Origin of the sequence: Actinomadura verrucosospora, assembly GCF_039540335.1 — a bacterium.
GTDB classification, from domain to species: domain Bacteria; phylum Actinomycetota; class Actinomycetes; order Streptosporangiales; family Streptosporangiaceae; genus Spirillospora; species Spirillospora verrucosospora.
In genome coordinates this window covers 1-109,662 of sequence record NZ_BAABEV010000023.1, presented here as the reverse complement: position 1 = coordinate 109,662, position 109,662 = coordinate 1, and the positions used below count along the sequence as shown (strand labels likewise).

Below are 109,662 nucleotides of genomic sequence, written 5' to 3'. Positions count from 1 at the left end.
CGCAGGGGCCCGGCCGGTTTCCCGTGACCGGAGCCGGGTAGCCGTCCGGCCATGGCGGGCGCGAGCGGGCACCGGGGCGTCCCCCACCCCGCCGACCTGCGGATCGAGGCGTGGGGGCCGACGCGGGAGCGCTGCGTCGCCGAGGCGGTGGCCGGGCTCGTGGAGTCGTTCGCCGACGTCTCCGGCGTCCGCCCGTCCGGCGGCGTCCGGGTGGACGTGCCGCCGGGCCCGGACGCGGACCTGCTCGTCGCCGTCCTGGACGAGGTGATCTACCGCCTGGAGGTCGACGGCGCCGTGGTCCTGGACGCCGCGCTCGCGGGGGCGCCGGACGGCGGGCTCACCGCCCGGCTGGCGACCGGGGACGCGGCGGAGGCGGTGGGGACGGGCGCCGTACCGAAGGCGGTGTCGCTGCACGACCTGCGGTTCGGCCGCGACGCCCGCGGCTGGTCCTGCGCCGTGACGATCGACGTGTGACGGGCGCCGCGCCGGGCGCCCGCCGCGCGCCGCGCCCGGCCGGTCAGCCCTTCACGACGCCCAGCGGCACGAGGCGGGCGACCTTGCGGCAGAGCCCCGCCCCCTCGCCGGCCTCGACCACGGCGGACACGTCCTTGTAGGCGTCCGGCGCCTCCTCGGCCAGACCGCGCCACGACGACGGACGCACCGCGATGCCCCGCTCCTCCAGCGCCGCCCGCAATCGCCTCCCGTCGACGCCGCGCGCGGCCTGGTGGCGGCTCTGCACCCGTCCCGCGCCGTGGCACGTGGACGCGAACGCGGGCCCGCCCGGCACGCCCGTGAGGACGTAGGAGGACGTTCCCATGGTCCCGGGGATCAGCACCGGCTGGCCGGCCGCGCGCAGGTCGGGAGGCAGCTCGGGGTGGCCGGGCGGCAGCGCGCGGGTGGCCCCCTTGCGGTGCACGCACAGCCGCCGCCGCTCGCCGTCCACCACGTGCTCCTCGATCTTGGCCAGGTTGTGCGAGACGTCGTAGACGAGGTCGAGCCGGGCGCCCGCGACCCGCCGGAACACCCGGCGCGCCGCCTGGGCGAGCAGCTGCCGGTTGGCGCGGCCGTAGTTGGCCGCCGCCGCCATCGCGCCCAGGTAGGCGCGGCCCTCGGCGGAGTCGACCGGGGCGCAGGCGAGCTGCCGGTCCGGGACCTCGATCCCGTGCCGCGGCATCGCCGCCTCCATCGCCCGGACGTGGTCGGTGCAGATCTGGTGGCCGAGCCCGCGCGACCCGCAGTGGATCATGACGCAGACCTGTCCCGGCCGGAGCCCGAACGCCCCGGCCACGTCCGCGTCGTAGATCTCCGCGACCCGCTGCACCTCCAGGAAGTGGTTGCCCGAGCCGAGGCTGCCGACCTGCCGGGCGCCGCGCTCCACCGCGCGCTCGCCCACCTGGCCGGGGTCGGCGTCGGCGACCGCCCCCGCGTCCTCGCAGCGGCGCAGGTCGCGCTCGTCCCCGTGGCCCCGCTCGACCGCGTACCGCGCTCCCCCGGTGAGGATGCCGGTCAGCTCCCGCCGTCCCGGCAGGCTCCACACCGCGCCCTTGCCCATGCCGCGCGGGATGACGGGGTCGAGGCCGTCCATCAGGTCCCGCAGGACGGGGGCGAGGCCGGAGGCGTCGACGTCCGCCGCCAGCAGCCGGACGCCGCACGAGATGTCGAACCCGACGCCGCCGGGCGAGACCACGCCGCCCTCCGCCGGGTCGGTCGCCGCCACGCCGCCGATCGGGAAGCCGTATCCCAGGTGGATGTCCGGCATCGCGTAGGAGGCCTCCACCACCCCCGGGAGCGCGGCGACGTGGGCGACCTGCCCGATCGCGTTCTCGGCGGGCGCGAGCAGTTCCCGCGACGCGAACACCACGCCGGGCACGCGCATGGCGCCGGTCGGCTCGATCCGGAACCGGTAGGGGCCGTCCTCGACCAGGTCGGCGTTCACAAGGCGGGGCTACCCGCGGCTCCGCCCCTCATGCGCAGTTCACAGGCCCCCGGCACGCCGGCGGTCGAGGAGTTCACGCGTGTCATGCGGGTAGCGTGCGAATCATGCTCGCCGAACCCGCGCCCGCGCTGAGCGACCTCGCGCTCGGGCTGGTCGTGGTGGCGCTCGCGGTCCGGCTGGGACGGTTCCCCGCGCCGCATCGGCACTGGCGCAGGGCCTTCTGGTGGGCCGGGAGCGCGGCGCTCGCGGGGTCCGTCCACCACGGGCTGATCAAGTACTCGGCGCGGTGGTCGGGGCCGAGCTGGGCCGTGATCAGCGCCATGGTCGTCGTCGCGGTGTCCTACCTGCTGGCGGCCACCGTCGCGGAGGTGCTCGGCCCGCACCACGGCAGGACGTTCTGGCTGCTGCGCTCGGTCGGGATCGGCGCCTACGCCGTCCTCGCGGTGACCGGGCACGCCGGGGTCGGCGCCCTGCTCGCCTGCGAGGGCCTGACGATGGCGTGCATCCTCGCGCTCTGGGGCCGGGCGGCCCGGCGCCGCCACCCGATGGCCGGCCCGGTGCTCGTCGCGCTGGTCGCCAGCGGGGCGGCCGCCGCGACCAAGGCGATCGACCCGAGCGTCACCCGCGGCGTCGCACTGGACCCGACCTCGGTCTACCACCTCGCCCAGATCGTCGGCATGGTCCTGCTCTACCTGGCGGTCAGCAACCCGCGCCGCCCGGATCCCGAGCCCCGCGCCCTCCTCGGATAGCCGCGGGCCCGTCCGCTACCACGGAGCCCGCCGGGCGCGCGGCGCCGGACGGGCAGGAGTGTCCGCGGTGGAACATTCCCCTAACGGAGGTGTCTTCCTTCTGTGCTGAAGAGCGCCCTTTCGGACACGGACGGTCACCGTTAGCTTTCAACCCGTGATCCCGAGCCACCGTCCCCGTGGAGGAAAGCGTTCATGACGGCCATCGCCAGCGTCTACCAGCACGACGTCGCCACCTACTGGAACACCGAGCGCAACCCGGTCAACCTGCGGCTCGGCGACGTGTCGGGGATCTACCACCACCACTACGGCATCGGCGAGGTGGACTGGTCGGTCCTGGAGACCCCGGAGGACGCTCGCGAGGAGGCGGTCATCGCCGAGCTGCACCGGCTGGAGAACGCCCAGGCCCGGTTCCTGCTCGAACACCTCGGCGACATCCGGCCCGACCACCGCCTGATGGACGCGGGCTCCGGCCGCGGCGGCTCCAGCATCATGGCCAACGCCGCCTTCGGCTGCCAGGTCGACGGGGTGTCGATCTCCCAGGCCCAGGTGGACTTCGCCAACGGGCAGGCCGCCGAGCGCGGCGTGTCCGACAAGGTCCGGTTCCACTTCAAGAACATGCTCGACACGGGTTTCGAGGCGGGCGCCTTCCAGGCGATCTGGAACAACGAGTCGACCATGTACACCGTGCTGGACGACCTGTTCGCGGCGCACTCCCGGCTGCTGGCCCGCGGCGGCCGGTACGTCACCATCACCGGCTGCTACAACGACGTCTACGGGCTGCCGTCCCGGGCGGTGTCGACCATCAACGCCCACTACGTGTGCGACATCCACCCGCGCAGCGCCTACTTCCGCGCCATGGCGGCCAACCGGCTCGTCCCCGTCACCGTGGTCGACCTGACCGCCGACACCATCCCGTACTGGGAGCTGCGCGAGAAGTCGTCGGTGGCGACCGGCATCGAGAGCGCCTTCCTGGAGGCTTACCGCGACGGCAGCTTCCAGTACCTGCTCATCGCCGCCGACCGCATCTGAACCCGTTGACCCGGACCGGTCGCCTTCGGGCGGAGGCAGGTGAGCAGACCATGGAAACGAGGCACCACGGGTGCAGCGGCCGGCGCGCCCCCTACGGCTCGGCCGCGGAACCCCGGCCGGCGCGGCCGTCCGGGCCGGGCACCGAGGCGGCGGCCCTGCCGTCGCTGATCGCCGCGGCGCGTCCCAGCCGGGAGGTCCCCTACGGCGACCTCCTGGCCGGGAGGCATCCGCGTCCGGTCGGCGGCGGCGGGCCCGGCTACGTCGAGCGCGACTGGGGCGACGGCTCGCACTCTCCGCTCTACTGCCCTCTGCCCGAGCGCGCCGACGACGTCCTCGCCGCCGAGGTCGACGCCCGGCTGGCCTCCTGGGCGAGCGACCGCGGGTTCGACGAGCACGAGCTCGACGCGCTGGGCAAGGCGGCCTTCGGGCGCCTCGTCACCCTCGCCCACCCCGACACCGACGACCCGGACGCCCTGCTCGTCGCCGCGCAGCTGAACGCCGGATGGTGGGCGGCCGACGACTACTACGCCGACGACACCGCCCTCGGCGCCGTGCCCGCGCGGCTGCCGCAGCGCCTCACGCTGGTGATGTCGGCGATGGACCCGGTGCCGTCCGCCGGCGAGTTCACCCCGCCGCTGGACGAGGCCGTGGAGGGCGACGTCGTCCTGCGGATGCTCGGCTCGGCGGTCGGCCACCTGAAGCGCCACGCGTCCCCCGTGCAGGTCCAGCGGATCTGCTACTCCACCTTCGCCATGTTCGTGAGCTGGACGGCCTACGCGGCCTGGCGCGAGACCGGTGAGCACCCGCCCGCCTGGGAGTACCTGGCGGCGCGCCAGCACGACAGCTTCTACACCTCGATGACGCTCATCGACGTCGTCGGCGGCTACGAGGTCCCGGCCCACCTGTACTACGACCCGCGCGTCCGCCGCGCCGCCTTCCGGGCGGGGACGGCGAGCGTGATCGTCAACGACCTGCACTCGGTGGCCAAGGACGCCGCCGACGAGAACCCCGTCTGCAACCTGGTGCTGCTGATCGCCGCGGACCGGGGCTGCTCGGTGGAGGAGGCGACCGAGACCGCCGTGCGCCTGCACAACGACCTCGTCCGCGACTTCGAGGCCGGGCACCGGGAGCTCGCGGGCGTCCCGTCCCCCGAGCTGCAGCGGTTCCTGCGCGGGCTGCGGGCCTGGATGGGCGGCGGCTTCGAATGGCACGCCACCAACCCGCGCTACCGCGAAGGCGGCTGAATCCGCTGTTCCGGAGGTGTCCGGCGCCGGGCTTTACCGGACACCAGTGATCACCAGATCATGTTCGGTCGCACGGCCGGTGTTGACGGCATTACCACATCGAGTCAAGACGGAAGCCAAGAATCGTCCGATGTGCAAGCGTGATCCGGCACGGCCGGGCCGGCGCGCACCGGAAAAGGCCGCCTGCATTACTCTCTCTGCGTCGCTGTATCCGGGGATGAAGCGAGGCGCACGGTGGAATTCCGTATTCTGCGCAAGAGGCTGGGCATCCGGGCGGAGAGCGGCGAATCCATCGCCGTGCCCCACTCCGGCGCCCGCGGGCTGCTGGTGACGCTGCTGATCGAGGAGGGCCGCCCCGTCCCGGCCGACGTGCTCGTCGAGCGGCTCGCCGCCCCCTCCGGCGTGCCGGATCCGGCCGCGGCGCTCACCCGGGCCGTCGGCGCCGCGCGGCTCTCGCTCCCGCCCGGCCGGCTCGTCACCGAGAACGGCGGGTACCGGCTCGTCCTGGACGAGGACGACGAACTCGACCTGACCCGGTTCCGGTCGCTCGCCGCCCGCGCACGGCGGCTGCGCGCCTCCGACGCCGCCGCGGCGATCGCCGGCTACGAGCGCGCGCTGGGGCTGTGGGGCGGGGAGCCGCTGGGCGACCTGCCCGCCGCCGGCGCCATGGACGCGACCCGGCGGGCCCTCGTCGGCGAGCGCGGCCAGGTGCGCGAGGAGTTAGCCGAGGTGCGGCTCTCCCAGGGCCGGCACCGCGAACTCATCGGGCCCGCGCGCGGCTGGGTCGCGCAGGAGCCGGCGAACGAGCATCTGCGGAGCATGCTGATGCTCGCGCTGCACCGGGCCGGGCGCAAGCACGAGGCGCTCCGCCTGTACGAGGAGGCGGAGGACCTGCTGGCGCCGGGCGGGCCAGGGCCCGCCCTCCGGCGGACGGCCGGCCAGATCGGCCGCGACGACCCGGGGCTGGACTACCGGCCCCGTCCCGCCCTGGTGCCGCTGCCCGCGGACCGGGCCGCCGACCTGGCCATCGACACCCTCCAGGCCTCCCCCGCCCGCATCTACGACTACTTCCTCGGCGGCAAGGACAACTACGCCGTCGACCGCGCGGCCGCCGAGGAGATCATGAAGACGGTGCCCGACGCCCCCGCCGCAGCCCGCGCCAACCGCGACTTCCTGACCCGCGCCGTCCGCCACCTGGCGGCGCAGGCCGGCATCCGGCAGTTCATCGACGTCGGGACCGGCCTGCCCACGCAGGGCAACGTCCACGAGATCGCCCGCGACGCCGCTCCGGACGCCCGCGTGGTCTACGTCGACCACGATCCCGTGGTGCTCGCGCACGGCCGCGCCCTGCTGGAGGGCAGCCCCAGCGTCGCGGTCGTCGAGGGCGACCTGCGCCGCCCCGAGGAGCTGCTGGCCGACCCCCGGCTGAACGAGCTGATCGACTTCGGCGAGCCCGTCGGCCTGCTGCTGGTGGCCGTCCTGCACTTCGTGCACGACGATGACGACCCCGCCGGGCTCGTCGGGCGCCTCGCCCGCCGGCTGCCCTCCGGCAGCCACGTGGTGATCTCCCACGGCTACGACGGCGGCATGGACCCCGGCGACACCGAGCACTCCCAGGCCGTGTACCGCAGGTCGAAACTGCCGATCTACTCGCGCGGCCCCGAGGAGGTGGCCCGCTGCTTCGCCGGGCTGGAGATCCTCGACCCCGGCGTCGTGTGGGTCCCGCAGTGGGGCCGCCCGCGCCCCGCGGGGCCGGCGCCGGACCCGCGGTGGTGCCACTTCATCGGGGCCGTCGCCCGCAAGCCCTGACCGGTTCCCCCTCACCCCGCCCCGCAGGCGATCACGGTCGGCAGCTCGGCGAACCCGCGCACGTACGGCGAGTTGACCCGCCGGGCCCGGGCCTCGTCGATGTCGTAGTCGCCGGTGCGGGCCGCCAGCTCCTCCAGAGCGACCCGGGCCTGCAGCCGGGCCAGGTGCGCGCCGATGCAGTAGTGCCGCCCCGACCCGAAACTGATCTTGGCGTTGGTGTCGCGGTCCAGGTCGAAGCGGTCGGGATCGGCGAAGGCGCGCGGGTCGCGGTTCGCGGCACCGATCACCAGCAGCATGCGGGCCCCGGCCGGGACGATCACGCCGTGCAGCGTGAACTCCGCGGTCACCGTCCGCCCGTCGGCCTGCGCCGGGGCCTCCAGCCGCAGCGTCTCCTCGATCCAGTCGCCGATCCGCCCGAACGCCCCGGACGGCCGGTCCAGATGCCGCCAGGCGCAGTGCCAGGCGTTCGAGATCAGGTGGGTGGCCGTCTCGTTCCCGGCCGCGATCAGGATGAACAGCACCCCCATGATCTCGGCCTCGGTCAGGTGGTCGTCGCCGTCGGCGGCGTCCAGCAGCGCCGACGCCAGGTCGTCGCGGCGCCGCGCCCGGCGCTCGGCGAGCAGACCGTGGAAGTAGCCCACCAGGGCCGAGAGCGCCCCGCGGCCCGCCTCGGTCACGTCCCGGACGCCCTGCTGGTGGTGGACGATCGCGTCGGCCAGCCGCCGCAGCTCGCCGCGGTCGGACTCCGGGACGCCGACCAGCTCGGAGATGACGTCCATCGGCAGCAGCGCCGCGTAGTCGGCCACGAGGTCCAGTTCCGCGCCGCCCGGGCCCGCGCCGTCCAGCGCCCGGTCCAGGTGGCCGCGCGCGATGCCGCGGACCCGTCGCTCGAGCGCGGCGACGCGGCGCGGGGTGAACGCCTTCGCCACGAGCCCGCGCATCCGGGTGTGCTCGGGCGGGTCCATCGCGAGGAACGACGCGTGCGTCCGCGCCTCCGGCCCCCACACCGACGGCTCCAGCAGGATCCCGTTCGCGCTGGAGAAGCGCCGGAAGTCCCGGAATGCCGCGGTCACGTCCGCGTGCCGCGACAGGACGAAGAAATCCTCCTCGTCATTTCTGTAGACCGGCGCGTCCTCCCTCAACTGCGCGTAGACCGGATACGGGTCCTGTTGAATTCCGAAGTCGTACAGGCTGTACCGCACACCCATCGCAGCCTCCTACCGCCATCGAAAGCCGCACGCCGGTCAGCATTCGCTTACGGCGTCCTTCCCCCCAACCCCAGCACATCGCGAAGGGCGCCATGTGACCGATTACGGCCATCCGGCGGTGGACCGTGCCACAATTCCCGCGCTCGAATGGCCGCGTCACGACCGAAGGCGGCGGGACGCGGGCTGGGGCGGGCGGGGGCGCGGCGGGCGGTCAGCCGGCGGGCTTGTCGCGGAGGCGCCCGACCGGGTGGGGCCCGTCGGTCTCCAGGCGGTACTCGTCGCCGAACTTGGCGCGGTGCTCGTCGATGACGCGCTCCTGCGGCGGCCGCTCGGCGTTGATCTTGTCCTGGTACTCCTCGAAGCGGCGGTGCGCCTCCTGGACGTAGCCGGTGCCGAGGGTCGTGTAGTCGATCTGCGTGGCGAGCAGTTCGCGCACGTACTGCTTGTTCGGCTCGAAGGTGACCGGCTCGGAAAGCATGGGGGCGAGGATGCTCTCGGGGTCGCGGCCGTCGTGGCGGCGCATCAGGTCGCAGGCTATCCGCAGGTGCTCCAGCTCCATGTTCAGGTGCAGCTCCCAGATGTCCTTGATGCGCGGGTCGGACTCGGTCTGCATGAACGAGTAGTACAGGTAGCACTCGTTGTACTCGTGGTTGACGAGGCGCTCCCACCAGGTCTCCCCGGGGTCGACCAGCGACTCGTAGTGGGTGACGTGCTCCTCTTCGATGAGGCCGATGTCCTGGTAGAGCTGCCGCGCGATGGGCTCCATGTACATGGGGCCGACGTTCATGTAGAAGTTCATCGTCTGCTGCTCGGCCGCCATGATCGTCAGCGCGTGCAGCTTGGAGATCGGCGCGGCCGCCTCGCGGTCGTAGGGCTCGCGGACGTTGTCGAAGGGGTGGCGGTGCTGGAGGTGGCCGGGCCGTCCCGGCATCACCTCGGTGAGCTGGTCGACGATCTTCTCGGCCCGGCGGTGCTCGATCATCTCGTACAGGTTGGCGTACCGGTACAGGTGGTCGAAGTCCTCCAGCAGCCCGAACTGGTAGGCCTGCTTCAGGTAGGGGTCGGGCTCCTGGCGGGCGACCCAGCCGGTCAGGTCGACCGCGACCTGCTCGTAGCTGATGGTGGTCTCCAGCACCGACGCCTGGCCGGGCAGCAGCCAGTTGACCACCTTCTGCTGCTGCTGCTCGATGTTGCGGACCTGGGCCAGCTGCCGCTTGACCTCCAGGTCGGGGCAGATGCGGTTGAAGTGGTGGCTGAACATGATCGCCTCCACCTCGATGCCGTTCATCGCGATGATGCGGCACTTGGTGTAGGGATCGGACTTGTCGGGGTCGACGGGTGCCACGTCCAGCTGCGCCCAGTTGCGCAGCTGGTCGTCCAGCGGGATGCCGCGGTGTTCGAGCGGGTTGAAGGCCACCAGGCTCCTCCCTTCCTGTGCGGGGCGGTTCGGGCTGACGCCCGGGGCGCGTACCCGAAGCGATCCGTCCCGCACCTCCCGGCACCGTCCGATTCCAAGATTGGTCCGGCGTTGACCGAAGCCCGGCGGGAAGAAGCCAGAGCCACCGGTATGGGGCCTCCCTCCCTGGGTACGGCCCGCCGCATCGCCCACCCACCGCGCCGTTCGGCGCTCCGCGCCAGGCCGCGGCCGAGCGAGAAAGCGAGAGAGGCCATGCGGACCACACCCGCCGACACCGGGACCACCGAGGACGTCGTCGACCTGCTGCGCGCGCAGCACGGCCGGATCAGGGACCTGTTCGACGAGGTCATGAACTCCGAGGGCGCCGAGCGCAGGGACGCCTTCCGGCAGCTGGTCAAGCTGCTGGCGGTCCATGAGACCGCCGAGGAGGAGATCGTCCACCCCGTGGCCCGGCGCCTGCCCGGCGGCGACGGCATCGTGGACGACCGGCTGGCCGAGGAGCGCGAGGCCAAGGAGCTGCTCGCCGAGCTGGACGGCATGGACCCCGGCGATCCGCGCTTCCTCAAGTCGCTCGACAAGCTTCGCGTGGACGTGCTGACCCATGCCCGCGCCGAGGAGCGCTACGAGTTCGACCGGCTCAAGGACGAGCTGAGCCCCGCCCAGCTCAGGGGCTTCGCCGCCGCCGTCCGCGCGGCGGAGGCCACCGCGCCCACGCGCCCGCATCCCGGAGTGGAGTCCGCGACCAGGAACATGCTCGCCGGGCCGCTCGCCGCGGTGACCGACCGCGTCCGCGACATGATCCGCGCTGCCCGCGACAAGAGCTGACCCGGCCGTTCAGCGCGGCGGCCGGAGGTCCGTGCAGCCGTGCCGCTCGACGGCGCGCCCGGCGAAGGCGCGCAGTGCGGCCCGCAGGAACGACTTCGTCGGGGCGGCGTACTCGGTCGCGTCGACCAGGAACAGCGCCCGCGCGGTGTGCCCCGGGCAGCGTGCCGTGGCCCAGGCGCTGTGGGTGTCGAGGCCGGAATCGGCCTTCAGGCCGTAGCGGCCGCCATGCCCGCCGTCGTACCGGGTGGTCCGCAGCCTCTGCGCGTACGGGCCGTAGTTCGCCTGGAAGTGGTACGCCGCCGCGGAGAAGGCCACGGTCTTGCCGAGCACGCACTCCTCGACCGGCGCGCTCCCCCCGCCGTCCGTCCACTTGATCCAGTTGACCTCGCCCCGGTCCACGGCGGTGGCGACCGGGATGCCCGCGCAGGTGCCGCCGGCGTTCTCGGGGGCCGTCTCCCCGGTCGGCCTCGGCACGGGCGGCACCGGGCCGCCGGGCCTGGCGGCGCAGCCGTAGTGGCGGGCGGCCCGCACCGCGGTGGCGGTGACGAGTCGGGCGACCTGATGCGCCTTCGCGGGATCCGCGAGCGTCTCCTGTGAGGCCGCCGACACCAGGACGGACGCGGGCCGGTTGGCACAGGGCAACACCACGGCGGTGTTGCGCAGATCGGTGTAGCCCTCCCAGCCGCCGCCCAGCGCCACCGGCAGTTCGCCGGAGCCGCGGTGCAGCCGGGTGAAGAACGCTCCGGGAGCGCCGGTGTTGTCCAGCGTGTCGGCGACGTCGCCGATGGTGAGGCTGAGGTCGGCGACCGTGCACCGCTCCCATCGCAGGGCGTCGTCCGCGATGTGCTCGTCGCGTCCGAGACCGCTCGCCTCGTGGCCGGTGAGGACGGCGGACTCGGCCTCGGGGACGAGCCCCTGGCAGAAGCCGGCGAGCGCGTCCCGGTAGCGCCAGTCCCTGCCGGTGTCGCTGAGCCGGTACCAGGCGAACACGGCGACGGCGATCGCCACCAGCGGCACCACTCCGAACAGCCCCGCTCGCCGCAACCCCGGCATCCCGCTCCGCGCCCCACTTCCGGTCGGCCGCAACACCCTCCGGCGCACGACACAAAGCCCTCTTCCTATCGGCGCCGGCACCCGCCGTCAACAGTCCGCTGGGCGCGACGACCTCGCTGAGTACCCCACCGGACGGACCTGAGTAGCCGCACGGATCGATCAAGCGTCCGGGGGGCTGTTCACTGAAGTCGTGACCACAGAGAACACCGCTGCCGTCTCCCGGAAGCGCTCGGGCTGGCGCGTGGCCGCGGCGATCGCGCTCGCCCTGCTGCTCCCCGCCACCGCGCTCGCCTGGATCTGCGTGCTCGCGACCCCCGAGTACGGCCGGTGCCTCACCTACGGGGAGCAGTGCGATCCGGCCTCCGGCATCCTCATGCCCATCGCGTGGTGGTCCTTCTGGGCCATCGCCGCGGCCGGCGTCACCGCCCTGATCCTCCGCTCCTCCTGGACGGCGACCCGGCGAATCCACCCGATCCTGGTCACGGGACAGGTCGTGCTCGCGATCGTGACCCCGGCAGCCGTGATCGCCAGTGGATGAAGCCCGGACCGGCCGTGTCGTGTGACGCAGGTCACGGGAACCTGAACGTTCCGGCGAACAGTCCCCGCATGTGGAGATGAGTTTGCGTACCCGGGTTCACGCCGGGGATCCGGATGCGTTCAGAGAACTGTTCGACGAACAGGTGCGCTCGGTCTACAACCACGCCTTCCGCCTGACGGGGAACTGGGCGACGGCGGAGGACGTGGTGTCCCTGACCTTCCTGGAGTCATGGCGCCTTCGCGAGAGGGTCGACGTCGAGGCGGAGGGGTCGCTGCGTCCCTGGCTGCTGGGCATCGCCACCAACGTCGCCCGCAACGTGCGCCGCGCGGCCAGGCGGCACGACGGCGCGCTGGCGCGGCTTCCGAGGAGCGACACGGTCCCGGACTTCACCGACGAGGCCGCGGGCCGCATCGACGATCGCGAGCGGCTCGCCCTGATGCGCGCGGCGCTGGCGGCGCTGCGCGAGCCCGAGCGCGAGGTGCTGGCGCTGTGCGTCTGGTCGGGGCTCGGCTACGCCGAGGCCGCCGAAGCGCTCGGCGTGCCGGTCGGCACGGTGCGCTCCCGGCTGTCGCGCGCCCGCAGGAAGCTCGACGGCCTCACCACCGGAGGCGCCCGGCCGCCCGCAGAAGACCGGGAACCGCCTTCCGGCCACGGACAGCAAGAGGGTGACCGCGAGATCGCGGTCCGGTCCGCTCAGGAGAAGACCCGATGAATTCCACACCGATCCAGCCGAACCCGGACGAGCGTGAGGAGCTGGCCCGGCTGCTGCCGGTGCCGGCGGAGCGGGATCTGCCGGGCGACCGCCGCCAACGACTCCAGGAGTTCGTGATGAGCGAGATCCAGCAGGACCTTCGATCGGCCGAGCAGGCTCCGCGCCGCCCCTCCAGGCGGCGCCCCCTCCTCCTCGCCGCGGCGAGCACCGCGATCGCCGCGGCGGCCGCCGCGGTGGCGATCGGCGCCGTCGGCACCGGAGGGGCCCGGAAGCCTGACGGGGGCCCGGGGGCGTCGGCCCCGTCCGGCCGGCAGGTCCTGCTCGTGGCCGCCACCACCGCGGCGAAGACGCCGGCGGGAGGCGGCGCGTACTGGTACGTCAGGACGGTGTCCACCGCTCGCGAGGGCGGCGCCCGTACCTCGCTGGAGAGCTGGACCGGGCGCGACGGCCGGGTCTGGTGGAAGGGAGAGAAGACGGGCGGCAAGGTGGTCCCGCTGACCCGTCCCGCCCCGTTCCGGCTCGGCGGCCCCGGCGTCACCCTCGCCCAGCTCCAGAGCCTTCCGAGCTCTCCCGGCGCACTGAAGGCGCGGATCGCCGCCGGGTTGGAGCGCGGCGGCATCGAGACCAGTGCCGGCCGCCCCGACGCCGCCGCGCGGGAGCGCTCCGTCTTCGACGGGCTGCTCTCCCTCGTCTCCCAGCTCCCGGCCCCGCCGAAGGTCCGCGCCGCCGCCTTCCGCGCGATCGCCGCCTATCCGAACGTCCAGGACCTCGGTGCGGTCAAGGGCGGGCAGGGCCTGTCGATCTCCTTCGGCGGAGGAGGGGACGCGCACCTGGTCGTCGATCCGAAGACGTCCCGCATCACCGACACCGACTTCTTCGTCTCGGCGGACGGCGCGCGGGTCACCGTCCCCGGCGGCGCCGCGATCACGGCCGAGTGGACGGACCGGGCGCCCAGGTAGCGCCCCCCGCACGCGGAGACCGTCTGGACCTGCATGATCGGGGGATCATGCAGGTCCACGGGACGGGGGCTACTCCCCGGCGGTCTCCGCGGCCTCGGCGGCGGCGCGGGACTCGATGATCTCCTGCTGGGCCCGGGTGTGGCCCTCGATGATGATCCGGACGACCTCCTCGGGGTCGTCGGTGAGGTGGATCAGGTCGATGTCCTGCGGCGAGATCTTGCCGGAGGTCAGCATCGACTCCTTGACCCAGTCGAGCAGGCCGCCCCAGAACCTCGTGCCGACCAGCACGATCGGGAACCGGGTGATCTTCTTGGTCTGGACGAGGGTGATCGCCTCGAACAGCTCGTCCAGCGTCCCGAAGCCGCCCGGCAGGACGACGAAGGCCTGCGAGTACTTCACGAACATCGTCTTGCGGACGAAGAAGTACCGGAACTCCAGGCCGATGTCGAGGTAGTCGTTCAGCTTCTGCTCGAACGGCAGCTCGATGCCGAGGCCGACCGACAGGCCCCCGTTCTCGTCGCAGCCCTTGTTGGCCGCCTCCATGATCCCCGGCCCGCCGCCGGTGATCACGGCGTAGCCGGCCTCGTGCAGGCGGGCGCCGATGTCGACCGCGAGCTCGTACTCGGGCGAGTCCGGCTTGGTGCGGGCGCTGCCGAAGACGCTGACGGCCTTCGGCAGCTCGGCGAGGAGGCCGAAGCCCTCGACGAACTCCGCCTGGATCCGCAGCACCCGCCACGGGTCGGCGTGCACCCAGTCGACCGGGCCGCGGCCGTCCAGGAGCCGCTGGTCGGTCGTGGTCGGGGGGACGGCCTTCCCCCGCAGCATGGCCGGCCCCTGCCGGCGCGAGCGGGAATTCACTTCCGATGTCATGAGGCCACGGTAATGGGACCCTCCAGCCACGTGCGCATTCGTTGCTCGCACTCGGCGATGAGAGGGATCTCGACGTACTCGTCCCGCGTGTGCGCGAGGGTCGGCTCGCCGGGGCCGTAGTTGACGGCCGGGACGCCGAGCTCGGCGAAGCGGGCGACGTCCGTCCAGCCGAGCTTCGCGCGGACCTCCGCGCCGCTCGCCGCGGCGAACGCGGCGGCGGCCGGGTGGTGCAACCCCGGGCGGGCGGCCGACGCGCCGTCGGTGACCGTCACCTGGAAGCCGGCGAAGGTTTCCCGCAGGTACGCCTCCGCGTCGGCGAGGGACTTGTCGGGCGCGAACCGATAATTCACGGTGACGACGCACTCGTCCGGGATGACGTTCCCGGCGACGCCTCCCGAGATGAACACCGCGTTCAGGCCCTCGTGGTACTCCAGCCCGTCCACGACCGGGCGGGACGGCTCGTAGGCGCGCAGGACGTCCAGGATCGCCCCTGCCGAGTGGATCGCGTTCGACCCCATCCAGGCGCGCGCGCTGTGCGCCCGCTCCCCCGTCGCGGTGACCTCGACGCGCATCGTGCCCTGGCAGCCGCCCTCGATCAGCCCGCCGGTCGGCTCCATCAGCACCGCGAAGTCGCCCGCGAGCAGCTCCGGCCGTGCCTGCGCGAGGTGCCGCAGCCCGTTGCGCGCGGCCTCGACCTCCTCGCAGTCGTAGAAGACGTAGGTGACGTCGCGGCTGGGCCGGGCGACGGTCGCGGCGAGCCGCAGCGCGACCGCGACGCCGCTCTTCATGTCGGTGGTGCCGCAGCCGTAGAGCCGGTCGCCCTCCACGCGGGACGGGAGGTTGCCGTTCAGCGGGACGGTGTCGAGGTGCCCGGCCAGCACGACCCGTTCGGCCCGTCCGAGATCGGTGCGCGCGACGACGTTGTTGCCGACGCGCTCCACCGCCAGGTGCGGCAGCGCGCGCAGCGCCTCCTCGACGGCCCCGGCCAGGGGTTCCTCCCCGCCGCTCACCGACTCGATGTCGACGACCGCCGCCGTCAGGTCCGCGACGTCCGAGTACAGATCAAGCCCCATGGTCGAAGGTTATCTATCATCGCGTCCGTGGAGATGCCCGTACTGGAGTGCGCCGTCCATTGGGCGCGTCCCGCCGACGAACCCCGGATGCGCGACCTCCTCGACGACGGGGAGCGCGCCCGCTACGACCGGTTCATGCGCGCCGAGGACAAGGCCCGGTTCGTCACCGGGCGGTTCCTCGCGCGCACGGTCCTCGCCGAGGCCACCGGCCGGGCCCCGCGCGACCTGCGCTTCACCACCGACTGCCGCCTGTGCGGCGACGCGCACGGCAAGCCGCGCCTGCCCGGCAGCGGCCTGGACTTCTCGCTCTCCCACTCGGGGGACCGCGTCCTGCTCGTCGTCGTCGAGGGCGCCGAGGTCGGGGCGGACGTGGAGCAGGAGAGCGACCGCGACATCGACGGCCTCTCCCGGATGGTCCTCACCGCCGCCGAATCGGAGGCGCTGAAGGCCATGACCGACCGGAAGCGCGGTTTTCACGTCTACTGGAGCCGGAAGGAGGCCCTTCTGAAGGCCACCGGCCACGGCCTGGCCGCGCCGATGACCGCCATCCACGTGTCCGGCCCGGACGAGCCCCCCGAGGTGCTGGGCTGGGAGGGCGAGGCGGCCGTCTCGCCCGTCCGCCTCGCCGACCTGGACGCGGGCCCCGGCTACGCCGCCTCGGCCGCCGTCCTCACCGACCGCCCCCTCGACGTCGCCGAGTTCCCGCTCAGGTGTTGATGCCGTGGTCGCGGAGGATGTCGTTGAGGGACGCCTTGTCGTGGCGCTGCCCCTCCTCCAGCCGCTTGAGGATCAGCACCGCCGGGAGCCCGAACGTGCCTCCCTTGAACTCCTTGTAGCGGGTGCCGCCGACCGCGACGCACCAGTCGGGGATGCGCCCGCGGCTGATCTCCTCGCCCGTCTCCACGTCGATGACCGGCATGGACGCCGACAGGTTCGTCCCCGACCCGACGACGGCGCCGCGCCCCACCCGCGCGCCCTCGACGATCATGGACCGGCTGCCGATCATCGCCTCGTCCTCGATGACCACCGGCTTGGCGTTCGGGGGCTCCAGCACGCCGCCGATGCCGACGCCGCCCGACAGGTGGACGTTCTTGCCGACCTGCGCGCACGACCCCACGGTGGCCCACGTGTCGACCATCGTCCCGGAGTCGACGTAGGCGCCGATGTTGGTGAACGACGGCATCAGCACCACGCCCGGCGCCAGGTGGGCGCCCCACCGCGCGATGGCGCCCGGCACGACGCGCACGCCGTCCAGCCGCGTCTTCAGCGGGATGCGGTCGTGGTACCGGAAGTCGCCCACCTGCGAGCGCGCCATGCCGAGGACCTTGAAGCTCAGCAGGATCGCCCGCTTGGCCCGCTCGTCGACGACGACCTCGTCGGTCGCGGGATCGATCCGGGCGACGCGGGCCTCCCCCGCGTCGAGCTGGTCGACGGCGGCCACGATGGCCGCTCGGGCCTCGGCGTCGTCCGGCGTCAGCTCGGCGCGCCGCTCCCACAACTCGTCGATGCCGCCGGAGATCGGGCTGGTGAACGTTTCGGTCATGCCTCCTGAGCTTACTGGTGGCCATCTCCCAGTACTGTCTTCGCGTGGCTGTTTGGGCGAGGTTGAAGGCGCGCCCCGATGAGGGGGCGAGCGGCGGGCGCCGCCGGCGCGGCGTCCGCTGGGCCGCGGTCCTGTGCGTCGTCGTGCTGCTGGCGGGCGTGGGCGGCTACGTGGCGTTCCAGCGGATGCGCCCGTACCTGCACGGGTCCGGCTGCGAGGTGCGCACGAGCCTCGGCAAGATGCCGCTCGACCTGGAGCAGGGCGCGAACGCCGCCACCATCGCCGCCGTCGCGTTCCGCAAGCAGCTCCCCGAACGCGCCGTGGTGATCGCCTACGCGACCGCGATCCAGGAGTCGCACATCCACAACCTGCCGAACGGCGACCGCGACTCGGTGGGCATGTTCCAGCAGCGCCCGTCCCAGGGCTGGGGGACGCCGGACAAGCTTCGCGACCCCGTCCAGGCCACCAGCAAGTTCTTCGACGCCCTCGTCAAGGTCAAGGACTACCTCGACCGCGACCTGCACGACGCGGCGCAGAAGGTGCAGCGCAGCGCCGACGGCCGCGCCTACGCCCAGCACGAGCCCGACGGCAAGCTCCTCGCGACCGCCTTCACCGGCCGCGAGCCCGCCACGGCCCGCTGCTGGTACCCGCCCGACAAGAAGACGACGTCCCGCCGCCCCGAGGCGCTCCTGGAGATGCGCCGCGCCTTCGGCAGCCGCCTGAAGGTCGGCGGCCCCGGCCCCCTCAAGGCGGGCTCCCCGTCCGACCCGAAGTCGTGGAACTCGATCCAGGTCACGAACCCCCGCTCGGGCTGGGCCGTCGCGAGCTGGGCCGTCACCCACGCCCAGGCCTACGGCCTGACCGAGGTCCGCTACGCGGGCAAGCACTGGCAGTCCAAGGCCGGCCACGACGGCTGGACGGACGACAAGCAGGCCGCCCAGACCACCGTCATCGTCCAGTAGCTCGGGGGCCGCTATTCCAGCCAGGCCCCGTCGCGCATGATGACTCGGCCGCGCAGCTCCGGCTCGCCGCGCCAGGCGCGCACGACCTTCGGCACTACGCGCACATACAGATAGGGGTCCTTCTCCGCGCGCGGGTCCCATCCGAATTTGGCGGTGAAGGCCTCCGCCGCGTCTTCGGGCACGTCCCGGTCCGGGAAGCACTCTGCCTCGCCCTGGAGGAGCACCACGTCGAAGGTGTCCGGCAGCCCTAGCCGCACGCGGGGCTCCTCGCGGACGTTCCGAGCAGTCGCGGAACCGGCACCGGTGCACATCCACACCGCTTCGCCGTCCCACATGAACCACAGCGGCACCTGGTGCGGGCCGTGATCAGGGTGTGCCGTCGACACCCACACATCCCGCTCGCTGACGAGCCGCTCCAGGGTGTCGCGCCTACGTTCCGCCACCTGGCGGCCGACTATGCCCGTGGTCCGCATGAGCGCCGACCTTAGCCAGCAGACTCAAGGCGCGCATGAGGCGAGAGACCTACTCCCAGCGACCGAGAAACCCTCAGCCTCAGCCTTGTCGGCCTATCGCGGGCGTATCGAAAAGCGCATACGCCGCCGCAACAGTCCTTCGTCTTCGGTGGGGGCACGGACCACAGCGGTTCGTGCCGGGGGCCGTTTTCCCCGGCTTCGGAAGGCGAACACGAAAAGGAAACGCGTGGTGTCGCACAAGAACGTCCGCCCGCTGCTGAAGGCCGGTCTCGCCGCCGGTCTCGCCATGACGATGGCGGCACAGGCCGCGCCCGCCACCGCCGCCCCGGCGCAGGCCGGGAACGTGCAGAAGGCGATGGAGGAACTGGCCGGGACTCCCGGGGTCGTGGGGGCTGTCGGCGGGGCCTACCTCGACGGGAAGGCCGTCGGGCAGGGCAGCGGGGGCTCGCGCCTGCTGGACGGAGAGGGCGGACAGATTCCGGCGAACGCCCGCTTCCGGATCTGGTCGCAGACCAAGCAGATGGTGGCCACCGTGGTGCTGCAACTGGTCGAGGAGGGCCGGCTGGGCGTGGACGACAAGCTCGGCGACCTGCTGCCGGAGGTGGCGGAGAAGGATCTGGTGGAGCGGGCCGACGAGATCACGGTCCGGCAGATGATCCGGCACACCTCCGGCATCCCCGACTGGTACGCCGGAAAGCCGAAGCCGGACGGGAGCGAGGGAGACGACCCCGCGTTCGACGTGTTCGACTTCACGACCCCCTACCAGCCGCTCGATCTGGTGAGGTGGAGCCGCGCCCGGCCCCGGACCGGGGAACCGGGCGAGAAGTGGACCTACTCCAACACCAACTACACCCTCCTCGGCATGATCATCGAAAGGGCGACCGGCCACGACCTGGGCACCGAGCTGCACGATCACCTGTTCGGCCCGCTCGGGATGACCAAGACCTACCTCATGGTCGCGCCGCCGGACGGCGTCGTGGGGCCGCACGGCCACGGCTACTACCCCGACGCCGAGGGGAGGCTGCGCGACGTGGACCGGTTCAACGCCGGCTACACCGGCGGGGCCGGAGGGGTGGTCTCCACCGCGCACGACGTCAGCGTCTTCCAACGGGCGTTCAACCAGGGCAGGCTGCTGCCGCCGGAACTCCAGCGAGTCCTGACCGACCGGCTGCCCGGCGACTCGCGCCTCCAGGGCAAGCGCCGCACCAGTTGCGTCGACGATTTCTACATCGTGGGCGGGCTGGCCCCCGGCTCCATCGCCTTGACCTTCTACTCAGAAGACGGCCGCCGCCAGTTCGCGATGTCGCTCACCCTGAGCGCCAAGCCCAGCGCCGTGGAGTTCGACGCGGGCAAGGCCGTGGAGGCCGCCTTCTGCCCGTCGAAGCCGTCATGATGACGGCGTGGCCCCCTTTCCAGTTCGGAATGCCAAGCCTGAACAGGCCGTGCCCGCCGGTCGGATGGGCTACGACCTCGACGCGGAGCGGCTGCTGCTTCACACCGTCCAACCGGTCGAGGCGTTGGAGACCCTGCTCACGACGGGCACACTGAGGCCGGACCCGAAACTGGCTGAGGAAGCGTTCGCGGACGCCTACGCCTGGATCTACCGCATGATGGCGGCCCGCCTACCGACCAGCGGAGACGGCGCACTGTGGTTCTGGGCACGCACCCATCGCAAGCATCTGGTCGAAGCCTGTCGCCACTCGCGCGGCCAGGTGCTGCTCACCTGCCGGGTCCCGCGCGACCGGGTGCTCCTCTCCCACTTCGACGAGTGGCATCTGGTCCTGAACAGGGGCCTGGGGATGCCGAGGCGCCCTGGCGAGTCCGAGGACGACGCGTTCGCCCGCTGGGAGGAGACGTACGACGAGTTCGACGCCCGCCTCCGCGCGACAGGTATGCGCGACACCCCGATCCGGGAGTGGCCCACCGACCTGCGGAACGAGATCGAGAAGTCCTGGGAATGCATCCTCGACCGAGGCAACTACGGCCCGTTCGAATGCTGGCAGGGCACCGCCCACGCCCTGAACGCCGACGAAGTGCTGGAAGCCGTCCGGATCACCTGACCGCCCGAATCGGCCGAGCGGCAGCGAGACGACCCACGGGGCACACAAGGTCTCGGGGGTTGAAGGCGCTTCGAGAGGCGCAGGCTAGTCTTCGGCGCCATGACCGAGCAGCAGGAACAGCGCACCGTCGAGGCCAAGTTCGAGATCACCGACTTCGACGAGAGCGTGTACGAGGAACCTTCCGAGGGGCCCAAGATGACCCGGGTCACGATCCGCAAGCGGTACCAGGGCGTGATCGACGGTACGGGCGTCGCGGAGGTGTTGACCGCCCAGGGAGAGGCGGGCGGCGGTTACGTGGCGTCCGAGCGGATCGAGGGGACGCTCGACGGGCGACAGGGCACGTTCGTCATCCAGCATTTCGGGCTCGCCGACGGGGACGAGCAAAGCAGCCACGGCAGCATCGTCCCCAACTCCGGAACCGGAGGCCTGGCCGGCATCTCCGGCCAGGCCATGGAACGTGAATTCCAGGTGCTCACCCTCGCTTACACCCTGTAATTTCGCGGCGCACTCCAACTGGCGTACTAGGTTCGCCGGGCGTGGTCGGGGCAGAGCGTCTTGATCCACGCCTGGCCGGTCTCACTGCCCGGCTCGCCGCACACCTCGCAGGTGCGACGCGACTCTTCCCGGGCGGCCCCGAGAATCGCACTGACCCGGCTGCCGAGTTCCCGGTCGATGCCCAACTCCCCAGTGACGGGGTCGACGTACCCGCCCAGGTTGACGTCCAGCATCCCGTACTTCTCCTTGACCTGGGCCACCTGGTAGTTCGGCAGCACAGCGAGGAGTTCGGCGTGGGTCCGCATCAGGATGTCGCGCCACCCGGGCCCGACAAAGTCGAGGTACTCGGGAATCTGCCGGTCGGCCACGTTCGTCATGGATCCGATTCTGCCCCTAGTGCACCGCCGAGGCCCTCCCATTTTCAGCTCATTAGGGGCGTAGCGCCAAGCGCACCGCCCGGCATCTGCGGTCCCCGTTACCGGATGTCGTGGCCGGGGTTGGTCTGGTCGTACCGGTGCCGCGCCTCAGCGATGACGTCGCGATGAGTGAGGGACCAGTCGGCGAGTGCTTTGACCAGGTGGGTCAGACTGGTCCCAGTCTCCGTCAGGCGGTAGTCGACCTGGGCCGGGACGGTCGGGTACACGGTGCGGAGGACGAGTCCGTCGCGCTCCAGCCTGCGCACCGTGAGGGTGAGCATGCGCTGGGAGATGCCGTCGATCGCGCGCTGGAGCTCCCGGAAGCGCCGCGGCCCGCCCGCGAGTTCAACGACCACCAGTACCGACCACTTGTCCCCGATGCGGTCCAGGACATCGCGGATCCCGCAGTCCGGGTGGTCCGCCCGCCCGCAGGGATCGAGGGCCGCCGATGCGGCGGTTACCCCGGTGTGCGTGGGTGACATGAGACTGCCTCCTTGTGGCCGACGCGCGGGCAAATCAAGATCAAGCGTAGTTACCGAAGAGAACCACTACGGAAGTCGGGGACTGACATGATCTTGGTGACCGGAGCGAGCGGGAACCTCGGCTCGGCGACGCTCGCGGCGCTCAACGCCCGCGGCGCGAGCGCGACAGGCGGCAGCCGCACGCCCAAAGACGGGATGCGGCGCCTCGATTTCGACGACCCCACCGGCATGGACCTGGCCGGCATATCGACCCTGGTGCTGATCTCCGCCGGCTATGCCGAGGACGACCAGGTCATCGGGCGCCACAAGGCCGTCCTCGACGCCGCCGTCCGTGACGGCGTCCGGCACGTCATCTACACGAGCCTGACCGGCGCCGGCGACCACCTCGCTTTCGCACTGGCGCACCGCGCAACCGAAAGGCTCGTGCGCGCCTGCGGCCTGCCGTGGACGATCCTGCGCAACGGCCTGTATGCCGAACTCTTCGGCGGTCTGCTGATGTGGGCCGACGACGGGGTGGAGTCCGCGTTCGGCGACGGTGCTCTGGCCGCGGTCTCCCGCGCGGACCTCGCCGAGGCCGCGGCGATCATCGCTGAGGATCCGGCACGGCACAGCGGGCGCACCTACGACCTGACCGGCACGCCGATCACGACAGCGCAGGTGGCCGAACGACTCGGAGTCCCCTACCGCGCCATCGGCCTGGACGATTACCGGCGCCTACTCCTGAACGAGATGCTGGGCTTGCTGCCGTTCCAGCCGCCCATGCTCGTCTCGATCGCGACAAGCATCCGGCACGGCTTCCTCGACGGCACCAGCCCCGACCTCGCCCACGTCCTCGGCCGCCCCATCCGAGACCCACTCGCTACAGCCGTCGCAGCCGCCTCCACCACAAAACCGGCAGCACCCCAATAACACCGACCAGCACGGCAACGAGATGAGTCCTCCCAGCAATCACCCTGGGAGGACTCACACGCGTCCCCACCCAGACCCCCACCAGAAGGCCACCTCACCAGCCGCGCACACCAACCCGGCGACAGGAACCCGCCACCTGAAAGCGCTATTCAATCCTGGCGAAAACGGCGCCGAGCTTGTCCCAGCCAGCCTCTTCGACTCGCTCCAGCCTCCAGGTCTGGTTCCCGATGAGAAAGGTGTCTCCAGGACGGAGGATCAAGTCGCGCTCGCTATCGTCCTTGACGAACAGAGCAATCTCTGGAGGGCGGTCCTCAGTCCCCTTGCGCGCACCGACCAGACCGATTTTCATCTCGTTCTCGATGTAGGTCTGCGTACCCTGCTTCAGGCCGATTTCCTCGATCGCCATCGTCACTCCATTGTGGTGTAGGGCGGCCAAATGCAAGCCTTGAACTCTTTGACCGTCAGCGGGAGGGGCTCTTTGTCTCTCCAGGGGTTACGCAGGTGGAAGTTCCCCTGATCGTCAACCTTGGTGACCTCGTAGACGTGGCCGGCAACGAGCTTCTTCGGCAGAAGCAACTCGTTCTCCTTCAGCTCGCGGGTTCCCACCAGCACAGGCCTGCCCTCGGAGAGATGATCAGCGATTTCGTCCTGGAGCCGACGATCAGCGCTTCGCCCTTGACCATCATAGCCGGTGGGAAAATCTACCGTTCTGGCGGGACGGCCCGTGAGCTGTGTGAGAAGTTCGGCCCGATGTTCAGAACTGCTCCCCTGATTCAACCGCACATAACCAGTAGGCGCATCCCCAGGCTTGCCTTGCGCTTTCCAGATGCGGTTGACCCTCTCCTTGCGTTCAGTGCTCCACGTTTGATCCAGCCCGGCTATCGCCTTCTCCAGAACAGGCGCCCATGCCACATTCGTTGCCGTCAACGCAGCGAATGCGGGTCTACTGGGATCTCTGTCTTTGATCGGCAGTTCAGGCGTCACCGTGAGCTTTATAGACCGTCCGGTCGGCTCGTAACGCTGCCTGGACTTCGAGTACTCAGTATCGTGAAGGCGGACTTCATAGCTGCCGTCACCAAGTTCGATCACGCTGTTCCGGATGGCTTCGGGGTATTTCTCAGCGACTGCCCCAAGGGTGGCTATGATCCCGCAGTCCCCAAGCACTCCCTGTTCCGCCTGCTCCCGGGTGAGTTGATCGGAGAACAGTGGAACCCGGGTACCGTCAGCACGATCCAGCGGCGTACCATAGCGATCGGGAATGTTCTTCGGGTTTTCCCAAGGGTCCTGAGAGTCCGGGCGATCTACCGTACCCTTCAACTCCTCTGGCTTGCCGCTTCGGTCCAATTTGGCGGCAAACTGCTTTAGCCGGTCCGATATCCCGCGTTGGAGGACGACTTCCTCGTCGTAGTCGACGACACGTCCGTTATCGGAGGCTGGTTCTTCTTCCCCGGCGATCTTTCCCTTCGGGTCGTCTGTCACCTGATCGGAGCCCCTGGGGGCCGCTACACCGTCCAGCTCGCTGATCGGCCGCGCACCCAGGTCATTGCCGGGCACGTCTTCCGGCTGATTCGCGGACTCCCGAGCGAGACCTGCCCCCAAGTCGCGCGCGTCCTCGTTCCCCGTTCCGGAGGCGGGCGGTGGTTCACCGGTGCCTGGATTCTGGTCCTGCTGAAGCCTTGAGTCCTGCTCCTGCGGACGCTCGCTCTTCGAGCCGCCGTTCTCCGGTGATGGCGGCATGGGCTCGACGGCGGGTTCCGCGGGTTGCTGACCACCGGTGTCCGTAGTTTCGGTTCCTGGTGTCCCGCGCTCTTGCAGAGCGTCTTCGCGGGCGCGGGCGAGGCTTTCTCGGCGGGACGGCTGATCTGGGGAGCCTGGGTTGTCGGCCGGCAGGGTGTGCGGCCGTTTTGAGGAAGCGGGGTCGTCATGCGTCTCGGCCTTCTCGCCAACTCTCTCGGTTTGCGCGTCAGTGGGCTTGCCGTCACTCTCGCCCTGCGAGTCGTCGCTGCCCAGCCCCGTGTCAGGCTGCTCGCTTTCGGCGCCTTCCCCACCCTCGGTGCGCTCGTCGTCCCCTCTGCCCTCGTCCCGCTCGGCCTGCTCGGCCTGCTCGGCCTGCTCGTCGTGCTCGTCGTGCTCGTCGTGCTCGGCCTGCTCGGCCTGCTCGGCCTGCTCGTCCCGCTCGGCCTGCTCGTCCCGCTCGGCCTGCTCGTCCCGCTCGGCCTGCTCGGGTTGTTCGGCGGGCTTGGAGTTGTCTGCTTCTACGTCCTGTTCGGCTGCATCGTCTTCCCGGTCAAAGGTCTCGGGGCCTGTCGGCTTGTCCTTCTCCTCATCGGTGGGGGCGAGCTTGTCGCGTGCTTCCGTCCCCCTTGCGCCGCTGTCTTTGATCGCTGGCTGTTGGGTCTCGCTCTCCTGCGGTGCGGGTTCGCGGGCGCGGGCGAGGCTTTCTCGGCGGGACGGGTAGCCGGGAGCGCCAGGGTTGTCCGGTGGGGGCCCGGGAGGCTTGTCGGACGGCTTGGGCCGGTCGGTGTTCTCGACCTTGGCATCGGTCCTGGTGGGATGCTCCAAGCCCACGCTGCGCCCCTTCCACAAGACGAACCCACACCGGCCCGCGTCGACCCCATGCGAGCCTGGGTGGCCGATGCCGAGCGGGGCCTTCGGCCGGTCACACCGTCGTCTATGAAAGCGTGAATGCTCAGGGATTGCACGCTTCGTTGATCAGTGAGTCGTTCTCCTGTTTCGATGCCGCGGCTCGGACACCCTCACCACCGCCTCATCGTCGACCTCGCGAGATCAACGCTGCCGGATGGACTCATCGCACACCCGACAGCTCGCGGGCACGTGTCCAGCGAGGAGGGCGGTCTCGGGAGGCGCGGGCAAGCTGCCCCGGTCTCCCCTGTGCGGAGTCGACCGCGCTTCGTTGGATTGTCATTCGTTTACCGTTGCATTTGCTCCATGTTCCTTACGCCCTCCCTTCTCTTTGCCTTTAGTCGGTTCGGGTCGACTTGTGCTGGTGCTTTGGGAGGCATATATCGGCTCGTGGCCTGGTGGATTGGTTGGGGGGCGTCTGGGCGGGAAATCGTGGACGCATGGAGATACCGCGGACGTTGGTGCTGACCGGGCACTTTCCACCGGAGCCCGGCGGTGTGCAGACGTTCACGTGGGAGTTGACTCGCCGGCTGCCCGAAGACCGGCTGCTCGTCGTGGCGCCCGCCTGGCCCGGGGCCGCGGAGTTCGACGCAGAGCTCGGGTTCCCCGTCGTCCGGCGGCGCGGGTACCTGCTGTTCCGGGGGCTGCGGCGGCTCGTGGTGCGGCACCGGGTCGAGGCGGGGTGGATCACGGCGGCGGCGCCGTTCGGGATGTACGCGCCGCTGGTGCGGGCGGCCGGGGTGCGGTGGCTGGTCGGGTCCGCGCACGGGCAGGAGCTGGGGTGGTTCCGGGCTCCGCCGACGCGGGCGGCGCTGCGGGCGGCGGCGCGGTCGTTCGACGTCCTCACCCATCTCAGCACGACGACGCTGCCGGAGCTGCGGGACGCCGTCGGCGACCGGACGCGGCTGGCGCGGCTCGCCGGGGCCGTGGACACCGTGCGGTTCCGGCCGGGGCTGGACGGGACGGCGGTCCGCCGCCGGCACGGCCTCGGCGGCGGGCCGGTGGTGCTCAGCGTCGCGCGGCTCGTCCGGCGCAAGGGGCACGACATGCTGGTCCGCGCGTGGGGGGACGTGGTGCGCCGGTGCCCCGACGCGCGGCTGGTGATCGTCGGGGACGGTCCGATGCGGCGCAGGCTCACCGAGATGGCGGACCGGGAGGCGCCCGGGACGGTCACGGTGGCCGGGCCCGTTCCCGCGGCGGAACTGCCGCGCTACTACGCGGCCGCCGACGTGTTCGCGCTGCCGTGCCGCGACGACCGGGCGGGGCTTCAGACCGAGGGGCTGGGCCTGTCGGTGCTGGAGGCGTCCGCGTCGGGGCTGCCGGTGGTGGTGGGCCGGTCGGGCGGCAGCCCCGAGTCCCTGATCGACGGCCGGACGGGGGTCCTGGTCGACGCCACCGGGCCGGACGAGATCGCCCTGGCCCTGCACCGCATGCTCGGCTCCCCCGCGCGCGCCGCCGCGATGGGGGCGGCCGGACGGCGGTGGACGTGCGAGCGGTGGAGCTGGGACGCCGCCGCGGGGCGGCTCGCCGCCCTGCTGAAGGGCTCCGTCCTCGACGCGCCGCCGAAGCACGACACACCGGGGATGGAGCCCGCATGGGACTCAGGGAGCAGCTGAACAAGCGCGACTTCCGGCGGCTCATCATCGGCCAGACGGTGTCCTCGTTCGGCGACTGGATGGGCACGCTGGCGCTGATGTACTTCGTGCTGGAGCTCAGCGACTCCACGACGGCGGTCGGCGGCGTCCTGGTGCTGCGGCTGCTCCCGTCCGCGCTGGGCGCGCCGGTGGCGGCGCGGGTGGTGACGCGCTGGCGGCGGCGGAGCGTGCTGATGTGGTCGACCCTGGTCCAGACGGGCATGGCGCTGGCGCTGCCGATCGTGCCGTGGCTGGCGTGGGTGTACTTCTGGGCCTTCATGATCGAGGTGGCGGGCCTGATCTTCCTGCCGGCCCGGGACGCGTCCATCCCGTTCCTCATCGAGGACGAGGAGAACCGGCACGACACCGGCACGCTGGAGATCGCCAACGGGATCACGATGGCGACCTCGTACGGGATGATCCCGGTGGGCGCGGGGGCGTTCGGGCTGATCCTCTACTTCTCGCAGCACATCGGCCTCGGCACCCATCTGCGCTACCTGGTGGTGTTCTGGCTGGACGCCCTGACGTACCTCGCCTGCTACCTCGCCATCCGCTCGATCCCCGATCTCGGTCCGGGGCCGGCCGAGCGGCTGGAGGTGGAGCGGAGCGAGCAGGAGGCGTCGCCCCGCGGACTCCTCGCGGCGCTGCGGCTGCCCGTGGTGCGCGGCGTCCTGCCGGGGGTGGCGGTGGTGTCGCTCGGGCTGGGCGCGCTGTTCTCGCTGGGCGTGGTGTTCGTGCGGAACGTCCTGACCGCGGGGCCGCTGGAGTTCGGGACGCTGGTGGTGCTGTTCGGGGTGGGCGCGCTCGTCGGGCTGCTGATCATTCACCGCAAGGTGCGGAACCTGGAGGTGCAGATCCGGGTCGGGACGGCCGTGCAGGGTGTGGTGATCTTCATGATGGCGCTGGTGGGGACGGTGACGTGGGCGTTCATCGGGGCCGTGCTGTTCGGCGCGGCGGCGACCAGCGCCCTGGTGGGCGGGATCACCTACCTTCAGGAGGCGCTGAGCGGCGTCAACCGGAACCTCGCCCTCACCGCCTTCCACGCCGTCCTGCGGTTCGGCCTGGCGCTGGCCGCGCTGCTCGCCGGGGCCGCGTCCGACCTTCTGCGGAAGGCCGGCGTGTCGCCGCTCGGTCTGTCGCCGTCCCAGTTCGCCCTGGCCATGTCCGGCCTCATCGTCCTGTTCGGGGCGACACTGATCCGCGTCCCCGGCGCGAAGGACATCGCCTCTAGGTGACGGGGACGGGGCCGGCCTTCTTCTCCGGCTCCGGCGCGGACGCCTCCCCTCGGCTGTTGGCGGCGCGGAGGGCGACGACGGCCGCGGCGGCCAGGAAGAGGGAGCCGGCCAGCAGCGCCCGGGAGAACCCGCCGGTGAGCGCCTCGGGCACGGGCCTGCGGTCGGCCAGCAGGTCGTCGGTGCGGGCGGTGGCGACCGCGGAGAAGATCGCCAGGCCGAGGGCGCCGCCGATCTGCTGGGAGGCGTTGAGCAGCGCCGCCGCGAGCCCGGCCCGGCCCGGCGGGACGTTGGCGTTGGCCGCGGTGGTGACGGCCACGAACGTGAAGCCGAGCCCGAACGAGGTGACCATCAGGCCGGGCAGCAGGTCGGTGAGGTAGTGGCCGTCCACCGGGATGCGCGACAGCAGGTAGGTGCCGGCGGCCGCGAGCAGCAGCCCGGCGATCATCACCGGGCGGGTCCCGGCGCGTCCGATGAGCGGGGCGGACGCTCCCGCGGCGACCGCCACGCCCGCGCAGAGCGGCAGGTAGGCCGAACCGGTCTCCAGCGGCGAGTAGCCGAGGACGTTCACCATGTACAGGCTGAGGAAGAAGAACATCGACAGGAACCCGGCGACCGCGACGAGCTGGGTGACGTCCGCGGCGGCCAGCCCCCGGATCCGGAAGATCGACAGTGGCAGCAGGGGGTCGCGGCTGCGCTGCTCGTTGAGCAGGAACGCCGCCAGGAGCGCGGCGGCTCCGGCGAGACCGCCGATCGTGCGGCCCGCGTCCCAGCCGACCTCCGGGGCCTTGACCAGGGTGAACACCAGAAGCAGCATGCCGCCGGTGACGAGGACGGTGCCGAGCGCGTCGAAGCCGGCGAGCCGGGCGGTGCGCCGGTCGCCCTCGACGAGCAGGAACAGCCCGGCGATGACGATCGCGCAGACCGGGACGTTCACGAGCATCACCCAGCGCCAGCCGGGCCCGTCGGTGAGCAGCCCCCCGAACAGGACCCCGGCCGCCGAGGCGCCGCCGCCGACGCCGCCCCACACGCCGAGCGCCTTCCCGCGGTCGCCGCCCTCCTTGAAGGTGGTCGTCAGGATCGACAGCGTGCCCGGCAGCATCAGCGCCGCGCCCGCGCCCTGGGCGAGCCGCGCCGCGATGAGCGTCCCGGACGTGGCGGCGAGCCCGCCCGCGACCGAGGACAGCGAGAACAGCGCGGTGCCCGCGACCACGATCCGGCGGCGTCCGAGCAGGTCGGCGAGCCGTCCGCCGAGCAGCATGAACCCGCCGTAGGTCAGCAGGTAGCCGGACGGCACCCACTGCAGGTCCTGGACGGAGAAGTCCAGGTCGGCGCGGATCGCGGGCAGCGCCACGTTGACGATCGAGGCGTCGATGAAGTCCAGGAACGCGATGGCGCACAGCAGGGTCAGGGTGAGCTTGCCGCGTCCCGTCGCGAGGAAGGACGGAGGGGATTCGGTCATGGGAGGTCTCCGGTCGGTGGGCCCGCGCCGGGCGCGGGGCGCCAGGGTCCCCTGGCTGATTCGTTCCGCGACCCATGAGCGGATCGGAGGGCGGGTGTGTGACGGCGGGACGCGAATGAGGTCCAGGTCACATTCCGGTCGCGGATGTCACGATCGGGGGTCCGGTCTCGCTCTGAGGGGGGAGCGCACAGGAGGTCGAGCCATGTCCGAAGGCATCGCGGACGACACCGCCACGCGGGTGTTCGCCGATCATCGGGAGCTGCTGTTCTCGGTGGTGTACAACATGCTCGGAAGCGTCGCCGACACCGAGGACGTCCTGCAGGACGCGTGGCTGGCGTGGGCGTCGCGCGGCGGCGCCGCGGGCGAGGTCGAGAATCCGCGCGCCTACCTCGTGCGGATCGCGGTCAACACGGCGCTGTCGCGGCAGGCCGCGATCAGCCGCCGGCGCGAGACGTACGTGGGGCCGTGGCTGCCCGAGCCGCTGGTGGCGCGCGCCGACGTGGACGACGCCGCCGAGCGCACCGAGGCGGTCTCGATGGCGCTGCTGGTCGTCCTGGAGACGCTCACGCCGCTGGAACGGGCGGTGTTCGTCCTGCACGAGGTCTTCGGCTACGCCCACACCGAGATAGCGCCGATCCTCGACCGCAGCCCGGCGGCGATCAGGCAGCTCGCGCACCGCGCCCGGGAGCACGTGCACGCCCGCCGCCCGCGCTACCAGGCCGACCCGAAGGTGCAGCGGCAGGCGACGGAGCGGTTCCTGAAGGCCGCCCTCGGCGCCGACCTGGAGGCGCTGATGGAGATCCTCGCGCCGGATGTGACGCTGTGGACGGACGGCGGCGGCAAGTCCAGGGCCACGGCGGCGCTGCGTCCCATCCAGGGGGCCGGCAAGGTGGCGCGCGCCATCGCCGGGACGGCCGCCCGGAGGCCCATGGATCTGGACGTCGTCTACCGCACCGTCAACGGCGACCCGTCCGCGGTGCTGTTCGACCAGGACGCGCCGTTCGCCGTCATGGTCCTCGACCTGGACGCGGACGGCCACCGCGTCCGCGGCGTCTACGCCGTCACCAACCCCGACAAGCTGACCCACATCGATGAGGACCAGCAGGGCGAGGGGGACGGCTGATGGGCGCTCGTGTGACGGCGTCACGCGCCCTCACGTGCAATACCTACTAAGACAGTCGGAATAGTTGACTTAATGCGTGGGGTCGTGGTTCGCTGATGCCTGGGTCCGAAGGGGTTCTGCGGTTGTCCCGCGTACCGGGCCCGGCGCGGGGTGGCGCCGGGCCCGCCTCCGCGTCAGGAGTGCGGCAGGACGCACATCGCGTCGAGGCCGAGGACGCGGTTGAGGCGGCCGAAGGCCAGCCACGAGCCGATGCACATGCTCAGCTCCACGATCTCCGCCTGGGTGTAGCAGGCGGACATCCGGGTCCAGAACTCCTCGTCCAGGCCGTGGTGGTCGAGGATGTAGCGCTCGGCGTACTCGGCGGCGAGGCGGGTGCGGTCGTCGAAGGCGCCCGTGGTGCGCCATTCGGTCACCGCGTCGGCGAACCCCTCCTCGACCTTCTCGCCGTCGCGCTCCGTCCGCCAGTCGAGGCAGAACAGGCAGCCGTTGAGCTGGGCGACGCGGAGCCGGGCGGCCTCGAACTCGCGGAGCCCGAGCGTGGTGTGCGCGTAGACGGCGAGGGAGAGGTTCGAGGCGGCGGGGCCGATGCCCGGCACCATCTCGCCCCACACGTACTGGATCGGGTCCTTGCCCTCGGGGATCTCGATGTTCACGGGCCTGCCCTTCTGCTGACGCCTCTCATGGCGCCGTCCTGCCGAGTTTGCCCACGGCGGGACGGACGGGAACGTCGAGCGCGTCGTAGAGGCCCGGTTCGGCGTCCACGAGCCAGTCGATGGCGTTCACCAGGCGCCCGGCCGCCGTGGCGTTCCCTCCGGCGGCGCGGTTGCCGTGCTCGTCGGTTGCCTCGACCGTGACCTCGATGCGCGGGACGCCCTCGATGACCACGCGGTGCGCGCCGTCGCCGTCCGGGGGCATCGGCCAGTCCGGCGCGCACGACGGGTGGATGCGCGTGACGTGCTCGACGACGATGCGGGGCTCGCCCGCCACGATGCCCTGGACCTCGAAGCGCACCGCTCCCTGCGTTCCCTTCTCGAACTCGCCCATGGACGCGGTGGTGATCGTGGCGTCGAGCGGGCGGCGGTCCACGGTCTCGCGGATCTCGTCCAGCTCGGCGCCGAGCGCGCGGGCCATCAGCCGGACCTGGCCGCCCCACACCATGGTCGGGACGGTCGCGGCGAGCATCGGTGGCTCGTAGTCCATCGGCTGGCCCATGCCGACCAGGTACCGGACGGAGTCGGGCTGGTCGTAGGTCGAGTAGTCGAAGATCTCCTGGCAGCGGACCACGTCGATCGTGCCGCCGAGGCCGCTGACCAGCAGCGGCAGGACGTCGTTGCCCCACCCCGGGTCGACGCCGGAGGCGAACAGGGAGCCGCCGCCCTCGGCGATCGCGTCCAGCACCTCCGCGCGCGTCTCGGGCGGCGCCCCGCGCTGGTCGTAGAGGGCGTAGAGGGCGGGGGTGACGACGACCGCCCCCGCGCGGATCGCCCTGAGGACGTCGGCGAGCGCGTCGTCGGGCCGGACGTCGCCCGACGCGGCGTAGACGACGGCCTGCGGGCGGGCGGCGAGCACGGCCCCGGCGTCGGCGGTGGCCGCGACGCCGAGGTCGCGGCCGAGGCCGGCGAGGTCGCCCGCGTCCCGCCCCACCTTGGCGGGATCGTGGACGATCACGCCGGTCAGCCGGAGCGCCGGATGCGCCTCGACGGAGCGGACGGCCAGCCGTCCCATGTTGCCGGTACCCCAGACGACCACGGAGATCATGCGCGGAATGTACCAGTTCCCAAGCAAGCACTTGGTAGTCCACATGTGGACACGAAAAAGTTTCGGTCAGCGCGTGACGCGCCTCACATTTCGATATAGAACACGTTCTAATCTCACGAGTGAGGGAGGTCACATGCGTGACTCCACCCCGTCCCTTAGCGTGTCCCGCCGCGGCTTCATCGTTGGAACTGGTTCTATCGTCGGGCTGGGCATGCTCGGCCGGACCGGCGCCTCGGCGGCCCCCGTCCCGGCGCCCATCCCCAACGGCGCCCGCGTCCCCGTCCTGGTCATCGGCACCGGGTACGGCGGCTCGGTCGCCGCGCTGCGCCTCGCCCAGGCGGGCGTCGACGTCCACATGGTCGAGATGGGCATGACCTGGGACACCCCGGGCTCGGACGGCAAGATCTTCTCGGGCATGAGGTCTCCCGACTACCGCGCCTACTGGCTCCGGACGCGGACCAAGCAGCCGCTCAGCAACTTCCTCGGCTTCCCGATCGACAAGGACGTCCCGAAGTACACCGGGATCCTGGACGCCGAGGACTTCGGCGGCATCCTCGTCTACCAGGGCCGGGGCGTCGGCGGCGGCTCCCTCGTCAACGGCGGGATGGCGGTCACGCCGAAGCGGTCGCGGTTCAGCGCCATCCTGCCCTCCGTGAACGCCGACGAGATGTACAACGTCTACTACCCGCGCGCCAACTCCGGGCTGGGCGTCAACGAGATCGACCGGGCGTGGTTCGACACCACCGACTGCTACCAGTACGCGCGGGTCGGGCGGAAGCACGCCCAGCGCTCGGGGTTCGAGTTCGTCTACGTCCCGAACGTCTACGACTTCAACTACATGAAGCAGGAGGCCGCCGGCGCCGTGCCGCAGTCGGCGCTCAACGCCGAGATCCTCTACGGCAACAACTACGGGAAGAAGTCACTCCAGAAGACCTACCTGGCGCAGGCCAAGGCCACGGGCCGGGTCGCCATCTCGGCGCAGCACCGGGTGACGTCGGTGTCGCCCGCGTCCGGCGGCGGGTACACGGTCGCCATCGAGCAGATCGACACGAGCGGGAACGTCGTGGCGACCAAGACGGTGACCGCCGCGCGGGTGTTCTTCGCCGCCGGCAGCGTCGGCACCAGCAAGCTTCTGGTCAAGCTCAAGGCGACCGGCGCGCTGCCCAACCTGAACGGCGAGATCGGGAAGGGCTGGGGCGACAACGGCAACGTCATGGTCGGCCGCGCCAACCACCTGTGGGACCCGACCGGCAGCCTCCAGTCGGGCATGCCGACGGGCGGCATCGACAACTGGGACGCCGGCGGCGCGTTCGCCGAGGTCGCGCCCCTGCCGACCGGGATCGAGACGTACGCCTCGTTCTACCTGTCGATCACCAACACCCCGCACCGGGCCGAGTTCTCGTGGAACGCCTCCGCCGGACGGGCCGAGCTCAACTGGCAGACCGCCTGGAAGCAGGCCAGCATCGACATGGCGAAGTCGATCTTCGACAAGATCAACAGCAAGGAGGGGACGATCTACCGGACCGACCTCTTCGGCTCCTACAAGATCTGGGGCGACCACCTCACCTACCACCCGCTCGGCGGCGCCGTCCTGAACAAGGCCACCGACAACTACGGCCGCCTGCACGGCCATCCCGGCCTCTACGCCATCGACGGCTCGCTCATCCCGGGCAACACCAGCGTGAACCCCTTCGTCACCATCACCGCCCTCGCCGAGCGGAACATCGAGAAGATCATCGCCACCGACCTGTGATGATCCACCGGGATCCGGCCACGGGCGCGTGTGGCCGGACCCCCGCTACGGGCAGGCGGGGAACAGCCGCCGCGTCCCCGTCCCGGCCGCGTAGGCGGCGGGATCGCTGAACCGGCAGCCGTAGTCCGGACGCGCCACCGCCGAAGGCCGCGTGGTCACGTCGCCCGCGGGCCGCGCGCCCCCGCCGACCCAGCGGACGAGATCGTCCCAGGCCGCGCCGGCCTCCGCGTTCGAGAACTCGCAGTGCTGGCTCGTGCGGATGGCCCTCTGGACGAGCAGGCCCGACCGGTGGTTCCGCGCGACGTCCCTCGCGTAGATCTGCTCCATGGAGAACGGGACGAACAGGTCCCCCAGCCCGTGCAGGCTCAGGACCGGGACGTCCGGACGCCCGCTGATGCGCGGAACCTGGGAGAGGCGGTTCGACAGCCGCGCCGGCAGGTTCTCGACGCGCACCCGCTGGACCGTCCCGTTCACGTCCACCGGCTCGTTCGGCTCGTACCGGGTGAACTGATTGGTCCCGACCTGACCTGGGTTCTCGGCGAGGGTGGCGTCCGGGTCGGAGGGCTCGGCCAGGGTGAACGGGAAGTCCTTCCAGAGCGCGAACGACGGCACGGCGCCGGGACGCGTCCCGCCCGTCCGATTGATGACGATCGAGCGGAACTGCTTCCCGCGCTCGTTCGTGGTGTCCGGCCCGCCCGGCCGCAGCGCGGTCAGCCCGAGCGCCGCCTCGATCTTCGGCACGGTCGCCGTCGCGTACTGCGCGGTGACCGGGTACTCCCGAACTCCGGCCAGGTCCTGAGCGACGAGGTTGTAGTCGAGCAAATAGTCGAACAATTCCTGGTCGCCGAGGACTCCGCACATGGGAAGCGCGCCGTCGTAATACCCGGGGAACTGCTCCAGCGAGCGCCCGATGATGTGCCCGCCCATGGAGACACCGGTGATGAAGCGCTGCTTGGGACGTCCCACTTCACGGGCGAACAATTCGGCCACGTCGCGGGTGCTCAGCACGCCCGCGCGGACGTCGTACCCGTTGTCGTAATAGGACGACGCAGCCCACGCGTACCCCTGGTCGAGAAGGCGTTGCCGCAGGCCGTACTGGGGTGGCTCCACCGTCAGCACGTGGCCCTTGCCTGCGTAGCCATGGGCCCAGAGCACCAGCCTGCCGTTCCACTGCGGCGGCACTTCGATGTCATAGGCCGCGTGGCGGTGGACGCCCTGGAGCACCCGCGACGGTTTCCCGTGCACCTGGACGGGCGGGAGCGGCGGGTTGGCGATGGTGTAGCCGGGAAGCGGCTGGTCGCCGGGGACGCGATCGGCGCGGGCCGTCCCCGCCGGGGCGAGTGCCGCGAGCACGAGAGCGGAGAGAACGGCGAGGGGGCGGAGGCGCATGGTGCGCATTACATACCGCCCGGTCGGTCAGCGGAATGGCGCGACCGGATCCGGCCTCGCAGGCGGCCGCATGACCAGGGACACGGCCCCTCCCGAAGGTCATCCGCTGGGGGCCGCGACGCGGCGGGAGACCGGCTCATCGCCGCGCCGCGCCGTACAGCGATCCCGCGAGCAGCGTGACGCCCGACAGGGCACCGCTGACGAACGGGATCCACTCCACGGACGACACCGCGGCCATGATCATTCCGGCCGCTCCGAGACCGGACAGCACGACCCCCGGCACCGCGATGGCGCCCCTCTTCCACACCCGTGCCAGCACGACGAAGTGCAGACCGACGATCAACGCGATCCAGGCGACATTGATCTCCTGCGGCGCGTCCAGCGCCCGCAGCACCGCGATCCCGCCGAAGATCAACGCGAACTCCGCGACCACCACGAGCCCGAACCGCGGCCCGAACCACCCCGGCCGCCCGTCGCCGCGCCCCGCCCCTTTTCGGCCCGTCGCCCCGCGCCGGTCCCCGCGGAAGCCGACCACCACCACCGCGAGCAGGCAGACCACCGCCAGGATCCGCATCGCGATCCCGGCGCCCTCCGGCAGGGGATCTCCTGTGTTGGCGAGCACGAAAGCCGTACCGAACCCGGAACCGATCAGCAGACCAAGCAATTGCGGCGACACGCCGGTGATCATACGCGGACGCGCCTGTACGGGGCTCTACCAGGAGGAACCCCGCACTTCGCCCTGAGCAGAGGCACTCGGCCGGAGATGGGGAGCGGACGCCCCGGCAGCAGTCCCAATGGCCGACGCTCGGCCATCCGGCAGGGAGGTCCGGTTCGAGCGCCGCCGAGGGACCTCCGACTCCGCGTGGCCGTCATGCGGAACGCGTTGCGCTTCGCGGCGTGCTGCGAACGGTCCCTTCCGTAACACGCCTAGGGCACCAACCAGCGCAACGAAAAGGAAATTTCCCATGAAACGCGCCTACTCGCTCGCCTGCCTCTTCACGGGCGTCTACGGCGGCCTCCTCGGCCACTTTCTCGGCGGCTTCGCCGGGATGCCCGTCGGCATGGTCGGCTGCGCGATCTGCGGTGCGATCGGCGTCTTCATCAGCCGCCCCATCTACCGCGCATGGAGGCGGGACATGATCATCGCGTGTCCTCCGGCCTCGGCCTGGCCGCCCTGATCGGCACGGCGGGCTTCACCGCCACGGTCAACCCGGTCGCGGCGGTCCTCAGCCCCGAACCCTTCACCCGGGAGTCCTCCATCGACGAGTCCAACCGCCCCAGTACCTGGCGCGACGAGGGGTATCGCCCCGACTCGGCGGAATGGCCCCGACTCTGGTCCCGGCTCCAGCTCGGGCAACCCCTGGTCGGGACCGTCGTCTGGGTCCCGCGACCGGGCGCGATCGGGATCGGCATCGACCTCGGCCTGCCCGTGGGCGGCTTCGTCGACGTCCTGCATCTGCCCCTGGACAGCGCGCGGTGGCCCGCCAAAGGCACCACCACCGACTTCACGATCTGGTGGATGGACGAGCGGCCCCAGATCAGGCTGATGCCCGCCGACCCGCGCTACCGCCGCGAAGACTTCGACGACTGGGTCCGGCAGCAGAACACCGTGGCGGCGAGGACCTTCCTCGCGGGCGGCGCCGGTCCGGCAAGCGGCACATCTTAGATCTTGACCGGACAAAGGTGATTAGCCGTCACCTTGCTTTCGTCGAACCTCTCACTTGGGGGTTCTCCCTCAATCACCCTGGGCGCGGGCTTCCACGCAGGTGACACCGAACGCGCACACCGAAACAGAATTCTATTCGAATAACTCCGCCTTGCGTGGGCCAGAGGGCTCCGGACGGTGTATTGCGAGACCTGATAAAACGAGACGGCCAGGAGGCCACGATGGACAGCTTTGTCGAATTCAACAACGGGCTCGATGAGGTCCAGAACACGTTCGACCGCCTCGCCGCGGAACTCGACGGGCTCGGCGAAGAGGTCGCCCCCTTCGACCGGATCAAGCTGCAGTTCGAGCTCAACAAGGCCCGACTCGACGTCCTCAAGACGCGGCAGGAGACGACGAAGACCGAGGTCGGCGTCCTCACGACCGATTTCAACCAGATGAAGAGCGAGCAGCACAAGCGGATCGGCTACCGCGACACGCTGATCTACACCGCCTTCGCGGTGGTGGCCGGCGCCGCCTACGCCATCACGCAGGGAGCCTCCCTGCTGGTGCTGCTGGGGCTGATCCCGGCGGTTCTCTCGCTCGGATGGATCTACCTGGCGAACGACACCAAGGTGGGCGAGATCGGCCAGTTCATCCGGTCCGAGCTCGCGCCGCGCATGAAGCTGCTGCTGCCCGCGGGGGCGACCCCCTTCGGGTGGGAGTCGTGGCACCGGGGCCTCCCCGGCCGCCTGACCGGCAAGATCGGTCACCTCGCGGTGACACTGACGATCTTCTGCGTCTTCCCGGTGACCGCCTTCACCATCGTCATCGGGAACCTCTCCACCCTTCCCTCCTGGGTCTTCCCGGTGGGGGGAGTGGAAGCCATCGCCACCCTGTGCATCGGGTGGCTGTTCCTCCGCGCGAACCTGGGGCGGAGGACGCCACAGACCGTCGCCGCGAACACCGGCGAGGGGGCACTCGCGTCCGACTGAGGCAGCACCTCGGCAGGAACGCACCACACCCGAAGGGCCCGGCACACCCGGGCCCTTCGAGCTACCCGGGCAAAGCGGCTGCCGCGCGAAAAATCGCGGTCAGCGGTGAAGGTCGAGGTCGCTGCGCTTCGCGCGGGCCAGCAGCTCGGCGAACGCCTCACGCCCGAACGCCAGGCGCTCCCCGTCCGGATCCCTGGAGTCCCGCACCCACACCCGACCGCCCAGCGCCGCCAACTCCACGCAGGCATCGTCATTGCCGCCCCCGCTGTGGGAACTCTTACGCCAGCCGTTCATTCGTACTTCCTCAGCGTCTGGTCCATCAGCTCTCGCGAGCCTGGTCGAGGTAGGGCAAGTGCCCCGATCTGATCGAAACGTACTTCGAGAAGGGCGGACTCGTCACCGGCTTCGATCAGACGACCGGCGACCTGCGCGACGGCGTAGGAGACATCGCGGCCATTGATCGTCATCACCTGGAAGTGCCCGTCATGCCCTGGGTGCCACCCCGAAGTACGCGGGACGACGCGGATGCAGACGCGGTCGGTATCTGAGAGCTCGATGAGGTAGCGCAACTGCTCCGCCATGACGTCGCGACCGCCCACGACGTTGTCGAGTACTTCTTGGTCGATGAGAATCCAGAGGTAGGGCGGCTGCTTTCGCCTCAGTACCTCCTGGCGCTTCATTCGAGCTTTGGCCTCTGCTTCGACTTCGTCCACGCGACCGGCGGCTTTGAGGAGGGCCTCCGCATACGCCTTGGTCTGCGCCAGGGCCGGAACGGTCTTGCCGTGGTACATCTTGATCACATCGGCGGCCGCCTCGTACTGGAGGTACTGCTTGAACCAGTCCGGATCGTGTCCACCGCAAGCGAACATGTGCAGCCGTTCGAAGTGGCCACCCGTATTCCATGCCTGGTCAAGGCGCTTCAGGTATGTATCGCGCGGCCGGAGGCGTCCGGCTTCCCAGTTGGATACGGTCGCCCGGGTCACGTGGACGATCATGGCTGTCTGAGCCAGGGAGAGACCCCGCTGCGTGCGATAAAACCACAGGTCGAAAGCCAGCCAGGCCCACAGCGAGGACGCCGGGTCGATCGACTCTCGAACACTCATCACGCCCCCACAGGTGTATCGCGACCCCCGCTTATCACCTCAAGTTAGAACGTCGACACGAAGAGTGAGAGCACATTCCTCCAACTGGGGACGGCTCTCATGAACGATCTTGAATTCGTCACGTCGGCGCACGGGATTCCGGAGGTGCGCCTGACCGTGCTCGCCGTGCCGTCGAGCGTGGTGCTCGCTCGGGAGCTCGTCCGCTACACGCTGACGAACTGGGGCTTCGACCGTGAGGTGGTCGATGACGCGAGCCTCGTCATGAGCGAGATCGTGTCCAACGCCGTCGCGGCGGCGCACGGCCACCGGATCCGTCTCGGCTGCGCCCTCCGGGAGGGGGCGCCGCTGCTGGAGTGCTGGGACCCGGCCCCTGACCTGCCGGTCCGGTGCCCACCGTCGCTCACGGCCGAGAACGGCCGCGGACTCGCCATCGTCTCCGCCCTCGCCAAGGAGACCGGCACCCGCCCTTCCGCCACCGGCGAAGGAAAGATCGTCTGGGCCCTCATGCACGCCTGAAGCCGGTCGTCCAGCGGCAGGCAGGCCCCGGCTGATCAGAACGCACCACCCGGCCGGGCGTCATGAGACATGACCTTGAGGATCAGCGCGGCGATGTTCCAGGCGTCGTCGGCCCCGCTGTGGTGACGGCCCTCAAGCGGCAGCCCGGCATGGCTCAGCGCCGCGCTCATCCCGAGCTTGCGCCTAAGGCCGAAGCAGTCGGTGAAGGCCTGCTTGGCGTTGGTGTGCCGCGAACTGAACGGATAGGCGACCCGACCGGCCGAACACTGGCGCTCGAACTGCTTGCGGTCGTAGTCGCCCCAGCTCGCCCAGGCACGGGACCTCGACCGATGTTCCCCTTCCAGAAGAGCGCACGCCTCCCGGAACTCGACGCCGCCGTCGACTTCGTCTTGGGTCAACCCGGTCAGCTCAGTGCAGAACGTACTCACCACAGACCGGACGGGACGGACCAGGATGCGGTGCTTGGCGACCCGGCTCCGCGACTCCACGTCCACGACGCACAGCCCGATCTCGATGATCTCGCTGGCCTGCCCCGGCGGCGGCTGCCCGTCCCAACAGGTCGCCTCCACATCAACGACATTAAGAAACCGCCCAAACCGCTCCATGGCCAGGTGACGCTATAGCCACCACCCCTGCTCGACGACTTCTTTTAGTCCACCCGGATAAACGCCCTTGGCCGAACGCCAACCGACCGGTCAGCTCGGAGAGCCCACGGAGCGTCCGATCATCGTGACTCCGGTCGTCCCCGCTCGTACCCGCCCCCCGGCGCAGTCGGCGCTCAGCGCCCGGATAGGCGCGGTGGCCCGCCGTGGCCCGTGCTTCTAGGAACGGGCCACGGCAGACCGGCCGATCAGCGAGACGGGCCGGCAGCGGAGTCGCCGGAGACCCGCCGCTTGTTGTCCAACTCGGTGACGTTGCCGCTCTTACGGGCCGTGGCGGGACGCGTCCTGCGTGTGGCCTTGCCGCGGGCGCGGGTGATGCGCATGACCTCAGCCGCGCTGGTGGAGTCAGGAGCCTCCGCACGGCACCCACGAACGAGTAGCGGCCTTGGTGACACCGGCTCATCAGTCACCTCGTACACCGTGACGGCAGCCGCGGCCAGGCGCTCTGGAACACCTGATGGAACGCCGGTGGGGGGCGTGGTCGTCGGGGCTTTATTCGCTGGAAGCCGTGAGGCGGGGCCGGTAGCGTGAGCGGCATGGCACGAGGCATCTGGTCGCAGAAGGTTCGCAGCGCCCGCTGACGGCGGCGCCTTTCCTTCTCTGAATCCGCGTTCGCCGTCCCGGTCCTGCCGGGCGGTCGTCTGATTCTGCCCGGCTCCATGGCGAGCTGCGGAGCACCCTTTGAGCCTCACCCCCTTTTCCGAGAGCATGTCCCTGCCCGTCCCGGCGGGCGGCAGCGCGCACGTCCGCGTCCAGGACGTCGCGGTCACCCGCGGGTCGCGGCGGATCCTGCACGACGTGTCGGTCACCGTCTCGGCCCGGTCCCGGATCGCCGTCGTCGGCGAGAACGGGCGGGGGAAGACGACGCTGCTGCACGTCCTCGCCGGGCTGATCCCGCCCGACGAGGGCACCGTGCACCGCGCCGGCACGATCGGCCTCGTCCGCCAGGAGCTGGCGGCGCGCGACGGTGAGACCGTCGGCACGCTGACGTCCGCGGCGCTGGCCGCCCCGCTCGCGGCCCTCGCGGCGCTGGACGAGGCGACCGCGGCCGTGGCCGCCGGTGATCCGGCCGCCGGCGACCGCTACGCCACGGCGCTGGAGGCCGCCACCCGGCTCGACGCGTGGGACGCCGAGCGCCGCGTCGACGTCGCCCTCGACGCGCTCGGCGCGTGCACCGACCGCGACCGCCGGTTGTCGACGCTGTCGGTCGGGCAGCGGTACCGGGTCCGGCTGGCGTGCCTGCTCGCCGCCCGGCACGACGTGCTGCTGCTCGACGAGCCGACCAACCACCTCGACGCAGGCGGGCTGGACTTCCTGACCCGGCGGCTGCGCGAGCACGACGGCGGGCTCGCCGTCGTCAGCCACGACCGGGCGCTGCTGCGCGACGTCGCCGACCGGTTCCTCGACCTCGACCCGAGCCGCGACGGGAGGCCGCGGCTGTACGCGGGCGGCTACGACGCCTGGCAGGACGCACGGCGCGGCGAGCGCGAGCGCTGGGAACAGGACTTCGAGGAGCAGCGGGCCGAGCACCGGCGGCTGCGGGACGAGGTGTCCAAGGCCCGCGACAGGCTGTCCACCGGTTGGCGGCCGGACAAGGGCACCGGCAAGCACCAGCGCCAGTCCCGCGCGCCGGGCGTCGTGCAGGCCCTGAACCGGCGGCAGGACGCCCTTGAGGCGCACCGCATCGATGTGCCGGAGCCGCCGCCGGTCCTGCGATGGCCTGACCTGGGGGTCCGGTCGCGGGTGCCGCAGCTCCGGGCCCACGGCGTCACCGTCGACGGGCGGCTGCCCGGGCCGGTCGACCTCGCCCTGGACGGCGGCGACCGGCTGCTCGTCACCGGCCCCAACGGCGCCGGGAAGTCCACGTTGCTGGCGGTGTTGGCCGGTTCGCTCCAGCCCGCGGACGGACGCGTCTGGAGAGCGAACGGCACCCGGGCCGCCCTGATCGCGCAGGAGACCACCGAGCACGACCCCGACCTCACGGCCCGCGAGGTGTATGACCGTCATGTGGGGCGGCTGGTGGCCCGCGCAGAGCTGCGCGACGCCGACGTCGTCCCGCTCGGGGCGCTCGGGCTCCTGGACTCCGCCGCGATGCGGACGCCGACCGCGCGGATGTCGCAGGGCCAGCAGCGGCGCCTCGACCTGGCCCTCGCCCTGGCCGGGCGCCCCGGCCTGATCCTGCTCGACGAGCCGACCAACCACCTGTCGTCGACGCTGGTCGACGAGCTGACCAGCGCGATCCGCGCCACCAGCGCCACCGTCGTCGTCGCCACCCACGACCGGCAACTCCTGAGAGACCTCGCCGACTGGCCGCGCCTCGACGTCGGACGGCCGATGAAGATCTAGCCGGTCAGGTCCAGCGGGCCAGGGCCGCTTCCAGGGGTTCGTAACCGTCGTCCGCCCAGGCGATGTGGCCGTCGGGGCGGACGAGGACGGCGTCCACGTCCACGTCTCCGCGCGGGTGCGGGACGCCGCCGTGGCGTGGCCGGTCGCCCAGTTCCAGGACGGCGTGCCGCCCCGAGCGCAGGACGGCCGGGTCGAGCCCTGGCATCGTGCGGCCGATGAGCGGATGCCGTCCGGGGAGCTCGTAGCGGATGTCGAGACCGGAGACCAGCCCGGCGAGGTGGCGGTTGGCCTCGGGGATCTTCAGGAGTTCGGCCAGGATGCCGCGCAGGGCGGCGACGTCCTCGTCAGGGATCAGCAGGACTCCCTGCGCGCGCGTGTTCGCCAGGACGGCGGCCCCGACCGGATGCCGTTCGGCGTGGTAGGTGTCCAGCACCGTGGGGTTGCCGCGCAGGTCGGCGGCCAGTTTCCAGCCGAGGTTGAAGGCGTCCTGGAGACCGAGGTTGAGTCCCTGCCCGCCGGTCGGCGAGTGGACGTGGGCCGCGTCCCCCGCGAACAGCACGCGCCCGTGCCGGTAGCGCTCGACCTGCCGCGAGGCGTCGGTGAAGCGCGAGGCCCACCGGATCTCCCGCACGTCGGGGACGGCGCGGCGCACCTCGTCCAGGGTGACGGGCGTGCCGCGGTCGGCGGTCTGCTGCTCCGGTCCGGCGATCAGGGCCCGGTACAGGCCGTCCCCCAGCGGCAGGACGTTCGCGACGCCGTCCTCGGGACGGTCGAACGAGGGCAGCCGCCACCGGCCGGGCCGCTCCCGCGTGAGCGTGACGTCGGCGACGACGGCGGACACGCGGCCGTCGCGGCCCGGGAACGGCACGTCCAGCAGCGTGCGGACCGTGCTACGACCGCCGTCGCACGCGACCAGGTACCGGCCGCGGAACTCCCGCCCGGCGCGGACGGTGACCCCGGCCTCGTCCTGCTCGACCCAGGTCACCTCGTGCCCGCGCAGGACCGGGACGTCCCGCTCGGCGAGGCGTCCTTCGAGATGCTCCTCGACCCGCGCCTGGGGGATGCCGATCTGCCGTTCGCCCCACGGCCCGTAGTCGAGCGGCAGACCGGCGAAGTGCCCGGCGGGGAGCGTGTCGGCCGCGCGCTCCAGCAGCGGTTCCAGCATGCCGCGCGAGTCGAGGATCTGCGCGGAGCGGGGCTGGAGGTTGAGCGCCCGGGACTGCCCGGTGCGTTCGGGCCGCCGCTCCAGCACCGCGACGCTCACCCCGGCCAGCGCCAGTTCGCAGGCCAGCATCAGCCCGGTCGGGCCCGCGCCCGCCACGATCACGTCGGCGATCACGCCCGCAGGTCCTTCCGCTTGGTGTAGACGAGGTGGAACGCGAACAGCGGCACGGCGATCACCGGCCACACGAGGTTGAGCGCGAACGGAGCGACGTCCAGCGGCAGGACGAAGGCGCCGATCACGTGCAGCACCGCGTTCAGGACCGTGGCCGCGCCCCACACCGCGGTCAGCGTCCGCAGGCCCTGCCGGAACCCGGCGTCGTGGTCCCAGCGGGCCTCCCACTCCCGCAGCCCCTCGGGCCCGACCTTCGTCAGGACGAACGAGCGGAACACGACCATCAGCGCGGGACGCCCGTAGACCACCGAGGCCAGGAGCCACACGCCGGCCACGCCCACGAGCATCCAGATCCAGGAGTCGCGGACGAGCAGGGTGCGCGGGTTCCCGGTCAGCAGGGACAGGACGATCCCGAACACCATGAGGACCATCACGAACAGCGCCGGGTAGTCGACCACGCGCTTCCGGACGAACCGGACCGCCACCACGATCACCGGCACGACCGACGAGGCGACCAGCGCCTGCCACAGGCTCGCGCCCGCCGCGCGCAGCCCGTACAGCACGGCCATCGGCACGACGAGATCGACCGCGATCGGGAGCAGCGGGGCCAGCCGTCCGGGGTCCTTCCGCGCGGCGGGGGCGCCGGCGGGCCGCGCGTGCGCCGCGGGGCTCACGACGCCTCCGCGCGGGTCGCCCGGTCGAACAGCTCCACGAGCTCGCGGGCGTACGCGGCGTGGTCGACGTCCGGCATGGTGGCGACGGCGTCGATCGCGGCGCGCAGGCTGACGGCCATCACGTGCGGATCGAACGCGCGGAACTCGCCCTCGGCCTGGCCCGCTCGGAAGAACTCCCGCGCCATCGCCGCGGGAGTGTCCGAGAACGCGACGCCCTCGCCCCCGCGCGTCCCGCCGATGATCTCGACGAGCGCGCGGATGTGCGCGGGGCGGTCGCGCATGAACGCCAGGTTCGCCTCGATGTAGGCGGCCAGGGTGTCCCGGCGGGTCGCCGCCGCGTCCAGCCGCGGCCGCATGAACGCGGCCGCGTCGCCCAGCGCCGTGTCGACCACGGCCTGGATCAGCTCGCTCTTGCCCTTGAAGTGGTACGAGATCAGCCGGGTGCTGCTGAGCCCGGCGTGCTCGGCGATCCGCCCGAACGAGGCTTGGCCGTACCCCGCCTCGGCGATGACCTCGATGGCCGCGGCCACGATCTGCGCTCGCCGCGCGACGGCGGCCGGGGAACGCACCCCCTCATTTACTTGCATGAGTAAGAGATTACTCAGCCAAGTAAATCTGTCAACGGCAGGCTGCGGGCGCCGCTCTCACGGCGGTCGGCCGGGGCGGGGCGTCAGGTCCAGGTCGCCGTGTCCGGGTCGATGCCTCTGGCGCGGGCGTTGGCGTCGATGATGTCGCGGAGCCAGGCGGTCATGCCTGGTTCGATCGCGTCGTAGTAGGCCGCGAAGCCGGGGTCGGCGGCGTATCTCCTCCCCAGGCAGACCTGCATCGAATGGGTGCAGTCGAAGTACTCGCCGATCGAGGCCCGGTGCCGTTCGGCCAGAGCGTCGGCTTCGGCGCTGCCCGGCCTGACGCCGGCGCGCTTGGCCGCCGCCAGGTCGTTCTCGAGCGTCGCGACGTCGCCGGCGATCTGCTGCCAGTCCTCGGAGGTCCTGCCCGCGGCGCGCTCGGCGGACTGCGCCCACTGAGCCGTGTCGCCCCACCGGTCGCGTGCGGCCGCGAGCCATGACGGCTGCCATCGCCGCCCGAAGATCGCGACTTGTTCCTCCGCGGAGAGCAGGATGCCGGCGCCCGCGGCCTCGATCAGGCGATCGACCGCGTCGACCATCGCCTGCAGGCGGGAGATCCGGTCGAGGAGTTGGGCGCGCTGCCGCCTCAGCGGCACGGTCATGTCGGCGGCCGGAGCCGCGAGAAGACCACCGATGTCGTCGAGGGACAGACCCAGTTCGCGGTAGATGAGAACCCGGTGGATCCGTGCGACGTCCGCCGCCGAGTAGAGCCGGTAACCGCCGGCGGTCCGTCCCGACGGGCGGACGAGCCCGATCGCGTCCCAATGGTGGAGGGTGCGGACGGTGACCCCCGCGTGCGATGCCACGGCCCCGACCGCCAGCCCGCCGGCGCCCGCGGCATCGTCCCCTGCGTCGTCGGTCACGCCGCCGAGTCTGACATGCGAGGTCTCACTCCTGGGGAAGGGGGATTCCGACCGCTTCGAGGTCGCGCGCCTCGGGGCTGTCAGGGTCGAGGGCACGGGCCGCGGTGATGATCACACGGGCGTTCTCCGGTGTGATGACCTCCAGATCCACGGTGTTCCAGGGGGTCTTCCGCGGTCCCGCCGTGCATCCGGGCACCAGCGCGGTGCACGCCTGCGCGATCTCGTCGATCTGGCTCAGCACGCAGGAGAAGGTGACGCTCACCGCCGGAGGGGCCGGCGGGGCGCCGGTCGGGACGAGCAGGACGTCCTGGAACCTCCACCGTCGAAGGTGCGTGACCTGGCCGGGGATCGTGAACAGGTCGATGAAACCGAACCCGCGCACCCAGAAGTCCGCGGACGCGGCCAGGTCCGACGTCGGCACGTTGACGAACATCGGCATGCCGTAGATGCCCCGGTAGATCTCAGGAGGCGTCGCGTCAGGCCCGGGCGGAGGAACCGGGCTGACCTCGAACGCTTCGAAGTAGTCGCTCATGCGTTCAGCGTGGAGCCTGACGCAACGTCAGGGTCAAGCCCGGACAGGACGCCTCGGAATGGGGCATCGCGCTGGGAGCGTTGTAAAGGAGATGACTACGGTGGAGGAGCGGTCGACCGCGGACCGCGTCGGCACGCTGGAGCCCATGGCGTCGCCGACCGGCGTCCGGGCGGGCCTGGCCGAGCCGCCCGCCACCCGCACCCGCGCCGCCTGTGCGGGCTGATCATGATCAAGGTGCGCTCCTTCAGGGAGACCGACCGCGCGGAGCTGCGCAGGCTGTTCCGGCGCGCGGGTGAAGCGTCCCCGAGCGCCGGCCGGTGGGGCCACGAGGATTCCGAAGCGGCCATCTACCTGGACCCGTACATGGACCTCGCACCGGACTCGCTCTTCGTCGCCGTGCTCGACGGAGCCCTGGTCGGTTACCTGGCGGGGTGCCTCGACAGCGTGAAGTTCCCCAGTGAGAGCGAGCGCGTCGGTCGGGCCATCCGGAAGTATCGACTGGTCTTCCGTCCCAGGACCGCCCCCTTCTTCGCGCGTGCGGCCTTCGACGCGGCGTCGGTCGCGCTGCGGCGGGAGCCCACCGCGTGGGGGTTCCGCGACCCCCGCAGGCCCGCGCACCTGCACATCAACCTCGCACCGGAGGCACGGGGCACCGGTGCCGCCGACGCGCTGCTGAACCGCTGGTTCGACCGGCTTCGGGAGACCGGCTCGCCCGGCTGCCACTTGCAGACCCTGGTCGAGAACACCCGCGCCGTACGGTTCTTCCGGCGCATGGGCTTCGTCGAACACGGCCCGACCCCGCTCGTCCCCGGCTTCCGGTACGACGGCAGGCGGATGCACCAGCAGACGATGATCTGGCCCCCTCAGCCAGACGGGCCCTGAGGCGATCGCCGCGATGAGTTTTCCGTTCGGCCCTGGTCGTACTTGGTGACCCCAAGAGAGCGGAGGCATGGGATGAGCGAGACCACCCGGATCACCCAGCTCGCCACGGTCGGGATCCGCGTCACCGACCAGCAGAAGGCGACCGAGTTCTACGTCGATGAGCTCGGTTTCGAAATACGGCGGGACGTGCCCTTCGGGCCCGGTCGCTGGATCGAGGTGGCACCACCGGGGGCGACGACGACCATCGCGCTCGTTCCAGGAGAGATCCCGGCCGGTATCCGCCTGACGACCACGGACGCCGACGCCGACCACACGGCCCTGCGCGCACGAGGCGCCGACGTGGATGCGGAGGTCATGCGGATGGGACCGGGAGTGCCGCCGATGTTCTCCGTCCGCGACCCGGACGGCAACAGCCTCATTCTCATCCAGGACTCCTGAACGGACGGTGACGGCGATGGACAAGCAGTTCACTGCGCATATGCAGAAGAGCCCGAGCAAAGGCGGCTGGACCTATGTCGTATGGCCCGAGTCGGCCGAGTTCTTCGGCACCCGTGGACGGGTGAGCGTACGGGGCACGATCGATGGCCATCCGTTCCAGAGTTCGTTCATGGCCCTGGGGGACGGCACCCACAAACTGCCGGTGAAGGCGGACGTGCGCAAGGCGATCGGCAAGCAGGAAGGAGACACCGTGACCGTCCGTCTCCAGGAGTGGTCGAAACCCTAGGCGGTACTGCCGGCGGCCGGTACGCGGCCCCGCCCCCTCCGCCACCGCGCCGGAGGGGGCGGGATATAACGACAGCATGGACTTCAAGTTGGAGCTGGTCGCGGTGCCCGTTTCGGACGTGGACCGCGCGCTGGCCTTCTATACCGACAAGGCCGGGTTCGTCCTGGACCATGACCACCGGGTGAGCGACGAGATCCGGTTCGTTCAGCTGACGCCGCCGGGGTCGGCGTGCTCGATCGCCTTCGGCGAGGGGGTCGTCGAGACGGCACCCGGCTCTCTCCAGGGCCTGCAACTGGTGGTCTCGGACGCCGACGCCGCCCGAGCGGAGCTTGCCGGACGGGGTGTCGAGGTCAGCGAGGTGCAGGAGTTCCCCTGGGGCCGTTTCGTCTTCTTCAAGGACCCGGACGGCAACGGCTGGAGCGTCCAGCAACTCGTGCCACGAAGCTAGAGCCGCCGAGCCCCGGCTCGCGCCGGCGAATGCCGACCGCGGCCGACCCGGCCGCCCCGACGGCTCAGCCACCCCGCGCGCGAACGGCGGTGTGGCGCACGTCACAGTTGGTCGCGTCATGTTCGCGAATCCCTTCCCGTCTGGTGTCCCGACCGGGCCTTACGGGCCACGTCAGCGGGAAGGGGAGGCGCGGTGGCGGAACGATGCCGCTGGACGATCGCGGTGGGGTTCGGAAGTTCCCTGATGACAGGGCAGTGGACGGCCGCGATCGGGCTCATCATGCTGGGTGGAGGACTCCTCGCGATGCTCGCGCTGCTGGTCGGCGTGGCCGTCCTGGGACGTCCGGCCCACAGCGGGCGGGCTCTGCACCTCATCGACCGGTTCGCCGCCGCCGCGTCCGGCCGGGAGGACGTGCCGGCATGCTGCGGTCCTCACTCGCCGCGGGAGGAGGGAGACCGCCTTGAGCCGGGAGAGGACGCCGGATCTTCCTGACGACGCGGCGCTGATCTCCCGGGCCCGCACCGGTGACGTGTCCGCCTACGCGACGCTCTACGAGTGCCACGTGGACGCGGCGCGCCGTCTGGCCCGAACCCTGGTCGAGGGGGACGCGGCCGAGGACGCCGTCCAGGAGACCTTCACCAAGGTCCTCGACCTGTTGCGCCGAGGCGACGGGCCGCGGGAGGGGTTTCGGCCGTACCTGCTCACCGCGCTCCGGCACACCGTCTACGACCGCTTCCGGGCCGAGAAGCGACTCCGGCCGACCGGCGAGATCGAGAAGTACGACCCCGGCGTCCCGTTCGCCGATCCGCTGCCGGAAGGGTCGACCGCCGTCCGGGCCTTCCGGTCGCTGCCCGAGCGCTGGCGGGTCGTGCTGTGGCATACCGAGATCGAGCGCGCCAGGCCCGCCGAGGTGGCGTCAGTGCTCGGACTCACCCCCAACGGCGCCGCCGCACTGGCCTACCGCGCCCGTGAGGGGCTCCGCCGGGCGTACCTGCAAGCGCATCTCGACGAGATGCAGCCGACGGGGCGTGAGGAGTGCCGCGAGGCGTTGCGGAGTATGGGCGCGTACGTGCGCGGCGGGCTGTCCAGGCGAGAGTCGCTCGCACTCGACCGGCACCTCAGGGGATGCCCGGACTGCCGGATGATCCTCGACGAGGCGCGCGACGTCAACGCCACGTTGCGGAACGTCCTGGGCCCGCTGGCGTTCGGGGCCGTGACGGCCACGGGGGGCCTCGGCGCCGGCGGGACGCTCACCTGGCTCGGTCACAGGGCCAGAAGGCTGCTCTGGGTCGCGGCACCGTTGGGGGTCCTCGCGTCCGTCGCGGGTGCCGTCCTCGCCTGGGTGGGGTGACCGGTCGTCGGAACCGTCGGGCGGGTGCGGACGCCTGGCGTCCGGCGGATACTTCGATCATGGTTGTGCTGGAGACGGAGCGGCTCGTCATGCGGCCGCTGACGGGTGACGACTTCGCCGATTACGCCGCGATGCTCGCCGATCCGCAGGTCGCGGGAAGGCTGGCGGAGAGCGTCGGCACCTCGCCTGCGGATGCTTGGCGGAGTCTCGCCTTGTTCATCGGGCACCGGGAGATGCGCGGTTACTCGCACTGGGCGCTGGTGGAGAAGGCCACGGGCCGGTTCGTCGGCCGTGCCGGGCCCTGGCAGCCGCACGGGTTCCCGGGGCTGGGCGTCGGCTGGTGCCTGGCGCGAGAGCACTGGGGGAAGGGGTACGCCACGGAGGCGGCCCGCGCTTCTGTGGATTACTGCTTCAGGGAACTGGACGCAGAGGAAGTGGTCTCCGTCATTCTGCCGGGCAACTCCCCTTCGATCGCCGTCGCGGAGCGGATCGGTCACCGCTACCTGCGCGATATCCAGTACCGCGGCCAGACCGTCCACGTCTACGGCCAGAGCCTGAGTTCGACCTGAGATATTGCTTTGCGGGTGGGCGGGGCGCCTGCCTAGGCTCCGGCGGGTGGGACGCACCGTCATCGTGGGCGACGTTCACGGCTGCTTCGACGAGCTGATCGATCTGCTGGAGAAGGTGGAACTCCAGCCGGACGACCTCCTCGTCAGCGTGGGCGATCTGGTCGACCGGGGTCCGGCGCCCGGGAAGGTCGTCGGGTTCTTCCGCGATCGTCCGAACTCGGTCGTGGTCATGGGCAACCACGAGCGCAAGCACGTGCGCGGGATCTTCTCCTACGCGCAGGAGATCACGCGCCTGCAACTGGGCGACGAGTACGCCGAGACGGTGGAGTGGATGCGGACGCTCCCGTACTTCTTCGAGAGCGAGGACGTCCGGGTCGTGCATGCGGCGCTGGTCCCCGGTGCGCCTCTCGCCGTCCAGCGGGAGGAGATCCTCTGCGGTTCGACCAGCGGCGAACGGGAACTCGCCGCACTGTTCCCTGACGGCCACTGGCACGACCGCTACACCGACGACAAGCCGGTCGTGTTCGGGCACCACGTCACCGGCCGGGAGCCGTTGATCCGCGACGGGAGGGTCTTCGGGCTCGACACCGGCGCCTGCCACGGCTGGAACCTCACCGCGTTGTGCGTTCCGGGGTTCACGGTCCACTCGGTGGCGGCACGCGCCGATCACTGGTCGGCCGTCAAGCGGGAGTGGCAGTTGCCGGTCCTGAAGGCCAAGCCCTGGCGTGACTTCACCTGGTCGGAGCTGAGCGAGAAGGCGGCCCTGTTCTCCGGCACGTCCGATGCGGCGTCGCAGGAATGGCTCAGGGCGGTCGAGGAGTGGGCCGCTCGGCTGCGCGCCCTGGCTCCCGTTCTGGTCGATGCGGCGCATCGCGTCTCCATGGAGCTCACCCCGGACGAGATGCGGCGGCATCCGGTTGCGCCGGTGCTGTTCCAGGCCCGCGGCGGGCGACTTGACCAGACCGCGTTGGCCAGGCGGTGCGCGACGCCGCGCAGGACGCTGGAGGTGGCGGCCGCCCTGGGAGTCGTCGCTCCCGCCCCGCCCGGCTGAAGCGTCGCTGCGTGGTAGCGTTGCGATCGCATAGACGACGTGTCGGCTACGGGACGAGAAATGGGAGGTGAGGTTGATGAGCGCCGCGAAGGCCGCTGCCGTGTGCAGCGCCCGCCGGACCATCCTCACGTCCCGGGCCCTGGTCTGACCTGACGTCCACGACCCCCTCGAAGCCCTAGCGGCTTCCGGGCGGTCGCGCACTGTGCCGATCGGGGCCCTCGTTCAAGGGTCTTCACGTTGTCTCATTCTTTCTCCACCCAGCCGCGCCCTCTGGCGCGCTACGGCTGGGACGATGCCTACGAGCACGCCTTCACGCCTCATCACGCCGCCGGGCTGGTCCCGGCCCGGATCGTGCGGGCCGAACGCGGCCTGTGCGAGGCGGTCACCGATGCGGGGATCGTCCGTGCGGAGATCCCCGCCGCCCGGCAGGGTGATCCGCTCACGGCGCCGTGTACCGGCGACTGGGCGGCGCTCCGTCCCGCGACCGCCGACCATGCCGCGATGCTGCACGAAGTTCTGGAGCGGCGCACCGCCCTGGTGCGTTCCAGCGCGTCGCGCACCTCGCACGGGCAGGTCCTCGCCGCCAATGTCGACACGGTCGTGGTGACCGTGTCTTTGGCCGCCCCGCTCAAACACGACCGCACCGAGCGGATGCTCGCCCTGGCCTGGGAGAGCGGCGCGCAGCCGGTCGTGGTGCTCACCAAGGCCGACGCGGGCGCCGACGCGGTCTCGGCCCAGGCCGAGGTGTCAGCGGTGGCGCCCGGCGTGGACGTGCTGGTCACCAGCGCCGCGACCGGGGAGGGCGTGGACGTCCTGACCGCCGTCCTGACCGGCACGGTCGTGCTGCTCGGCCCCTCGGGGGCGGGCAAGTCCACTCTGGGCAACGCCCTGCTGGGCGAGCCCCTTCTGGCCACCGGCGCCGTACGCGCCACGGACGGCAAGGGCCGGCACACCACCGCGTGGAGGGAACTGCTGCCGCTGCCCGGCGGCGGCGTCCTGCTGGACACCCCGGGCCTGCGCTCGATCGGCCTGCACGATGCCCAGGACGGGCTGGAGCAGACCTTCGCCGATATCCAGCGGCTCGCTGAGGACTGCCGGTTCACCGACTGCGCGCACATGAGCGAGCCGGGCTGCGCGGTCCTGGCGGCCGTGGAGGCCGGGACGGTGCCGGAGCGGCGGCTGGAGAGCTATCACCGGCTCCTGCGGGAGAACGCCTACGCCGCCTCGCGCACCGACGCGCGGCTGCGGGCCGACCGCGAGGCCGCCAGGAAGAACATCACGCAGCACCTGCGCGCCACCTACCGCTTCAGGGAGCGCCAGCAGTGACCTTCATCGAGAACAGGACCGCCATGCCCGCCTGGATCACCCGCTCCGAGACCGCCGAAGACGTGCCCGCCATCCGCGAGATCGTCCTGGCCGCCTTCCCCACCGCCGAGGAGGCCCGCATCGTCGACGCCCTGCGCGCCGACCCCGAGGCGTGGATCGACGGCCTGTCCATGATCAGCACGACCCCCGACGGCACCCCAGCGGGGTACGCGCTGCTGACCCGCTGCCACGTCGACGGCGAGCCCGCGCTCGCCCTGGCTCCGTGCGCCGTACTGCCGTCGTTCCAGCGGACCGGCGCCGGCTCGGCCGCCATCCGCGCCGGTCTGGACGCCGCGCGGGCCATGGGAGAGAACCTCGTCCTGGTCCTCGGCCACGCCGGCTACTACCCGCGGTTCGGCTTCGTCCCGGCCTCCCGCTTCGGCGTCCGCGCGCCCTTCGAGGTCCCGGACGAGGCCATGATGGCCCTGCCCCTGGACGACGCCCGCCCGGTCCCGACCGGCACCATCCACTACCCCGCCGCATTCGGAGTCTGACCCCACCCGGTGGTGCCCCGCCCCCTCGGGGCACCACCCCCCCGGGCGGGGCGTTCCGCGGGTGGTGGGGTCAGATTCCGAGGCCGCGGCCGATGATCTCTTTCATGATCTCGGTGGTGCCGCCGAAGATGGTCTGGATGCGGACGTCCTGGTAGGCCTTGGCGATCGGGTACTCGGTCATGTAGCCGTAGCCGCCGTACAGCTGGACGCAGCGGTCCACGACCCGCTTGAGCAGCTCGGTGTTCCACCACTTGAGCATCGCGGCCTCGTCGGGGGTCAGCTCGCCCCGGCCCTCCTTGACGATGCACTCGTCGGTGAAGGACCGCGAGACGGTCAGTTCTGTCTTCATCTCGGCGAGCGTGAACCGGTTGTGCTGGAACTTGCCGATGGGACGGCCGAACGCCTCGCGGGTCTTGCAGTACTCCAGGGTCTGCTCGAAGGCGGTCTCGGCGGCGGCCTGCGCGGTGGCGCCGATGGACAGCCGCTCGCGGGCGAGGTTCTGCATGAGGTAGATGAAGCCCATGCCCTCCTCGCCGAGGAGGTTCTCCTTCGGGACGCGGACGTTGTCGAAGAACAGCTCGGCGGTGTCCTGGGCGTGCATGCCGACCTTGTCGAGGTTGCGTCCGCGCTCGAAGCCCTCCATGCCGCGCTCGACGGCGAGGAGGCTGACGCCCTTGGCCCCGGCGGACGGGTCGGTCTTGGCGACGACGATGACGAGGTCGGCGAGGATCCCGTTGGAGATGAACGTCTTCGAGCCGTTGAGGACGTAGTGGTCGCCGTCCTTCAGCGCCGTGGTACTGATGCCCTGGAGGTCGGACCCGGCGGCGGGCTCGGTCATCGCGATCGCGGTGATGATCTCTCCGGAGCAGTAGCCGGGGAACCAGCGCCTCTGCTGCTCGGGGCTGCACAGCTGCCGCAGGTAGCCGCCGTTGATGTCGTTGTGGACGGCGAAGCCGGGCCCGTGCACGCCGGCCTTCGCCAGCTCCTCGTTGAAGATCACGTAGTAGCGGTAGTCGGGGTCGCCGCCGCCGCCGAACTCCTCCGGCATGTCGATGCCGAGCAGGCCCGCGCGCCCGGCCGCCAGCCAGACCTCGCGCGAGACGATCCCGTCCTTCTCCCACTGCTCGTGGTGGGGCGCGATCTCCTTGGCGATGAAGGAGCGCACCATGTCGCGGAAGGCCTCGTGCTCCTCGGTGTAGATGTCGCGTCCCATCCGCCGGTCTCCCTACTGAGTGCGTGCCGACAAGTAAGTGCGTGCTGATACACGATTAATGTAACACTGGTGCTGTCACATACAGGGAGGCGGCATGGAGCTGACCGTCGACGAGCTGGCCTCGCGCGCCGGGGTCACCGTCCGGACCGTGCGGTTCTACGCCGGGCGCGGCCTGCTGCCCCCACCGAGGCTGCGCGGCAGGACGGGCCTCTACGGCGCCGACCACCTCGCGCGGCTCGAACTCGTCCGGGAGCTCCAGTCGCTCGGGCTCACGCTCGCCTCGATCGAGAAGCACCTCCAGCGGATCCCGCTGGACGCGCCGGCCGAGGACCTCGCCCTCCAGCGCGCTCTGCTGTCCCCCTGGGCGCCCGAGCGCCCGGAGGACCTCGACCGGCACGAGCTGGACCGCCGCGCCGGACGCCACCTCGACGACGAGACGATCGCACGCCTGGAGGCCCTCGGCGTCGTCGAGCGGATCCCCGACGGCCCGGCGGGCGAGGTGCGGGTCGTCAGCCCCGCGCTGCTCGGCGTCAGCGCCGAACTGGCCGCGCTCCCGCTGCCGCTGGACACGCTGGTCGCCTCGTACGAGGCCGTGGACCGGCACACGACCGCGCTGGCCGACGAGCTCCAGCAGGTCTTCCGGGACACCGTCGTCCGCCCCTACCGGGCGGGCGGCCGGGAACCGCGGGAGCGCGAGCGGCTCATGGAGATGGCCGGGAAGCTCAAGCCGCTGATGATCCAGTCGCTGGTCACGTCGTTCCAGCGGGCGGTCGACCGGGCGCTCCGCCGGTCGGTGCCCGACTAGGCCGGGCGGTCGGCGGCTAGGAGTTCTTCCATTCCTGGCCCTCGTACTCGACCAGGCGCGGGTGGACGAGGGTGTTGACGTCCACGTCGCGGGTCCGGCGGTCCTTGGGGAACACCGCCGCCGCCTGGAGCACCGGCCCGTCGAGGAAGCGCAGGTCGGGGACGTCCCGCGGCAGCTCCAGCGCGGGGGGACGCTTCCCGGGGGACGCCAGGACGAACCCCCAGTCGCCGAAGCTCGGCACGTCCACGTGGTAGGGGGTGGTCGCGAGGCCGGCGGCGGCGACGGACTTCTGGATGCTCCAGAACGACTTGGGCGCGAAGTAGGGCGACCCGGACTGCACGACGATCCGCCCGCCGGGCGCCAGGGCCCGCTTCACCATTCCGTAGAACTCGACCGAGTACAGCTTGGCGGTGGACACGTCGTCGGGGTCGGGCATGTCCACGATGACCGCGTCGAACTGCCGGTCCAGGCCGCGCAGCCAGGAGAACGCGTCCGCGTTGACGGTCTGGGCGCGCGGGTCCTCGAAGGAGCGGCGGTTGAGGGACTCCAGCGGTCCGTAGGTCCGGGCCAGGTGGATCATCTCGGGGTCCAGCTCGACCAGCGTCGCGCTCTGGACGTCCCGGTAGCGCAGCACCTCGCGCAGCGCGAGGCCGTCCCCGCCGCCGAGGATCAGCACCCGCCCGTGCGGGCCCGACATCAGCGGATGGACGAGCGACTCGTGGTAGCGGTACTCGTCCAGCGAGGAGAACTGGAGGTCGCCGTTCAGGAAGAGCCGCAGGTCCGAGGGGCCGACCCCGGCCCGCCGGGTGATGACGATCTCCTGGTACGGGGTGCGCTTCGCCACCGCGATCGGGGCGTCGTACAGCGCCTGCCGCGCCGACACCTCGAACCCGTCCGCGAGCGTGTACGTCACTCCGAGGGCGGCGAGGACGGCCACCATGCCGGCGGCGAGCGCGATCCGGGCGGCGCGTCCGACCTCGCGGCGGAACAGCCACATCACCACGGCCATCCCGGCGACGGCGTTCACCACGCCGACGAGCAGCGCGCCCTTGATGTGCCCGAACGTGGGCAGCAGCAGGAACGGGAACGCCAGGCCGCCGATCAGCGCGCCGACGTAGTCGGCCGCGAACAGGTCGGCCACCGCCGACCCGGCGTCCTGCCTGCGGATCCGCTGGAGCAGCGTCATCAGCAGCGGGATCTCCGCGCCGATCAGCGCCCCGACCGCGAACGCCACCACCACCAGCGCCGGGACGTACAGGTCGAGCCAGGCGAACGCCGCGTACAGCACGAGGACCGACACGCCGCCGATCAGCGCGAGCACGCCCTCCACGACCGCGAACGCCACCACGGCGCGGCCCTGCAGCGGCTTGGCGGCCAGCGAGCCGACGCCCATCGCGAACACCATCACCGACAGGACGATCGACGCCTGCGTGACGGAGTTCCCGACGAGGTAGCTGCCGAGCGCGACCAGGGCCAGCTCGTACACCAGGCCGCACGCCGCGCACGCGAACACGGCCGCCAGGACCAGCGCGCGCGCCGCCCGCGCCGGGACGCGCAGTCTCCCCGGGCCGTCCCCCTCGGGACGGGACGGCTCCGGGGAGGGGTCGCCGGACGGCTGGACGGCCTGGTCCAGATCGCGGGACGTCAGGAGACCGCCCCGGCCACGATCGCCGCGACCCCGAGGTCGGCGGCGGCGACGACCCAGCCCGCCGGGTGGATCGCGCCGGCCGTCCCGCCCCCGTCCACGAGCGTCGCGCCGAGCTTGCCGGGGGTGAGCACGTCCAGCAGGAAGAACGCGACGATCATCAGCACGATGCCGATCCCGCCGAACACGGCGGTGTCCACCAGCCCCTCGGAAAGGTCGCTGTCGCTGGTGACGATCGCGGTGGTGACGATCAAGGAGACGCCGAGGAGCTTGGCGGCCAGCAGGAGCGCGGCGCCGCGGTTGCCCTCGGTCCAGATCTGCTTGCCGAGCTTGCCGGGCGTCGTCACCTCCACGACCAGGTAGCCGAGCGCCATCAGGGCGATGCCGACCGCGCCGTAGGCGAAGGTCGCGCCGATCTCGTGAAGGATGTCGTCGTTCATGTGTCGCTCCTCATCTGCCCGACCGCGTCATTTGCCCGACCCGGGTCCGCCGCCGCGGAAGGACGCGGCGCCCCTGCTCGTCCATCCGTTGCTGCCCGGACTGCTCCAGCGCCCGCTCACGTGCGAGTAGTGGCGGCTGTAGCCGCCGCGCGGGTTGTCGACCGTGATCCGGCTGCCCGTCCCGTTCGGCAGGACGCCGACGACGAGCTTCGGGTAGCGCATGAAGATGCCGCCGTTGGCGCCCATGGTGGCCAGGTCGTCCACTCGGTCGATCGGCTTGAACTTGCGGCCGATCTCCGAGGCGACCGTCTGGGGGGCCTTCGGCGACCGGTAGGTGTCGTATCCGACCTTGGTGTACTTGTCGGCGATCCAGGACGACTGCGACTTCCCGCAGCCGCCGAGCGCCGTGGCGGTCAGGGCGGCGGCGGCCACCGCGCCCGCCACCCGGTATCTGCTGTTCATGAGGGTCTCACCAGCCGGCTCCGCGTCATCACGATCTCCCGGGTCTGCGGGTAGGCGTGCCAGGTGCGCCATCCGAGCGCTGCCTCCTGCCCCGCCGTGTCCTCCAAGGCAAGGACGGTGACGGCGTGCGGGGATCCGGGGAAGGCCCCGGTCAGCGCGTCACCGCGGTCCGCGAGCCGGGCGCACACGGCCTCGACGGCGCGGGCGAACGCCGTCCCGTCGCTGTGCGCCGCGGTCGTCGCGGCGAAGTCGTACGCCCAGCCGGGCACGCTCGCCGCCGCATGGCCGGGCAGCGGGTCGGCGCGTCCGGGCAGGCACGCCACCGTCTCGCTCAGCGGCCCGGCGATGACCTGGTGGGACGCGCCGAGCAGGCGCAGCTCCACGGTCAGGCCCGCGCGCTCCACCGGCAGGACGGCGAGCGCGTCCATCGGCGGCAGTCCGAGCGCGAACGAGAGCCCGTCGGCGCGGGCGTCCGCGTAGGGGGTGTCGAGGGTGGCCTGCAAGGTCAGCTACCGCCCGGGTAGATCGTCATCGATCCTGCCGGGACGCGCTCGCCGAGGCCCGCCTCCCACTGGCCGCCCCCGTACTGCTCGAACGACAGGTACCTGCCGCGCGGGCCCTCGTAGTCGACGTACTCGACGCGGCCCTGCACGCCGACGCCCGTCGTGCCCTCGCTGGTGTAGTCGGCGGTGCCGTGCTCGTCGCGCCGGTACTCGACGCCGTCGACGACGATGGTCTTCTCCCCCGGCCGCAGGTCGCCGATCTCGTACTCGTTCCACCAGACGACTTCGAGGTCGGGGTCCTCCTCGACGGAGATCCACACCTTGGCGCCCTCGGTCGTGTCGGCGTCCAGGAGGTGCTCGCTCCAGGTGAAGCCGCCCTCCTTCAGCCGCAGCGAGCCGCGGACGAAGTAGCGGGTGCCGAGGTACTCCACCATGTCGCCGGCCTTGAGCGTGCGCGGGTCGCCGGCCACCTGGTCCTCGGCGGCGAACGGGTCGCGCGGGACGGCCGGGGCGGGCGCCGGCGCCGGAGCGCCCGAGCGGCGCCGCAGCAGGACGACGATGAGCACGACCAAGGCGATCAAGATCAGTGCCAGCAGGACCACTATCGCCGCTTTGCCCACGGCACCTCCATCGTTTCGTCCGTTCAAGGGGGACAGACCTGCGGATCCTACCGACTGTGGCCTGTCCAGCCCATACCGCGATCAGACGTATCAAAAGGAGATGCGGTTTCGCCCGGCAACTCCCGAATCACCGCGTGGACGCCCGGACCGGAACCGGCCGAGGCCGAGGGCGGGCGCGGCGGGTCAGAGGCGGGCGACGGCGGCGGCGACGCGGGCGTCGGTGGCGGTGAAGGCGATGCGGACGTGCCGGGCGCCGCCGGGGCCGTAGAACTCCCCGGGACCGACCAGGATGCCGAGGGACGCCAGGTGGGCGACGGTGTCCCAGCAGGGCTCGTCCCGCGTGGCCCACAGGTACAGGGACGCCTCGGAGTGCTCGATGCGGAAGCCGTGCCGCTCGAACGCCTCGCGCAGCGCGGCGCGGCGGCGCGCGTACCGGGCCCGCTGCTCGTCGACGTGGGCGTCGTCGCCGTAGGCCACGGTCATCGCGGCCTGCACCGGAGCCGGGACGATCATGCCGGCGTGCTTGCGGACCTCCAGCAGCCGCCTCACCAGCGCGAGGTCGCCGGTGAGGAACCCGGCGCGGTAGCCCGCCATGTTGGAGCGCTTGGACAGCGAGTTCAGCGCGAGCAGCCCCTCGTGGGAACCCTCGCAGACGTCCGGGTGCAGGATCGAGATCGGCGGGTTGTCCCCGTCCCAGCCGAACTCCAGGTAGCACTCGTCGCTGACGACGACCGCGCCGCGGCCGCGCGCCCACGCCACGACCTTGCGCAGGTGCTCGGCGGGCAGCACCTTGCCGGTCGGGTTGGACGGCGAGTTCACCCACACGATCTTCGGGGAGACCGGGCCGAGCGCGAGCGTGCCGTCGGTCGCGACGGGGTCGGCCCCGGCGAGCCGGACCCCCACGTCGTAGGTCGGGTAGGCCAGCGCGGGGAAGACGACCTTGTCGCCGGGGCCGGCGCCGAGCAGCGTCGGCAGCCAGGCGACGAGCTCCTTGGTGCCGATGACGGGGAGGACGGCGTCGGGGTCGGCGGCCGTCACGCCGGCGCGGCGCCGCAACCATCCCGCGACCGCCTCGCGCAGCTCCGGGGTCCCGTAGGTCTGCGGGTAGCCGGGCGCGTCGGACGCGGCGGCGAGGGCCTGGCGGACGAACTCGGGCGTCGGGTCCACGGGCGTTCCGACCGAGAGGTCGACGATGCCGTCCGCGTGCGCCAGCGCCCGCTCCTTGTACGGCGCGAGCCGATCCCACGGAAAGTCCGGCAGCGTGAACAACGCCCATACCTCCTTGGAGAAACCCGCCGGGCCGCGGTCGTCCCCGACCACGGCCCGGTTCCCGGCGAAGGCGGGCCCCGGAACGCTCCCGTGCGGAGCGCTCCAGACCCGCCCGAGATCAGTCGTCCTGGCTCTGCGGGGGCAGCGCGGCGACGATCGGGTGGTCCTTGTCGATCTTCCCGACCTTGGACGCGCCGCCGGGCGAGCCGAGGTCGTCGAAGAACTCCACGTTGACCTTGTAGAAGTCCTTCCACTGCTCGGGGACGTCGTCCTCGTAGTAGATGGCTTCGACAGGGCAGACCGGCTCGCACGCACCGCAGTCGACGCACTCGTCCGGGTGGATGTAGAGCTGACGCTTCCCCTCGTAGATGCAGTCGACCGGGCACTCCTCGATGCATGCCTTGTCGAGCAGGTCCACGCAGGGCTGCGCAATGACGTAGGTCACGTCAGTGACTCCTCTCGGATTTCCGGCCCCGCCGCACGTCACGGCTCACCGCAAGCTCGCTGTGAATAGTATGGCCACCCCGCCGCCGTCGATTCGACATGGGGGTCCCTACATGTCCGGCCGCTTCGCCGCACGCCTGGTGGTGGCCATCAATGGCGCCGACGTGGGCCAGCGGATCTCGCTGCGCCGCCGTCTGCCTACGGGAGAGTACAGCGACGTCGTGGGCGTACTCGAATCATGGTCCGGAGGGACGCTCGCGGTGCGCCGCCGCGACGGCGAGCTCGTCGAGGTGCCGGAGGCGACCATGGTCGCGGCGAAGGTCGTCCCGCCGCAGCCCCCGCCCCGGCGGCGCCCCCGCCGCGAGGAGCCCGACGAGGGCTAGCGCCCGCGCCGAAGATCGTCGGCGTGTCGCCGGGACGCCTCGTCCCGGGAGGTTCCGGGCGCCCGTCCACCGATCGGTGGACAACGGGTTCAACCGGTCGAGGCTGTCGGCGCCACCATGCCCGCGACCAGCATTGACGGCATGACGGAAGTTGCTGAGCGGGCGAGCGGGGATCCGGTGACCGGGCCGGAGGAGGTCGTGCGGCTGGAGGCCGTGCGCAAGGTGTACGGCGGTTCCAGGCGCGGGGTGGCGGCCCTGGACGGGGTGACGCTCCAGCTGGCCCGGAAGTCGTTCACCGCCGTGATGGGCCCGTCGGGGTCGGGCAAGAGCACGCTGCTGCACTGCGCGGCGGGGCTGGAGCGGCCGACGTCGGGAGCGGTGCGGCTGGCCGGGGCGGACCTGACGGCGATGGGCGAACGGGCGCTGACCCGGTTGCGTCGCGAGCGGATCGGGTTCGTGTTCCAGGCGTTCAACCTGCTGCCCGAGTTGACGGTGGTGGACAACGTGACGCTGCCGCTGCGGCTGGCCGGCCGCAGGCCCGGCCGGGGTGCGGTGGAGGAGGTGCTGGAGCGGGTCGGGCTCGGCGACCGGCGCCGGCACCGTCCCGCGGAGCTGTCGGGCGGCCAGCAGCAGCGGGTGGCGATCGCCCGGGCGCTGATCACGGACCCGGCAGTGATCTTCGGGGACGAGCCGACCGGCGCGCTGGACACCGGGAACGCCAGGGCGGTGCTGGAACTGCTGCGCGAGGTCGTCCGCGAGGCGGGGCGGACGGTGGTGATGGTGACCCACGATCCGGTGGCCGCCGCGTACGCCGACCGGGTGGTGTTCCTGTCCGACGGCCGGATCGCGGGCGCGCTGAACCGGCCGACGCCCGAGCGGGTCGCCGAGTGGATGACCCGGCTGCGGAGCGAGCCCGCGGCGGCGGGCGCCGAGGACGGCGGGGCCGAGACCGCGCGGGAGCTGTGGTGATCGGGATCGCGCTGCGCACGCTGCGCTTCCACAGGGGCGGGTTCGTCGCCTCGTTCGTCGGGATGTTCCTGGGCGCGGCGATCGTGATCGGCTGCGGCGGGCTGCTGGAGTCGGGGATCCACCGGGCGGCGCCGCCGCTGCGGATGGACGCCGCGCCGATCGTGGTGAGCGGCGACCAGCGCTACCACGGCACGGCCAAGGACGAGGTGTTCGCCGAGCGGGTTCCGCTGGACGCGGGGCTCGCGGGCGAACTGGCCGCGGTGCCGGGCGTGGCCGGCATGGCGGCGGACGTGTCGTTCCCCGTGACGCTGACGCGCGACGGCCGCCTGCTGACCGGGCACGGCTGGTCGTCGACCCGGCTGGCCCCGTACAGGCTGGTGGAGGGCTCGGCGCCGTCCGGCGAGGGATGGATCGTGCTGTCCGACCGGCTCGGGGTGCGGGTCGGCGAGACGGTCGAGGCGCTGGTGCGCGGCCGTGCCGAGCGGTACCGGGTGTCCGGGCTCGTCGGCGGCGCCGGGAACGGCGCCTTCCTGCCGGACGCCGAGGCCGGGCAGGCCGCCGGCCGTCCGGGCGAGGTCGACTCGATCGGGCTGTTCACCGCCCCCGGAGCCGACGTCGCGAAGGTGCGGCGGGACGTCGAGAGGGCGGTGGACGGCCGCCAGGCGTCGGTCCTGACCGGCGACGAGCGGGGCCTGGCCGAGAACCCGGACGTCATGTCCGAGGGCGAGGACCTGATCCCGCTGGCCGCGGCGTTCGGCGGCCTGTCGGCCATGGTGACGGTGTTCGTGGTGGCCGCCACGCTCGGGCTGTCGATCCGGCGGCGGCGGCCGCAGACGGCGCTGCTGCGGGCGGTCGGCGCCACTCCGGGCCAGATCCGCCGCCTGATCGTCGGCGAGACGATGCTGCTGGCGGTGGTCGCCACGGGGCTGGCCTGCCTGCCCGGCCCGCACGTCGGGCGGTGGCTGCTCGCCGCGTTCGCCGAGGCCGGGGTGGTGCCGGACACGCTCGCCTACCGCGCCGGGATCGTCCCGGTCGTCGCCGGTGCCTGCACCGCGCTGCTCACCGCGCTCGGCGCCGCCGTCGTCGCCGCCCACGGCGCGGCCCGCACCCGGCCTGTCGAGGCGCTCGCCGAGGCGTCCCGGGAGACGCGCCGGTTCAGCCGGGTCCGCCTCGCGCTGGGGCTGGCGTTCCTCGCCGGCGGCGCCGCGCTCGCCTGGGGCACCGCCGGCTCGGACGGCCCCGACGCGGCCGGAGTCGCCACCCCCGCCGCCATGGTGTGGACGGCCGGGTTCGCGCTGCTGGGCCCCGTCCTGGCCGCGGCCGTCACGGCGGCGCTGCGCCGGCCGCTGCGCGCCGCGACCGGATGCGCCGGGTACCTGGCCACCGAGAACGCCCGGGCCGGGACCTCGCGGCTGACCGGCGCGATCCTGCCGGTCATGCTGGCCACCGGGCTGGCGCTCGCGCTGACCTACATGCAGACCACCCAGACCGAGGGGGCGCGCGCGGTGTTCCAGGAGAACCTCCGCGCCGACCTGGCGGTCACCTCCCCGGCGGGCGGCCTGCCGCTGGACACGGTCGACTGGATCGCCCGGCGGCCCGGCGTCGCGGCCGCCTCGGCCCAGGTGACCAGCACCGGCTACATCGAGCCCGCCGAACTGGCGGGGCCCCTGGTCCACAAGGGCGACGCGGGCGAGGGCGCCCCGCAGCCTCCGGCGATGGCGCTGCTGGGGGTCACCGCCGCCGGCGTGACCCGGACGACCGCGTACCGCGCCACCGGCGGCAGCCTCGACGCCCTCGTCGGCGCGTCCGTCGCGCTGCCGGAGCGCTTCGCCGCCCCCTACCGGATGGGCGACACGGTCCCGATGCGGCTGGGCGACGGCAGCCGGGCCGCCCTCAGGCTCGTGGCCACCGTCCGCTCGCGGCCCGGATACGAGACCGCGCTGCTGCCCGCCGCGACCCTCCTGCCGCACACCGGCGGCGGGCTCGTCCCGCAGATCATGGTGACCGTCCGGCCGGGCGCCGACCGCGACCGGCTCGCCCGCACGCTCGCCCAGGGGCGCCCCGGCCTCCGCGTGGTCGACCGGGCCGCGCTGTCCGCGCTGCGCGCCGAGCAGGATCGCACGCAGGCGTGGATGTCCTGGCTGGTGCTGGCCGTGGTCGTCGGCTACGCCGCGATCGCGCTGGTCAACGCCCAGATCCTCGCCGTCGGCGAGCGGCGCCGCCAGTTCCGGCTGCTGCGCCTGGTCGGCGCGGCCCGCCGGCAGGTCCTGCGGATGATGGCGGTGGAGGCCGTCCTGGTCACCGCGGCCGGGCTCGCCGCGGGAGCGCTGGTCGCCGCGGCGACGCTGGTCCCGCTGAGCCTGAGCGTCCTGGACGCGCCCGTCCCGCACGGCTCCCCGTGGATCCTCGCCACGGTGATCGCCGCCGCGCTCGCCCTGACCCTGGCCGCCACGCTCCTGCCGACCCTGTCGCTGCTGCGCGCCCGTCCAGGCGGCGCCGTCGCGGACGGCCGCCGCTAGCCGGTCCGGGAGCCCCGCCGCCCGCGCTCGTACGGTTCAGCACCGTACGGGCGCGGGCGGCGGCTCCCTACGTCCTGAGGGGGCGGGTCAGGGGCTCGGTGAGATGGGCGGGGCGGGGGCCAGGCCGCTCGGCGCCGGGCTGACGGGGCCGCCGGACTGCGGGGCGCCGGGCACGGGGCCCCTGGACGCCGAGGAGTCGGGAACCGGCGCGCCGGGCGCCGGGGCGCCGCTCCCGGACGAAGGGCCCGCGGACGGGCGCGCCGGCGGCGGGCTCGTCGCGACCTGGGTGGGCGGCGCCGTCCGCTGGCTGTAGGACGTCCCCGGCGTGAGGCGCTGTCCGGTGAACAGCTCCGAGACGGTCACGAACGTGAACCCGCGTTTGCGCAGACCGTCCACGACCTTGGGGATGGAGTCGACGCTCGGCTTGTGGATGTCGTGGAACAGGACGATGCCGCCGCTCTCCGGCTCCTTGACCCCGACGCGCGTGTCGCGGGCGACGTCGCGGTACCGCCAGTCGAGCGTGTCGACGCTCCAGAGGACCAGCGGCATCCCGATCGCGTGTTCGACGCGCTTGTTCGTGGACCCGTAGGGCGGCCGGACGAGCGTGGGCGTGACGCCGGAGGCGTCCTTGACGGCCTTCTGCGTGCGCTGGATCTGGGAGCGCACCTCGCTGGACGACAGGGTCGTCAGGTCAGGATGCGACCAGCTGTGGTTGGCGACCTCCTGGCCTTCCAGCGCCATTCTGCGCACGATGTCGCGATGGGCGCCCACATTCTCGCCGAGCATGAAGAACGTGGCGCGCACGCCATTCTTCTTGAGCGTGTCGAGCAACCGCGCCGTGTAGGGGCCGGGGCCGTCGTCGAAGGTCAGCGCCACGCACTTCACCCGGTCGCAGTCGATCTTCCTGGGCGGCGGCGGTGTCGGGCTCGGCGGCCGTGTCGCCGTGGCCCTGCCCTTGATCGCGCCATGCTCACCGGCGGTCCGCGCTTGCCGCTCGGCGTGGCTGCATCCGGCCGCGAGCAGGAGTCCAGCGCCTATGACGGCACAATTCCTCATCCGCACCAGGCACCCCCGTAACGTGTCGCCTCGGGCGGCTTAATACCCTCCGTAACTGATGAGACACGCTTCCCGATGGTCCGGAAAATCAAGATCGTCCTTGGGACGCACCGGGGGATTCCCTCCATCATGCGACAGTCCGCTCCCCGCACATGTCACCGGGGGTCGCGCCAGGCGCGGACGCCCCCCGTCGCCGTGCGACGGGCCTTCCGGTGACCGAAGGCGGCCATCCGCCGGGGCGTCCTGACGGCTCCTGGCCCTCGCGCGCGAGGGCGTCCTCAGCGGAGGGGCCAGTCGGGGACTTCGGGCGGGAGGTCCTTGCTGACGCGCATCGGGAAGGCGGCGTCGCGCTTCTCCAGGAAGGACGAGACGCCCTCGACGGCGTCGGCGGCGCCGCCGAGCGAGGCCATGAGGCGGGAGTCGGCGATGTGCGCGTCCCACGGGGACGGCGCGGACAGGCCCGACCACATGAGGCGGCGGATCGCGGCGACCGAGACGGCGGAGGTGTTGTCGGCGATCTCGCGCGCGAGCGCGTACGCGGCCGGGAGGAGCTCGTCGGGCGCGTACACGCGGGAGACGAGGCGGCCCGCGAGGGCCTCCCGCGCGTCGAAGATCCGGCCGGTGGCGGCCCACTCCATGGCCTGCGCGATGCCGACCAGGCGCGGCAGGAACCAGCTGGAGGCGGCCTCGGTCACGATGCCGCGCCGGGCGAACACGAAGCCGAACCTGGCCTTCTCGCTCGCGAGCCGGACGTCCATCGGGAGGGTCATGGTCACGCCCACGCCGACCGCCGCGCCGTTGAACGCGCCGATGACGGGCTTGAGGCAGCGGGCGATGCGGAGCGCGACCGTCCCGCCGCCGTCGCGCGGGGTGCCGTCCTCCAGGACGTCGTCCTCCCCCGCGAACATGTCCTTGGACTTGTCCTTGTCGAAGGTGTCGCCGCCGCCGCTCAGGTCGGCGCCCGCGCAGAACGCGCGCCCGGCGCCGGTCACCACGACCGCGCGCACGGCGTCGTCGGCGTCGATCCGGTCGAAGACGTCGAGCATCTCGTTGCGCATGACGAACGTGTAGGCGTTCATCTTCCGCGGCCGGTTGAGCGTGACGGTCGCGATCCCGTCCCGAACCTCGTACTCGATCTCTGCGTACGGCACCCTGCGCACCCTTCTCCAGCCCGGCTGTCAGAATCCGATTCTAGGAAGGGGCCCCTCAGGCGCGGGCTTCGGGGAACATCCGGAGCAGGACGTCCCGGCGCCACTCGGCGAGATCGCGTCCCGGCGGCGGGACGGGGGCCAGCGTGCCGTCGTCCGCCGGCGCGAGGCGGATCTCGACGCCGGGGGCGAGCTCGTCCGGGATCTCCCCCGTGGCGGCGAGGCGCTGCGCGAGCGCGGCGAGGACGCGCGCCCAGCCCTGTCCCAGATAGGGCGGAAGCCCGTCGGCGCGCAGTTCCGGGAGGCCCCTGGCGGCCAGTCCGGAGGTGCGCAGGGCCAGGCCGTCCGGGCCCTCGGCCCCGACGACGCGGATCTCGGACGTGACGTCCGCCACGGCATCCCCACCTCACCATCGGGCGATGTCCGATAAATTATGACAGTGAACTGGGCCGTGACGACGTACGACTCCGCCTTCGGGTATGTGTCCGCGCACGGTGCGCCCCTCGTCGATCTGCTCGATCCGCAGCCCGGCGAGAGGATCATCGATCTCGGGTGCGGCACGGGCTCGTTCAGCGCGGAGATCGCCGAACGGGGCGCCGAGGTGCTGGGCATCGACGGCAGCCCCGAGATGGTCGCGCAGGCGACCGCCATTCACCCGGGGCTGTCGTTCGTCGTCGGCGACGCCCACGACTTCACCGTGGGCGAGTCCTTCGACGCGGTCGCCTCGAACGCGGCCCTGCACTGGATGACCCGCGACCCCGACGCGGTGATCGGCCGCGTGCACGCGGCGCTGCGCCCCGGCGGCCGGTTCGTCGGCGAGCTCGGCGGCGCGGGCAACTGTGCCGAGCTGATCGTCGCGATGCAGACCGCCTGGCGGGTGTTCGGCCTCGGCGAGCCCGAGCTGCCCTGGTACTTCCCGTCGCCGGCCGCGTACGCGACCAAGCTGGAGGAGGCCGGGTTCACGCTGCGGCTGCTGGAGCACGCCGACCGCCCGACCCGGATGACCGAGGGCCCGAACGGCGCCGCCGACTGGGTCCGCGCCTACGCCTCCCGCGCGCTGGCCGACGTCCCGCCGGAGCTGGTCGACCCGCTGCTCGACCGGGTGAACGACCTCGCCGCGCCCGCGCTGCGCCGCGAGTCGGGGTGGGTCGCCGACTACGTCCGGCTGCGGTTCGCGGCCGTCCGCCGGTCGGACGGCGCCGCGCCGACGCCGTTCGGGCCGATGGCCGCCGACCTCCCGCTGTAGGCGCCGCCCTAGGGTGGGAGGCATGCTGCGGCTCCACGACCACCGGACGGGACGGACCGAGGCGCTGCCCGCCGGGCGCGGGCTGCGCGTCCAGGTCGTCGACGGCGCGTACCGCCGCGCGGTCGTCGCCGACCTTCTGCGGCGGGTGGCCGAACACGCCGGGCGCCGCGTCCTGGCGGTGAGCACGCCGGGAGCCGCGACGGGCCTGGACGACTACAACGTCCAGCCGTTCGAGGTACGCGACGACGTCCTCCCGGACGCCGACGTCTACGTTTCCGAGACGGCCGACAGGGACGCGCTGTGCCTGGCCGTCCCGCAGGAGACCGGAACCTCGCCGGACCCGCTGACCGCGCGCCTGGCGATGCTGGAAGTCCCCTACCGGGAGCCTCTGGAGCTGTCGGCGCCGAGGCTGTCGGCCGCCGCGGAGCGGCTCGCCGGTTGGCGCGGCAAGGTCGCCGAGTGGGCGACGTCCCCGGGGCGCCCGATCAACCGCGAGTACGCGGACGAGGCCGAGGCCGCGCTCGCCGACGACCTCGGCAGCCCCGCCGCGCTCGCCGTCCTGGACCGGCTCGCCGCCGACCCGGACGTCCCGCCGGGAGCGAAGCTGGAGACGTTCATCCACCTCGACCTGGTGCTGGCGCTCGGGCTCGTGTCCGCGATCGGCCAGGCCTGAGCCGCCGCCCGGTCAGCCGCCCCGCACCTCGACGAGGCTGCCGTCGGCGACCAGGTCGGCCATCGACCGCCGGAACACGTGCGCCGTCCCGCCGCCCGGCTGCCCGAACCACGGGACGGCCTTCCCGGTCAGGGTCTCCATGGGCCGCCGCAACCGGTAGACGCGGTACGGGCGGTTCCGCCACTCGGGCGGCAGCGACCGCTGCGGATACGGCGTGCGCGCCGCGTACGCCACGTTGCCGTCCGGGGCGCCGTAGCGGTCGACCTCCGTTCCCGCCGCCAGCTCCATGACGTGGCGGTCGCGCAGCAGCGAGAGCGGCGGCTCCCCCTTGAGCGGCGCGAACGGCCCGTCCCCGGCGGTGTGGCGCGGGTCGAGCAGCAGCCGTCCGAGCAGGTGCGCGGACGCCTGCTCGGCGTCGTCGAAGACGGCCTCCTTGCGGCGCTCGCCGTCGCGCATCTGGAACACCGACCAGCGGCCCGGCCGGGACGTCAGGCACCAGACCCCCTCGGCCACGTCGTTGACGCGGTAGGCGGCGCGGTCGACGCGGAGCTGGTCGAGACGGTGCTGGAGCGTCCCCGCCCAGTCGGGCTCGCGCGGGACGCGTTCGGGCGCGGCGCGTCCGGTGACGGCGGCGTTCGCGGCGTTCATCGTGTCGTCGTCGACGTCGGGGACGCGGAACCCGCCGGCCCTGATGTGCGCGACGAGATCGGGTTCCGGCGGGACGCCGTGCTCGCTCAGGTAGTAGGCCACCGCGCTCGACCACACCCACGTCCCGTCGGTGTGGAAGGTCAGCGGCACCGCCGCCCCGCGCGACGGGTCGAGCCGGTCGGGGGCGTTCGAGCGCGCCGCCATGACGGTCGGGGCCCGCCGCAGGTACTCGGCCACGCGGCCCGCCTCGTCCGGAGGGACGGGCGGGCGCGACACGGCGGGACGGCTCCCGTCCGGGCCCGCGTGGTCGAAGATCCTGGCCCGGCGCAGCCCCGGCCGGGGCGGCGGCGTGCCGGCGACCGGCGCGGGCCGGGGCGGTGGCTCGTCGTCGTGGGTGAAGCTCGCGCGGCAGCGGACCGCCCCGTCCTCGTACAGGACCTCGAAGTCGATCCGGGACCAGGTGGAGCCCTGGAACGCCCGCGTCCCGGCGCGGAGCCGTTCGAGCAGCGCCGCCGCCGCGGCGGGCGCCGTCCAGGACGTCTGGGCGCCGGTGGCCTGGCGGCACGTCAGCGCGGGCATCTCGGCACGCCCGCCGGCCACCCGGTAGTGCCCGGAGACCCGCTCCCACAGCCCGGGCGCGTGGACGGCGACCAGGGTGGAGAGCCGGTCCGACAGCAGCTCCGCCTGCTCGACCGGGTCCATCGGCGCCGGGTCCGGCGCGGACGGCGCGGCGGGCTCGCGGCCCTCCAGCCGGTCGCGCAGCCAGTCCGGCACGGCGTCGCCGTCCCTCGGCATGACGGTCTGGTCGCGCCGCCAGGACTCCGCCGGCAGCGGCGGGTCCCACAGCGGGTCGAACTCGCGGTTGTAGAGCGGGCACACCGAACCCGGCTCGATGATCATGACCATCGAGAACCAGGTGCCGCGCTCGGGCCGGTAGTGGGCGCGGCGCAGGTCCGTCAGCAGATCGGTCAGCTCCTCCGGGACGTCCCCGGACATCTCCATCCGGCCCTCGCCCGTCAGCACCGCCAGCGCGGCGACGGTGCCGGCGACCGTCGCGGCGCAGTGCAGGTCGAGCCGCCGCCAGCCGGGCGGGGCCAGCCGCCGGGCGGACTCGGCGACCCGGCCTTCGAGCTCCGCGACGCGGTCGTCCTGGCCCGTCACCGCGCGTCCCTCCGTCCCGATGGCTCCCCCTATGGCACCTGATCGGCAGATTAACCGCACCGGTCGATGTCTTGCGCGCCGCCCCGGGCACTGGCGACGCTCGCGGGAGGCTACTTTCGTATGTCGTGTCCACCGCTGCCCCAGCGTCATCCGTCCCGGCGACCCCCGGCCCGCCGCGCCGCCGGCGCCGCCGCGCCCGCCCGCTGATGTCGGCGGTCGTCACGATCACCGCGCTCCTGTGCGCGCTCGTCGGCGGCATCGGCTGGTACTTCGCCGGCGTCGCCATCGAGGTCGACCACTCCGCCGAGTACCCGCTGACCATCGAGGACGCGGGCAACGGCACCGTCACGCTGCCCCGCGAGCCGGGGACGGAGCGCCCCGGCGCCTGGGCCCTGGTCTGGAAGGGCGGGCGCGCCCTGCTCGGGCCCGTCGTCGGGGGGAACGACCGGCACGTCGTCCGGAAGGTGTCCCCCGTCGAGGGCGCCCTGGTGAAGGACGCCCCCGCGATGATCGACCACTGGATGTACGACGGCGACCCGAAGACGGCGCTCGGGCTGCCGTTCCAGGACGTCACGTATCCGTCCGAGGTCGGGCCCATGCCGGCGTGGTTCGTCCCGGGGACGTCCGACAAGGGCACCTGGGTCATCGGCGTCCACGGGCGCAACGCCGACAAGGCCGAGACCTTCCGCGTCATGCGCACCGTCCACTCGCTGGGCCTGCCGATGCTGTCCATCGCCTACCGCAACGACGTGGGCGCGCCCCCGTCGCAGGACCGCCGCAACCATCTCGGCGACAAGGAGTGGCACGACGTCGTCTCCGCCATGGGCTACGCACGCGCGCACGGGGCGACGGGCGTCGTCCTGTACGGATGGTCGATGGGCGGCGCGATGGCGATGACGACGTTGCAGCGGGACCCGTCGTTCGTGCGCGGGGTCGTGCTCGACTCCCCCGTCCTCGACTGGAACGCCACCCTGGACAAGCAGGGCGACGCCCGCCATCTGCCCGGCTTCATGACCGGCATCGCCAAGCGGGTCCTCCAGTGGCGCATCGGCATCGACCTGACCGACTTCGACATGCGCCGGTTCGCGCCCCACCTGCGTACGCCCGTCCTCATGTTCACCACCGAGGACGACTCCACCGTCGCCAACGGCCCCGCCTTCGCCTTCGCCAGGAAGGCGCCGCCCGGCACGGTCACCCACATCCCCACGCCGGGCGACCACACCGAGTCGTGGAACGTCGACCCCGCCGCCTACGAACGCTCGCTGATCGCGTTCCTCACGAGGGTCGGCTGACCTCCAGGAGGGTCTTGCCGACGGTCCCCCGCGACTCGATCAGGGCGTGCGCCTCGGCCGCGCCGTCGAGCGGGAACCGCTGCCCGATCACCGGCGTGAGCCGTCCGGCCGCCGCCTCGCGCAGCGCGTGCTCGGTGAACTCCCGCATCTCCTCCGGCGTGGCCGAGGGCCAGACCAGCGTCACGCCCGCCTCCCGGGCGTCCTCCTCGGGGATGTTCGCCCCCTCCCCGCCCGCCAGCCCGAAACTGACCATCCGCCCGCCCTTCCTGAGCAGCCCGAACGCCGCACGGGCCACGTCGCCGCCCACCCCGTCGAACACGACGTCCACCGGCCCGGTCTTCTCCGCCCAGCCCGGCTCGCCGTAGTCGACGGCCTCGTCCGCGCCCAGCCGCATGGCCAGTTCCGTCTTCCGCTCCCCCCGCGCGGCCGCGACGACCGTCGCCCCCTGCGCCTTGGCGAGCTGGACGAGGAGCGTCCCCACCCCGCCGGCCGCCGCCTCCACCAAGACTCGTTCGCCCTCGCGGATCTGGGCCGCGCGCGTCATCATCGTCGCCGTCCGCCCGTCCGCGAGCAGAGCCACCGCGTCGTCGAGCGCCAGGCCGTCCGGCACCTCGAACAGGCCCTTCGCGTCCACGGCGGCCTTCTGGGCGTAGCCGCCGGTGCCGCCGGTGCTGCTGACGACCCGCCGGCCGACGAGCGTCCCATCCACCCCGTCCCCGACCGCCGTGACCACTCCGCCGACCCCGTTGCCCGGGATCATCGGCGGCTCCCAGCGAACCGGCATCGGACCGGTGCCCGACCGCATCTGCGTCTCCACGAACGTGATGTTGGCGAACTCCACCTCGACCAGCGCCCGCCCCTCACCCGGCACCGGGTCGGGCGCGTCACCCGCGACCAGGACCTCCGGCCCGCCGAACTCCCTCAACCACACAGCACGCATATCCGGCTCCTTCCATCAGCGCTCCCCCAGAAGCCTGGTACCTCAAGCAAGGTCGAGGTCAAGCGGGACGCAACGAATCCCTTTTCTCGCCCCACGCATCTCTGTAAGCTTTCGCGCGTATTCGGCCCGTTGTCTGCTGCCGCTCAGGGATGGCGATGCGCATTCGTTCCTCCCCTCTGGGGCCTCGCCGCGCCGCCTGCCTGACGGCCGTCCTCGCCGTGTGCACGGCCGCCGGATGCGGCTCGTCCGGCTCGTCCGCCAGCGGCGAACTCTCCCCCAACGGCCGGTTCGACACCGGCGGCACTCCCGCCGCCACGCCCACCGCGGTCTCGACGGACCAGCTCTTCAAGACGGTCCTCGCCCGCTACCGCGCCTACCAGGCCGCCTACCAGAAGGCCTACGAGAAGAACGACCCCGCCGGCCTCGCCGACGTCGCCATGGACCCCCTCCTCACCGAGGTCACCGACGACGTCGAGGCCACCAAGGCCCAGGGCCACATCTGGCGCTTCGCGAAGACCCTGAACCCCCGGGTCTACGCGGTCTCCAAGGACCGCTCGAAGGTCTACCTCATCGACTGCGTCAACACCGTCGCGGGCTACCGCTTCTCCGCCAAGACGGGCAAGCGGACGGGCGGAGGCAAGGGCGGCGCCTACCTCTACCGCTACACCGTCCAGTACGACGGTGATGCCTGGAAGGTCGCCGCTTCCGTCCGGGACCGCACATGCTGACATCCCCCAGAGGACACGCGATGTCTCACATCCCCACCCGGCGCCGCGTGGCGTCGGGCATCACCGTGGCGGCAGCCCTTCTCTCCACTTTCGCGGCCCCCGCCGAAGCCTTCGCCGACGGATGCGGCGTCGCGAACCAGGGCCTCGACTGCAACCTGTCCGGCGTCACCGGCGGACGCGGCGGCGGAAACAGCGGTGGAAACGGCGGAAACGGATCGGGCGGCGTCAGCGGCCCGGTGGCCCCGCCCGCCCCCGAGGGCCTGACCGACAACCAGGGCGTGGACGGCATAGACGTCCCCGGAGGCAACGCGCCGCCCGCCGCCCAGCCGCCCGACGTCTGGACGATGATGCTGCGGGCCAGGGCCTCGGCCCCGTTCCCCGTGCCGACCGCCTACACGGCCCCCAAGGACAAGACCTTCGTCCGGCTGCGGACGAACCTCTGGGTGGACGGCTTCACCGTCGTGAAGACCGACCCGATCTCGGAGGGCGGCGTGACCGTCCAGGCGACGGCGACCCCTTCGTCCGTCGCCTGGGACCTCGGCGAGGCCAAGATCACCTGCGACGACGCGGGCAGCGAGACCGGAAAGACCTGCGGCTACACCTACAAGCGCTCCTCCACCGGCCAGCAGGGCGGCGCCTGGCAGATCACCGCGACGATCACCTGGACGCTCGCCTGGACCTGCACGGGCGCCCCCTGCGGCGGCGGCCTCGACGACTACACCATGACCTCCGAGCCCACCCCCCTGGCCGTCAGCGAGATCCAGACCAACACCCACAACTGACCCGACCCACCCCGGCCAGTCGCCAACACGTCCGTCCCAGCCGTCTCCGGTGGACCGTGATGTACAAAGTGTGCACTCAGATCACTGTGTGCACTATGGTGGCGAGATGGAGTCCTACCCGATCAAAGAAGCACGTGTGCGACTCGGCGATCTCCACGCAGCCGTCGTACACCGGGCCGCACATCCCCGTATCACCAAGAACGGCAAGGATCCGGTCGTGCTGGTCACTGAGCAGGAGTGGCAGGAACTCCAGCAACTCCGACTTGAGCGGGCGGCCAGAGAAGCCGATCGAGAGGCCACGCGAATCAGGCCCTACCTGGAGGCCGGCAAGACCCCGCCGGGCTACGAGGTCTACACCCGTGAGCAGATCGCCTCAGGGGACTGGCTTGCCTGACCACCTCTCGATGACCAGGTCCATCCGGCTGCAGATCGCCGCGATGGCACCGCACTATCGCACCGCGGTCCAACTGGTGATCATGTCTTTGATGACCGACCCGGTGCCGCCCGACGCCAAACCCCTCGGCATCGAGGAACTGGATCACGCGCACTATGTGGTCACCCGAGACGACATGACGGTGTACTACCTGCTCATGGGCGAGACCATTGTGATCAACAACGTTCATCCCGACAGCTGAACCCGGGATGACAGGGCGCGGGCAGGACACCGAGCGCAGCAACGTACTCGACATCGCCGGCAGCTCCCCATGGCCGCCCAGGCCGAACAGGAGGCCGCTGACCGCCTCTTCAGGCAGTGACACCAAGGTGCCTTCCCCGCCGCTTCCGGACGGCTGCACGCACTACCCGCAGAGCACCGCACCACCATGGACCGCCCCCTGGTTCAGGCGTTCCGCATGACGCATCCGGTCGCGGCGTCGAGGATCCGTTCGCCGCAACCCGGACTCGTTCCTTTGCAAGGCGGGGCGGGAATGGAGATTCACCGTCCATCGCCGCTTGCAGAAGGCTCAGAGAAGACGAACGGATGAACACGCGCCCCTTGGCCTGCCACATGCCATGGTTCAGGGAGATTTCCCAGGACGAGTAACGTTCGCGTAGGGCAACCAGTGCGTCGGCCTCGTTCACGACGTGCTTTCAGGTAGAAGTGCCCACACGGCCTTCCCGCCGCCTCCGAGTGGCTGCGTGCCCCATTCCTTGACGAGAACATCCAGCATCGCCAGCCCACGCCCGTCCTCGCTCAGCAGGGCCGCCTGCCCCGCCATCGGTAGGACGTTGGAAGAGTCGAAGACCTCCACGACGGTTCCCTTGTCCGCCTGGACGACCCGCACGGTCGTGGTCGCGCTCCTGGTGTGCCGCAAGACGTTCGTCACCAGTTCCGACACCACGACCTTCGCCAGGTAGGCGTCCTGCCCCCACTCCCCCAGAACGGCCCCGACCCAATCCCGAGCCACCTTTACCGACTCGGCCCGAACCGGTACCACGATCTCCGCGGGGCACTCCATTAACGATCACCTCCCATTTTCGGTAACTCCCCGCACAGAATCCACTCCAAGGCGTAACCTGACCAGGAAAGAACGACAACACAGGCACCCCGGTTTCAGAGGGTGCGAGCCGGTGCCAGGAGGTGTGCCACATGGCTGCACGCAAGCCGACCCGTCAGACGATCGCCTTCGGCCAGGAGGTCATCCGCCTTCGCCACGAGAAGGGTCTATCCCGGCTTGAACTGGCAGAAGGGGCCGCCGTGAGCCGCAGCTACATCGCCCAAGTGGAGAACGGGACCACCCGATGCCGCAGAGACTTCGCCTTACGACTGGACCGCGCTCTGGGCACCGACACCGCTCTCATCGACCTCTGGGACGACATCCTCAAGTCCTCCGCCCACCCAAGGTTCTTCGCCGATTTTCCGAATGCAGAGGCATCGGCCGCGTTCCTCCGAGCTTTCGAGAACACGCTTGTCTATGGGCTCCTTCAGAACGAAGACTATGCTAGAGCCCTACTTGTCGATGATGCCGCCGTGAACGCACGCTTGCGGCGCCAGTCCATCTTGGACGGCGACCACCCACCCGTGCTCTGCGTGGTGTTGGACGAAAGCGTGCTACATCGCCTGGTCGGCGAACCCAAAGTGATGCGCAGCCAGTGCGAACACCTTTCGACCGTCTCCGAGATGGAGTACGTAAAGCTGCAGATCGCACCCATCGCCTACTACCCGGGCGTCCACGCACCCTTCACACTTGCAACCCAGGAGAACGGCGATGAGCTGGTGCATCTCTCAACTCTGAACGGAGGGCATACTTCTAGCGATTCGGCAGATATACTCTACGCCAGCAAGGCTTTTGCCACCCTTCAGGCACATGCCCTCTCAGTGGCGGAATCTCGAAGCCTGATCCGAAAGGTTCTGAAGGAACGATGGAGCTGAGCTGGAAAAAGTCGAGTTACAGCGACAACCTCGGCGGCAACTGCGTGGAGCTGGCACAGCTCGGCGAGGACGTGGGCATCCGCGACTCCCAGGATCCGGACGGGCCGAGAATCCTGCTCGCCCCGGTCGCGTTCCGCGCGCTGCTCGCGGATCTCAAGCAACGATAAGGCCAGACGGAGCCGCCGGGCGGGACCGGTGCCGCCGAGCCGGACGACCACGGGCTCGGCCGCTCGCGGGGTGGGCTGACCACCAAGTTGCACCTGGCTGTCGAGCAGGGGCAAAAGCCGTTGTCGCCGGCGCTGACGGCCGGGCAGCGGGGTGACTCGCCGCAGTTCGAGGCAGTGCTGGAGCGCATCCGGGTCGCCCGGCCCGGCGGCGGGCACCCGCACGACCGTGCAGATCGCCGTGATCAGTGAGTGGCTGTGATCACGTGCCAAGGCGCTGGCCATAGCCGGCCGATCACGCGAGTTTGCTCTCGATCCAGTTGACGCCGAACCTCACGACGTCGGCCGCCTCGAACAGGTAGCTGGTTGCGGCGCCGACCTGGCCTTGTCGTCCGTGCCCGGCAGTGAACATGTCGCGGGCGATGACCTCGAAGGGATCTTGCCCCTTGGGCACGACCGGGGTGTAGTCGAAGGCACCGTCCTCGGAGTCGATGTCGCGAAAGCGCCGCCAGACGCGCTCGCCGTCCACGGTGATGGGCTGTTGGTAGTCGACAAACCGCTTCCCCGGCGCCTTGGCGAGGGCCTCTGCGTGGTGCAGGAGCGTCAGGGTGTCCAGCGGTGCGCCCAGCAACAGCACCCGGCCGCCCCTGGCTGCCAGACGGGCCAGCGGACTGTCGGGACCGTGTGGGTCATCCCACGGGTGATCATCCATCAGGACGTGGGCCGCCGGGCCAAGAGCGGCGAAACTGGCGTCGGGATGACGACTGCGGACCGCACCCGGCCACCGGCGCAGCGCCTCGGGCAACCGGCCGTTGTTGTGGTCGGCCTCACTGAACCGCAGGTCGTAGGCCGGATGCTCGGCGCGCAAAGCGTCCTGCCAATCTCCGGGCCAGTCGGTGAAGTCGTAGGGCGGCGCGTCGTTCCAGCCGCAGGTGACCATCAAGGTGCCCGTCGCGCCGACCGTGTCCCGCAGCGCTTTGATGATCGTCTGGGGACCACCGGCGACGTAGCCCAGCGCCGACATCCGGGTGTGGAACATCACGATGTCGCCCTCGGCCAGGCCCAACCCACGCAGATCGCGGACGAGCCTGCTGCGGGTGACCGGACCATCGGAGCGCTTGAGGAGGTCTAGCTCATCCATGATCGAAAGGTATGCGCAGCCTCCGCAACTGGCCACACGCTTTTGGAACACGCCCTAGGCCCTGTCCGGTGAATCTTGGTGGCCGGCCCCTGCCCCGCTCGGGCCACGAGCAGGGCGGCGGACGACACCGGTGGCGTAGGCCAAGGTCCGGCGCTACAACCGATCAGCGCACACCGAACTGCCGCTGAAAAAGGCTCAGTGCGAGTCGGCACCGCCCATGCGGCACCTCTTCGGGCCGGAATACCCGGAATCCCCCTCGCACCAGGGGCGGGAGCGTCCTGCGGGCTTGACATGCGGTGGGCCGCGTCCGGAAGAATCGGAGGCCGGCGGGATTGATCATGATGTGTGGAGGCTTTCATCAACGAGTGGGCGCGGGAGTGGCTGCCTGTACACCTGGAGCGTATGGAGGAAAAGCTTCCGGATGCGGTGACCTCTCGGGAGACCTGGCGATGGCTCGCTCATCCGAACCTGATCGACCACGTTGTGCGAGCTCCGGTCCCGGTCACGCCCGGGCGGATTGTGCATCACACTCAGACGTTCGGGCAGCTGTTCCTGATGGTCAGCTCCTTCCCGTCGGCGAACTTCCGGAAGATTCGCAAGAAACTGCTTCCGGAGGGTTACCTGGCGATGCTGGATCCGGTGATGCACTCGTCCGGTTTCTCCAGCGGCTCGGTCGACCTCGCGCATTGGCTGCTGTTCAAGGACGAGGACGGCAGCGCACTGGTGCTGCTTTGCTACCTGGCGGCCAACCGAGAGGCGATCCCGCTGCTGCCATTGGAGTTGCTGTCCTCCAAAGAACGCCGCCAAGTCGGTACTTTCATCATCTGACGCTATGAGGAGCGGGGCCTCCGGTCCTCATGACGGTTCCAGTGTCCGGGCGGACACCGGGATCACCACGCCAATCCGCTCAAGGATCGGGGGCCGTTATGTTCTTCGTGATCCGTAAGAGGGCCGCTGGCCTTCGGGCCCGGCATGACTGACCCTTTTCATCCTCAGGTGAGCTCGCAACATGAGCCGCAGGCAACCGAGAAGTCTCATCGGGCATACCGCGTCGCGGCCGCTACTGATGATGCCCAGAGAGGTCGGCGGTGAGGCCGCCTCGCTGGGCATCGGGGTTAGGCATGGCGCGGTCGTCTGGGTGGCCGTGCCATGTTTATGGGTGGGAGCAGAACGTGGTCAGTTCCGCTCCTGAAAAATAGTCCGCTAGAGACTGCGTCCCTTAGGACAGCCCGGCCGCGCCGAGCGCGATCACGCCGAGCACCATGCTGACGATCGCGAGCCTTTGGTAGGCGAACTTGATGCTCACCAACCTGCTCTTGACCTGGATGTCGTCTTCGCGCACCTCATCGAACGTGAGGGGCGCCTTGTCCTTGCCCGGAGGGGTGTACTGGTGCTTGCCTCGCAAGAACGCGACGAGCCGGCCAGGGCCCAAAGCGGCATAGACCCTAAAGGTCGCCTTGGAGTTCGGGCGGGCCGGCCAGGCCACCTTGAGAAGCAGCACCAGGACGGCGAGTGCGAAGAACACACCGGCCGTCTGGCCGAAGATCTGTGAGAGTTTTCCAGCCTTGTCGAATGCGGTGAAGCCGGCGACGGCTCCACCCAGCGCCAGCGCCATGAACATGCTGGACTTGTTGTCGATACGCGTCAGCTCGGCCAAGAGCGCGGTGCGCTCGGTGTCGAGCTGGTTGGGCATCTGACCGGCAGCGGCCTCGATGGACGGCTTGGCCACGACCGATTCCCTCGCCGGGCGCATCCGCTGCGGATTCCGAACACGTCCCCCCTGACCCGCGGAAACGGGACGGAGGGCGGACCGCCGGGACCCGTGGACGTGCAAGCGGGAGACTGGAGTGAACGTGGACATGATTGTGTACCCCTTTTGATTTGCAGTGACTCGATACCCATAGCCTAGAGGAAATCCGCAGCCCGCCGCGCAGAACCACGCCGAGACCAGTGGGTGGCGTTGCGGCTAACGCCAAGGCCTCGGCAAAGCGTTACAGAAAGACGGACTCGTGTTCGCCAGGCGTTAGCGCGTAACGCTTGGATGTGTCGCCGACCGTGCCGAAGAGCGTTACCGAATTCAGCTTGGTGGGATCAGGAGCGGCGGCCTGGCGTGCGCCCTGCGGGCCGGTCCCGGCCGGGGACGATCATCATGATCTGAGCGGCGCGAACCCCCGATGTGAAGCGGTGAGGCAGAGCCGGTGCCGCGAGCGTGCGGGCCACCCCGAGCTTCCTGAATTTGGGCGCGCCCACCCGGCTCCACGACAGGTCATTCGGCCACCTGGTGGCCGGCGCGGCGGAGTACGGTGACGGCTTCCTCAAGGCGGCCGGACGGGACGAGCACCAGGTCGCCGTCGTAGCTCGCAGCCGTCCAGACGGGGAGCTCACCGGCGGCGAGCGGCGCGACGATGGCGCTGAGCATTCCCGTTGCTTCCGGGTCGTGCGCGTCATCGCCGTTCCACAGGGCCGCCCAAGCGTCCTCGGCCGTGTCGTCGCGCCGCATCGCCGCGCCTCCGTCCGGGCCGAGCACGAGGGCGAGCAGGTCGGATCCGAAGGCGACCGTGCGGACGTCGGAGACTCGCTCTAGAACGAAGCGGCCCTCCAGCACACGCAGGTTCTGAGTTCGAGCGGCCGGCATCGAGCTGCCATTCACAGAGTCCTCCAATTGCGTCGCAGCGATCCCGAGGTGGTGGCCGCCGGGCGGCACCGAGGGGAACCGCCCCGATGGAATCATGTCGCCCATCCGCAATTCCAAGCATCGGCCGCCGGGAGTAGGTCTCTCGCGTCCGGTGCTCATAGAGACCACGGGAATTGTTCGCCGCCAGGGACGCGGCCCGCCCCTGACCGGCCCCTGCCGCCCTCGGTTCGGTGGCCGATGTCGGTCATCGTGCGTACGCTGGCCCGTCAAGATCGAGATGGGGGGCCGCGGGGCTTATGGGGTGGCGGATCGAGGCCGGTGGGTACACGGCGGAGTTCACGGACGATCTGGAGATCGTCTACCGCAATCCCCGGGGGCGGAGGCTCAAGCATGCTCCCGAGCAGTTGGGGGGCGCGCCCGGCCTGGCCGGGATGTACACGGTGCGGCGGTACCTGAAGCGCCACCAGGAGCAGTGCGGCGAATCGGCGCGCTCGTGGGCGGCTGAAGGGGTCGCCGTCCCCCGCGCCCTGGCAGACGTCGACCCGTTCTGGGCGGAGGCGCTGGACGAAGCGGGTGTCACGCTCACCACGGAGCCGGTCGAAGGCGGGCTGTGCGCGCGGACCTACGCCGGCCCCGACGACCGCAGGCTCACCCAGGTGCTTGGCGAGTCGGCCGTCCGCTACCGCGACATGCTGATGGCGGTGGACGGGTGGGAGCCGGAGGGGCTGTTCGAGACCGGCCTGCCCGCCCCCTACGCCAGCGTGGTCCCCTTCCCCGAGCGCGTCATCGAGGCACACCCCGAAGCGGAGCGGCTCGCGGCGGAGAAGGTCCACACCTTGGAGCTCCGGACCGGTGGCTGGCGCTACTTCTACAAGCCGGCCGTGGAGGAGATCCTGGCCGGTCTGGAGGAGTCCGCGCCCGCGCTCCTGATCACCCTCCTGGACGCGGTGGCCGATGCCGCCCTCACCCACAATGAGCCGAACCTGGCCTCCGCGTGGTTCGGCCGCGCGCGCAAACTGGAGCGGACGCTGGCGCACCGTCCCGATCCGGAGTGGCTGGCCGACCGCTACGAGGAGCACGCGCACGCGCTGTCCGCGACGCTCCTACGGGGGTGGGCGCGCGACCTGGCCGCCAAGGGCGCGGCGACGGCGGAGGGCCTTGCCCGCTTCCGCGAGGTGATGGTGTGGCGGGTCGAGGACGGCGGGGACGTCTATCCGCAGCTCGCCGCCGACCTCCGGAAGATCGCCAAGGCCGCGGGGCTGGACCCCGAGGCGGAGCTCGCGGAGCTCCTGCGGTCCGTCTTCGCGGCGGACGAGGTGTCGCTGAGCGACGACGCGTTCTGGACCGACGCGCTGAAGGGCCGCGCCATGGACCTGGTGTCCGGGCCGGAGGCGGCGCGGCCGGTGCTGGAACTGCGCCCGGCATATCCGTCCCAGGGACCGCTGTGGCTGAAGCTGCTCGAACGCAGCGGCGCACTGGCGATGCTGACCGGGGACGCCCCCGGCCTCCAGCGCGGGGACGCCGCCGCCTGGCTGGTCGCCTGCGTGCAGGGACCTCAGTGGAGGGACCCGCTCGGCGAGTTCTACGAGGTGGCCGAGCGGATCGCCCCGCGGCTCGCGTCCGACGGGGTGCCGGTGGCGTTCCGCTTCTGGGGGCTCGACGAGACCGGCCGCAGGAGGACGCCGCTGGACATGATCGACATGCTGCTGGAGCACGGCGTCCCCGTCGCCGACCCGCCGGAGCGCCTCGGCCCCGCGTTCCTGCCCGACCTGGTGATCGACCGCCGCCCCGAGCTGCGGCACGTCCTGGCGGACGAGCGGTTCGCGCGGGAGCTGCGCGCCCGCGCGCGGGGCGACCTCGACATGACCGTCGGGGACAGCGCGTCCAACACCTGGTATGAGCCGCACGAGACCAAGGGGTGGGGCAAGCTCCCGGGGCTGTTCGACAACCCGATCGGCCACGAGGAGCTGCGCGCGTGGTGCGCCCGCGAGCGCGCCCTGCTGCGTGAGGGCGTCGACCTGTTCGGGCTGCGGATGCTGCTCGCCCGGTTCGTGCACGTGGGCGCGGCGGTGGACCTGCTGCTCAAGGACGCCGAGGCGGCACGCGAGTTCGCTGCGGTGGACGTCATGGCGCTGCTCATGGCCGACCTGCCGGAGGAGTTCACCCGCGAACGGGTCGAGGAGCTGCTGAAGCTCCTGGAGCCCCACTACATCAACCGCTCGGTGTCGGGGCCGAACTTCGTCGCGCTCTCCAAGGCGCTGCCGGAGCTGAAGGAGCGGGACAGCGAGACCTTCGCCAGGGTCGCGTTCTCGCTGGTCACGGCGGTCAACTGCCGGGTGGGCCTGGAGCGGCTCGTCCGCCGCCTCACTCCGGGAGAGGAGGCGAAGGAGGCGGCCCCGGCGCGGAACGTCGACCCGGTCGTGCGGCAGTGCGGCTGGCTCATGGACCTGGCGGGCTCCGGCACGCCCGTCTGGGACGGCGATATGGGCACGCCGAGCGGCAAGTTCGACGGCAACATGATCGGCCTGGAACTCCGGCCGAACCACGTCAACACCGCCGCGTACACCGGCGTCCCGTCAAGGTCGAGGGCGCGTTCGTACCAGAGGCCGGCCGCCTACGGGACCTACCCCTTCGTGTCGGGCGAGCCCGGCCGTTGGCGGGTGGTGCGCTGCGAACTGCCCGAGGACACGAAGGGCGGCAAGGCCACCCCTGGGATGGCGTTCCGCACGTCCACGTCCGTCGCCCTGGTGGTGAGCGCACAGCATGGGGTGCCCCCCGAACGAGTGCTCCTTGAGTACGCGCCTGAGGGGAAGTTCGCCGAGGAGGGCCCGCTGGCGGCGGCCGGTGCGCGCCTGCTCGACGCCTGCGTCCTGGAGCCGGTGCGCTCCGGCGCCTGGTTCGCGCGCTTCAGTGAGCTTTGGCGCGAACGGGACCGCCCAACGGTGAGCCCTGAACTGGCGGCCGCGTTCGCGGAGAAGACGGGCCTGTCGAAGGCCGAGGCGGCCGTCGTGCTCCAGGGGGCGTTCCTGTCCGCGCCGTACCAGCTGGGCGAGGACGACCCCGTCCGGCTGGTCCACTTCGGTTCGGGGTGGAACTCGCAGGCGGACGAGGTGAAGGAGGGCCTCAGGGCCCTGCGACCGGCCGAGTTCTACACCAGGCTCTACGAACGGCTCCTGCCGGACGACCCGGAGGAGCTGTGGACGTCCGGCCCGGCGGTCGACCGTGCGCTCGCGTGGTGCCTGGAGGAGTCGGGGGACCCGTTCCCCGTGCCCGCCGGGCTCCTGCCCCGCGCGCACAAGGAGATCACCCAGCCCAAGTGCGAGATTCCGCTGCCACGCGCGGATCTCAAGGCCCCGTGGCCGTGGCGGAGCGGCCGGCCGCCGCTGCGGCCGTGGGCGCTCATCGGCCGCGTCGCCGCCGGCACGGACTGCCTCGCGGACACCCCGCTCTTCTCCGGCGAACCGGACCCGCTGGCCCTGCCGCGCGTCGCCGCCTGGCTCGCCTACCGGACCCCGGCCGGCGATCCGCTGCGGCCCGCGATCGGCGCCGCGATCTCCCGGCTGCGCGAGGCCGCCGGGCCGCGCACCCTGTTCTCGCTGCAGAGCAACCACCTGATGGGCGACCCGCCGCCCACCGACGCGCTCACCGCCCATCCGGCGGTGACGCTCGTCGAGGACGACGTCTTCCGTCTCCGCCACCTGCGGGTGGATCCCGCAGCGGTGAAGGGGCCGGACGACCCGCTGCTCGACGCCCTCGACGACTACTACGACGCGACCCTGCCGTCCCAGGCGGTGCCCGGCGATTCCGGGCTCCCCACGCTGGCCGACCTGCGTCTCCTGCTCAGCGACGACTTCGCCGCGCTCGGCGCGCACCTGGCCTCCGACGCGGATCTGGCGCCGGGCTGGGAGCAGCATCCGGCACGCTCGGTGCCGCAGCTGCTGGAGGAATGCGCGGAGACCCACCGGCTGGGCGAGGACGCGGCGGCCCTCTACCTGATGCTGCTCGCCCTGCCCGACCCGTCCGACCGCAACGTCAAGGAGTGGACCGGCTGGAAGCCCGCCCGGTTCAAGGCAGCGGTGGCCGAACTCGGCGGCTCGGGGCTCGTGCTGAGCGCCACCCGGGCGCGTGCGGGGCGTTCGCTGTTCGTGCACGGCGCCTGGCGGGAGTACAAGGCACCGCGCCTCCCCATCGAGGTGCCGAAGATCCGCCTGATGCCGCTGGCGGACGAGCACCGCTCCCTGGCGAACATGGCCGCCGTCCCGTCCGGCCCCGTCCCCGCCCTCTTCGAGCGCGCCTGGAGGAACATCCTCACCAGCTGATCGCGGCCGCCACCGGCAGGTGATCGCTGCCGGTGGCGGGCAGGACCCGCGAACTCCTCGGCTCCACGCCGCGGACGAGGATCTGGTCGATCCGGGCGACCGGGAAGGCCGCCGGCCAGCTGAAGCCGAAGCCGTCCCCTGCCTCGTCCTGGGCGGAGCGCATCCGCGAGGTGATGGAGGCGAACGCGCGGTCGTCCTCGGTGCCGTTCAGGTCGCCGAGCAGCACCACCCGCTCGTTCCGCTCGGCGGCGATGGCCTCGCCCAGCGCCTGCGCGCCCCGGTTCCGGTGGACCGCCCAGAAACCCGCCCTGGGGTTCACGCGCACGGACCCCAGGTGGGCCACGTACACCGCCAGCGGCCCGTGTTCCGTGGCCACGGTGGTGCGAAAGGCCCGGTTGTCCTTCATCTTGACGTCGGCCGGCTTGGTCTCCCCCAGCGGCCCGGCGTCCGTCTTGATGTCGACCGGCCGGGTGTCCGACAGCGGCAGCCTGCTCCACAGCCCGACCGTGCCCTGCACCACGTGGTACGGGTACGTCCCGGCCAGCTCCCTCTCGTAGACGCCCTTGGCCTCCTGGGCCAGTTCCTCCAGGGCCAGCACGTCCGCGCCGGAGGCGGCCAGGTCGCGTGCGGCGGCGACCGGATCGGGGTTCCCGGCGCCGACGTTGTGGCTGACCACGGTCAGGTCCCCGCCCGGGTGGGACTTGTCGCCGAGCAGCCCGCCGAACAGGTTCAGCCACACCACGACCGGCAGGAGCAGCGCGGCGACGGCGGAGGCGGAGCGGCGCCACAGCGCCCCGGCCAGCAGCACGGGGACGAACAGGCCGAACCACGGGAGGAACGTCTCCACCAGGCTGCCGAGGTTCCCGAGCCGGTTCGGGATCTCCGCGTGCAGCAGCATGAGCAGGCCGAGCAGCAGCGCCGACACGGCGAGCACGGGGCCGCGCCTCCACGGCTCCGGCCGGGAGCCGGCGCGGATCGCCCGGCGGATGCCCGCGCGCCAGGACCCGGCGCCGGTGTGCCGCCCGGCCTCGGCCTGTTCGGGTTCCACCGTTTCCACCGTTTCCGCCGTTTCCACCGGCGCCATCGTGTGTCCTCGCTCAGCCATGCCGCCAGTGAAGACGGCGCGGTGTTGCCGGCGCGTATGGGATTTTCGATACGCGGACGATATGCAGCGGCTCGTACCATCGCGGGCATGGGTGTGTCGATCGCCGGAACGAACGCCGTCGCCATGGATAGGCGCCCAGGTCTCAGCGCCCGGCTGAAGCTCACGCTCAGCTACGCCGGTTTCCTCCTGCTGGGCGGCGGGCTCCTGCTGGCCGTGGTCTGGGTGTTCGTGCTGCGCTGGATGCGCGACGTCGACGCCGGAGCCATCCAGAGGAGATTCGGCGTCGTGATCGTGCTCGGGCCCGACCGCTCCGAACTGCAGCGCGGCTTCTATCCCGCCGCGGCCGCGGCCATGGGCTTCCTCCTGCTCTTCGGCCTCGCGGGAGGGTGGCTCCTCGCCGGCCGGATGCTCGCGCCGCTCACCCGGATCGCGGACGCGGCGCGGACGGCCTCCGCCGGCTCGCTGTCCCACCGGATCCGGCTCCGGGGCCGCAGGGACGAGTTCCGGGAACTCGCCGACGTGTTCGACGCCATGCTCGAACAGCTCGAATCCCACGTCGCCGAACAGCAGAGGTTCGCCGCGAACGCCTCCCACGAGCTGCGCACCCCGCTGGCGATCTCCCAGACCCTGCTCGACACCGCCCGCAACGACCCCGCGCAGGACCAGGGCGAAGTCCTCGAACGCCTCAACATCGTCAACACGCGGGCGATCGACCTCACCGAGGCCCTCCTGCTGCTCAGCCGCATGGACCGCAAGAGCTTCACCCGCGACGCGGTCGACCTGTCCCTCATCGCCGAGGAAGCCGCCGAAACGCTGCTCCCCCTCGCCGAACAGCGCCGGATCACGCTCGACGTCACCGGCGAGAGGACGCACGCCCTCGGCTCCGCCGAGCTCGTCCTGCGGCTGGTGACCAACCTCGTCCAGAACGCCATCGTCCACAACCTCCCGGACGGCGGCACCGTGACGGTCCACACCGGATCGCTGCACGGCGCGAGCGTGCTGCGGGTCGAGAACACCGGTCAGCCGGTCCCGCCGGAACTGGTCCCGACCCTCACCGAACCCTTCCAGCGCGGCACCCAGCGCGCACGGACCGACGAGCACGCCGGAGTCGGCCTCGGGCTGGCGATCGTCCACAGCATCGTCCGGGCCCACGACGGGACGCTCGACCTCACCCCTCGCCCCACGGGCGGCCTCATCGTCACCGTCCGGCTGCCCGGCGAGCACGCGGGGGCGTCCGAGCCGGCGCCGTCCCCGGGCGGGCCCCGCGCGATCGGTTGACGGGAGGCCGCCGGTGGCGGCTTCCCCGTGCCGTCCCTACTCCGGCCCGGGTTCGCTGAAGGCGCCTGCGGCCGCGGCCAGGGCGGCGGTTCTGGCCGCGTGGGCGGGGAGGCCCGGGTCGGGATCGGTGCGCAGGAGCACCAGGTGGTGGTACATCGGCGCGGTGGCGGCGACGAGCAGGCGCCGGGCGTCGGTGGACGGCGGCAGTTCGCCGCGCCGGACGGCCCGGGTGACGACGATCTCGCAGCGGGTGTAGCGGTCCTCCCAGAGCCGCCGCTGGGCCCGGGCGGCCTTCTCCGAGCGGAACGAGGCGGCGATCAGGGCCTCCATGATCGGCGGCTCCGCGCCCATGGCCGTCTGGATCTCCTCGTTCAGCGCCGCCAGGTCGCCTTCCAGCGAGCCGGTGTCCGGGGGACTCCAGTCGTCGTCGCCGGCCGCGTCGAGGACGTCGGCGAGCAGGCCGCCGACGTCGCTCCAGCGCCGGTAGACCGTGGCGCGGTGCACGCCCGCGCGGGCCGCGACGGCCTCCACGGTGAGCCCGTCGTAGCCGTGCTCGCCGAGCTCCGCGAGGACCGCGTCGAGCACCTGCGCGCGGGTGCGGGCGGTCCGGCCGCCGGGGCGGGGCCGGGGCGGCGGCGCGCCTCCGGCGCCCTCCGGTCGTGCGTCTGGGGAAGTCATCGCAGGTGGTCCGGTTGCTCTGGGGGATGCGGCATGGCAGAATCCTAATGTAACAGTTGTCGCATTAGTGGAGTGATCGATGCTCTTCCGAAGCGTTCACCCGGCCGCGCGGTCGCTGACGGCCGCCCCGTCCTCGAATGCTTGGGAGTGCACGCATGGCCACGCAGATCACCGCGCTCGGTGTCGGCAAGTCCTACGACGGCAGGCTCGTCCTTGACGAGGTGACCTGCTCACTCGCCCCGGGAGAGCGCACCGGGATCGTCGGTGAGAACGGCTCCGGAAAGACGACCCTGCTGCGCCTGCTCGCCGGACGCGAACGTCCCGACCAGGGCCGGGTCGTCGTCCAGGCGGCCGGCGGCGTCGGCTACCTCGCCCAGGACGAGCGGACGGCGCCGGACGCGACCGTCCAGCAGGTCATCGACCGGGCGCTGAGCGATCTGCGCGCGGTGGAGGAGCGGATGCGCCGCCTGGAGGCGGCGATGGCCGGAGGCGAGGAGTCGGTCGCGGCCGAGTACGGCGACCTGATGACGGTCTTCGAGCTGCGCGGCGGCTACGACGCCGACGCGCGCGTGGAACGCGCCCTGCACGGGCTCGGCCTGGGCCTCGTCGACCGCGACCGCACCGTCGGCGACCTCTCCGGAGGGGAACGGGCCAGGTTGCGGCTGGCGGCCGTTCTGGCGTCCGCGCCGGAGGTTCTGCTGCTGGACGAGCCGACCAACCATCTCGACGAGAACGCCCTGCACTGGCTGGAGGAGCACCTGCGCGCCCGGCGGGGCACCACGGTGGTGGTCTCGCACGACCGGGCGTTCCTCGACCGCGTCGCCACCAGCCTGCTGGAGGTGGACGCCGACCGGTGCGGCGTCGTCCGGTACGGCGGCGGATACGCCGGCTACCTCGCCGAGAAGGCGGCGGCCCGGCGGCGCTGGGGCCAGGCCCACGAGCAGTGGAGGTCCGACGTCGAGCGGCTCCGCCTGGCCGCCGCGACCACCGCGCGCCAGGTGGCCCCCGGCCGGGAGATGAAGGACCGCAACAAGATGGCCTACGACCGGGCGGGCGGCCGGGTCCAGCAGTCGGTGGCCGCCCGGGTGCGCAACGCCGAGGAGCGGCTGCGCCGCCTGCTCGCCGACCCGGTCCCGGCTCCGCCGGAGCCGCTGCGCTTCACTCCCGTCCTGCGGGCCCGCCGGCTGCGGGGCGCGGTGATCGAGGCCGACGGCGTCGCCGTCGACGGCCGGCTCGACCGCACGAGCCTCACCGTCGCGGCGGGCGACCGGCTGCTGGTCACGGGGCCGAACGGAGCGGGCAAGAGCACCCTGCTCCGCGTCCTGGCCGGCGAACTCGCCCCCGACGGCGGAAGCGTCACCCGGCGCGGCCGGATCGCCTACCTGCCCCAGGAGCCGCGCCCCGGACGCCCGGACGAGACCGTGCTGGCCGCCTTCGCCCGCGGGCGGGCGGGAGATCCGGCCGAGCACGCCGAACGGCTGCTCTCCCTGGGGCTGTTCAGGCCCGACCGGCTCACGGTCCCGACCGGGCGGCTGTCCACCGGGCAGCGGCAGCGGCTCGCGCTGGCGCGGATGCTCACCGAGCCGTCCGACGTCCTGCTGCTGGACGAACCCGCCAACCACCTGTCACCTGCCCTGGTCGAGGACCTGGAGACCGCCCTGGCCGACTACGGCGGCACGCTCGTCGTCGTCAGCCACGACCGCCTGCTGCGCCGCCGCTGGAAGGGCCGCCACCTGGCCGTGCGGCCGGCTCCGGCGCCCGCCGCCCGCGGCTGAGCGCACCCATCTCACCGGTAAGGAAGCGAATCGTCATGCCACTCGTCCCCGCCGACCCGAACGTCGTGCACCCGATGCCCGAGCAGCCGCGGGTGGTGCTGCTGAAGCCGCTGGTCACCTCGCCGCTGATCGAGGTCGGGGAGTTCACCTACTACGACGACCCGGACGATCCGACCGCGTTCGAGACCCGGAACGTGCTGTACCACTACGGGCCGGAACGGCTGGTCATCGGGCGGTTCTGCGCGCTGGGCGAGGGCGTGCGGTTCATCATGAACGGCGCCAACCACCGCATGGACGGGCCCTCGACGTTCCCCTTCCCGATCATGGGGGGCTCCTGGGCCGAGCATTTCGATCTCATCACCGGCCTGCCCGGACGGGGCGACACCGTCGTCGGCCACGACGTGTGGTTCGGCTACCGGGCCACGGTGATGCCCGGCGTCCGCATCGGCCACGGAGCGATCGTCGCGTCCGGCTCCGTCGTCGTCGACGACGTCCCGGACTACGGCATCGTCGGCGGCAACCCGGCCAGGCTCATCCGCCGCCGCTACGGCGACGCCGACGTCGACCGCCTGCTGGCCGTGGCCTGGTGGGACTGGCCGCTCCAGCACATCACCGAGCACGTCCGCACGATCATGTCAGGAGGCATCGACGACCTGGAGGAGGCGGCGGCCCGCATGGAGTAGGCCGATCGCCGTCCCTCCCCCTCCGATCCGGAATCGAGTTGCCAGCATGCCTGCTCCGTCCCCTCACGCCACCTTCGCCGACCGGCTCGGCTCCGCCGCCGTCGCGCTCGACCACCTCGCCCCCGAGGCGCCGCTGGACGACCTGGAGCCGCTGCGCGGCATCGTCGGTGACGCGCGCGTCGTCGCGATCGGGGAGAACTCCCACTTCATCACCGAGTTCTCGCACCTGCGCCAGCGCGTCCTGCGGTTCCTGGCCGAACGGTGCGGTTTCACCGTCCTCGCCTTCGAGTACGGCTTCAGCGAAGGCTTCCCGCTGGACGACTGGGCCCAGGGGAAGGGCACGGACGATGAGCTCTCCGCCCATCTCGCCGAAACGATCCCCGTGGGGGTCGAAGAGCCCTTGCGCTGGATGCGGCGGCACAACGCCACGGCCGGCGCGCCGGTGCGTTTCGCCGGGATCGACGTCCCGGCGGCGGGCGGGTCGCTGCTGCCGGCCCTGGCCCCCGTCGCCGACTACCTGCGCCGGGTCGACCCCGAGATCCTTCCGGTGGTCGAGGAGGCCGTGCGGATCGCCGAGTCGTTCGCCGGCCCCTCGGCCGCCGCGGCCGCACCGGCCTGGACCCGCCTGGCCGCCGCCGAGCAGGACGCGCTCAGCGCGCTCCTGGTGCGCCTGCTCATCCGGTTCCGTGCCGTCGCGCCGCTGTACCTTTCCCGTGGCGACCGGCACGAGTACGACATCGCTCTGCGTCGCCTGGAGGCCGCCTGCCACGCCGACTACGGGTTCCGCGCGATGGCCGGCCTGTACGCCGACAGCGGCCTGACCGCCGACACCTCGGCCCGGGACGTCTACATGGCCGGGTCGGTCCAGTGGCACCTGAAGCGCTTCGGGCCCGGGACCCGCATCGTGCTGGCGTCCCACAACGCCCACATCCAGAAGACGCCGGTCTCGTTCGACGGCCACCTCACGGGACTCCCCATGGGGCAGCACCTGCGCGACGCCCTGGGCGATGACTACGTCGCCCTCGCCCTGACCAGCGTCGCCGGACACACCGCCGACATGCGCCCGGACGAGTCCGCGCGCTTCGGGTTCGCCGTCGACGCCACCCCGCTCCAGCCCCCCGAGCCGAACAGCATCGAAGCCGCCTTCGCCGACGCCGGGCTCGGGCTGAGCATCGCCGATCTCAACCGGGTCCGCGCGCGGGGCTCCGGCGGACCTGACCGCATCCGGATCCAGAGCGCCTACCTGGAGACTCCCGTCCTCGACGCGTTCGACGCCGTCATCACCACCCCGACCTCCACCGTCGCCGACCTCGGCGACACGTGAGGCCGTGCTCAGGCGCCGGAGCCGGAGGGTTCGACATCGCGTTCGGGACGGCTGATCTCGGCCCACACCTCGTCGAGGGAGAGGCCGAGGACGCCCGCGATCGCCGCGATGGTCGAGAAGGCGGGGGTGGCCACGCGGCCCGACTCGATCTTCCGGAGGGTCTCCGGGGAGACGCGCGCGTCGAGCGCGGTGGCGAGCATCGAGCGCTCCCCCCTGGCCCGGCGCAGGAGGGCGCCGAGGCGCTGCCCGCGTTCGACCTCCGCGGGAGTGAGCGGCAACCTGACCATGGCCCCTATTCTAGTACCGGTATAGTATGACCGGTATAGTTATTGGGTGCAGGGGATGATGGCCACATGATCGAGATTCTGAACCCCGGCGAACTGGCCCGGGCCAAGGACACGGGCGCCCTGGTCGCCGACATCCTGCAGACGGTGAAGAGCCGCACCGCGGTCGGCACCAACCTGCTGGAGATCGACCAGTGGACCAAGGCCATGATCGTCGAGGCGGGGGCGGAGTCCTGCTACGTCGACTACGCGCCGTCCTTCGGGCGCGGGCCGTTCGGCCACTACATCTGCACGTCCGTCAACGACGCCGTCCTCCACGGGCTCCCCTACGACTACGCGCTCGCCGACGGGGACCTGCTGAGCCTCGACCTCGCCGTCTCCCTGGGCGGAGTCGCCGCGGACTCGGCCATCAGCTTCGTCGTGGGCGAATCGAAGGCCCCGGAGAGCGTCGCGCTGATCGACACGACCGAACGCGCGCTGCGGGCGGGGATCGCCGCCGCCGGACCCGGGGCCCGCACCGGAGACATCTCCCACGCCATCGGCACGGTCCTGCGCGAGGCGGGGTACTCGATCAACACCGATTTCGGGGGCCACGGCATCGGATCGACGATGCACCAGGACCCGCACGTCTCCAACACCGGACGCCCCGGCCGCGGGTACAAGCTGCGCCCCGGGCTGCTGCTCGCGCTGGAGCCGTGGATCATGGAGGACACCGCCGACCTCGTCACCGACGCCGACGGGTGGACGCTCCGCAGCGCGACGGGCTGCCGCACGGCGCACAGCGAGCACACGATCGCCATCACCGACGACGGCGCCGAGATCCTCACCCTGCCGAAGCGGACGCGGCCGTGACGGAGCCGTCTCCACGGTCGCCCGCTCAGGGCTTCAGCATTGCTCCAGGGCGGCGTCCATGGCCCGGTCCCTTCCGCGGATCAGGCTGAGCTTCCGGCCGGGTTCGGGCAGTTCGACCCCGTGCTCGGCCAAGCACGCCTGGAACCGATTCCCCTCGGTCACCCGCACCAGGACGGCCTGCCCCGGCTCCATGAGGGACGCGCATTTCTCGATCCCCCGGTTGATCCGCTGCTCGTTCCCGCCGGCACGGTCGTCTTCGGGCAGCCGGACGCCGTGCGTACGCAGGCAGGCGAAGAACCGGGACTCCAAGGTCGCCGAAGGCGACGGCGCACTCGGCGACACGGACGCACTGGCCCTCGGAGGAGCCGAGGAGTCACCGCCGTCGCCGCCGCACCCCGCCACGGCGATGAGCGTCACCGTGAAGCCGACGAGCGTTAAGACACCGCGCATACCCGCATCGTCCTCTCTTGCGGCAAGAGCGGCAGGTGCCGCCCACGCGCGACACTAATGCGCCAGTAGAAGGTGGCACAATTCCGCCGCGGACCGCCGTCCGGCCGACGCGACGACCACCTGATCGCGGGGCCGGCGGCCCCCGAGGGGCCAGAAACATAGAAGCGGCACCTGGGGGCCGCTTCTATGGGTGTTTCAGCCGGCCGTGCCCGGCCGGCTGTTGATTCGGTCAGGCGCCGTCTCGCAGCGCCTGCCGCGCCCGCCGCATCGCGGGTGTGGACGCGTTGCGGGGGTCCACCAGCGACTCCCAGAGCGTCTGCCCGGCGCTGCGGTTGCTCACTTCGGCCATCTGCCGCGCACCCGCCCTGACGACGGGGTCGTCCGTGCGCAGGGCCAGAAGGGTGTAGTCCTCGGCACGATTTCCGCAGGCCCGCTGGAATTCGCTGAGCCGTTCTTGCTCTCTTCTCCTTCGCCTCGATGCCATGACAGGCTCCTTCGGGGTCTTTTGTTTGTTGGGAAAGACGGCTCGGTGACAGCCCGTCTCGGCCACTACCGTCCCGCTCCCCCGGCCGTCAGCAACGAGCCGGTTCGACGGTCACGGAGTCCGCGGTCCGTGCGATCCTCGGTCCCGCTGCACCCGGTGGCGACGCGGCCGGGCGGGAAATGCCGCCGCCACCTGGTCGTCTGCGGTGGACAGCACGGGCGGGCGGGGACGGCGCTGGTAGGCTCTCGGCCGATGCGTGGGCGGCAGTGAGTGACGTAGTTGCCCGCCCCGGCGCGACGCCGCCGGTCCAGGACCGGCGCAGGATTCTGTCCGCCCGCACGTCCCACAGTTAGGTACCCGGTGTCGTTCTCCCCTTCGACCGTCCGCCGCAACTGGCTGTTCTGCGCGGTGCTGCTCGTGGGCGTCGTGCTGCGGGTGCTCGCCATGGTCGGGTTCCGGGGCGTGCTGTGGTTCAACGACAGCTACGACTTCGTCCGGATCGCGGACGACCCGCTCCCGCACCCGATGAGGCCGTCCGGGTACGGGCTCTTCCTCTGGGCGCTGAAGCCGTTCCACAGCCTGGCGCTGGTGACGGCGCTCCAGCACGCGGCCATCCTCGGGCTGGCCGCGCTCGGATACCGGATGCTCGTCCGCGACTTCGAGGTCCGGCGGCCGTGGGCGGCGCTGGCGGTCGCGCCGGTGCTGCTCGACTCCTTCCAGGTCGAACTGGAGCACCTGCTGCTGTCGGACACCCTGTTCACCGTCCTGGTGTTCGGCGCGATGCTGCTGCTGGCCCGGCCCGGGGAGGCCGGCTGGCGGCGCGCCGCGCTGGTGGGCGCGCTGCTCGGCGTGGCGGCCGTCACGCGGACCGTGGGGGTGCCGCTCTTCCTCATCGCCGTCCTCTACCTGCTGCTCAGGCGGACGCGATGGCCGGTGTACCTGGCGCTCGCCGTGACGTTCGCGCTGCCCGTCGGGGCGTACGCGACGTGGTTCCAGCGGGAGCACGGCCGGTTCCAGATGACGGGCGTGGACGGCATCTTCCTGTGGGGGCGGACGGCTGCGTTCGCCGACTGCGACGCGTTCGCGCCCCCGCCGGACCTGGCGGGGCTCTGCCCGTACGGCGCCAAGGACGACCGGCCCGCCTCGTCCCACCAGATCTGGGAGGACAACTCGCCGACCGGCTGGTCCAACGGGCAGGCGTTCGACGAGGAGACCAACGCGCGGGCGCAGCGGTTCGCGTTGTGGGCGATCAAGAACCAGCCGCTCGACTACCTGCGCGTCGTCTCCTACGACTTCTTCGTCCGGACGTTCTCGTGGCACCGGTCGCGCTACCCGACCGTGGGCACCGAGGCCCGCTACCACTTCCCCACGCGGCCCACGGCGCGCAAACCGAGACTGCCCGTCTACGGGGGCGGAGACCGGGGCGCGGTCGTGTACGAGTACTCGCATGGGACGGGCCGCACGCACGTCGTCGAGCCGTACGCCGGTGTGCTGCGCGGCTACCAGAAGCACGTGAGCGTTCCGGGGACGGTGCTCGGCGCGGTGCTGCTCGCGGGCGCGGCCGGGATCGTGTGGCGGCGGGGTCGTGCCCGGACGGCGCTGTTCTGGACGTCCGGCGTCGCCCTCCTGGCCATTCCTCCGATCACGGTCGACTTCGACTACCGCTACATGCTGCCCGCCCTGCCGTTCGCGTGTTTCGCCGCCGCGCTGGCGTGGGGCCGCCGCCGCCCGGTCACGGCCGAGCCGGAGGCCGAGCCGGTCGAGGCGACGCCCGAGGTGCAGCCCGCCGACGCCTGAGACGGGTTGAGTACGAGAGCGGATACCGCCGCGCGGCGGCCGCCGGGATCATTGGCGGCATGCGCCGATTCGTGATCCCCCTGGTCGTCCTGCTCGCCGCCGGCTGTGGGCAGCTGGGCCGGAGCCCCGAGGACGTGGCCGCCGCGGACGCGCGGAAGGCCGCAGAGCGGGCCGGGGACCGGGTCTACGACTCCCGGGTGCGGCCCGCGCGGGACATGGGGCACCGGGCGGCGGACCAAGACGGCGTGGAGGTCATGCGGGTGACCGGCGTCTCGACCGCCGGGGACGGGGTGCGGCTCGTCCTCCGGACGGAGGGGACGGCGCCGGAAGGCGGCTGGTTCCCGTCCTCGACGGTCACCGTGCGGCGGTGCTTCGAGCTGCGGTTCTCGACCACCACCGAATGGCAGAACTACGGAACGCGGCAGGTGCCGTGCCCGTCCGGGGCGCCGCTCGCTTTCCCGCCGTGGCCGAAGACGCCAGAGATCCCGTTCGAGCGGCTGGGCAAGGCGCTGCCCCGTGTGCCGAAGGGAGGCCGGGCGGACGAGGCGAAGATCCGCGCGGCGGTCGCGTCGCTGCGGCTCGACCCGGCCATCCGGCGCGAGTTCGCCGCCAGGGGCGACGTCGTCGGCGTGGCCCTCACCGTGAAGCCCTACGGGTCGGACGTCTTCGACTGCGTCCTGGCCCGTGTCGCGCCGGGCCGCACGAACGTGTGGACGCCGCCCCGGATGCAGCGGATGGCGGGCGAGGGCGGCTGCGGCGCCGGCAACGCCGTCGACCCGCTGCCGCCGCCGCACTGAGAACGCGCGCCGGTCAGCGCATGAAGGGCCGTGGGGGCGGCGGCGGGGGCGGCGGGGGCGGCCCGGGGCGGTTCACCTCGGCCTCGGCCTCCATCAGCGGGCGCTCCCTCGCCATCCGCAGGCCGGGGAGGGCCAGGAGCAGTCCGGGGACGCACACCGCCGCGCACACGACCAGGCCCCGGAAGACGATCTTCTCTCCCTCGCCGGGATCGCCGGTGTCCAGCGCGGACAGCAGGAAGCGGGTGAAGGCCACCAGCGCCGCGCAGACGACGAGGTGCCCCAGGATGATCAGAAGCCGGCCGATCCGGTCCCGGGCGCCGCGGCGGCGGGCGCCGCGCCACAGGTAGCGGCCGATCGTCAGCACGGTGGTGCCGACGATGACGACGGTGAAGCCGTTGACCAGCGGTTCCATCGCGGGCCCGGCGCCGCTCAGCCCCTCGGAGCCGAGATCGGGGCCGAGGTCGGCGCCCAGGACCGACTGGACGCCGTAGAGGAACCCGAGCACCATCGCCGCGGCGCCGACGACGATCAGGAGCAGGCCGAGCAGTAAGAACAGGACGTTGGGGCGGTGGACCCCCGGACGGTGGTACTGGGTCATGTGATGGCTCCCCCCGGGTGTGGTCGGGACTCCGGCGCGGCGACGGCCCCCGTGGCGCGGCGCCGCGTTCGCCACGGTCGCCGAGACCGGTTCCGGACGCCACGGGAGCGTGTCACTGAGTGACCCGCCGGTGGCTTTTCGTCCGTCCGGGCAGGACCATGGAACGCATGGACGACCGCACCGTGACCGGCCGCGTCGTCGCCGTCCTCGACGCGGTCGCCGCCGGCGGCGGGCCGATGACGCTGGCCGACCTCACCCGCGAGGTCGGCGTCCCCAAGCCCACGGTGCGGCGCATCGCCGCCGACCTGGTGGCCCGGCGGATGCTCCGGCGCGACCCCGACGGGCGCTACCGGCTGGGGCCGCGCCTGCTGGACCTCGGGAGGCGGGCGGCCCTGCAGGAGGGCCTGCTCCACGCCGCCACCCCGCACGTGCAGGACCTGTTCGCCCGCACGGGGGAGATCGTGTGGGTCTGCGAGATCAGCGAGGGCTCCATCACGTTCATGACCATGGCCTACGGCGCCAACCGGGCCCCCGACGTGCGGCGCGGGGAGTGGTCGAACGACCCGCGGAGCGCGGCGCTGCAGACGTCCGCGCTCGGGCGGGTGCTGCTCGCGGAGCGGCCCGACCTGCTGGAGGGCCTGCGCGGGAGCCCGCCGGCGCCGCAGACACCGCGCGGCACAACGTCCTGGCCGCGTTTCCTGGACGAGGTCAACGCCGTGCGCGACACCGCCATCGCGGTGGAGCACGAGCAGTGCCATCTCGGTTTCAGCTGCGTCGCCACGGGGGTGCGCGGCCCGGACGGCGCGCTGGTCGGCTGCCTCGGCGTGACCGGCCGCACGGGCAGCCTGCCCACCGGGCGGATGGCGCGGCTGCTGCCCGCCGCGTCGGACGGCATCGCCCGTGCCGCCGGGGCGCTGCTCGCATCACCCCCGCGCCCGCCGGACGGGCGTCACCCGTTCTGAGGGCCGAGGCGCGCTGCGGCGACCTTCTTCGGGACGACCATCCGCCACGCGTCGGTGACGAGTTCCTCCATCTCCGCCTCGTCCAGCGCCGCGGTCCAGGCGTGCACCCAGTTGAAACGCATGTCGGATTCACCGGGGAGGTGGAACTTGTCCGGCTCGGATTCGACCAGGGCGAGCCGCTCCTCCTTGGGGAACGCGAACCCCATGACGGTCTCGTCCCGCGAGAAGGCGACGTAGACGATGGAGCCGACGCGGAACTTCACCCGGTCCCTGATCAGGTGCTCGGACGTGCGGGGCAGCGTCGCCGCGAGGGCCCGCACCTGCTCGACGGTGATCATCCTGTCCTCCTGTGGCCGCGCCGCCGCCGGTGCGGCACTTCCAGCAAAGCACCCCGCACCGCATGATCTTGTTAGATTTGCCGGGTGAACGAACTCGTGCGCTGGCAGACCGAGAACGGGACCGTCGTCGTGGAGACCGACGACCGGGAGCCGGGGTTCCAGTCGGTGTCGCTCTCCGGCGACCTGATCCACGACGCGGTCGGCAAGTTCGAGGACGCGTTCCAGAACGTCCGGGAGGCGGCGCAGTCGGCGCTCGCGTCGCTGCGCGGCGGCTCCCTGAACCCCGACGGGATCGAGCTGGAGTTCGGCGTCAAGCTCAACGCGGCGGCCGGGGCCGTGATCGCCAAGACGTCCGTCGAGGGCCACCTCAAGGTCAAGATGACGTGGGGGCAGCAGCCGCGCGCCGCGGAGGAGGCGTAGCCGCATCGTGGACGACTGGCAGTGGCGCGCCTGGGTCGGCCCGCCGTCCGGCGGCAGGCTCGGCGCGGCGTTCCTCGTCACCGCGACACGGCTGCTGACCTGCGCCCACACCGTCCACGGGCGGGACGAGGTGCGCGTCGGGTTCCCCGGGCTGCTGGAGGACCTGCCCGCCAGGGTCGTGCGGCGCGGCGACTGGGAGCGGGCGGGAGACCCCGGCGACGTCGCCGTCCTCGAACTGCGCGAGCCGGTCGCGCTGACCCCCGCCACGCTGGCCGCGCCCGACGGCCCGCACGAGGGGAGCCTGCTCGGACGGACGTTCGGGGTGTGCGGGTTCCCGCGCCGTCCCGACCAGAACGAGCGGCACGCGTCGGTGACGACGTTCCCGCACCGCGGGATGCGGCGCGAGTGGTGGGAGCTGAAGACCGGCCAGGGCGACTGGCTGGAGGAGGGCTACAGCGGCTCCGCCGTGTACGACACGGCGACGGGCGAGGTCATCGGCATGGTGACGAACGCCGAGCTGCGGCACGGCGACCGGGCCGACCTCGGCTGGATGCTGCCCATCGCGCACATCCGAACGTACTGGGAGGAACTCGACGACCTGCTGCCGCTGCGGTGGCTCACCCCCGACGCCCGCCGCGAGCTGCGGGAACTCCTGGACGGCGTGCGCTACACCGACCCGCTCGCCGCCGACCTCGAACGGATCACCGGCCGGCGGGCGTTCGGCGGCTTCCGGTCGGCGTGGGGATCGGTGCGCTACGTGGCCGAGGGCTGGGCGGAGGACCGGCTCGTCCGGTACCTCGCGGCGCTCGGGCCGCACCTGCCCGAGTCCGCCCGGCTGCGGCTCACCGCGTGGTCCGCGCGGCACCTGCCCGGCGCCGCGCCCGCCGCCCCTCGCTCGGGACCCGCGTCGGTGATCGTCCGGCTGGAGCGGGTCACGTTCGACAACGCCTTCGACGTGACCGTGCACACCTGGATCGACGGGGCCGAGGGTCCGGGGCGGCCGACCGAGCGCGTCCCGGACCGGCGGGTGCGGCCGGTGGTCGAGGCGGGCGTGGCGGCGCTCGCGCCCGCGCTGTTCGGCCGCGACTGGATGATCGAGTTCGCGGTGCCGGAGGGCTGGCTCGGCAAGCCGTTCGAGCAGTGGTACGTCGACCCGCGCAACAGGATCCCCATGCGCAAGTACCCGGTCGTGGTGCGGGACGTGGAGCGGCTGCGGCCCGACTCGATCCGCCGCGACCAGGCCCACCACCGCTGGCGGCTGCTGATCGAGCGCGGCCGCAGCGAGCCCCGTCCCATCGCGTGCGACGCGCCGCGCCGGGGCAGCGACTTCCAGGACTGGCTGGAGGCCAACATCGACTTCTGCGTGCTGGTGTACGGGTCGCGGCCGGTGAAGAGCTGGCTGACGGCCGCGCTCAACAACGGCGTCCCCGTCATGATGTGGACGCGCACCCCGTGCGACGCGTCCTCGCACGGCGACTGCCGGGGGCACCGCGTCCTCGACGAGCTCACCGCGGCGGTCGGCGACCGGCATCCGGGCGACCTTCCGCGGCTCGCGCTCGCGCTGCGCAAGGCCGCGCTCGTCGCCCCCAAGGACACGCCGCACTGCGGGCGCGACCTGACGCTGCTGTGGGACGATCCGTCCCGGCTTCCCGACCCCCCGCTCGCGATGGAGGTATAGGTGCCCGACTGGCTGCTCTACACCGGGAGCCGACGCACGCACGACGGCATCGACCGGCTGCCTCCTCCGCCGCCGTGGCGCGCGTTCGACGGCGACCCCACCGTGGAGCCCCCCTCCGGCGGATCCGGGAACGAGCACCAGGCGACCACGTACCGTCCGTCCGACGACGCCGTGCAGCAGGTCAACGCCGCCCTCTACCTGCGCCGCCCGCTGCTGGTGACGGGGCCTCCCGGCACCGGGAAGTCAACGCTGGCCTACGCCGTCGCCCACGAACTGGGGCTCGGGCCCGTCCTGCACTGGCCCATCACCAGCCGGACCACCCTCCGCGACGGCCTCTACCAGTACGACCCGCTCACCCGCCTGTACGCGGCCGGACGGCACGACGCGACCGGACGGGACGACGCCGCGCGCGAGGAGGACATCGGCCGCTACATCCGCCTCGGCCCGCTCGGCACGGCGCTGCTGCCCTACCGGCGGCCGCGCGTCCTGCTCGTCGACGAGATCGACAAGAGCGACATCGACCTGCCCAACGACCTGCTCACCATCTTCGAGAAGGGCGAGTACGAGCTGCCCGAGCTGACCCGGCGGGCCGACCCGGTCGCCGAGGTCATGACCGCCGACGGGCCGGGCGCGCGGGTCACCGTCACCGCCGGGACGGTCCGCTGCCGCGCGTTCCCGCTGGTCGTGATGACCAGCAACGGCGAGCGCGAGTTCCCGCCCGCCTTCCTGCGGCGCTGCGTGACCGTGGAGCTGCGGCAGCCGTCGGGCGAGGCCGAGCTGTCCGCGATCGTCCGCGAGCACCTCGGGCCGCTCGCCGACCAGAGCGACGACCTCGTCCGCCGCTTCTTCGAGCGCTCCGCGTCCGGCACCCTCGCCACCGACCAGCTCCTCAACGCCGTCTACCTGTGCCGCCACGCCGGCGCCGAGGACCGCCGGGCCCTGGCCGACCGCATCATGCCCTACCTGACCGGGCCCGTCGATGACGATTGACCGGCTCCGGAACGTCCTGTCGGCGGTCGGGCCGCCGCCGGACGCCCGCGAACTCAGCGAGATGCTGTGGCTCGCCTGCCACATCTCCCCGTCCGAGGAGCCGGCCCCCTCGGCCCCGCCGGTTCCGCCGCCCGTGCCCGACGAGCGCGCGGACGACCCCGGCGGCCCCGGGCCGCCCGAGCCCGCGCCCCCGCGCCCCTCCGAACCGCTGACCGAGCTGCGCCCCCGCCCCGGCGCCGACGCGGAGCCGGTGGGCCGCGCGTCCGAGGTGCTCGTCCCGACCGCGCCGATGCTGGCCGACCCACTCGGCGTCCAGCGTGCGCTGCGCCCGTTGAAGCGGCGCGTCCCGTCCCGGCACCGCGTCGAGCTGGACGAGGACGCCACCGCCGCGCGCATCGCCGACACCCGCCTGTGGACGCCCGTCCTCGTCCCGTCGCCCGAGCGGTGGCTCGGCCTCAGCCTGGTCGTCGACACCGGCCCCACCATGCGGCTGTGGCGCCCCCTCGCCCGCGAGCTGGCCGAGACGCTGCTCCGCCAGGGCGCCTTCCAGGACGTCCACCTCGGCTACCTCGACGGGAACGGCCGCGTCGCCTCCACGCCCGAGGCGCCGCCGCAGGACCCGGGGACGCTCCTGGACGCCTCCGGGCGGCGGGCCGTCCTCGTGCTGAGCGACTGCTCGGGCCCCCACTGGTGGAACGGGCGCGCCGGGCAGGCCGTGCGCCGCTGGGCGCAGGCAGGGCCGACCGCGATCCTCCAGCCGCTCGCCGAACGCCTCTGGCGCCGCACCGCCGCCCCCGCCTCCCCCGGCCTCGCCGTCCTCCCCCGCCCCGGCGCCCCGAACACCGACCTGCGCTTCGCCCCCTACGACGGCGCCGCCGCGCCCGGCGTGCCCGTCCCCGTCCTGGAGATCGCGCCACGCTGGTTCGGCGCGTGGGCCCGGCTGGTCTCCGGGTCCGAGCCGCAGCCCGCCGCCGTCGCGACGCTGCCGGCCCGCCCGTCCGGGGCGGCGCCCGTGCGGCGCGAGCGGGAACTGCCGATCGCCGAGCGCGTCCGCCGCTTCCTCGCCACCGCGTCCCCGGGCGCCGCCGAACTCGCCGCCCACGTCGCGGTCTCCGTCCCGTCGCTGCCGGTGATGCGCCTGATCCAGCACCGGATCCTCGGCGGCTCGGGCCCCGGACAGCTCGCCGAGGTGCTGCTGAGCGGCCTGCTCCGCCCGGCCGACGGCGTGCGCTACGCGTTCGTCCCCGGCGCCCGCGAGGCCCTCCTCGACACCCTCCCGCGCCCCGAGGCCCTGCACACCCGGCACGTCCTGGAGGCCGTCTCCGCCGAGATCGAGCGCCGCGCCGGAACGTCCGCCGAGACGTTCCGCGCCCTCCTCCCCGCCGACGGCGGCCCGGTCGTCCTCACCGCCGACACCGACCACTTCGCCCTCCTCACCCCCCGGACCCGCTCCCACCTCGTTTCGACTCCCACTCCGACTCCCCCGGCCCCGGACCTGCTGGAGCTTCTCGACACTCCGGTCGAAGAACTGATCGGCGAAGGCTGGGACCGCGGCCCGCGCCCCACGGTGATCGGTGTGGACGGCGACGACCTCGTGTCGGTGGACGTCCTGCACGGCAACCCCGACCTGCCGCACGGCCTGATCACCGGCCCCCGGGCCTTCCGGGACGCGCTGCTGCGGACCCTCGTCATGGGCCTGGCGCTCAACCACTCCCCGAACATCCTCAACTTCGCGTTCGTCGACCACAGCCGGGGCTTGTCCTTCGTCAACCTGAACCTCCCCCATATCGCGACGAGCCTCAACGTCGGGTCGGCGGACGCGCCGCTGTTGGGCGGGCTCCCAGAAGTCCTGGAGACCGAGCGGCGGCGGCGCGAAGCCATGCTCCAGGCCGCCGGGGTCACCACCTGGGACGAGTACCAGGCGGCCATCGCCGCCGGCCGGCCGCTCGGCCCCCTGCCCGCCCTGGTCGTGATCATCGACGAAACCGGGCCCCTGATCGAAGCGCGGCCCGAACTTGTCGAACCGCTCGCAGCGCTCTGCGAGGCGGGACCGAGCCAGGGGATCAAGTTCGTCTTCTGCTCGTCGAACGAGTCCCTCACCCCGCCGGAACTCTCCGGCTACGCCGGCTGGAACGTGGGTTTCCCCAGCCGCATGGGCGATCACCTCGCGTCCGTCCACATCTTCGCGCAGGAGGCCCGCCCCGCCTTCGAGCCCGCACGCATCTCACTCGACACCGCCGACGCGATCAACGCCCTGATGAGGCGGCGCGGCCCGCAGGCGCGTCGGCTCCCTTGGCCCGAGAATCCCCCGAGTTCCGAGCCCGTGGCGCGGGTGAGCTCCGTAGAGCTCACAGTCGAGCCCGAGTTCGACGTGCTGCGGTTGAACGGCGGCGGGCCGAGCGGGATGCTGCACGAGACATGGGCCCTGCCCGCCGAGATGCCCCGCAGCCCGGCGATCGGTTACCGGCCGGGCGGCCATCTCCTCAACCTCTATCCGCTCGATTCCTCGTCGGGCATTCCTCACGGCCTGATCGTGGGCGGTCCCGAGGCCCGCCAGAAGGTCGTTCGCGCCATCACCCTGGCCCTCGCCGCAGGACACTCACCGGCCGACCTGCGATTCGCGTTCGCGGGGATGGGCGAGCATCCTCTCGGGGAGCCCATCGACCTTCCGCACGTCCGCTACTCCGAGGAAGAGCTGCTCGGCTCGCCGGAGCGACTCCGGCGGTTCTTCGAGTTCCTTTCCGGCGAGCTCGAAGCACGGTCCGCGAGCCCGCCGCAGGACACGCCGCATGTTTCGGATCCCGGCACCGGCCAATGGACGGTCGACGAGCTGTACGAGCAGTTCCGCCAGGACCCCAATTCGGTCGACCGGGTCTGGTGGAACTTCTTCGAGGATTACCAGCCGGGCGAACAGCCCGCCACCCTTCCTCCCGGGTCCCCGTCCACGCCGCCGCCCCAGACGCGGCCGCGCCTCCTCGTGGTCGCCGATCTCTCGCTCACCTTCCCGATCAGCAGACCCGAGGTGGGCGAGACGCTCCTCTCCCTGGCACAGCGAGGCAGAGCGCTCGACGTCCAACTCCTGCTCACCGCGTCCACCGTCGAGAACACCACCATCTGGGGCCGCTTCCTGCCGCTCCTCGGCTGGCGCATAGCGGCGGGCCGCCTGCCACCCGACCAGCTGCGGCACGTCCTCGGGCAGGCGAGCCTGCAGTTCCCGGACAGCGAGCGAACGGCCTACCTCCTCGCCGGAGGCGGCTCCCCCCAGCAGTTCACCGTGGCACCGGAGCCTCCCCGCGACGCCGTCGACGACTTCGTCCGCCGAACGCGCACACCCTCACAGGGCTCATCGGCGAGCACCACGCCGGAGGGCCCCCTCCCGGAAGACATCGACCGCCTGCTCACCAACCTGCAAGAGAAAATCGGGAACGACCCGCGGATAATTGAAGGCGAATCCGTCGACTTCTCCACTGTCGAGGCGGCATTGCGGGAAATGCTCCAGGCCGTCGCCGAGTCTGCACGTTCCGGCGCTTCCCGCCCGATCCGGCACCTGATGTTCTCTGCGCCGTTGAGGCCGGAGATGGAGGTGACAGCGAGCCTGTTCGGAGAGATGTTGGTCGACCTCGGCATGCTGCCGAGCGGAGACGCCAATGTCCTCACAGTCTCCTACACCCAGCCCGACTCTGGGCCCGACCCAGCCGCCCACATCACTGCTTCCTTGCGATCGGTGCGGAGCACCGTGTTCCTCATCGGGGACGCACCGGAGCAGGGTCCCGAGACCGGCTACCTTAATCCGGACACTATCCGGAGCCTGCTCTCACTGATGCGGTACGAGCGCGACGGCTCCCTGGTCATCCTCTGCGGGGAGCCGGAGCGATTCGAGCAGTTGCTCCAGACCATTCCAGACTTCGCCGAACGGTTCAGGTGGGTCCACGCCTTCGACGCGGAGACCGCGCCCCCGCGCGCCCCGGTCTCCCGGAACCGGAGAGTGCGGCTCGGGAGTGATCCGGAGACGGGCGAGGCCGTGCTTCTGGACTTCGACGTCGATCGGCATCTGCTCATCAGCGGCCCCTCCGGTTCCGGGAAGGCGACCCTGGTGCGCAAGATCGTTGACGGGTTGGCGTCGAGTGGTACCGAGCGGGACCGGCTCGTCTACTTCCTGGACATGCACATGAGCCCGCACGACCTCGCACGCGCAGAGGCGTGGGGGCGGGGGGGCGTGCGGCACACGTCGTCGCCGGAGGAATTCGGCAGGATGCTGACCGAGGCCAGGTGGAGCACCAGCACCCGCCTGTTAAGGCGCAGGGGGCCCTCGATCTTCCTGGTCGTGTCGCACCGTCCGCGCCTGCTGGGAGACGACCCGCTCGCCGCGGCCATCCCCGACCTGCGAACGATGCGCGAGCACGGCGTCCACCTCGTCCTCGCACGGCATCAGATCACGTTCGGCGAGTCGCTCGATCCCGTGGTCACCCTGCTCCGTGACCTCGGCGCACCGGCTCTGCTGACCAGGTATGTGGGCGGGCATGAGGCGAGGCTTTGGGATGTTCCCTCATCGCTCCAGGGACCCCTGGAGCCTGGCGACGCGCTGCTGGTGCATCCCGGGCGGCAGCGGCTCGTGCGGCTCGGCGATCCGGCCGGATGATATTGGATCGAGCTGTCCATAACGTGTTACGGTGACTGCATGGCGCGGCCGAGGAAGTTCGACGAGGGTCTTGCCGTCGAGGCGGCCATGCGGGCCTTCTGGGCGGACGGCTACGAGGCGACGTCGACGCAGGGGTTGTGCGCGGCGACGGGTCTCGGGCGCAGCAGCATCTACAACACGTTCGCCAGCAAGCGCGATCTGTTCGTCAAGGCGCTGACGCACTACATGGAGGTGCGGACCGGGCGGCTCATCGACCACTTGCAGGGCGGTGAGGGCACGGTGCGCGAGCGCCTCCGGGCGGTCATGGACTGGGCCGCCGAACCGGACGAGGACGACCCGTCCGGATGCCTGGTCGTGAACGCCACGGTGGAGCTCGGGCCGCACGACCCCGACATCGCCGAGCGGCTCGAACGGGACCGGCGGCGGCGGTTCGCCACGCTCAGGGCGGCGATCGAGGACGGGATGCGCGACGGCGAGATCGACGCCGCCAAGGACGCGGGCGCGCTGGCGCACTTCATGATCTCCACGATCAGCGGCATCCAGGTGGCCGCGCGCGGCGGCGCCGGCCCCGACACCCTGCGGGCCATCGCGGACACGGCGATGCTCTCCCTCTGATCCGGGCGGCCGGCGCGCCGCCCTTTTTCACGCCCGAGTTTTGTACTGATCTATCCAATACAGGAGGACCGATGCCACTGGCCGTCTACGCGCTGGGACTGGCGATCTTCGCGCAGGGCACGTCGGAGCTGATGCTGGCGGGGCTGCTGCCCGGCATGGCGCACGACCTCGGCGTGTCCGTGCCCGCCGCCGGGTGGCTGATCTCGGCGTTCGCGATCGGGATGCTGGCCGGGGCGCCGCCGCTCGCCGTCCTGACGCTGCGCTGGCCGCACCGGCGGGCGATGCTGGCGTTCCTCGCGGTGTTCGCGCTGACGCACGTGGTCGGGGCGCTCACGCCCGGATACTGGACGCTGTTCGCGATGCGGATCGTCGGGGCGTTCGTCTACGCGGGGTTCTGGGCGGTGGCGGCGGCGACCGCCGTGAGCCTCGTGCCGCGCGACGCGCGCGGGAAGGCGATGGGCGTCGTCGCGGGCGGCCTCACGGTCGCGGCGATCGTCGGGCTGCCCGCCGGGACGGTGGTCGGGCAGCATCTCGGCTGGCGGGCGGCGTTCTGGGCGGTCGCGGCCATGTCGGCCGCCGCGATGGCGCTGGTGGCCGCGACGATCCCCGCCGCGCGCGCGGACGCCGCGCCGCCCCGGGTGCGGGACGAGGTGCGCGCGATGGCCGTCCCCGGCCTGTGGCTGCTGTACGGGACGACGGCGCTGGCCACGAGCGGGCTCCTCGCCGTGTTCGGCTACCTGGGCGCCTTCCTGACGGAGACGACGGGCATCGCGGAGGCGTGGGTCCCCGGCGTGCTGGCGCTGTACGGCGTCGGCGCCCTCCTCGGGATCACGCTCGGCGGGCGGACGGCCGACCGGTGGGGCGTCCCGACGCTGTACGCGGGCTTCGCGGGGCTCACGGTCGTGTCCGCGCTGCTCGCCCTGGCGGCGAGGTCGCCCCTGCCCGTGGTGGTCCTCGTGTTCTTCCTCGGGTTCGTCGGATTCGGGACGAACCCGGCCCTCAACTCGCGGGCGTTCGGCCTGGTGGACGGCGCGTCGACGCTCGTCGCCGCCGGGAACGTCGTCGCGTTCAACATCGGCATCACGGTGGGGCCGTGGCTCGGCGGGCTCGCGATCGACGCGGGGAAGGGCTACCCGTCCACGGCCTGGATCGGAGCGGCGCTGGGCGTCGCGGCGATCGGCGCCGTGGCGATCGGGTCCCTGGTGCGCGGCGGTCCCCGGCGGCGCTCCGCGGGAGAGGCCGAGCCTGCCAGGTCGGCGATCAGCGCGTGAGGCGCCGGAGGTCACCGGCAGGAGGCCGCGCGGAACGCCCACAGGGCGCGCCGGCCCGGGTGCTCCGCGAGCGTGAAGACGCGGTGGCGGCCCCGGTGGCAGGACAGGTCCTCCGGTCCGTAGGAAACGGTGCGGCGGCTCACCGGTGCCCAGCCGCGGCCGGTGTAGCGGGTCGAGAAGAGCCGGCCGCGCTCGCCGCTGCGGCTCTGGGTGAACCACCACTGCCCGCGCGTCCTGACCGCGCCCTGGACCCGGTCCACCGGGAGCCGCGCGCCGCCGTCGGCGCTCGCGGTCCCGCGTCCGGCCAAGGACTCCAGCGGCCAGGAGACCACCCGTCCCCGCGGCTGGTCCGGGCGGCAGTACTCGCCCGCGATGAGGACGTGCGGCCACGTGGTGCGGTCGATCGCCGTCCACGACATGCGCAGCGGGCCGCGGCCCCTGCACTCGCCGCCGGTCCGGCCGCGGGCGAAGTGCCGGCTGCTCGTCTGCGCCATCACGTACCGGAAACCGTGGGCGTAGTACGTGCCGCCGTGCAGCCCGATCCGGTCGGGGCGGCGGGTCGAGCCCGCTCCGCTCGCGACCAGGTCGAAGATCTGCCGCATGTCGAACTCGCGCAGCCCGTGCCGGGTGTCGGCGACGTAGAGCTTGTCGCCGTACCAGGCGATGCCGCCCGCGTGGACGCCGACGTCGGTGTAGGTGGGCCGCCCGCCCCGCATCACCGGCGCGACGAGCAGCACGTGCCGGTAGACGCGCCGGTCGGGGTCGACGAACGTGATCCTGACCCGGCCGCCGTTGTGCCAGGAGACGAGGATCGGCCGGACGCCGCCCGCCCATCGCTCGGCCGCCGCGGCGTCCGAGACGGACGTGACGCCCTGCGGGACCCAGTCCTGCGTGGTGCTGTCCGCCTGGTCGAAGCAGTAGACGAGCGAGCCTCCGGGGACCCTTGCCGCCCGTCCGCAGCCGCCGCCGAGCCTGGCGTGGCCGGGCGAGCGGAGCAGCGCGGCGACGCCGGTCCTGCCGAGCACGCCGCCCAGCGCCCTGACCGAAGCGCTCCGGTCCGTGCCGCGCCGCAGGTCGAAGTCGCGGGCGTCCGGTGGCGCCGCGACGGCGTCCGCCGCCCGCGCCGCGCT

General features: G+C 71.9%; 114 protein-coding genes and 1 pseudogene. 65 read left to right on the top strand and 50 right to left on the bottom strand.

The window, feature by feature from the left end:
* Positions 1-51: 51 nt before the first annotated feature.
* Positions 52-474: an archease gene (locus ABD944_RS24065; RefSeq protein WP_345180006.1), complete on the top strand. Its 423-nt coding sequence runs from the start codon at positions 52-54 to the stop codon at positions 472-474.
* A gap of 43 nt (positions 475-517) precedes the next feature.
* On the opposite strand, the gene ABD944_RS24060 is transcribed toward ABD944_RS24065, so the two are convergent.
* Positions 518-1,936, bottom strand: a complete 1,419-nt coding sequence (locus tag ABD944_RS24060; protein ID WP_345180004.1) for an RtcB family protein — start codon at positions 1,934-1,936, stop codon at positions 518-520.
* A gap of 104 nt (positions 1,937-2,040) precedes the next feature.
* Between ABD944_RS24060 and ABD944_RS24055 the strand changes: the two genes are divergently transcribed.
* The 4 genes from ABD944_RS24055 to ABD944_RS24040 all read left to right on the top strand — a co-directional run bounded on the left by ABD944_RS24055 (position 2,041) and on the right by ABD944_RS24040 (position 6,767).
* The gene (locus tag ABD944_RS24055) at positions 2,041-2,685 is read left to right on the top strand and encodes a DUF6962 family protein (RefSeq protein WP_345180002.1); all 645 of its coding nucleotides are present in this window, start codon (positions 2,041-2,043) and stop codon (positions 2,683-2,685) included.
* A gap of 192 nt (positions 2,686-2,877) precedes the next feature.
* Positions 2,878-3,714: a geranyl diphosphate 2-C-methyltransferase gene (locus ABD944_RS24050; RefSeq protein ID WP_179843744.1), complete on the top strand. Its 837-nt coding sequence runs from the start codon at positions 2,878-2,880 to the stop codon at positions 3,712-3,714.
* 50 nt (positions 3,715-3,764) lie between these two features.
* A complete protein-coding gene (locus ABD944_RS24045) occupies positions 3,765-4,958 on the top strand; it encodes a family 2 encapsulin nanocompartment cargo protein terpene cyclase (protein ID WP_345179998.1) in 1,194 nt (397 codons plus the stop codon).
* Between the two features lie 234 nt (positions 4,959-5,192).
* Complete coding sequence (locus ABD944_RS24040; protein WP_345179996.1) at positions 5,193-6,767, top strand: SAM-dependent methyltransferase; 1,575 nt, start codon at positions 5,193-5,195, stop codon at positions 6,765-6,767.
* An 11-nt stretch (positions 6,768-6,778) separates the two neighbouring features.
* Here the strand turns inward: ABD944_RS24040 and ABD944_RS24035 are convergent, their stop codons facing one another.
* Both ABD944_RS24035 and ABD944_RS24030 read right to left on the bottom strand, forming a co-directional pair.
* A complete protein-coding gene (locus tag ABD944_RS24035) occupies positions 6,779-7,975 on the bottom strand; it encodes a cytochrome P450 (RefSeq protein ID WP_345179994.1) in 1,197 nt (398 codons plus the stop codon).
* 211 nt (positions 7,976-8,186) lie between these two features.
* Positions 8,187-9,392, bottom strand: a complete 1,206-nt coding sequence (locus tag ABD944_RS24030) for a hypothetical protein (RefSeq protein WP_345179993.1) — start codon at positions 9,390-9,392, stop codon at positions 8,187-8,189.
* Positions 9,393-9,644: 252 nt separating this feature from the next.
* On the opposite strand from ABD944_RS24030, the gene ABD944_RS24025 reads away from it, so the two are divergent.
* Positions 9,645-10,217: a hemerythrin domain-containing protein gene (locus tag ABD944_RS24025; RefSeq protein WP_345179990.1), complete on the top strand. Its 573-nt coding sequence runs from the start codon at positions 9,645-9,647 to the stop codon at positions 10,215-10,217.
* A gap of 9 nt (positions 10,218-10,226) precedes the next feature.
* Here the strand turns inward: ABD944_RS24025 and ABD944_RS24020 are convergent, their stop codons facing one another.
* On the bottom strand, positions 10,227-11,270 hold the full coding sequence (locus ABD944_RS24020) for a hypothetical protein (RefSeq protein WP_345179989.1): 1,044 nt from the start codon (positions 11,268-11,270) through the stop codon (positions 10,227-10,229).
* Positions 11,271-11,460: 190 nt separating this feature from the next.
* Here ABD944_RS24020 and ABD944_RS24015 point away from each other — a divergent pair, with 190 nt between their 5' ends.
* From ABD944_RS24015 to ABD944_RS24005, 3 genes are all read left to right on the top strand, one after another.
* On the top strand, positions 11,461-11,808 hold the full coding sequence (locus ABD944_RS24015) for a hypothetical protein (protein ID WP_345179987.1): 348 nt from the start codon (positions 11,461-11,463) through the stop codon (positions 11,806-11,808).
* A 76-nt stretch (positions 11,809-11,884) separates the two neighbouring features.
* Positions 11,885-12,520, top strand: a complete 636-nt coding sequence (locus tag ABD944_RS24010) for an RNA polymerase sigma factor (protein WP_345179985.1) — start codon at positions 11,885-11,887, stop codon at positions 12,518-12,520.
* A complete protein-coding gene (locus ABD944_RS24005; RefSeq protein WP_345179983.1) occupies positions 12,517-13,479 on the top strand; it encodes a CU044_5270 family protein in 963 nt (320 codons plus the stop codon). The genes ABD944_RS24010 and ABD944_RS24005 overlap by 4 nt, the downstream gene beginning before the upstream one ends.
* Before the next feature lie 69 nt (positions 13,480-13,548).
* On the opposite strand, the gene ABD944_RS24000 is transcribed toward ABD944_RS24005, so the two are convergent.
* A complete protein-coding gene (locus tag ABD944_RS24000; RefSeq protein ID WP_345179981.1) occupies positions 13,549-14,349 on the bottom strand; it encodes an LOG family protein in 801 nt (266 codons plus the stop codon).
* Positions 14,346-15,422 carry a succinyl-diaminopimelate desuccinylase gene (gene dapE / locus ABD944_RS23995; RefSeq protein ID WP_345179979.1) on the bottom strand — a complete coding sequence of 359 codons (1,077 nt, stop codon included), beginning with the start codon at positions 15,420-15,422 and terminating at the stop codon, positions 14,346-14,348. The genes ABD944_RS24000 and dapE overlap by 4 nt, the downstream gene beginning before the upstream one ends.
* A gap of 33 nt (positions 15,423-15,455) precedes the next feature.
* On the opposite strand from dapE, the gene ABD944_RS23990 reads away from it, so the two are divergent.
* Positions 15,456-16,139 carry a 4'-phosphopantetheinyl transferase family protein gene (locus ABD944_RS23990; RefSeq protein WP_345180042.1) on the top strand — a complete coding sequence of 228 codons (684 nt, stop codon included), beginning with the start codon at positions 15,456-15,458 and terminating at the stop codon, positions 16,137-16,139.
* On the opposite strand, the gene ABD944_RS23985 is transcribed toward ABD944_RS23990, so the two are convergent.
* On the bottom strand, positions 16,129-16,965 hold the full coding sequence (locus ABD944_RS23985) for a 2,3,4,5-tetrahydropyridine-2,6-dicarboxylate N-succinyltransferase (protein ID WP_345179977.1): 837 nt from the start codon (positions 16,963-16,965) through the stop codon (positions 16,129-16,131). The two genes, ABD944_RS23990 and ABD944_RS23985, sit on opposite strands and share 11 nt — an antisense overlap.
* Before the next feature lie 44 nt (positions 16,966-17,009).
* Here ABD944_RS23985 and ABD944_RS23980 point away from each other — a divergent pair, with 44 nt between their 5' ends.
* Positions 17,010-17,927 (top strand): hypothetical protein, encoded by a 918-nt coding sequence (locus ABD944_RS23980; protein WP_345179976.1) that lies wholly within the window; start codon positions 17,010-17,012, stop codon positions 17,925-17,927.
* A gap of 11 nt (positions 17,928-17,938) precedes the next feature.
* Here ABD944_RS23980 and ABD944_RS23975 read toward each other — a convergent pair whose 3' ends face one another.
* The gene (locus ABD944_RS23975) at positions 17,939-18,400 is read right to left on the bottom strand and encodes a pyridoxamine 5'-phosphate oxidase family protein (protein WP_345179973.1); all 462 of its coding nucleotides are present in this window, start codon (positions 18,398-18,400) and stop codon (positions 17,939-17,941) included.
* A gap of 229 nt (positions 18,401-18,629) precedes the next feature.
* Here ABD944_RS23975 and ABD944_RS23970 point away from each other — a divergent pair, with 229 nt between their 5' ends.
* From ABD944_RS23970 to ABD944_RS23960, 3 genes are all read left to right on the top strand, one after another.
* Complete coding sequence (locus ABD944_RS23970) at positions 18,630-19,793, top strand: serine hydrolase domain-containing protein (RefSeq protein ID WP_345179971.1); 1,164 nt, start codon at positions 18,630-18,632, stop codon at positions 19,791-19,793.
* Positions 19,794-19,842: 49 nt separating this feature from the next.
* Positions 19,843-20,460, top strand: coding sequence for a DUF3841 domain-containing protein (locus ABD944_RS23965; protein WP_345179968.1), 618 nt, complete (start codon positions 19,843-19,845; stop codon positions 20,458-20,460).
* A 99-nt stretch (positions 20,461-20,559) separates the two neighbouring features.
* Entirely contained in the window at positions 20,560-20,955 is a 396-nt protein-coding gene (locus ABD944_RS23960) for a DUF3224 domain-containing protein (protein WP_345179966.1), read from the top strand.
* Positions 20,956-20,981: 26 nt separating this feature from the next.
* On the opposite strand, the gene ABD944_RS23955 is transcribed toward ABD944_RS23960, so the two are convergent.
* Positions 20,982-21,332 carry a hypothetical protein gene (locus ABD944_RS23955; protein ID WP_345179964.1) on the bottom strand — a complete coding sequence of 117 codons (351 nt, stop codon included), beginning with the start codon at positions 21,330-21,332 and terminating at the stop codon, positions 20,982-20,984.
* Between the two features lie 98 nt (positions 21,333-21,430).
* Positions 21,431-21,853: a winged helix-turn-helix transcriptional regulator gene (locus ABD944_RS23950; RefSeq protein ID WP_345179963.1), complete on the bottom strand. Its 423-nt coding sequence runs from the start codon at positions 21,851-21,853 to the stop codon at positions 21,431-21,433.
* Positions 21,854-21,940: 87 nt separating this feature from the next.
* Here ABD944_RS23950 and ABD944_RS23945 point away from each other — a divergent pair, with 87 nt between their 5' ends.
* A complete protein-coding gene (locus tag ABD944_RS23945) occupies positions 21,941-22,762 on the top strand; it encodes an NAD(P)H-binding protein (RefSeq protein WP_345179960.1) in 822 nt (273 codons plus the stop codon).
* A gap of 145 nt (positions 22,763-22,907) precedes the next feature.
* Here ABD944_RS23945 and ABD944_RS23940 read toward each other — a convergent pair whose 3' ends face one another.
* The gene (locus ABD944_RS23940; RefSeq protein WP_345179959.1) at positions 22,908-23,168 is read right to left on the bottom strand and encodes a DUF6406 domain-containing protein; all 261 of its coding nucleotides are present in this window, start codon (positions 23,166-23,168) and stop codon (positions 22,908-22,910) included.
* A gap of 2 nt (positions 23,169-23,170) precedes the next feature.
* Positions 23,171-25,330: a hypothetical protein gene (locus ABD944_RS23935; RefSeq protein ID WP_345179956.1), complete on the bottom strand. Its 2,160-nt coding sequence runs from the start codon at positions 25,328-25,330 to the stop codon at positions 23,171-23,173.
* Positions 25,331-25,845: 515 nt separating this feature from the next.
* On the opposite strand from ABD944_RS23935, the gene ABD944_RS23930 reads away from it, so the two are divergent.
* Positions 25,846-27,021, top strand: coding sequence for a glycosyltransferase family 4 protein (locus ABD944_RS23930; RefSeq protein WP_345179954.1), 1,176 nt, complete (start codon positions 25,846-25,848; stop codon positions 27,019-27,021).
* Positions 27,000-28,274, top strand: coding sequence for an MFS transporter (locus ABD944_RS23925; RefSeq protein WP_345179952.1), 1,275 nt, complete (start codon positions 27,000-27,002; stop codon positions 28,272-28,274). Before ABD944_RS23930 ends, ABD944_RS23925 begins: the two co-directional genes overlap by 22 nt.
* On the opposite strand, the gene ABD944_RS23920 is transcribed toward ABD944_RS23925, so the two are convergent.
* The gene (locus tag ABD944_RS23920; RefSeq protein ID WP_345179951.1) at positions 28,267-29,733 is read right to left on the bottom strand and encodes an MFS transporter; all 1,467 of its coding nucleotides are present in this window, start codon (positions 29,731-29,733) and stop codon (positions 28,267-28,269) included. The two genes, ABD944_RS23925 and ABD944_RS23920, sit on opposite strands and share 8 nt — an antisense overlap.
* A 202-nt stretch (positions 29,734-29,935) precedes the next feature.
* Here ABD944_RS23920 and sigJ point away from each other — a divergent pair, with 202 nt between their 5' ends.
* Positions 29,936-30,856, top strand: a complete 921-nt coding sequence (gene sigJ / locus ABD944_RS23915; RefSeq protein ID WP_345179949.1) for an RNA polymerase sigma factor SigJ — start codon at positions 29,936-29,938, stop codon at positions 30,854-30,856.
* A gap of 173 nt (positions 30,857-31,029) precedes the next feature.
* Here the strand turns inward: sigJ and ABD944_RS23910 are convergent, their stop codons facing one another.
* The gene (locus tag ABD944_RS23910) at positions 31,030-31,509 is read right to left on the bottom strand and encodes a carboxymuconolactone decarboxylase family protein (RefSeq protein WP_345179948.1); all 480 of its coding nucleotides are present in this window, start codon (positions 31,507-31,509) and stop codon (positions 31,030-31,032) included.
* A gap of 25 nt (positions 31,510-31,534) precedes the next feature.
* The gene (locus ABD944_RS23905) at positions 31,535-32,614 is read right to left on the bottom strand and encodes an NAD(P)H-dependent amine dehydrogenase family protein (RefSeq protein WP_345179946.1); all 1,080 of its coding nucleotides are present in this window, start codon (positions 32,612-32,614) and stop codon (positions 31,535-31,537) included.
* A gap of 211 nt (positions 32,615-32,825) precedes the next feature.
* Here ABD944_RS23905 and ABD944_RS23900 point away from each other — a divergent pair, with 211 nt between their 5' ends.
* A complete protein-coding gene (locus tag ABD944_RS23900; protein ID WP_345179945.1) occupies positions 32,826-34,367 on the top strand; it encodes a GMC oxidoreductase in 1,542 nt (513 codons plus the stop codon).
* 45 nt (positions 34,368-34,412) lie between these two features.
* Here the strand turns inward: ABD944_RS23900 and ABD944_RS23895 are convergent, their stop codons facing one another.
* Together ABD944_RS23895 and ABD944_RS23890 are read right to left on the bottom strand one after the other, a co-directional pair.
* Positions 34,413-35,756, bottom strand: coding sequence for a DUF6351 family protein (locus ABD944_RS23895; protein WP_345179942.1), 1,344 nt, complete (start codon positions 35,754-35,756; stop codon positions 34,413-34,415).
* A gap of 136 nt (positions 35,757-35,892) precedes the next feature.
* Positions 35,893-36,432: a hypothetical protein gene (locus tag ABD944_RS23890; RefSeq protein ID WP_345179941.1), complete on the bottom strand. Its 540-nt coding sequence runs from the start codon at positions 36,430-36,432 to the stop codon at positions 35,893-35,895.
* Between the two features lie 289 nt (positions 36,433-36,721).
* Between ABD944_RS23890 and ABD944_RS23885 the strand changes: the two genes are divergently transcribed.
* The 3 genes from ABD944_RS23885 to ABD944_RS23875 all read left to right on the top strand — a co-directional run bounded on the left by ABD944_RS23885 (position 36,722) and on the right by ABD944_RS23875 (position 38,396).
* Positions 36,722-36,934, top strand: coding sequence for a hypothetical protein (locus ABD944_RS23885; RefSeq protein ID WP_345179939.1), 213 nt, complete (start codon positions 36,722-36,724; stop codon positions 36,932-36,934).
* Positions 36,904-37,422, top strand: coding sequence for a hypothetical protein (locus tag ABD944_RS23880; RefSeq protein ID WP_345179937.1), 519 nt, complete (start codon positions 36,904-36,906; stop codon positions 37,420-37,422). Before ABD944_RS23885 ends, ABD944_RS23880 begins: the two co-directional genes overlap by 31 nt.
* 221 nt (positions 37,423-37,643) lie before the next feature.
* Positions 37,644-38,396 carry a hypothetical protein gene (locus tag ABD944_RS23875; RefSeq protein ID WP_345179935.1) on the top strand — a complete coding sequence of 251 codons (753 nt, stop codon included), beginning with the start codon at positions 37,644-37,646 and terminating at the stop codon, positions 38,394-38,396.
* A gap of 99 nt (positions 38,397-38,495) precedes the next feature.
* Here ABD944_RS23875 and ABD944_RS23870 read toward each other — a convergent pair whose 3' ends face one another.
* Complete coding sequence (locus ABD944_RS23870) at positions 38,496-38,690, bottom strand: DUF397 domain-containing protein (protein WP_345179934.1); 195 nt, start codon at positions 38,688-38,690, stop codon at positions 38,496-38,498.
* Complete coding sequence (locus ABD944_RS23865) at positions 38,687-39,499, bottom strand: helix-turn-helix domain-containing protein (RefSeq protein ID WP_345179931.1); 813 nt, start codon at positions 39,497-39,499, stop codon at positions 38,687-38,689. Before ABD944_RS23865 ends, ABD944_RS23870 begins: the two co-directional genes overlap by 4 nt.
* Positions 39,500-39,598: 99 nt before the next feature.
* On the opposite strand from ABD944_RS23865, the gene ABD944_RS23860 reads away from it, so the two are divergent.
* Complete coding sequence (locus tag ABD944_RS23860; RefSeq protein ID WP_345179930.1) at positions 39,599-40,015, top strand: ATP-binding protein; 417 nt, start codon at positions 39,599-39,601, stop codon at positions 40,013-40,015.
* A 35-nt stretch (positions 40,016-40,050) separates the two neighbouring features.
* On the opposite strand, the gene ABD944_RS23855 is transcribed toward ABD944_RS23860, so the two are convergent.
* Positions 40,051-40,620, bottom strand: a complete 570-nt coding sequence (locus tag ABD944_RS23855) for a 3'-5' exonuclease (RefSeq protein ID WP_345179928.1) — start codon at positions 40,618-40,620, stop codon at positions 40,051-40,053.
* Between the two features lie 765 nt (positions 40,621-41,385).
* Here ABD944_RS23855 and ABD944_RS23850 point away from each other — a divergent pair.
* Positions 41,386-43,023, top strand: a complete 1,638-nt coding sequence (locus tag ABD944_RS23850) for an ABC-F family ATP-binding cassette domain-containing protein (protein ID WP_345180041.1) — start codon at positions 41,386-41,388, stop codon at positions 43,021-43,023.
* A 4-nt stretch (positions 43,024-43,027) separates the two neighbouring features.
* Here ABD944_RS23850 and ABD944_RS23845 read toward each other — a convergent pair whose 3' ends face one another.
* The 5 genes from ABD944_RS23845 to ABD944_RS23825 all read right to left on the bottom strand — a co-directional run bounded on the left by ABD944_RS23845 (position 43,028) and on the right by ABD944_RS23825 (position 47,054).
* Positions 43,028-44,362: an FAD-dependent monooxygenase gene (locus ABD944_RS23845; protein WP_345179925.1), complete on the bottom strand. Its 1,335-nt coding sequence runs from the start codon at positions 44,360-44,362 to the stop codon at positions 43,028-43,030.
* Positions 44,359-45,033: a VC0807 family protein gene (locus ABD944_RS23840; RefSeq protein ID WP_345179924.1), complete on the bottom strand. Its 675-nt coding sequence runs from the start codon at positions 45,031-45,033 to the stop codon at positions 44,359-44,361. The genes ABD944_RS23845 and ABD944_RS23840 overlap by 4 nt, the downstream gene beginning before the upstream one ends.
* Positions 45,030-45,620, bottom strand: a complete 591-nt coding sequence (locus ABD944_RS23835) for a TetR/AcrR family transcriptional regulator (protein WP_345179922.1) — start codon at positions 45,618-45,620, stop codon at positions 45,030-45,032. The genes ABD944_RS23840 and ABD944_RS23835 overlap by 4 nt, the downstream gene beginning before the upstream one ends.
* A gap of 83 nt (positions 45,621-45,703) precedes the next feature.
* Positions 45,704-46,522, bottom strand: coding sequence for a MerR family transcriptional regulator (locus ABD944_RS23830; protein ID WP_345179920.1), 819 nt, complete (start codon positions 46,520-46,522; stop codon positions 45,704-45,706).
* Between the two features lie 25 nt (positions 46,523-46,547).
* A complete protein-coding gene (locus tag ABD944_RS23825; RefSeq protein ID WP_345179919.1) occupies positions 46,548-47,054 on the bottom strand; it encodes a VOC family protein in 507 nt (168 codons plus the stop codon).
* Positions 47,055-47,145: 91 nt separating this feature from the next.
* On the opposite strand from ABD944_RS23825, the gene ABD944_RS23820 reads away from it, so the two are divergent.
* The 11 genes from ABD944_RS23820 (at position 47,146) to ABD944_RS23770 (ending at position 53,938) form a co-directional block, all read left to right on the top strand.
* The gene (locus tag ABD944_RS23820) at positions 47,146-47,277 is read left to right on the top strand and encodes a hypothetical protein (protein WP_345179917.1); all 132 of its coding nucleotides are present in this window, start codon (positions 47,146-47,148) and stop codon (positions 47,275-47,277) included.
* A 2-nt stretch (positions 47,278-47,279) separates the two neighbouring features.
* Positions 47,280-47,936, top strand: a complete 657-nt coding sequence (locus ABD944_RS23815) for a GNAT family N-acetyltransferase (protein ID WP_345179916.1) — start codon at positions 47,280-47,282, stop codon at positions 47,934-47,936.
* A 72-nt stretch (positions 47,937-48,008) separates the two neighbouring features.
* Positions 48,009-48,374, top strand: a complete 366-nt coding sequence (locus tag ABD944_RS23810) for a VOC family protein (RefSeq protein WP_345179914.1) — start codon at positions 48,009-48,011, stop codon at positions 48,372-48,374.
* A 16-nt stretch (positions 48,375-48,390) separates the two neighbouring features.
* Entirely contained in the window at positions 48,391-48,660 is a 270-nt protein-coding gene (locus tag ABD944_RS23805; protein ID WP_345179913.1) for a DUF1905 domain-containing protein, read from the top strand.
* 76 nt (positions 48,661-48,736) lie between these two features.
* Positions 48,737-49,108: a VOC family protein gene (locus ABD944_RS23800; RefSeq protein WP_345179911.1), complete on the top strand. Its 372-nt coding sequence runs from the start codon at positions 48,737-48,739 to the stop codon at positions 49,106-49,108.
* Between the two features lie 192 nt (positions 49,109-49,300).
* Positions 49,301-49,600, top strand: a complete 300-nt coding sequence (locus ABD944_RS23795) for a hypothetical protein (protein WP_345179908.1) — start codon at positions 49,301-49,303, stop codon at positions 49,598-49,600.
* Entirely contained in the window at positions 49,569-50,459 is an 891-nt protein-coding gene (locus tag ABD944_RS23790) for a sigma-70 family RNA polymerase sigma factor (protein ID WP_345179907.1), read from the top strand. Before ABD944_RS23795 ends, ABD944_RS23790 begins: the two co-directional genes overlap by 32 nt.
* A 59-nt stretch (positions 50,460-50,518) precedes the next feature.
* Positions 50,519-51,028 carry a GNAT family N-acetyltransferase gene (locus ABD944_RS23785; protein WP_345179905.1) on the top strand — a complete coding sequence of 170 codons (510 nt, stop codon included), beginning with the start codon at positions 50,519-50,521 and terminating at the stop codon, positions 51,026-51,028.
* Between the two features lie 46 nt (positions 51,029-51,074).
* Positions 51,075-52,079, top strand: a complete 1,005-nt coding sequence (locus ABD944_RS23780) for a metallophosphoesterase family protein (RefSeq protein ID WP_345179904.1) — start codon at positions 51,075-51,077, stop codon at positions 52,077-52,079.
* 237 nt (positions 52,080-52,316) lie between these two features.
* On the top strand, positions 52,317-53,405 hold the full coding sequence (gene rsgA, locus ABD944_RS23775) for a ribosome small subunit-dependent GTPase A (protein WP_345179902.1): 1,089 nt from the start codon (positions 52,317-52,319) through the stop codon (positions 53,403-53,405).
* Between the two features lie 23 nt (positions 53,406-53,428).
* The gene (locus tag ABD944_RS23770) at positions 53,429-53,938 is read left to right on the top strand and encodes a GNAT family N-acetyltransferase (protein ID WP_345180039.1); all 510 of its coding nucleotides are present in this window, start codon (positions 53,429-53,431) and stop codon (positions 53,936-53,938) included.
* 70 nt (positions 53,939-54,008) lie between these two features.
* On the opposite strand, the gene ABD944_RS23765 is transcribed toward ABD944_RS23770, so the two are convergent.
* Complete coding sequence (locus ABD944_RS23765; RefSeq protein ID WP_345179900.1) at positions 54,009-55,151, bottom strand: acyl-CoA dehydrogenase family protein; 1,143 nt, start codon at positions 55,149-55,151, stop codon at positions 54,009-54,011.
* 94 nt (positions 55,152-55,245) lie between these two features.
* Between ABD944_RS23765 and ABD944_RS23760 the strand changes: the two genes are divergently transcribed.
* Positions 55,246-55,956: a MerR family transcriptional regulator gene (locus ABD944_RS23760; RefSeq protein ID WP_345179898.1), complete on the top strand. Its 711-nt coding sequence runs from the start codon at positions 55,246-55,248 to the stop codon at positions 55,954-55,956.
* A 16-nt stretch (positions 55,957-55,972) separates the two neighbouring features.
* On the opposite strand, the gene ABD944_RS23755 is transcribed toward ABD944_RS23760, so the two are convergent.
* From ABD944_RS23755 to fdxA, 7 genes are all read right to left on the bottom strand, one after another.
* Positions 55,973-57,469 carry a polyamine aminopropyltransferase gene (locus ABD944_RS23755; RefSeq protein ID WP_378188502.1) on the bottom strand — a complete coding sequence of 499 codons (1,497 nt, stop codon included), beginning with the start codon at positions 57,467-57,469 and terminating at the stop codon, positions 55,973-55,975.
* 131 nt (positions 57,470-57,600) lie between these two features.
* A complete protein-coding gene (locus tag ABD944_RS23750) occupies positions 57,601-58,041 on the bottom strand; it encodes a DUF350 domain-containing protein (RefSeq protein WP_345179896.1) in 441 nt (146 codons plus the stop codon).
* 27 nt (positions 58,042-58,068) lie between these two features.
* Positions 58,069-58,503 (bottom strand): DUF4247 domain-containing protein, encoded by a 435-nt coding sequence (locus tag ABD944_RS23745; RefSeq protein ID WP_345179895.1) that lies wholly within the window; start codon positions 58,501-58,503, stop codon positions 58,069-58,071.
* Positions 58,500-59,006, bottom strand: a complete 507-nt coding sequence (locus ABD944_RS23740) for a DUF2617 family protein (protein WP_345179892.1) — start codon at positions 59,004-59,006, stop codon at positions 58,500-58,502. The genes ABD944_RS23745 and ABD944_RS23740 overlap by 4 nt, the downstream gene beginning before the upstream one ends.
* A gap of 2 nt (positions 59,007-59,008) precedes the next feature.
* Positions 59,009-59,626, bottom strand: a complete 618-nt coding sequence (locus ABD944_RS23735) for a DUF4178 domain-containing protein (RefSeq protein WP_345179891.1) — start codon at positions 59,624-59,626, stop codon at positions 59,009-59,011.
* A gap of 183 nt (positions 59,627-59,809) precedes the next feature.
* Positions 59,810-60,895 carry a succinyldiaminopimelate transaminase gene (gene dapC, locus ABD944_RS23730; protein ID WP_345179889.1) on the bottom strand — a complete coding sequence of 362 codons (1,086 nt, stop codon included), beginning with the start codon at positions 60,893-60,895 and terminating at the stop codon, positions 59,810-59,812.
* A gap of 118 nt (positions 60,896-61,013) precedes the next feature.
* Positions 61,014-61,340, bottom strand: a complete 327-nt coding sequence (gene fdxA / locus ABD944_RS23725) for a ferredoxin (RefSeq protein ID WP_131759039.1) — start codon at positions 61,338-61,340, stop codon at positions 61,014-61,016.
* Between the two features lie 112 nt (positions 61,341-61,452).
* On the opposite strand from fdxA, the gene ABD944_RS23720 reads away from it, so the two are divergent.
* The 3 genes from ABD944_RS23720 (at position 61,453) to ABD944_RS23710 (ending at position 65,210) form a co-directional block, all read left to right on the top strand.
* Positions 61,453-61,722 carry a putative acetyltransferase gene (locus ABD944_RS23720; RefSeq protein ID WP_345179888.1) on the top strand — a complete coding sequence of 90 codons (270 nt, stop codon included), beginning with the start codon at positions 61,453-61,455 and terminating at the stop codon, positions 61,720-61,722.
* Positions 61,723-61,863: 141 nt separating this feature from the next.
* Positions 61,864-62,691 (top strand): ABC transporter ATP-binding protein, encoded by an 828-nt coding sequence (locus tag ABD944_RS23715; RefSeq protein WP_345179886.1) that lies wholly within the window; start codon positions 61,864-61,866, stop codon positions 62,689-62,691.
* Entirely contained in the window at positions 62,688-65,210 is a 2,523-nt protein-coding gene (locus ABD944_RS23710) for an FtsX-like permease family protein (protein WP_345179884.1), read from the top strand. Before ABD944_RS23715 ends, ABD944_RS23710 begins: the two co-directional genes overlap by 4 nt.
* 87 nt (positions 65,211-65,297) lie before the next feature.
* On the opposite strand, the gene ABD944_RS23705 is transcribed toward ABD944_RS23710, so the two are convergent.
* The 3 genes from ABD944_RS23705 to ABD944_RS23695 form a co-directional block, all read right to left on the bottom strand.
* Positions 65,298-66,086 (bottom strand): polysaccharide deacetylase family protein, encoded by a 789-nt coding sequence (locus tag ABD944_RS23705; RefSeq protein ID WP_345179883.1) that lies wholly within the window; start codon positions 66,084-66,086, stop codon positions 65,298-65,300.
* A gap of 458 nt (positions 66,087-66,544) precedes the next feature.
* Positions 66,545-67,417: a crotonase/enoyl-CoA hydratase family protein gene (locus tag ABD944_RS23700; RefSeq protein WP_345179881.1), complete on the bottom strand. Its 873-nt coding sequence runs from the start codon at positions 67,415-67,417 to the stop codon at positions 66,545-66,547.
* 55 nt (positions 67,418-67,472) lie between these two features.
* The gene (locus tag ABD944_RS23695; protein ID WP_345179879.1) at positions 67,473-67,808 is read right to left on the bottom strand and encodes a hypothetical protein; all 336 of its coding nucleotides are present in this window, start codon (positions 67,806-67,808) and stop codon (positions 67,473-67,475) included.
* A 45-nt stretch (positions 67,809-67,853) separates the two neighbouring features.
* Between ABD944_RS23695 and ABD944_RS23690 the strand changes: the two genes are divergently transcribed.
* Together ABD944_RS23690 and ABD944_RS23685 are read left to right on the top strand one after the other, a co-directional pair.
* Complete coding sequence (locus tag ABD944_RS23690) at positions 67,854-68,660, top strand: class I SAM-dependent methyltransferase (protein ID WP_345179877.1); 807 nt, start codon at positions 67,854-67,856, stop codon at positions 68,658-68,660.
* Between the two features lie 22 nt (positions 68,661-68,682).
* Complete coding sequence (locus ABD944_RS23685) at positions 68,683-69,333, top strand: cysteine--tRNA ligase (protein ID WP_345179876.1); 651 nt, start codon at positions 68,683-68,685, stop codon at positions 69,331-69,333.
* A 12-nt stretch (positions 69,334-69,345) separates the two neighbouring features.
* Here the strand turns inward: ABD944_RS23685 and ABD944_RS23680 are convergent, their stop codons facing one another.
* Positions 69,346-71,142, bottom strand: a complete 1,797-nt coding sequence (locus ABD944_RS23680; protein WP_345179874.1) for a glycohydrolase toxin TNT-related protein — start codon at positions 71,140-71,142, stop codon at positions 69,346-69,348.
* Between the two features lie 125 nt (positions 71,143-71,267).
* Between ABD944_RS23680 and ABD944_RS23675 the strand changes: the two genes are divergently transcribed.
* Positions 71,268-72,434, top strand: coding sequence for an alpha/beta hydrolase family protein (locus tag ABD944_RS23675; protein ID WP_345179873.1), 1,167 nt, complete (start codon positions 71,268-71,270; stop codon positions 72,432-72,434).
* On the opposite strand, the gene ABD944_RS23670 is transcribed toward ABD944_RS23675, so the two are convergent.
* Positions 72,418-73,374: a zinc-binding dehydrogenase gene (locus ABD944_RS23670; RefSeq protein ID WP_345179871.1), complete on the bottom strand. Its 957-nt coding sequence runs from the start codon at positions 73,372-73,374 to the stop codon at positions 72,418-72,420. The two genes, ABD944_RS23675 and ABD944_RS23670, sit on opposite strands and share 17 nt — an antisense overlap.
* 155 nt (positions 73,375-73,529) lie before the next feature.
* Here ABD944_RS23670 and ABD944_RS23665 point away from each other — a divergent pair, with 155 nt between their 5' ends.
* The 4 genes from ABD944_RS23665 to ABD944_RS23650 all read left to right on the top strand — a co-directional run bounded on the left by ABD944_RS23665 (position 73,530) and on the right by ABD944_RS23650 (position 75,519).
* A complete protein-coding gene (locus ABD944_RS23665; protein WP_345179870.1) occupies positions 73,530-74,102 on the top strand; it encodes a hypothetical protein in 573 nt (190 codons plus the stop codon).
* A gap of 20 nt (positions 74,103-74,122) precedes the next feature.
* Positions 74,123-74,884, top strand: a complete 762-nt coding sequence (locus ABD944_RS23660; protein ID WP_345179868.1) for a hypothetical protein — start codon at positions 74,123-74,125, stop codon at positions 74,882-74,884.
* Between the two features lie 106 nt (positions 74,885-74,990).
* Positions 74,991-75,278 (top strand): type II toxin-antitoxin system Phd/YefM family antitoxin, encoded by a 288-nt coding sequence (locus tag ABD944_RS23655; protein WP_345179866.1) that lies wholly within the window; start codon positions 74,991-74,993, stop codon positions 75,276-75,278.
* Between the two features lie 10 nt (positions 75,279-75,288).
* Positions 75,289-75,519: a hypothetical protein gene (locus ABD944_RS23650; RefSeq protein WP_345179864.1), complete on the top strand. Its 231-nt coding sequence runs from the start codon at positions 75,289-75,291 to the stop codon at positions 75,517-75,519.
* Between the two features lie 441 nt (positions 75,520-75,960).
* Here the strand turns inward: ABD944_RS23650 and ABD944_RS23645 are convergent, their stop codons facing one another.
* On the bottom strand, positions 75,961-76,341 hold the full coding sequence (locus ABD944_RS23645; protein WP_345179862.1) for an ATP-binding protein: 381 nt from the start codon (positions 76,339-76,341) through the stop codon (positions 75,961-75,963).
* 131 nt (positions 76,342-76,472) lie between these two features.
* Here ABD944_RS23645 and ABD944_RS23640 point away from each other — a divergent pair, with 131 nt between their 5' ends.
* From ABD944_RS23640 to ABD944_RS23630, 3 genes and pseudogenes are all read left to right on the top strand, one after another.
* Positions 76,473-77,255, top strand: a complete 783-nt coding sequence (locus ABD944_RS23640; protein WP_345179859.1) for a helix-turn-helix domain-containing protein — start codon at positions 76,473-76,475, stop codon at positions 77,253-77,255.
* Positions 77,246-77,422 (top strand): DUF397 domain-containing protein, encoded by a 177-nt coding sequence (locus tag ABD944_RS23635; RefSeq protein WP_345179858.1) that lies wholly within the window; start codon positions 77,246-77,248, stop codon positions 77,420-77,422. The genes ABD944_RS23640 and ABD944_RS23635 overlap by 10 nt, the downstream gene beginning before the upstream one ends.
* Before the next feature lie 45 nt (positions 77,423-77,467).
* A pseudogene (locus tag ABD944_RS23630) lies at positions 77,468-77,656 on the top strand (IS5/IS1182 family transposase); the annotation flags it as partial.
* Positions 77,657-77,714: 58 nt separating this feature from the next.
* On the opposite strand, the gene aac(3) reads toward ABD944_RS23630, so the two are convergent.
* Positions 77,715-78,560 (bottom strand): aminoglycoside 3-N-acetyltransferase, encoded by an 846-nt coding sequence (gene aac(3) / locus ABD944_RS23625; RefSeq protein ID WP_345179855.1) that lies wholly within the window; start codon positions 78,558-78,560, stop codon positions 77,715-77,717.
* Positions 78,561-78,905: 345 nt separating this feature from the next.
* Here aac(3) and ABD944_RS23620 point away from each other — a divergent pair, with 345 nt between their 5' ends.
* On the top strand, positions 78,906-79,388 hold the full coding sequence (locus tag ABD944_RS23620) for a hypothetical protein (RefSeq protein WP_345179854.1): 483 nt from the start codon (positions 78,906-78,908) through the stop codon (positions 79,386-79,388).
* A gap of 391 nt (positions 79,389-79,779) precedes the next feature.
* Here the strand turns inward: ABD944_RS23620 and ABD944_RS23615 are convergent, their stop codons facing one another.
* The gene (locus ABD944_RS23615; RefSeq protein ID WP_345179852.1) at positions 79,780-80,289 is read right to left on the bottom strand and encodes a Pycsar system effector family protein; all 510 of its coding nucleotides are present in this window, start codon (positions 80,287-80,289) and stop codon (positions 79,780-79,782) included.
* A 537-nt stretch (positions 80,290-80,826) separates the two neighbouring features.
* Positions 80,827-81,300: an ACT domain-containing protein gene (locus ABD944_RS23610; protein WP_345179851.1), complete on the bottom strand. Its 474-nt coding sequence runs from the start codon at positions 81,298-81,300 to the stop codon at positions 80,827-80,829.
* A 191-nt stretch (positions 81,301-81,491) separates the two neighbouring features.
* On the opposite strand from ABD944_RS23610, the gene ABD944_RS23605 reads away from it, so the two are divergent.
* The gene (locus ABD944_RS23605) at positions 81,492-85,514 is read left to right on the top strand and encodes an HU family DNA-binding protein (RefSeq protein WP_345179849.1); all 4,023 of its coding nucleotides are present in this window, start codon (positions 81,492-81,494) and stop codon (positions 85,512-85,514) included.
* Here the strand turns inward: ABD944_RS23605 and ABD944_RS23600 are convergent.
* Complete coding sequence (locus tag ABD944_RS23600) at positions 85,504-86,619, bottom strand: endonuclease/exonuclease/phosphatase family protein (protein ID WP_345179848.1); 1,116 nt, start codon at positions 86,617-86,619, stop codon at positions 85,504-85,506. The two genes, ABD944_RS23605 and ABD944_RS23600, sit on opposite strands and share 11 nt — an antisense overlap.
* A gap of 87 nt (positions 86,620-86,706) precedes the next feature.
* Here ABD944_RS23600 and ABD944_RS23595 point away from each other — a divergent pair, with 87 nt between their 5' ends.
* A complete protein-coding gene (locus tag ABD944_RS23595) occupies positions 86,707-87,897 on the top strand; it encodes a sensor histidine kinase (RefSeq protein WP_345179846.1) in 1,191 nt (396 codons plus the stop codon).
* A 36-nt stretch (positions 87,898-87,933) separates the two neighbouring features.
* Here the strand turns inward: ABD944_RS23595 and ABD944_RS23590 are convergent, their stop codons facing one another.
* On the bottom strand, positions 87,934-88,575 hold the full coding sequence (locus ABD944_RS23590; protein ID WP_345179844.1) for a TetR/AcrR family transcriptional regulator: 642 nt from the start codon (positions 88,573-88,575) through the stop codon (positions 87,934-87,936).
* A gap of 155 nt (positions 88,576-88,730) precedes the next feature.
* Between ABD944_RS23590 and abc-f the strand changes: the two genes are divergently transcribed.
* Genes abc-f through ABD944_RS23575 form a run of 3 tightly spaced genes read left to right on the top strand, consistent with a single transcriptional unit; the run spans position 88,731 to position 92,357 of the window.
* Positions 88,731-90,350, top strand: coding sequence for a ribosomal protection-like ABC-F family protein (gene abc-f, locus ABD944_RS23585; protein ID WP_345179842.1), 1,620 nt, complete (start codon positions 88,731-88,733; stop codon positions 90,348-90,350).
* 35 nt (positions 90,351-90,385) lie between these two features.
* A complete protein-coding gene (locus ABD944_RS23580; RefSeq protein ID WP_345179841.1) occupies positions 90,386-91,033 on the top strand; it encodes a CatB-related O-acetyltransferase in 648 nt (215 codons plus the stop codon).
* Positions 91,034-91,079: 46 nt separating this feature from the next.
* A complete protein-coding gene (locus ABD944_RS23575; RefSeq protein ID WP_345179839.1) occupies positions 91,080-92,357 on the top strand; it encodes an erythromycin esterase family protein in 1,278 nt (425 codons plus the stop codon).
* Positions 92,358-92,365: 8 nt separating this feature from the next.
* Here the strand turns inward: ABD944_RS23575 and ABD944_RS23570 are convergent, their stop codons facing one another.
* Positions 92,366-92,644 carry a helix-turn-helix domain-containing protein gene (locus ABD944_RS23570; protein ID WP_345179838.1) on the bottom strand — a complete coding sequence of 93 codons (279 nt, stop codon included), beginning with the start codon at positions 92,642-92,644 and terminating at the stop codon, positions 92,366-92,368.
* A 66-nt stretch (positions 92,645-92,710) separates the two neighbouring features.
* Between ABD944_RS23570 and map the strand changes: the two genes are divergently transcribed.
* Complete coding sequence (gene map, locus ABD944_RS23565) at positions 92,711-93,493, top strand: type I methionyl aminopeptidase (protein WP_345179836.1); 783 nt, start codon at positions 92,711-92,713, stop codon at positions 93,491-93,493.
* Between the two features lie 33 nt (positions 93,494-93,526).
* Here map and ABD944_RS23560 read toward each other — a convergent pair whose 3' ends face one another.
* A complete protein-coding gene (locus ABD944_RS23560; protein WP_345179835.1) occupies positions 93,527-93,943 on the bottom strand; it encodes a hypothetical protein in 417 nt (138 codons plus the stop codon).
* A gap of 229 nt (positions 93,944-94,172) precedes the next feature.
* The gene (locus ABD944_RS23555; protein WP_345179833.1) at positions 94,173-94,427 is read right to left on the bottom strand and encodes a hypothetical protein; all 255 of its coding nucleotides are present in this window, start codon (positions 94,425-94,427) and stop codon (positions 94,173-94,175) included.
* A gap of 360 nt (positions 94,428-94,787) precedes the next feature.
* On the opposite strand from ABD944_RS23555, the gene ABD944_RS23550 reads away from it, so the two are divergent.
* Positions 94,788-96,224 (top strand): hypothetical protein, encoded by a 1,437-nt coding sequence (locus tag ABD944_RS23550; RefSeq protein ID WP_345179831.1) that lies wholly within the window; start codon positions 94,788-94,790, stop codon positions 96,222-96,224.
* A gap of 59 nt (positions 96,225-96,283) precedes the next feature.
* Positions 96,284-97,021 (top strand): hypothetical protein, encoded by a 738-nt coding sequence (locus ABD944_RS23545; RefSeq protein WP_345179828.1) that lies wholly within the window; start codon positions 96,284-96,286, stop codon positions 97,019-97,021.
* 13 nt (positions 97,022-97,034) lie between these two features.
* Here ABD944_RS23545 and ABD944_RS23540 read toward each other — a convergent pair whose 3' ends face one another.
* On the bottom strand, positions 97,035-97,619 hold the full coding sequence (locus ABD944_RS23540) for a hypothetical protein (RefSeq protein WP_345179827.1): 585 nt from the start codon (positions 97,617-97,619) through the stop codon (positions 97,035-97,037).
* A 167-nt stretch (positions 97,620-97,786) separates the two neighbouring features.
* Here ABD944_RS23540 and ABD944_RS23535 point away from each other — a divergent pair, with 167 nt between their 5' ends.
* Entirely contained in the window at positions 97,787-98,581 is a 795-nt protein-coding gene (locus ABD944_RS23535; protein WP_345179825.1) for an IclR family transcriptional regulator, read from the top strand.
* Here the strand turns inward: ABD944_RS23535 and ABD944_RS23530 are convergent.
* On the bottom strand, positions 98,569-98,919 hold the full coding sequence (locus ABD944_RS23530) for an MmcQ/YjbR family DNA-binding protein (RefSeq protein WP_345179823.1): 351 nt from the start codon (positions 98,917-98,919) through the stop codon (positions 98,569-98,571). The genes ABD944_RS23535 and ABD944_RS23530 overlap by 13 nt on opposite strands.
* An 84-nt stretch (positions 98,920-99,003) precedes the next feature.
* Here ABD944_RS23530 and ABD944_RS23525 point away from each other — a divergent pair, with 84 nt between their 5' ends.
* The 6 genes from ABD944_RS23525 to ABD944_RS23500 all read left to right on the top strand — a co-directional run bounded on the left by ABD944_RS23525 (position 99,004) and on the right by ABD944_RS23500 (position 108,532).
* Entirely contained in the window at positions 99,004-99,339 is a 336-nt protein-coding gene (locus tag ABD944_RS23525; protein ID WP_345179821.1) for a CU044_2847 family protein, read from the top strand.
* A gap of 7 nt (positions 99,340-99,346) precedes the next feature.
* Positions 99,347-101,017, top strand: a complete 1,671-nt coding sequence (locus ABD944_RS23520) for a VMAP-C domain-containing protein (RefSeq protein WP_345179819.1) — start codon at positions 99,347-99,349, stop codon at positions 101,015-101,017.
* On the top strand, positions 101,018-102,007 hold the full coding sequence (locus tag ABD944_RS23515) for an AAA family ATPase (protein WP_345179817.1): 990 nt from the start codon (positions 101,018-101,020) through the stop codon (positions 102,005-102,007). It abuts the gene before it with no gap.
* The gene (locus tag ABD944_RS23510; protein ID WP_345179815.1) at positions 101,997-106,646 is read left to right on the top strand and encodes an SAV_2336 N-terminal domain-related protein; all 4,650 of its coding nucleotides are present in this window, start codon (positions 101,997-101,999) and stop codon (positions 106,644-106,646) included. The genes ABD944_RS23515 and ABD944_RS23510 overlap by 11 nt, the downstream gene beginning before the upstream one ends.
* Positions 106,647-106,685: 39 nt before the next feature.
* Positions 106,686-107,261, top strand: a complete 576-nt coding sequence (locus ABD944_RS23505) for a TetR/AcrR family transcriptional regulator (protein WP_345179814.1) — start codon at positions 106,686-106,688, stop codon at positions 107,259-107,261.
* Positions 107,262-107,332: 71 nt separating this feature from the next.
* Positions 107,333-108,532, top strand: coding sequence for a Cmx/CmrA family chloramphenicol efflux MFS transporter (locus ABD944_RS23500; protein WP_345179811.1), 1,200 nt, complete (start codon positions 107,333-107,335; stop codon positions 108,530-108,532).
* Between the two features lie 11 nt (positions 108,533-108,543).
* On the opposite strand, the gene ABD944_RS23495 is transcribed toward ABD944_RS23500, so the two are convergent.
* The coding region (locus ABD944_RS23495) for a hypothetical protein (protein ID WP_345179808.1) at positions 108,544-109,662 on the bottom strand (1,119 nt) is incomplete at its 5' end.

Excerpts from the sequence above, each read along its gene's own strand:
- ABD944_RS23665 (WP_345179870.1), top strand. The coding sequence starts at position 73,530 with ATGCGCATTCGTTCCTCCCCTCTGGGGCCTCGCCGCGCCGCCTGCCTG.
- ABD944_RS23905 (WP_345179946.1), bottom strand. The coding sequence starts at position 32,614 with ATGATCTCCGTGGTCGTCTGGGGTACCGGCAACATGGGACGGCTGGCC.
- ABD944_RS23975 (WP_345179973.1), bottom strand. The coding sequence starts at position 18,400 with ATGCGGACCACGGGCATAGTCGGCCGCCAGGTGGCGGAACGTAGGCGC.
- sigJ (WP_345179949.1), top strand. The coding sequence starts at position 29,936 with ATGTCCGAAGGCATCGCGGACGACACCGCCACGCGGGTGTTCGCCGAT.
- ABD944_RS23855 (WP_345179928.1), bottom strand. The coding sequence starts at position 40,620 with ATGGAGCGGTTTGGGCGGTTTCTTAATGTCGTTGATGTGGAGGCGACC.
- ABD944_RS23530 (WP_345179823.1), bottom strand. The coding sequence starts at position 98,919 with ATGATCACCGTCGAGCAGGTGCGGGCCCTCGCGGCGACGCTGCCCCGC.
- ABD944_RS23650 (WP_345179864.1), top strand. The coding sequence starts at position 75,289 with ATGACCAGGTCCATCCGGCTGCAGATCGCCGCGATGGCACCGCACTAT.
- ABD944_RS23555 (WP_345179833.1), bottom strand. The coding sequence starts at position 94,427 with ATGGCATCGAGGCGAAGGAGAAGAGAGCAAGAACGGCTCAGCGAATTC.
- ABD944_RS23875 (WP_345179935.1), top strand. The coding sequence starts at position 37,644 with ATGGACAGCTTTGTCGAATTCAACAACGGGCTCGATGAGGTCCAGAAC.
- ABD944_RS23610 (WP_345179851.1), bottom strand. The coding sequence starts at position 81,300 with ATGGGCGACATGATTCCATCGGGGCGGTTCCCCTCGGTGCCGCCCGGC.
- ABD944_RS23645 (WP_345179862.1), bottom strand. The coding sequence starts at position 76,341 with ATGGAGTGCCCCGCGGAGATCGTGGTACCGGTTCGGGCCGAGTCGGTA.
- ABD944_RS23535 (WP_345179825.1), top strand. The coding sequence starts at position 97,787 with ATGGACGACCGCACCGTGACCGGCCGCGTCGTCGCCGTCCTCGACGCG.
- ABD944_RS23655 (WP_345179866.1), top strand. The coding sequence starts at position 74,991 with ATGGAGTCCTACCCGATCAAAGAAGCACGTGTGCGACTCGGCGATCTC.
- ABD944_RS23600 (WP_345179848.1), bottom strand. The coding sequence starts at position 86,619 with ATGGCTGAGCGAGGACACACGATGGCGCCGGTGGAAACGGCGGAAACG.
- ABD944_RS23510 (WP_345179815.1), top strand. The coding sequence starts at position 101,997 with ATGACGATTGACCGGCTCCGGAACGTCCTGTCGGCGGTCGGGCCGCCG.
- ABD944_RS23870 (WP_345179934.1), bottom strand. The coding sequence starts at position 38,690 with ATGAACGGCTGGCGTAAGAGTTCCCACAGCGGGGGCGGCAATGACGAT.
- ABD944_RS23575 (WP_345179839.1), top strand. The coding sequence starts at position 91,080 with ATGCCTGCTCCGTCCCCTCACGCCACCTTCGCCGACCGGCTCGGCTCC.
- ABD944_RS23820 (WP_345179917.1), top strand. The coding sequence starts at position 47,146 with ATGACTACGGTGGAGGAGCGGTCGACCGCGGACCGCGTCGGCACGCTG.
- ABD944_RS23570 (WP_345179838.1), bottom strand. The coding sequence starts at position 92,644 with ATGGTCAGGTTGCCGCTCACTCCCGCGGAGGTCGAACGCGGGCAGCGC.
- ABD944_RS23760 (WP_345179898.1), top strand. The coding sequence starts at position 55,246 with ATGGAGCTGACCGTCGACGAGCTGGCCTCGCGCGCCGGGGTCACCGTC.
- ABD944_RS23505 (WP_345179814.1), top strand. The coding sequence starts at position 106,686 with ATGGCGCGGCCGAGGAAGTTCGACGAGGGTCTTGCCGTCGAGGCGGCC.
- ABD944_RS23560 (WP_345179835.1), bottom strand. The coding sequence starts at position 93,943 with ATGCGCGGTGTCTTAACGCTCGTCGGCTTCACGGTGACGCTCATCGCC.
- ABD944_RS23835 (WP_345179922.1), bottom strand. The coding sequence starts at position 45,620 with ATGCAAGTAAATGAGGGGGTGCGTTCCCCGGCCGCCGTCGCGCGGCGA.
- ABD944_RS24055 (WP_345180002.1), top strand. The coding sequence starts at position 2,041 with ATGCTCGCCGAACCCGCGCCCGCGCTGAGCGACCTCGCGCTCGGGCTG.
- ABD944_RS23960 (WP_345179966.1), top strand. The coding sequence starts at position 20,560 with ATGACCGAGCAGCAGGAACAGCGCACCGTCGAGGCCAAGTTCGAGATC.
- ABD944_RS23500 (WP_345179811.1), top strand. The coding sequence starts at position 107,333 with ATGCCACTGGCCGTCTACGCGCTGGGACTGGCGATCTTCGCGCAGGGC.
- ABD944_RS23945 (WP_345179960.1), top strand. The coding sequence starts at position 21,941 with ATGATCTTGGTGACCGGAGCGAGCGGGAACCTCGGCTCGGCGACGCTC.
- ABD944_RS23930 (WP_345179954.1), top strand. The coding sequence starts at position 25,846 with ATGGAGATACCGCGGACGTTGGTGCTGACCGGGCACTTTCCACCGGAG.
- ABD944_RS23950 (WP_345179963.1), bottom strand. The coding sequence starts at position 21,853 with ATGTCACCCACGCACACCGGGGTAACCGCCGCATCGGCGGCCCTCGAT.
- map (WP_345179836.1), top strand. The coding sequence starts at position 92,711 with ATGATCGAGATTCTGAACCCCGGCGAACTGGCCCGGGCCAAGGACACG.
- ABD944_RS23605 (WP_345179849.1), top strand. The coding sequence starts at position 81,492 with ATGGGGTGGCGGATCGAGGCCGGTGGGTACACGGCGGAGTTCACGGAC.
- ABD944_RS23715 (WP_345179886.1), top strand. The coding sequence starts at position 61,864 with ATGACGGAAGTTGCTGAGCGGGCGAGCGGGGATCCGGTGACCGGGCCG.
- ABD944_RS23765 (WP_345179900.1), bottom strand. The coding sequence starts at position 55,151 with ATGGGACGCGACATCTACACCGAGGAGCACGAGGCCTTCCGCGACATG.
- ABD944_RS23660 (WP_345179868.1), top strand. The coding sequence starts at position 74,123 with ATGTCTCACATCCCCACCCGGCGCCGCGTGGCGTCGGGCATCACCGTG.
- ABD944_RS23800 (WP_345179911.1), top strand. The coding sequence starts at position 48,737 with ATGGACTTCAAGTTGGAGCTGGTCGCGGTGCCCGTTTCGGACGTGGAC.
- ABD944_RS24025 (WP_345179990.1), top strand. The coding sequence starts at position 9,645 with ATGCGGACCACACCCGCCGACACCGGGACCACCGAGGACGTCGTCGAC.
- ABD944_RS23865 (WP_345179931.1), bottom strand. The coding sequence starts at position 39,499 with ATGAGTGTTCGAGAGTCGATCGACCCGGCGTCCTCGCTGTGGGCCTGG.
- ABD944_RS23860 (WP_345179930.1), top strand. The coding sequence starts at position 39,599 with ATGAACGATCTTGAATTCGTCACGTCGGCGCACGGGATTCCGGAGGTG.
- ABD944_RS23810 (WP_345179914.1), top strand. The coding sequence starts at position 48,009 with ATGAGCGAGACCACCCGGATCACCCAGCTCGCCACGGTCGGGATCCGC.
- ABD944_RS23805 (WP_345179913.1), top strand. The coding sequence starts at position 48,391 with ATGGACAAGCAGTTCACTGCGCATATGCAGAAGAGCCCGAGCAAAGGC.
- ABD944_RS23580 (WP_345179841.1), top strand. The coding sequence starts at position 90,386 with ATGCCACTCGTCCCCGCCGACCCGAACGTCGTGCACCCGATGCCCGAG.
- ABD944_RS24035 (WP_345179994.1), bottom strand. The coding sequence starts at position 7,975 with ATGGGTGTGCGGTACAGCCTGTACGACTTCGGAATTCAACAGGACCCG.
- ABD944_RS23720 (WP_345179888.1), top strand. The coding sequence starts at position 61,453 with ATGTCCGGCCGCTTCGCCGCACGCCTGGTGGTGGCCATCAATGGCGCC.
- ABD944_RS24065 (WP_345180006.1), top strand. The coding sequence starts at position 52 with ATGGCGGGCGCGAGCGGGCACCGGGGCGTCCCCCACCCCGCCGACCTG.
- ABD944_RS24020 (WP_345179989.1), bottom strand. The coding sequence starts at position 11,270 with ATGCCGGGGTTGCGGCGAGCGGGGCTGTTCGGAGTGGTGCCGCTGGTG.
- ABD944_RS23885 (WP_345179939.1), top strand. The coding sequence starts at position 36,722 with ATGAAACGCGCCTACTCGCTCGCCTGCCTCTTCACGGGCGTCTACGGC.
- ABD944_RS23990 (WP_345180042.1), top strand. The coding sequence starts at position 15,456 with ATGCCCGTACTGGAGTGCGCCGTCCATTGGGCGCGTCCCGCCGACGAA.
- ABD944_RS24005 (WP_345179983.1), top strand. The coding sequence starts at position 12,517 with ATGAATTCCACACCGATCCAGCCGAACCCGGACGAGCGTGAGGAGCTG.
- ABD944_RS24050 (WP_179843744.1), top strand. The coding sequence starts at position 2,878 with ATGACGGCCATCGCCAGCGTCTACCAGCACGACGTCGCCACCTACTGG.
- ABD944_RS23635 (WP_345179858.1), top strand. The coding sequence starts at position 77,246 with ATGGAGCTGAGCTGGAAAAAGTCGAGTTACAGCGACAACCTCGGCGGC.
- ABD944_RS24045 (WP_345179998.1), top strand. The coding sequence starts at position 3,765 with ATGGAAACGAGGCACCACGGGTGCAGCGGCCGGCGCGCCCCCTACGGC.
- ABD944_RS23590 (WP_345179844.1), bottom strand. The coding sequence starts at position 88,575 with ATGACTTCCCCAGACGCACGACCGGAGGGCGCCGGAGGCGCGCCGCCG.
- ABD944_RS24000 (WP_345179981.1), bottom strand. The coding sequence starts at position 14,349 with ATGACATCGGAAGTGAATTCCCGCTCGCGCCGGCAGGGGCCGGCCATG.
- ABD944_RS23925 (WP_345179952.1), top strand. The coding sequence starts at position 27,000 with ATGGGACTCAGGGAGCAGCTGAACAAGCGCGACTTCCGGCGGCTCATC.
- ABD944_RS24010 (WP_345179985.1), top strand. The coding sequence starts at position 11,885 with ATGAGTTTGCGTACCCGGGTTCACGCCGGGGATCCGGATGCGTTCAGA.
- ABD944_RS23770 (WP_345180039.1), top strand. The coding sequence starts at position 53,429 with ATGCCCGCCTGGATCACCCGCTCCGAGACCGCCGAAGACGTGCCCGCC.
- ABD944_RS23545 (WP_345179828.1), top strand. The coding sequence starts at position 96,284 with ATGCGCCGATTCGTGATCCCCCTGGTCGTCCTGCTCGCCGCCGGCTGT.
- ABD944_RS23595 (WP_345179846.1), top strand. The coding sequence starts at position 86,707 with ATGGGTGTGTCGATCGCCGGAACGAACGCCGTCGCCATGGATAGGCGC.
- ABD944_RS23670 (WP_345179871.1), bottom strand. The coding sequence starts at position 73,374 with ATGCGTGCTGTGTGGTTGAGGGAGTTCGGCGGGCCGGAGGTCCTGGTC.
- ABD944_RS23815 (WP_345179916.1), top strand. The coding sequence starts at position 47,280 with ATGATCAAGGTGCGCTCCTTCAGGGAGACCGACCGCGCGGAGCTGCGC.
- ABD944_RS23940 (WP_345179959.1), bottom strand. The coding sequence starts at position 23,168 with ATGGCGATCGAGGAAATCGGCCTGAAGCAGGGTACGCAGACCTACATC.
- ABD944_RS23640 (WP_345179859.1), top strand. The coding sequence starts at position 76,473 with ATGGCTGCACGCAAGCCGACCCGTCAGACGATCGCCTTCGGCCAGGAG.
- ABD944_RS23685 (WP_345179876.1), top strand. The coding sequence starts at position 68,683 with ATGCTGCGGCTCCACGACCACCGGACGGGACGGACCGAGGCGCTGCCC.
- ABD944_RS23785 (WP_345179905.1), top strand. The coding sequence starts at position 50,519 with ATGGTTGTGCTGGAGACGGAGCGGCTCGTCATGCGGCCGCTGACGGGT.
- ABD944_RS23540 (WP_345179827.1), bottom strand. The coding sequence starts at position 97,619 with ATGACCCAGTACCACCGTCCGGGGGTCCACCGCCCCAACGTCCTGTTC.
- ABD944_RS23895 (WP_345179942.1), bottom strand. The coding sequence starts at position 35,756 with ATGCGCCTCCGCCCCCTCGCCGTTCTCTCCGCTCTCGTGCTCGCGGCA.
- ABD944_RS23745 (WP_345179895.1), bottom strand. The coding sequence starts at position 58,503 with ATGAACAGCAGATACCGGGTGGCGGGCGCGGTGGCCGCCGCCGCCCTG.
- abc-f (WP_345179842.1), top strand. The coding sequence starts at position 88,731 with ATGGCCACGCAGATCACCGCGCTCGGTGTCGGCAAGTCCTACGACGGC.
- ABD944_RS23825 (WP_345179919.1), bottom strand. The coding sequence starts at position 47,054 with ATGAGCGACTACTTCGAAGCGTTCGAGGTCAGCCCGGTTCCTCCGCCC.
- ABD944_RS23850 (WP_345180041.1), top strand. The coding sequence starts at position 41,386 with ATGTCCCTGCCCGTCCCGGCGGGCGGCAGCGCGCACGTCCGCGTCCAG.
- ABD944_RS23750 (WP_345179896.1), bottom strand. The coding sequence starts at position 58,041 with ATGAACGACGACATCCTTCACGAGATCGGCGCGACCTTCGCCTACGGC.
- ABD944_RS23955 (WP_345179964.1), bottom strand. The coding sequence starts at position 21,332 with ATGACGAACGTGGCCGACCGGCAGATTCCCGAGTACCTCGACTTTGTC.
- ABD944_RS23985 (WP_345179977.1), bottom strand. The coding sequence starts at position 16,965 with ATGACCGAAACGTTCACCAGCCCGATCTCCGGCGGCATCGACGAGTTG.
- ABD944_RS23920 (WP_345179951.1), bottom strand. The coding sequence starts at position 29,733 with ATGACCGAATCCCCTCCGTCCTTCCTCGCGACGGGACGCGGCAAGCTC.
- dapE (WP_345179979.1), bottom strand. The coding sequence starts at position 15,422 with ATGGGGCTTGATCTGTACTCGGACGTCGCGGACCTGACGGCGGCGGTC.
- ABD944_RS23900 (WP_345179945.1), top strand. The coding sequence starts at position 32,826 with ATGCTCGGCCGGACCGGCGCCTCGGCGGCCCCCGTCCCGGCGCCCATC.